Annotated in this window: 105 protein-coding genes and 1 riboswitch (2 of these 106 running past the window's edge); of the genes, 49 read left to right on the forward strand and 56 right to left on the reverse strand. The window is 72.5% G+C overall.

Annotated elements, in window-relative coordinates:
• Positions 1-1,601, reverse strand: the 5' portion of a protein-coding gene (gene cobN / locus ACBJ59_RS30990; protein WP_375113740.1) for a cobaltochelatase subunit CobN. 2,080 nt of this gene lie to the left of the window's left edge; only the first 1,601 of its 3,681 coding nucleotides appear in the window; it begins with the start codon at positions 1,599-1,601; its stop codon lies beyond the left edge, outside the window.
• Between the two features lie 53 nt (positions 1,602-1,654).
• A riboswitch (cobalamin riboswitch) is annotated at positions 1,655-1,780 on the reverse strand.
• Positions 1,781-1,782: 2 nt separating this feature from the next.
• On the opposite strand from cobN, the gene cobG reads away from it, so the two are divergent.
• The 3 genes from cobG to cobJ are packed head-to-tail and all read left to right on the forward strand — an operon-like array spanning position 1,783 to position 5,284.
• Entirely contained in the window at positions 1,783-3,183 is a 1,401-nt protein-coding gene (gene cobG, locus ACBJ59_RS30995) for a precorrin-3B synthase (protein WP_375113741.1), read from the forward strand.
• Positions 3,180-3,800: a precorrin-8X methylmutase gene (locus ACBJ59_RS31000; protein ID WP_375113742.1), complete on the forward strand. Its 621-nt coding sequence runs from the start codon at positions 3,180-3,182 to the stop codon at positions 3,798-3,800. Before cobG ends, ACBJ59_RS31000 begins: the two co-directional genes overlap by 4 nt.
• 5 nt (positions 3,801-3,805) lie before the next feature.
• On the forward strand, positions 3,806-5,284 hold the full coding sequence (gene cobJ / locus ACBJ59_RS31005) for a precorrin-3B C(17)-methyltransferase (RefSeq protein WP_375113743.1): 1,479 nt from the start codon (positions 3,806-3,808) through the stop codon (positions 5,282-5,284).
• On the opposite strand, the gene ACBJ59_RS31010 is transcribed toward cobJ, so the two are convergent.
• Genes ACBJ59_RS31010 through ACBJ59_RS31025 form a run of 4 tightly spaced genes read right to left on the reverse strand, consistent with a single transcriptional unit; the run spans position 5,275 to position 8,406 of the window.
• Positions 5,275-6,063, reverse strand: coding sequence for a cobalt-precorrin-6A reductase (locus ACBJ59_RS31010; protein ID WP_375113744.1), 789 nt, complete (start codon positions 6,061-6,063; stop codon positions 5,275-5,277). The genes cobJ and ACBJ59_RS31010 overlap by 10 nt on opposite strands.
• Positions 6,048-6,818 carry a precorrin-4 C(11)-methyltransferase gene (gene cobM, locus ACBJ59_RS31015; RefSeq protein WP_375113745.1) on the reverse strand — a complete coding sequence of 257 codons (771 nt, stop codon included), beginning with the start codon at positions 6,816-6,818 and terminating at the stop codon, positions 6,048-6,050. Before cobM ends, ACBJ59_RS31010 begins: the two co-directional genes overlap by 16 nt.
• Positions 6,815-8,023: a precorrin-6y C5,15-methyltransferase (decarboxylating) subunit CbiE gene (gene cbiE, locus ACBJ59_RS31020; RefSeq protein ID WP_375113746.1), complete on the reverse strand. Its 1,209-nt coding sequence runs from the start codon at positions 8,021-8,023 to the stop codon at positions 6,815-6,817. Before cbiE ends, cobM begins: the two co-directional genes overlap by 4 nt.
• Positions 8,020-8,406: a pyridoxamine 5'-phosphate oxidase family protein gene (locus ACBJ59_RS31025; RefSeq protein WP_375113747.1), complete on the reverse strand. Its 387-nt coding sequence runs from the start codon at positions 8,404-8,406 to the stop codon at positions 8,020-8,022. Before ACBJ59_RS31025 ends, cbiE begins: the two co-directional genes overlap by 4 nt.
• An 82-nt stretch (positions 8,407-8,488) precedes the next feature.
• Between ACBJ59_RS31025 and cobF the strand changes: the two genes are divergently transcribed.
• Both cobF and ACBJ59_RS31035 read left to right on the forward strand, forming a co-directional pair.
• Entirely contained in the window at positions 8,489-9,247 is a 759-nt protein-coding gene (gene cobF / locus ACBJ59_RS31030) for a precorrin-6A synthase (deacetylating) (RefSeq protein WP_375113748.1), read from the forward strand.
• Positions 9,248-9,357: 110 nt separating this feature from the next.
• On the forward strand, positions 9,358-9,831 hold the full coding sequence (locus tag ACBJ59_RS31035; RefSeq protein WP_375113749.1) for a carboxymuconolactone decarboxylase family protein: 474 nt from the start codon (positions 9,358-9,360) through the stop codon (positions 9,829-9,831).
• A 116-nt stretch (positions 9,832-9,947) separates the two neighbouring features.
• Here ACBJ59_RS31035 and ACBJ59_RS31040 read toward each other — a convergent pair whose 3' ends face one another.
• The 4 genes from ACBJ59_RS31040 to ACBJ59_RS31055 form a co-directional block, all read right to left on the reverse strand.
• Positions 9,948-10,310, reverse strand: a complete 363-nt coding sequence (locus tag ACBJ59_RS31040; RefSeq protein ID WP_375113750.1) for a YdeI family protein — start codon at positions 10,308-10,310, stop codon at positions 9,948-9,950.
• A 113-nt stretch (positions 10,311-10,423) separates the two neighbouring features.
• A complete protein-coding gene (locus ACBJ59_RS31045; RefSeq protein WP_375113751.1) occupies positions 10,424-10,642 on the reverse strand; it encodes a hypothetical protein in 219 nt (72 codons plus the stop codon).
• A gap of 332 nt (positions 10,643-10,974) precedes the next feature.
• Positions 10,975-11,382 carry a hypothetical protein gene (locus tag ACBJ59_RS31050; RefSeq protein ID WP_375113752.1) on the reverse strand — a complete coding sequence of 136 codons (408 nt, stop codon included), beginning with the start codon at positions 11,380-11,382 and terminating at the stop codon, positions 10,975-10,977.
• 94 nt (positions 11,383-11,476) lie between these two features.
• A complete protein-coding gene (locus ACBJ59_RS31055) occupies positions 11,477-12,706 on the reverse strand; it encodes a serine hydrolase domain-containing protein (protein ID WP_375113867.1) in 1,230 nt (409 codons plus the stop codon).
• 134 nt (positions 12,707-12,840) lie between these two features.
• Here ACBJ59_RS31055 and ACBJ59_RS31060 point away from each other — a divergent pair, with 134 nt between their 5' ends.
• From ACBJ59_RS31060 to ACBJ59_RS31070, 3 genes are all read left to right on the forward strand, one after another.
• Complete coding sequence (locus ACBJ59_RS31060) at positions 12,841-13,695, forward strand: S1 RNA-binding domain-containing protein (RefSeq protein ID WP_375113753.1); 855 nt, start codon at positions 12,841-12,843, stop codon at positions 13,693-13,695.
• Positions 13,696-13,810: 115 nt separating this feature from the next.
• The gene (locus ACBJ59_RS31065; RefSeq protein WP_375113754.1) at positions 13,811-14,230 is read left to right on the forward strand and encodes a hypothetical protein; all 420 of its coding nucleotides are present in this window, start codon (positions 13,811-13,813) and stop codon (positions 14,228-14,230) included.
• Complete coding sequence (locus ACBJ59_RS31070) at positions 14,227-14,421, forward strand: helix-turn-helix transcriptional regulator (RefSeq protein WP_375113755.1); 195 nt, start codon at positions 14,227-14,229, stop codon at positions 14,419-14,421. Before ACBJ59_RS31065 ends, ACBJ59_RS31070 begins: the two co-directional genes overlap by 4 nt.
• 252 nt (positions 14,422-14,673) lie before the next feature.
• Here ACBJ59_RS31070 and ACBJ59_RS31075 read toward each other — a convergent pair whose 3' ends face one another.
• Together ACBJ59_RS31075 and ACBJ59_RS31080 are read right to left on the reverse strand one after the other, a co-directional pair.
• The gene (locus ACBJ59_RS31075; RefSeq protein WP_375113756.1) at positions 14,674-15,105 is read right to left on the reverse strand and encodes a cold shock domain-containing protein; all 432 of its coding nucleotides are present in this window, start codon (positions 15,103-15,105) and stop codon (positions 14,674-14,676) included.
• 207 nt (positions 15,106-15,312) lie between these two features.
• Positions 15,313-15,969, reverse strand: a complete 657-nt coding sequence (locus ACBJ59_RS31080) for a TetR family transcriptional regulator (RefSeq protein ID WP_375113757.1) — start codon at positions 15,967-15,969, stop codon at positions 15,313-15,315.
• Positions 15,970-16,059: 90 nt separating this feature from the next.
• Here ACBJ59_RS31080 and ACBJ59_RS31085 point away from each other — a divergent pair, with 90 nt between their 5' ends.
• Entirely contained in the window at positions 16,060-17,622 is a 1,563-nt protein-coding gene (locus ACBJ59_RS31085; RefSeq protein WP_375113758.1) for a sulfatase, read from the forward strand.
• 68 nt (positions 17,623-17,690) lie between these two features.
• Here the strand turns inward: ACBJ59_RS31085 and ACBJ59_RS31090 are convergent, their stop codons facing one another.
• Positions 17,691-19,361 carry a RecQ family ATP-dependent DNA helicase gene (locus ACBJ59_RS31090; RefSeq protein ID WP_375113759.1) on the reverse strand — a complete coding sequence of 557 codons (1,671 nt, stop codon included), beginning with the start codon at positions 19,359-19,361 and terminating at the stop codon, positions 17,691-17,693.
• 101 nt (positions 19,362-19,462) lie between these two features.
• On the reverse strand, positions 19,463-20,155 hold the full coding sequence (locus ACBJ59_RS31095; protein ID WP_375113760.1) for an MBL fold metallo-hydrolase: 693 nt from the start codon (positions 20,153-20,155) through the stop codon (positions 19,463-19,465).
• Positions 20,156-20,263: 108 nt separating this feature from the next.
• On the opposite strand from ACBJ59_RS31095, the gene ACBJ59_RS31100 reads away from it, so the two are divergent.
• Complete coding sequence (locus ACBJ59_RS31100; RefSeq protein ID WP_375113761.1) at positions 20,264-21,205, forward strand: LysR family transcriptional regulator; 942 nt, start codon at positions 20,264-20,266, stop codon at positions 21,203-21,205.
• 4 nt (positions 21,206-21,209) lie between these two features.
• Here ACBJ59_RS31100 and ACBJ59_RS31105 read toward each other — a convergent pair whose 3' ends face one another.
• Both ACBJ59_RS31105 and pyrH read right to left on the reverse strand, forming a co-directional pair.
• Positions 21,210-21,488: a hypothetical protein gene (locus tag ACBJ59_RS31105; protein ID WP_375113762.1), complete on the reverse strand. Its 279-nt coding sequence runs from the start codon at positions 21,486-21,488 to the stop codon at positions 21,210-21,212.
• The gene (gene pyrH / locus ACBJ59_RS31110; RefSeq protein WP_375113763.1) at positions 21,485-22,216 is read right to left on the reverse strand and encodes a UMP kinase; all 732 of its coding nucleotides are present in this window, start codon (positions 22,214-22,216) and stop codon (positions 21,485-21,487) included. Before pyrH ends, ACBJ59_RS31105 begins: the two co-directional genes overlap by 4 nt.
• A gap of 508 nt (positions 22,217-22,724) precedes the next feature.
• Between pyrH and ACBJ59_RS31115 the strand changes: the two genes are divergently transcribed.
• Positions 22,725-24,182: an FAD-dependent oxidoreductase gene (locus ACBJ59_RS31115; RefSeq protein WP_375113764.1), complete on the forward strand. Its 1,458-nt coding sequence runs from the start codon at positions 22,725-22,727 to the stop codon at positions 24,180-24,182.
• Positions 24,179-24,787: a TetR/AcrR family transcriptional regulator gene (locus tag ACBJ59_RS31120; protein ID WP_375113765.1), complete on the forward strand. Its 609-nt coding sequence runs from the start codon at positions 24,179-24,181 to the stop codon at positions 24,785-24,787. The genes ACBJ59_RS31115 and ACBJ59_RS31120 overlap by 4 nt, the downstream gene beginning before the upstream one ends.
• A gap of 167 nt (positions 24,788-24,954) precedes the next feature.
• Here the strand turns inward: ACBJ59_RS31120 and ACBJ59_RS31125 are convergent, their stop codons facing one another.
• Positions 24,955-25,794: a universal stress protein gene (locus ACBJ59_RS31125; protein ID WP_375113766.1), complete on the reverse strand. Its 840-nt coding sequence runs from the start codon at positions 25,792-25,794 to the stop codon at positions 24,955-24,957.
• A 267-nt stretch (positions 25,795-26,061) separates the two neighbouring features.
• Positions 26,062-26,517: a MarR family winged helix-turn-helix transcriptional regulator gene (locus ACBJ59_RS31130; protein ID WP_364136305.1), complete on the reverse strand. Its 456-nt coding sequence runs from the start codon at positions 26,515-26,517 to the stop codon at positions 26,062-26,064.
• Between the two features lie 131 nt (positions 26,518-26,648).
• On the opposite strand from ACBJ59_RS31130, the gene ACBJ59_RS31135 reads away from it, so the two are divergent.
• Positions 26,649-27,296 carry a nitroreductase family protein gene (locus tag ACBJ59_RS31135; RefSeq protein WP_375113767.1) on the forward strand — a complete coding sequence of 216 codons (648 nt, stop codon included), beginning with the start codon at positions 26,649-26,651 and terminating at the stop codon, positions 27,294-27,296.
• A gap of 38 nt (positions 27,297-27,334) precedes the next feature.
• Here ACBJ59_RS31135 and ACBJ59_RS31140 read toward each other — a convergent pair whose 3' ends face one another.
• The 4 genes from ACBJ59_RS31140 to ACBJ59_RS31155 form a co-directional block, all read right to left on the reverse strand.
• Entirely contained in the window at positions 27,335-29,287 is a 1,953-nt protein-coding gene (locus ACBJ59_RS31140; protein ID WP_375113768.1) for an ABC transporter ATP-binding protein, read from the reverse strand.
• Positions 29,284-31,017, reverse strand: coding sequence for an ABC transporter ATP-binding protein (locus ACBJ59_RS31145; protein ID WP_375113868.1), 1,734 nt, complete (start codon positions 31,015-31,017; stop codon positions 29,284-29,286). Before ACBJ59_RS31145 ends, ACBJ59_RS31140 begins: the two co-directional genes overlap by 4 nt.
• Positions 31,017-31,613, reverse strand: a complete 597-nt coding sequence (locus ACBJ59_RS31150) for a TetR/AcrR family transcriptional regulator (protein ID WP_375113769.1) — start codon at positions 31,611-31,613, stop codon at positions 31,017-31,019. The genes ACBJ59_RS31145 and ACBJ59_RS31150 overlap by 1 nt, the downstream gene beginning before the upstream one ends.
• Positions 31,614-31,709: 96 nt before the next feature.
• Positions 31,710-32,360, reverse strand: coding sequence for an acyl-homoserine-lactone synthase (locus ACBJ59_RS31155; RefSeq protein WP_375113770.1), 651 nt, complete (start codon positions 32,358-32,360; stop codon positions 31,710-31,712).
• A gap of 168 nt (positions 32,361-32,528) precedes the next feature.
• On the opposite strand from ACBJ59_RS31155, the gene ACBJ59_RS31160 reads away from it, so the two are divergent.
• Positions 32,529-33,299 (forward strand): SDR family NAD(P)-dependent oxidoreductase, encoded by a 771-nt coding sequence (locus ACBJ59_RS31160; protein ID WP_375113771.1) that lies wholly within the window; start codon positions 32,529-32,531, stop codon positions 33,297-33,299.
• Between the two features lie 15 nt (positions 33,300-33,314).
• Here the strand turns inward: ACBJ59_RS31160 and ACBJ59_RS31165 are convergent, their stop codons facing one another.
• Complete coding sequence (locus tag ACBJ59_RS31165) at positions 33,315-36,299, reverse strand: AAA family ATPase (RefSeq protein ID WP_375113772.1); 2,985 nt, start codon at positions 36,297-36,299, stop codon at positions 33,315-33,317.
• Positions 36,300-36,432: 133 nt separating this feature from the next.
• On the opposite strand from ACBJ59_RS31165, the gene ACBJ59_RS31170 reads away from it, so the two are divergent.
• Both ACBJ59_RS31170 and ACBJ59_RS31175 read left to right on the forward strand, forming a co-directional pair.
• Positions 36,433-36,897 carry an SAM-dependent methyltransferase gene (locus ACBJ59_RS31170; protein WP_375113773.1) on the forward strand — a complete coding sequence of 155 codons (465 nt, stop codon included), beginning with the start codon at positions 36,433-36,435 and terminating at the stop codon, positions 36,895-36,897.
• Between the two features lie 20 nt (positions 36,898-36,917).
• Complete coding sequence (locus ACBJ59_RS31175) at positions 36,918-38,354, forward strand: FAD-dependent monooxygenase (RefSeq protein WP_375113774.1); 1,437 nt, start codon at positions 36,918-36,920, stop codon at positions 38,352-38,354.
• 98 nt (positions 38,355-38,452) lie between these two features.
• On the opposite strand, the gene ACBJ59_RS31180 is transcribed toward ACBJ59_RS31175, so the two are convergent.
• From ACBJ59_RS31180 to ACBJ59_RS31190, 3 genes are all read right to left on the reverse strand, one after another.
• Complete coding sequence (locus ACBJ59_RS31180; RefSeq protein WP_375113775.1) at positions 38,453-39,358, reverse strand: LysR family transcriptional regulator; 906 nt, start codon at positions 39,356-39,358, stop codon at positions 38,453-38,455.
• Positions 39,359-39,409: 51 nt separating this feature from the next.
• Positions 39,410-39,994, reverse strand: a complete 585-nt coding sequence (locus tag ACBJ59_RS31185) for a dihydrofolate reductase family protein (RefSeq protein ID WP_375113776.1) — start codon at positions 39,992-39,994, stop codon at positions 39,410-39,412.
• Between the two features lie 71 nt (positions 39,995-40,065).
• Positions 40,066-40,806 (reverse strand): class I SAM-dependent DNA methyltransferase, encoded by a 741-nt coding sequence (locus ACBJ59_RS31190; RefSeq protein WP_375113777.1) that lies wholly within the window; start codon positions 40,804-40,806, stop codon positions 40,066-40,068.
• Between the two features lie 164 nt (positions 40,807-40,970).
• On the opposite strand from ACBJ59_RS31190, the gene ACBJ59_RS31195 reads away from it, so the two are divergent.
• The 3 genes from ACBJ59_RS31195 (at position 40,971) to ACBJ59_RS31205 (ending at position 45,512) form a co-directional block, all read left to right on the forward strand.
• Positions 40,971-42,380, forward strand: coding sequence for an SPFH domain-containing protein (locus tag ACBJ59_RS31195; protein WP_375113778.1), 1,410 nt, complete (start codon positions 40,971-40,973; stop codon positions 42,378-42,380).
• Between the two features lie 185 nt (positions 42,381-42,565).
• On the forward strand, positions 42,566-42,778 hold the full coding sequence (locus ACBJ59_RS31200) for a hypothetical protein (RefSeq protein WP_364138042.1): 213 nt from the start codon (positions 42,566-42,568) through the stop codon (positions 42,776-42,778).
• A 166-nt stretch (positions 42,779-42,944) separates the two neighbouring features.
• Complete coding sequence (locus tag ACBJ59_RS31205; RefSeq protein ID WP_375113779.1) at positions 42,945-45,512, forward strand: tetratricopeptide repeat protein; 2,568 nt, start codon at positions 42,945-42,947, stop codon at positions 45,510-45,512.
• Between the two features lie 63 nt (positions 45,513-45,575).
• On the opposite strand, the gene ACBJ59_RS31210 is transcribed toward ACBJ59_RS31205, so the two are convergent.
• Positions 45,576-47,711, reverse strand: a complete 2,136-nt coding sequence (locus ACBJ59_RS31210; protein WP_375113780.1) for a BTAD domain-containing putative transcriptional regulator — start codon at positions 47,709-47,711, stop codon at positions 45,576-45,578.
• Positions 47,712-47,843: 132 nt separating this feature from the next.
• A complete protein-coding gene (locus ACBJ59_RS31215) occupies positions 47,844-48,707 on the reverse strand; it encodes a MurR/RpiR family transcriptional regulator (RefSeq protein WP_375113781.1) in 864 nt (287 codons plus the stop codon).
• A 327-nt stretch (positions 48,708-49,034) separates the two neighbouring features.
• Here ACBJ59_RS31215 and ACBJ59_RS31220 point away from each other — a divergent pair, with 327 nt between their 5' ends.
• Positions 49,035-50,903 (forward strand): adenylyl cyclase, encoded by a 1,869-nt coding sequence (locus tag ACBJ59_RS31220; protein ID WP_375113782.1) that lies wholly within the window; start codon positions 49,035-49,037, stop codon positions 50,901-50,903.
• A 111-nt stretch (positions 50,904-51,014) separates the two neighbouring features.
• On the opposite strand, the gene ACBJ59_RS31225 is transcribed toward ACBJ59_RS31220, so the two are convergent.
• From ACBJ59_RS31225 to ACBJ59_RS31245, 5 genes are read right to left on the reverse strand one after another with little or no spacing between them, the layout of a single operon-like run.
• Entirely contained in the window at positions 51,015-53,279 is a 2,265-nt protein-coding gene (locus ACBJ59_RS31225; RefSeq protein WP_375113783.1) for an ATP-binding cassette domain-containing protein, read from the reverse strand.
• Between the two features lie 31 nt (positions 53,280-53,310).
• Positions 53,311-54,498, reverse strand: a complete 1,188-nt coding sequence (locus ACBJ59_RS31230) for a cytochrome P450 (protein WP_375113784.1) — start codon at positions 54,496-54,498, stop codon at positions 53,311-53,313.
• Positions 54,495-55,256 (reverse strand): VOC family protein, encoded by a 762-nt coding sequence (locus ACBJ59_RS31235; protein WP_375113785.1) that lies wholly within the window; start codon positions 55,254-55,256, stop codon positions 54,495-54,497. Before ACBJ59_RS31235 ends, ACBJ59_RS31230 begins: the two co-directional genes overlap by 4 nt.
• Entirely contained in the window at positions 55,253-56,116 is an 864-nt protein-coding gene (locus tag ACBJ59_RS31240) for an SDR family NAD(P)-dependent oxidoreductase (RefSeq protein ID WP_375113786.1), read from the reverse strand. The genes ACBJ59_RS31235 and ACBJ59_RS31240 overlap by 4 nt, the downstream gene beginning before the upstream one ends.
• Entirely contained in the window at positions 56,113-56,364 is a 252-nt protein-coding gene (locus ACBJ59_RS31245) for an acyl carrier protein (protein WP_364129813.1), read from the reverse strand. Before ACBJ59_RS31245 ends, ACBJ59_RS31240 begins: the two co-directional genes overlap by 4 nt.
• Before the next feature lie 145 nt (positions 56,365-56,509).
• Here ACBJ59_RS31245 and ACBJ59_RS31250 point away from each other — a divergent pair, with 145 nt between their 5' ends.
• From ACBJ59_RS31250 to ACBJ59_RS31265, 4 genes are read left to right on the forward strand one after another with little or no spacing between them, the layout of a single operon-like run.
• Positions 56,510-56,917, forward strand: a complete 408-nt coding sequence (locus ACBJ59_RS31250) for a nuclear transport factor 2 family protein (RefSeq protein WP_375113787.1) — start codon at positions 56,510-56,512, stop codon at positions 56,915-56,917.
• The gene (locus ACBJ59_RS31255) at positions 56,914-58,365 is read left to right on the forward strand and encodes an NDP-hexose 2,3-dehydratase family protein (protein ID WP_375113788.1); all 1,452 of its coding nucleotides are present in this window, start codon (positions 56,914-56,916) and stop codon (positions 58,363-58,365) included. Before ACBJ59_RS31250 ends, ACBJ59_RS31255 begins: the two co-directional genes overlap by 4 nt.
• A gap of 6 nt (positions 58,366-58,371) precedes the next feature.
• Complete coding sequence (locus ACBJ59_RS31260; RefSeq protein WP_375113789.1) at positions 58,372-59,655, forward strand: activator-dependent family glycosyltransferase; 1,284 nt, start codon at positions 58,372-58,374, stop codon at positions 59,653-59,655.
• 10 nt (positions 59,656-59,665) lie between these two features.
• Positions 59,666-60,409, forward strand: coding sequence for an SDR family NAD(P)-dependent oxidoreductase (locus ACBJ59_RS31265; RefSeq protein ID WP_375113790.1), 744 nt, complete (start codon positions 59,666-59,668; stop codon positions 60,407-60,409).
• Between the two features lie 80 nt (positions 60,410-60,489).
• On the opposite strand, the gene ACBJ59_RS31270 is transcribed toward ACBJ59_RS31265, so the two are convergent.
• Positions 60,490-61,440: an aromatase/cyclase gene (locus ACBJ59_RS31270; RefSeq protein ID WP_375113791.1), complete on the reverse strand. Its 951-nt coding sequence runs from the start codon at positions 61,438-61,440 to the stop codon at positions 60,490-60,492.
• A 16-nt stretch (positions 61,441-61,456) separates the two neighbouring features.
• Positions 61,457-62,239 (reverse strand): SDR family NAD(P)-dependent oxidoreductase, encoded by a 783-nt coding sequence (locus tag ACBJ59_RS31275; protein WP_375113792.1) that lies wholly within the window; start codon positions 62,237-62,239, stop codon positions 61,457-61,459.
• Positions 62,240-62,374: 135 nt separating this feature from the next.
• Between ACBJ59_RS31275 and ACBJ59_RS31280 the strand changes: the two genes are divergently transcribed.
• The 5 genes from ACBJ59_RS31280 to ACBJ59_RS31300 are packed head-to-tail and all read left to right on the forward strand — an operon-like array spanning position 62,375 to position 67,363.
• Positions 62,375-62,692: an antibiotic biosynthesis monooxygenase family protein gene (locus ACBJ59_RS31280; protein ID WP_375113793.1), complete on the forward strand. Its 318-nt coding sequence runs from the start codon at positions 62,375-62,377 to the stop codon at positions 62,690-62,692.
• Entirely contained in the window at positions 62,689-64,023 is a 1,335-nt protein-coding gene (locus ACBJ59_RS31285; protein ID WP_375113794.1) for a beta-ketoacyl-[acyl-carrier-protein] synthase family protein, read from the forward strand. The genes ACBJ59_RS31280 and ACBJ59_RS31285 overlap by 4 nt, the downstream gene beginning before the upstream one ends.
• A 4-nt stretch (positions 64,024-64,027) precedes the next feature.
• Positions 64,028-65,221 (forward strand): ketosynthase chain-length factor, encoded by a 1,194-nt coding sequence (locus tag ACBJ59_RS31290; RefSeq protein ID WP_375113795.1) that lies wholly within the window; start codon positions 64,028-64,030, stop codon positions 65,219-65,221.
• Positions 65,218-66,246: a ketoacyl-ACP synthase III family protein gene (locus ACBJ59_RS31295; protein ID WP_375113796.1), complete on the forward strand. Its 1,029-nt coding sequence runs from the start codon at positions 65,218-65,220 to the stop codon at positions 66,244-66,246. Before ACBJ59_RS31290 ends, ACBJ59_RS31295 begins: the two co-directional genes overlap by 4 nt.
• 1 nt (position 66,247) lies before the next feature.
• Positions 66,248-67,363 (forward strand): acyltransferase domain-containing protein, encoded by a 1,116-nt coding sequence (locus ACBJ59_RS31300; RefSeq protein ID WP_375113797.1) that lies wholly within the window; start codon positions 66,248-66,250, stop codon positions 67,361-67,363.
• Here ACBJ59_RS31300 and ACBJ59_RS31305 read toward each other — a convergent pair.
• Positions 67,292-68,152, reverse strand: coding sequence for a methyltransferase domain-containing protein (locus tag ACBJ59_RS31305; RefSeq protein WP_375113798.1), 861 nt, complete (start codon positions 68,150-68,152; stop codon positions 67,292-67,294). The two genes, ACBJ59_RS31300 and ACBJ59_RS31305, sit on opposite strands and share 72 nt — an antisense overlap.
• A 121-nt stretch (positions 68,153-68,273) precedes the next feature.
• Here ACBJ59_RS31305 and ACBJ59_RS31310 point away from each other — a divergent pair, with 121 nt between their 5' ends.
• From ACBJ59_RS31310 to ACBJ59_RS31335, 6 genes are read left to right on the forward strand one after another with little or no spacing between them, the layout of a single operon-like run.
• On the forward strand, positions 68,274-68,711 hold the full coding sequence (locus tag ACBJ59_RS31310) for a SnoaL/DnrD family polyketide biosynthesis methyl ester cyclase (protein ID WP_375113799.1): 438 nt from the start codon (positions 68,274-68,276) through the stop codon (positions 68,709-68,711).
• Positions 68,711-69,751, forward strand: a complete 1,041-nt coding sequence (locus ACBJ59_RS31315; RefSeq protein WP_375113800.1) for a methyltransferase — start codon at positions 68,711-68,713, stop codon at positions 69,749-69,751. The genes ACBJ59_RS31310 and ACBJ59_RS31315 overlap by 1 nt, the downstream gene beginning before the upstream one ends.
• Complete coding sequence (locus ACBJ59_RS31320; protein ID WP_375113801.1) at positions 69,748-70,671, forward strand: alpha/beta fold hydrolase; 924 nt, start codon at positions 69,748-69,750, stop codon at positions 70,669-70,671. Before ACBJ59_RS31315 ends, ACBJ59_RS31320 begins: the two co-directional genes overlap by 4 nt.
• Positions 70,668-71,954, forward strand: coding sequence for a P450-derived glycosyltransferase activator (locus ACBJ59_RS31325; RefSeq protein ID WP_375113802.1), 1,287 nt, complete (start codon positions 70,668-70,670; stop codon positions 71,952-71,954). The genes ACBJ59_RS31320 and ACBJ59_RS31325 overlap by 4 nt, the downstream gene beginning before the upstream one ends.
• A gap of 2 nt (positions 71,955-71,956) precedes the next feature.
• Positions 71,957-73,243, forward strand: a complete 1,287-nt coding sequence (locus tag ACBJ59_RS31330) for an activator-dependent family glycosyltransferase (RefSeq protein WP_375113803.1) — start codon at positions 71,957-71,959, stop codon at positions 73,241-73,243.
• Between the two features lie 12 nt (positions 73,244-73,255).
• Complete coding sequence (locus tag ACBJ59_RS31335) at positions 73,256-73,753, forward strand: flavin reductase family protein (RefSeq protein ID WP_375113804.1); 498 nt, start codon at positions 73,256-73,258, stop codon at positions 73,751-73,753.
• Between the two features lie 10 nt (positions 73,754-73,763).
• On the opposite strand, the gene ACBJ59_RS31340 is transcribed toward ACBJ59_RS31335, so the two are convergent.
• From ACBJ59_RS31340 to ACBJ59_RS31350, 3 genes are all read right to left on the reverse strand, one after another.
• Complete coding sequence (locus ACBJ59_RS31340; RefSeq protein ID WP_375113805.1) at positions 73,764-74,393, reverse strand: DNA-binding response regulator; 630 nt, start codon at positions 74,391-74,393, stop codon at positions 73,764-73,766.
• 11 nt (positions 74,394-74,404) lie between these two features.
• Positions 74,405-75,850: an acyl-CoA carboxylase subunit beta gene (locus ACBJ59_RS31345; protein ID WP_375113806.1), complete on the reverse strand. Its 1,446-nt coding sequence runs from the start codon at positions 75,848-75,850 to the stop codon at positions 74,405-74,407.
• A 169-nt stretch (positions 75,851-76,019) separates the two neighbouring features.
• Positions 76,020-76,688: an LmbU family transcriptional regulator gene (locus ACBJ59_RS31350; protein WP_375113807.1), complete on the reverse strand. Its 669-nt coding sequence runs from the start codon at positions 76,686-76,688 to the stop codon at positions 76,020-76,022.
• Positions 76,689-76,892: 204 nt separating this feature from the next.
• Between ACBJ59_RS31350 and ACBJ59_RS31355 the strand changes: the two genes are divergently transcribed.
• On the forward strand, positions 76,893-77,507 hold the full coding sequence (locus ACBJ59_RS31355) for a TetR/AcrR family transcriptional regulator (protein ID WP_375113808.1): 615 nt from the start codon (positions 76,893-76,895) through the stop codon (positions 77,505-77,507).
• Positions 77,508-77,512: 5 nt separating this feature from the next.
• On the opposite strand, the gene ACBJ59_RS31360 is transcribed toward ACBJ59_RS31355, so the two are convergent.
• Both ACBJ59_RS31360 and ACBJ59_RS31365 read right to left on the reverse strand, forming a co-directional pair.
• The gene (locus ACBJ59_RS31360) at positions 77,513-78,346 is read right to left on the reverse strand and encodes an ABC transporter permease (protein WP_375113809.1); all 834 of its coding nucleotides are present in this window, start codon (positions 78,344-78,346) and stop codon (positions 77,513-77,515) included.
• The gene (locus tag ACBJ59_RS31365; RefSeq protein ID WP_375113810.1) at positions 78,343-79,323 is read right to left on the reverse strand and encodes an ATP-binding cassette domain-containing protein; all 981 of its coding nucleotides are present in this window, start codon (positions 79,321-79,323) and stop codon (positions 78,343-78,345) included. The genes ACBJ59_RS31360 and ACBJ59_RS31365 overlap by 4 nt, the downstream gene beginning before the upstream one ends.
• A gap of 135 nt (positions 79,324-79,458) precedes the next feature.
• Between ACBJ59_RS31365 and rdmE the strand changes: the two genes are divergently transcribed.
• On the forward strand, positions 79,459-81,054 hold the full coding sequence (gene rdmE / locus ACBJ59_RS31370; protein ID WP_375113811.1) for an aklavinone 12-hydroxylase RdmE: 1,596 nt from the start codon (positions 79,459-79,461) through the stop codon (positions 81,052-81,054).
• Here the strand turns inward: rdmE and ACBJ59_RS31375 are convergent.
• A complete protein-coding gene (locus ACBJ59_RS31375) occupies positions 81,020-81,988 on the reverse strand; it encodes a helix-turn-helix transcriptional regulator (RefSeq protein ID WP_375113812.1) in 969 nt (322 codons plus the stop codon). The genes rdmE and ACBJ59_RS31375 overlap by 35 nt on opposite strands.
• A 145-nt stretch (positions 81,989-82,133) precedes the next feature.
• Here ACBJ59_RS31375 and ACBJ59_RS31380 point away from each other — a divergent pair, with 145 nt between their 5' ends.
• The 3 genes from ACBJ59_RS31380 to ACBJ59_RS31390 are packed head-to-tail and all read left to right on the forward strand — an operon-like array spanning position 82,134 to position 85,602.
• Positions 82,134-83,201, forward strand: a complete 1,068-nt coding sequence (locus ACBJ59_RS31380; RefSeq protein WP_375113813.1) for a glucose-1-phosphate thymidylyltransferase — start codon at positions 82,134-82,136, stop codon at positions 83,199-83,201.
• On the forward strand, positions 83,198-84,127 hold the full coding sequence (gene rfbB / locus ACBJ59_RS31385) for a dTDP-glucose 4,6-dehydratase (protein ID WP_375113814.1): 930 nt from the start codon (positions 83,198-83,200) through the stop codon (positions 84,125-84,127). The genes ACBJ59_RS31380 and rfbB overlap by 4 nt, the downstream gene beginning before the upstream one ends.
• 8 nt (positions 84,128-84,135) lie before the next feature.
• On the forward strand, positions 84,136-85,602 hold the full coding sequence (locus ACBJ59_RS31390; RefSeq protein WP_375113815.1) for an FAD-binding oxidoreductase: 1,467 nt from the start codon (positions 84,136-84,138) through the stop codon (positions 85,600-85,602).
• Positions 85,603-85,663: 61 nt separating this feature from the next.
• Here the strand turns inward: ACBJ59_RS31390 and ACBJ59_RS31395 are convergent, their stop codons facing one another.
• Positions 85,664-86,881, reverse strand: a complete 1,218-nt coding sequence (locus tag ACBJ59_RS31395; protein WP_375113816.1) for a methyltransferase domain-containing protein — start codon at positions 86,879-86,881, stop codon at positions 85,664-85,666.
• Between the two features lie 14 nt (positions 86,882-86,895).
• On the reverse strand, positions 86,896-87,648 hold the full coding sequence (locus ACBJ59_RS31400; RefSeq protein ID WP_375113817.1) for a cyclase family protein: 753 nt from the start codon (positions 87,646-87,648) through the stop codon (positions 86,896-86,898).
• Between the two features lie 219 nt (positions 87,649-87,867).
• Between ACBJ59_RS31400 and ACBJ59_RS31405 the strand changes: the two genes are divergently transcribed.
• The 3 genes from ACBJ59_RS31405 to ACBJ59_RS31415 are packed head-to-tail and all read left to right on the forward strand — an operon-like array spanning position 87,868 to position 90,610.
• On the forward strand, positions 87,868-89,043 hold the full coding sequence (locus ACBJ59_RS31405; RefSeq protein ID WP_375113818.1) for an acyl-CoA dehydrogenase family protein: 1,176 nt from the start codon (positions 87,868-87,870) through the stop codon (positions 89,041-89,043).
• Complete coding sequence (locus tag ACBJ59_RS31410; RefSeq protein ID WP_375113819.1) at positions 89,040-89,645, forward strand: dTDP-4-dehydrorhamnose 3,5-epimerase family protein; 606 nt, start codon at positions 89,040-89,042, stop codon at positions 89,643-89,645. The genes ACBJ59_RS31405 and ACBJ59_RS31410 overlap by 4 nt, the downstream gene beginning before the upstream one ends.
• A complete protein-coding gene (locus ACBJ59_RS31415; RefSeq protein WP_375113820.1) occupies positions 89,642-90,610 on the forward strand; it encodes an NAD-dependent epimerase/dehydratase family protein in 969 nt (322 codons plus the stop codon). Before ACBJ59_RS31410 ends, ACBJ59_RS31415 begins: the two co-directional genes overlap by 4 nt.
• A gap of 22 nt (positions 90,611-90,632) precedes the next feature.
• Here the strand turns inward: ACBJ59_RS31415 and ACBJ59_RS31420 are convergent, their stop codons facing one another.
• The 3 genes from ACBJ59_RS31420 to ACBJ59_RS31430 form a co-directional block, all read right to left on the reverse strand.
• Entirely contained in the window at positions 90,633-91,742 is a 1,110-nt protein-coding gene (locus ACBJ59_RS31420) for a DegT/DnrJ/EryC1/StrS family aminotransferase (protein WP_375113821.1), read from the reverse strand.
• A 10-nt stretch (positions 91,743-91,752) separates the two neighbouring features.
• On the reverse strand, positions 91,753-92,544 hold the full coding sequence (locus ACBJ59_RS31425) for a BTAD domain-containing putative transcriptional regulator (RefSeq protein WP_375113822.1): 792 nt from the start codon (positions 92,542-92,544) through the stop codon (positions 91,753-91,755).
• A 232-nt stretch (positions 92,545-92,776) separates the two neighbouring features.
• Complete coding sequence (locus tag ACBJ59_RS31430; RefSeq protein WP_375113823.1) at positions 92,777-94,270, reverse strand: FAD-dependent monooxygenase; 1,494 nt, start codon at positions 94,268-94,270, stop codon at positions 92,777-92,779.
• Between the two features lie 120 nt (positions 94,271-94,390).
• On the opposite strand from ACBJ59_RS31430, the gene ACBJ59_RS31435 reads away from it, so the two are divergent.
• Positions 94,391-94,684: an ArsR/SmtB family transcription factor gene (locus ACBJ59_RS31435; protein WP_375113824.1), complete on the forward strand. Its 294-nt coding sequence runs from the start codon at positions 94,391-94,393 to the stop codon at positions 94,682-94,684.
• A 354-nt stretch (positions 94,685-95,038) separates the two neighbouring features.
• Positions 95,039-95,332: a WhiB family transcriptional regulator gene (locus ACBJ59_RS31440; RefSeq protein WP_375113825.1), complete on the forward strand. Its 294-nt coding sequence runs from the start codon at positions 95,039-95,041 to the stop codon at positions 95,330-95,332.
• A 178-nt stretch (positions 95,333-95,510) separates the two neighbouring features.
• Here the strand turns inward: ACBJ59_RS31440 and ACBJ59_RS31445 are convergent, their stop codons facing one another.
• From ACBJ59_RS31445 to ACBJ59_RS31480, 8 genes are all read right to left on the reverse strand, one after another.
• The gene (locus tag ACBJ59_RS31445) at positions 95,511-96,794 is read right to left on the reverse strand and encodes a hypothetical protein (RefSeq protein WP_375113826.1); all 1,284 of its coding nucleotides are present in this window, start codon (positions 96,792-96,794) and stop codon (positions 95,511-95,513) included.
• A 241-nt stretch (positions 96,795-97,035) separates the two neighbouring features.
• Complete coding sequence (locus tag ACBJ59_RS31450; RefSeq protein WP_375113827.1) at positions 97,036-99,852, reverse strand: AAA family ATPase; 2,817 nt, start codon at positions 99,850-99,852, stop codon at positions 97,036-97,038.
• Positions 99,853-99,932: 80 nt separating this feature from the next.
• A complete protein-coding gene (locus ACBJ59_RS31455) occupies positions 99,933-101,177 on the reverse strand; it encodes an ROK family transcriptional regulator (protein WP_375113828.1) in 1,245 nt (414 codons plus the stop codon).
• A 15-nt stretch (positions 101,178-101,192) separates the two neighbouring features.
• Positions 101,193-102,623, reverse strand: coding sequence for a glycoside hydrolase family 5 protein (locus tag ACBJ59_RS31460; RefSeq protein WP_375113829.1), 1,431 nt, complete (start codon positions 102,621-102,623; stop codon positions 101,193-101,195).
• A 27-nt stretch (positions 102,624-102,650) separates the two neighbouring features.
• Positions 102,651-103,475 (reverse strand): carbohydrate ABC transporter permease, encoded by an 825-nt coding sequence (locus tag ACBJ59_RS31465; RefSeq protein ID WP_375113830.1) that lies wholly within the window; start codon positions 103,473-103,475, stop codon positions 102,651-102,653.
• Entirely contained in the window at positions 103,462-104,340 is an 879-nt protein-coding gene (locus tag ACBJ59_RS31470) for a carbohydrate ABC transporter permease (protein WP_375113831.1), read from the reverse strand. The genes ACBJ59_RS31465 and ACBJ59_RS31470 overlap by 14 nt, the downstream gene beginning before the upstream one ends.
• Positions 104,341-104,358: 18 nt before the next feature.
• Positions 104,359-105,600 (reverse strand): extracellular solute-binding protein, encoded by a 1,242-nt coding sequence (locus ACBJ59_RS31475; RefSeq protein ID WP_375113832.1) that lies wholly within the window; start codon positions 105,598-105,600, stop codon positions 104,359-104,361.
• A gap of 386 nt (positions 105,601-105,986) precedes the next feature.
• Complete coding sequence (locus tag ACBJ59_RS31480; protein ID WP_375113833.1) at positions 105,987-106,205, reverse strand: hypothetical protein; 219 nt, start codon at positions 106,203-106,205, stop codon at positions 105,987-105,989.
• A 94-nt stretch (positions 106,206-106,299) separates the two neighbouring features.
• Between ACBJ59_RS31480 and ACBJ59_RS31485 the strand changes: the two genes are divergently transcribed.
• Positions 106,300-106,587 carry an SDR family oxidoreductase gene (locus ACBJ59_RS31485; protein ID WP_375113834.1) on the forward strand — a complete coding sequence of 96 codons (288 nt, stop codon included), beginning with the start codon at positions 106,300-106,302 and terminating at the stop codon, positions 106,585-106,587.
• Between the two features lie 124 nt (positions 106,588-106,711).
• Here the strand turns inward: ACBJ59_RS31485 and ACBJ59_RS31490 are convergent, their stop codons facing one another.
• Both ACBJ59_RS31490 and ACBJ59_RS31495 read right to left on the reverse strand, forming a co-directional pair.
• Positions 106,712-108,268, reverse strand: coding sequence for an amidohydrolase family protein (locus ACBJ59_RS31490; RefSeq protein ID WP_375113835.1), 1,557 nt, complete (start codon positions 108,266-108,268; stop codon positions 106,712-106,714).
• A gap of 48 nt (positions 108,269-108,316) precedes the next feature.
• Complete coding sequence (locus ACBJ59_RS31495; RefSeq protein WP_375113836.1) at positions 108,317-109,060, reverse strand: IclR family transcriptional regulator; 744 nt, start codon at positions 109,058-109,060, stop codon at positions 108,317-108,319.
• Between the two features lie 75 nt (positions 109,061-109,135).
• Between ACBJ59_RS31495 and ACBJ59_RS31500 the strand changes: the two genes are divergently transcribed.
• The 3 genes from ACBJ59_RS31500 to ACBJ59_RS31510 all read left to right on the forward strand — a co-directional run.
• The gene (locus ACBJ59_RS31500) at positions 109,136-110,254 is read left to right on the forward strand and encodes a cupin domain-containing protein (protein WP_375113837.1); all 1,119 of its coding nucleotides are present in this window, start codon (positions 109,136-109,138) and stop codon (positions 110,252-110,254) included.
• 96 nt (positions 110,255-110,350) lie between these two features.
• Positions 110,351-110,866: a fumarylacetoacetate hydrolase family protein gene (locus ACBJ59_RS31505; protein ID WP_375113838.1), complete on the forward strand. Its 516-nt coding sequence runs from the start codon at positions 110,351-110,353 to the stop codon at positions 110,864-110,866.
• Positions 110,866-111,725, forward strand: the 5' portion of a protein-coding gene (locus ACBJ59_RS31510; protein WP_375113839.1) for an FAD-dependent oxidoreductase. It continues 310 nt past the right edge of the window; the window shows 860 of its 1,170 coding nt (coding positions 1-860); it begins with the start codon at positions 110,866-110,868; its stop codon lies beyond the right edge, outside the window. The genes ACBJ59_RS31505 and ACBJ59_RS31510 overlap by 1 nt, the downstream gene beginning before the upstream one ends.

A 111,725-nucleotide genomic window follows, 5' to 3' on the forward strand; every position in this document is an offset into this window, starting at 1 on the left:
GACTTGCCGGGCAGCCACTCCAGGTTGCCGTGCTTGCCGACGTGCACCATCGCGTGCGCGCCGAACTCGTCCGACAACCACCGGTACGCGGCCAGGTAGTGGTGGCTGGGCGGCAGGTCGGGGTCGTGGTAGATGGCGATCGGGTTCTCGCCGAAGCCGCGTGGCGGCTGCACCATGACCACCAGGTTCCCGGCCCGCAGCGCGGCCAGGACGATGTCGGTCCCGCTGTCGCCCTCATGCACGAACAGCTCCCCCGGCGGCGGGCCCCAGTGCCGCTCGATCCCGGCGCGCAGGTCGGCGGGGAGCGTGCGGTACCAGCGCTCGTACGAGGCGGCGGAGATGCGTACCGGGTTGCCGGCCAGGTGCTCCTCGGTCAGCCAGTCCTGGTCCTGTCCCCCGGCGGCGATCAGGGCGTGGATGAGCGCGTCGCCGTCCTGCTCGGCCACGCCGGGGAAGCCGCCGCCCAGGTCGTAGCCGGCCTCGGCGAGCCGGGCCAGCAACCGGACGGTGCTGGCGGGCGTGTCCAGCCCGACGGCGTTGCCGACGCGGGAGTGCTTGGTCGGGTACGCCGACAACATCACCACCAGCCGGCGCCGGTCGGGGGGCGTGTGCCGCAGCAGCCCGTGCCGTACGGCGATGCCCGCCACCCGGGCGGCCCGCTCGGGGTCGGCCACGTAGACGGTCAGCCCGTCCTCGTCGATCTCCTTGAACGAGAACGGCACCGTGATGATCCGCCCGTCGAACTCCGGGATCGCCACCTGCGAGGCCGCGTCCAGCGGCGAGAGCCCGTCGTCGTTCTCCTCCCATGCCTGCCGCGAGGTGGTCAGGCAGAGGCCCTGCAGGATCGGCACGTCCAGGGCCGCCAGCGCGCCGACGTCCCACGCCTCGTCGTCACCGCCCGCGCTCGCGGTCGCCGGTCGCGAGCCGCCCGCCGCCAGCACCGTCACCACCAGCGCGTCGGCCGCGCGCAGGGTGTCGAGCAGCTCGGGCTCGGCCGTACGCAGCGACGAGCAGTAGACGGGCAGCGCCTGCCCGCCCGCGTCCTCGACGGCCCGGCACAACGTCTCGACGAACGCCGTGTTGCCCGCCATGTGGTGCGCCCGGTAGTAGAGCACGCCGATCACGGGCCCGTCCTGGCGGTGCGCGGCGCGCTCCAGCCGGCCCCAGGCGGGGGCGGGCGCGGGCGGGGCGAAGCCGTGGCCGGTCAGCAGGACGGTGTCGGACAGGAACGTGTGCAGCTCCGCCAGGTTGGCCGGCCCGCCGTGCGCCAGGTAGGCGTGCGCCTCGGCGCAGACGCCGCCGCTGACCCCACCGTATTTGGCGGACAGCTCCATCAGCTCGGCGTCCGGCGCCTGCTCCCCGCCGAGCACCACCACCGGGCGCGGCCCGGCCAGCAGCGCGTCGAGGCCCTCCGCCCAGGCGCGGCGGCCACCGAGCAGGCGTACCACGACCAGGTCGGCGCCCTCCAGCAGGGCGGGCAGGTCGTCGGCCGTCAGGCGGGCGGGATTGCCTGACCGGTAGGCCGCTCCGCTGGCCCGGGCGCTCAGCAGGTCGGTGTCGGAGGTGGAGAGCAGCAGGACGGTACGGCTGTCGCCGGGCACGGCACGATCCTCCCTCGGGGTCCTCGCCCCGGTAGCGGGTGTCGCGACGGCTGGAGTCTCCTGGCTCCCGGATCAGCGCTCACCCCGGCCTTCCCACCCGTCGCCGGGCAGTGGCCTGCGGTGGGGTTCGCTCCCCGGTCACAGTGGCGGGACCGCGCCGGTTTCGCACCGGCTTCCTCCCATGCCATCGCCTACGCAGGAGCCTACGGCAGAACCGACCCGCCCCATAAGTGGCGTTACCATCCTGATCGTGTCCATAGCTGACTTTTCCGGACGTGTCCGCCCTGACGCCTGTCCGGGAGCGCTACAGGTGCACGAGGCCGCCGACGGCCCGCTGGCCCGCGTCCGCCTCCCCGGCGGCGCGGTGTCGCCCGCGCAGCTGCGCGAGCTGGCGTCCTGCGCGGCCGACCTCGGCTCGGGCGTGATCGAGCTGACGTCGAGAGCGAACGTGCAGGTCCGCGGCCTGCGCTCGCCCACCGCCTTCGCCTCCCGGATCGCGGCGGCGGGCCTGCTGCCGTCCCCGGCCCACGAGCGGGTCCGCAACATCGTCGCCTCCCCGCTCGGCGGGCGGGGCCCCGGGGGCCACCTGGACCCGCAGCCGCTGGTACGGGCACTGGACGAGGCCCTGTGCGCGCACCCGCGCCTGGCGGAACTGCCCGGGCGCTTCCTGTTCGCCCTGGACGACGGCACGGGCGACGTGACCGGTCTCGGCGCGGACGTCACCTTCGCACCCCTTCCCGGCGAGGGCGCGGCGAGTCCTGGCACGGGGCCACGGGCGCCGACTGCCCCTCGGGACGAGCCACCGCCGATGGCCCCTCGGAACGGGCGGCTGCTGCTGGCGGGCTCGGACACCGGGCTGACCACCGGCCCGGACTCCGCCGTCCCGCTCATGATCGCCGCCGCCGAGGCGTTCCTCGACGAGCGGTCCCGCGAGGACGGCGCCGGAGCGTGGCGCCTCCACGAGCTCCCGGACGGCCCCGCCCGGATCACCGCCCGCTTGACCGGCCCCGCGACAGGCGACCCAGCCTCCATCAACCCGGCTACCAGCAACCCGGCCGCCATCGACGCGGCACCAGCAAGCGCAAGAGGCGGCGCGGGCGGGGAGCGGGACGGGCCGGGCCGGGCGCGGGCCGGGCGGGTGGCGCAGCGGGCCGGGCGGGTGGCGCAGCGGGACGGGCGGGTGGCGGTCGAGGTGGTCGTACCGCTGGGCCGGTTGTCGCCCGGGCAGGCGCGGGCGCTGGCCGGCGGCGGCGTCATCCGCCTGACCCCCTGGCGGACCGCCGTGCTGCTGGACCTCTCCCCCGCCGAGGCCGACCGCATCACGGACGCGCTCGACATCGCCGGCCTCGCCACCGACCCCGGCTCCCCCTGGGCCGGCGTCACCGCCTGCACCGGCCGCCCCGGCTGCGCGAAGTCCCGGGCGGACGTCCAGGCCGACGCCCGCCGCTGGGTGGCCGGCCTGGACGAGGCGCCCGAGACACCCGTGCACTGGGCCGGATGTGAGCGGCGCTGCGGCCTGCCGAGCGGCCGGGTCGTCCAGCTGATCGCCACCACCGACGGATACGAGGAACACCGCCAGTGACCGACTACATCCGCGACGGCGCCGAGATCTACCGGCGCTCGTTCGCGACCATCCGCGCCGAGACCGATCTCACCGGCCTGCCGCCCGAGGTGGCGCAGGTGGCGGTGCGGATGATCCACGCCTGCGGCATGACCGACCTGGTGGCGGACCTGGACTGGTCGAGCGAGGTGGTGACGCGGGCGCGGCGAGCCCTGCGCGGGGGCGCCCCGGTGTTGTGCGACGCGCGGATGGTGGCCTCCGGGGTGACCATCAGCAGGCTGCCCGCCGCCAACGAGGTGGTGTGCACGCTGGGCGATCCCCGGGTCCCGGAGCTGGCCGGAAGGCTGGGCACCACCCGCAGCGCCGCCGCCCTGGAGTTGTGGCGCGACCGGCTGGACGGCGCGGTGGTGGCGATCGGCAACGCGCCGACCGCCCTGTTCCGGCTGCTGGAGCTGGTCGCCGAGGGCGCGGGCCGACCGGCGGCGGTCCTCGGCATCCCCGTCGGCTTCATCGGCGCGGCCGAATCCAAGCGCGCGCTGGCGGACAGCGACCTGGAGTACCTGGTGGTGCACGGCCGTCGCGGCGGCAGTGCGATGACTGCGGCGGCGGTCAACGCCATCGCCGGCGAGACGGAGTGAATGTGATGACGGGACGCCTGTACGGAGTCGGCCTCGGGCCCGGTGACCCCGAACTGGTCACGGTCAGGACGGCCCGGCTCATCGGCGAGGCCGACGTGATCGCGTACCACGCCGCCCGGCACGGCCGCAGCATCGCCCGCTCGATCGCGCTGCCGTACATGCGGGAGGGGCAGGTCGAGGAGCTCCTGCTGTACCCGCTGACCACGGAGACCACCGACCACCCGGGCGGCTACCAGGGCGCGCTCGACGGCTTCTACGCCGACTGCGCCGAGCGGCTGGCCGCCCACCTGGACGCGGGCCGGACGGTGGTCGTGCTGGCCGAAGGGGATCCGCTGTTCTACGGCTCCTACATGCACATGCACAAGCGGCTCGCCCACCGTTACCCGACCGAGGTGGTGCCCGGCGTCACCTCGGTCAGCGCCGCGTCCGCCGTGCTCGGGCGGCCGCTGGTGGAGCGGGACGAGGTGCTCACCGTGCTGCCCGGCACGCTGCCCGCCGACGTGCTGGCCGAGCGGCTGCGCGGCACCGACTCCGCCGCCGTGCTCAAGCTGGGCCGGACGTTCGAGAAGGTCCGCGACGCGCTGGCCGAGGCCGGGCGGCTCGACGACGCCTGGTACGTGGAGCGCGCCACGATGGGCGCCGAGCGGGTGGCGCCGCTCAAGGACGTCGACCCGGACGGGGTCCCGTACTTCTCGCTGGCCCTGCTCGCCAGCCCGGCCGAGCGGACCTTCGTCCCCGAGCCGCCGTCGGCAGCGGGGCGGGGCGAGGTGGCCGTGGTCGGCCTGGGCCCGGCGGGGCGGCCGTGGCTCACGCCGGAGGCTCAGGAGGCTCTGGCGGCGGCCACGGACATCGTCGGCTACGGCCCGTACGTGGACCGCGTGCCACCGAACCCGCGCCAGCGCCGGCACCGCACCGACAACCGGGTCGAGGCCGAGCGCGCCCGGCATGCCCTGGAGCTGGCCCGCGACGGCGCCCGCGTGGCGGTCGTGTCGTCGGGCGACCCGGGCGTGTTCGCCATGGCCAGCGCCGTGCTGGAGGCGGCCGGCGGTTTCCCCGAGGTGCCGGTCCGGGTCGTGCCCGGGCTGACGGCAGCGCAGGCGGTGGCGAGCCGGGTGGGCGCGCCGCTCGGCCACGACTACTGCGTGCTGTCGCTGTCCGACCTGCTCAAGCCGTGGGAGGTGGTGGCCGATCGGCTGGCCGCCGCCGCCCGGGCCGACCTGGTGCTGGCGATCTACAACCCGGCTTCGCGCAGCCGTACGTGGCAGGTCGCCGCCGCCCGTGACCTGCTCCTCGAACACCGCGCCCCGGACACCCCCGTGGTCATCGGACGCGACGTCGGCGGCCCGCAGGAGAGCGTCACCGTCACCACCCTCGGCGACCTGGACCCGGCCGCGGTCGACATGCGCTGCCTGCTGATCGTCGGCTCCTCCACGACCCGCGTCACCGGCAGCGGCGCCGTCTACACGCCTCGCCGCTATCCCTGAACCCAGGACACCGCCGCCGCCACCGTGTCCACCAGCCGGGCGCCGGCGGGCAGCGGCGGCCGGTCCACCATGATCACCGGCAGTCCGGCCTCACGGGCCGCGACGAGCTTGGCCGTGGTCATCGGGCCGCCGCTGTCCTTGGTGACCAGCACGTCCAGGCGGTGCTCCCGGATGAGGGCCAGCTCGCCTGCGACGGTGTAGGGGCCGCGGTCGAGCAGGACGTGCACGTTCGGCGGCACGGGCGGCTCGGGCGGGTCCACCGACCTGGCCAGCAGCCACGCGCCGGGCACCCCGGTGAACAGCGGCAGGCTCCGGCGCCCGGTCGTGAGGAACACCCGGCACCCGCCCGCGGCGTCCGGCGGGCCCGCGCGCTCCGCCCGCCGCGCCGCCGGCCACCGGCCGCCGGCCAGCAGCGCGGCGGCCGCCTGCAGGGAGCCGGTGCGCTGCCAGGCGTCGCCCGGCCCTTCGCGCCAGCCCGGGCGGCGCAGCACCAGCAGCGGCACGCCGGTCGCCGCGCCGGCCACGACCGCCGAGGCGGTCATCCGCTCCGCGAACGGGTGCGTGGCGTCCACCAGCCGGTCGACCCGTTCCCGTACCAGCCAGGCGGCCAGCCCGTCCGGCCCGCCGAAGCCGCCTTCCCGCACCTCGCCCACCGGCAACCGCGGCCTGCTCACCCGCCCGGCCAGCGAGGATACGACCCGCAGCCGGGGGTCGGGGGCGAGCTCGGCCGCCAGCGCCCGCGCCTCGGCGGTGCCGCCCAGGATCAGGATCCGCCGCACGCCCGCTCCCTGGCCGCCCGCTCCCTGGTCACGCTGTAGAGGTGGCTGTCGGGGAACTGCGACGCCGACAGCACCCGCCCGACGACGATCACGGCCGTCCGCCGGATCCCGGCCTCGTGGACCCGCGCGGCGATGTCGGCCAGCGTCCCGCGCAGGATCACCTCGTCGGCCCGGCTCGCCCGCGCCACCACCGCCACCGGGCAGTCCGTGCCGTACGAGGGCAGCAGCTCCGCCACCACCGCGTCGATCCGCTGGACCGCCAGGTGCAGCACCATCGTGGCCCGGCTCGCGCCGAGCGTGGTGAGGTCCTCGCCCTCGGGCATCGGCGTGGCGCGGGCGGAGGTACGCGTCAGGATGACCGTCTGGCCGACGCCGGGCACGGTCAGCTCCCGGCCGAGCGCGGCCGCGGCCGCCGCGAACGCCGGCACCCCGGGCACCACCTCGTACGGCACGCCGAGCGTGTCCAGCCGGCGCATCTGCTCGGCCACGGCGCTGAAGACGGACGGGTCGCCGGAGTGCAGCCGCGTCACGTCGAGGCCCTCGCGGTGCGCGGCGACCAGCTCGGCCACGATCTCGTCGAGCGTCAGGTCGGCCGTGTCCACCAGCCGGGCCCCGGCCGGGCAGGCGTCGAGCAGCTCACGGGGCACCAGCGACCCCGCGTACAGGCACACCGGCGACGACTCCAGCCGCCGCAGCCCCCGCAACGTGATCAGGTCGGGAGCGCCGGGGCCCGCCCCGACGAAGTACACGGTCACGATACGTCCCTCCTGGTCACCGACCACACTGTCACCGGCATCGCCGCCCGCCATCCGGTGAACCCGCCCACCGGCGAGGCCCGCTGCACGGCCAGGCGCACCAGATCGCCGCCGAGCCGGGCGTACCACTGCCCGACGACGGCCTCGGACTCCAGGGTGACGGCGTTCGCCACCAGCCTGCCGCCGGGGCGCAGGGCGGCCCAGCAGCGGTCCAGCAGGCCGGGCGCGGTCGCGCCGCCGCCGACGAACACCGCGTCCGGCGCGGGCAGCCCGTCCAGCGCCTCCGGGGCCCGGCCCGTCACGACGCGCAGCGACGGCACGCCGAGCCGGTCGGCGTTGCGCCCGATGGCGGCGGCGCGGTCGGACCGGCTCTCGATCGCCACCGCCGCGCACGACGGGTGGGTGCGCAGCCACTCGATCGCGATGCTGCCCGCTCCCGCCCCCACGTCCCACAGCAGCTCGCCGGGCAGCGGGGCCAGGCGCGACAGGCTGACCGCGCGGACCTCCCGCTTGGTGAGCTGCCCGTCGTGCTCGAACGCCGTGTCGGGCAGCCCGGGCACCCTGGCCAGCGGCTCGGCGCCGGGCGCGAGCGCGCATTCGACGGCGATGAGGTGCAGCGGGGACACGCCGGCGTCCGTCCAGCAGTCGGCGGTGCCGCGCAGCTCGGACTCCGACGGGGCGCCCAGGTCGGACAGCACCGTCATGGCGCTCGGGCCGTAGCCGTGCCCGGCCAGCAGCGCGGCGACCACGGACGGGGAGGCGGGGCCCGCGCCGAGCACGACGACGCGGCGGCCGGGCTGGAGGGCGGCGGTCAGGGCCGCGGGCGGGCGGCCCACCAGGCTGACCACGTCCACCTGCTCGACCGGCCAGCCGAGCCGCGCGCAGGCCAGCGACAGCGAGGACACGTGCGGCAGCACCCGGATCCGGGCCGCGCCCAGCAGGCGTACCAGGGTCGAGCCGATGCCGTAGAACATCGGGTCGCCGCTGGCCAGCACGCAGACCTCGCGGCCGGCGTACGTGTCCATGAGCGCGGGCAGCCCGGGCAGCAGCGGCGACGGCCAGGCCACGCGCTCGGCGGCCGTCACGGGTACGAGGTCGAGCTGCCTGGCGCCGCCCATGAGCACCTCGGCCGCCTCCACCGCGTGCCTCGATCCGGCGGGCAGCCCGTCCCAGCCGTCGGCGCCGATGCCGACGACCGTGATCACACGTTGCCCAGCACGCGGGTCACGTGGATCTCCACGACCACCCGCGCGGGGTTGACCCTGGGCGGCTTGTAGCGGGCGGCGTAGCGGCGCTCGGCGTCGGCCACCTGCTCCGGCTCGGTTCGCAGCACGGCCCGGCCCTCCAGCGTCGACCAGCGGCGGCCGTCCACCTGGCAGAGCGCGACCGCGGCGCCGCCGGCGCCGATGAGCCTGGCCTTGTACGACGACCCCGAGGTGATCACCCGGGCGATGCCGGCGGCCAGGTCCAGCGTCGCGCCCACCGGCACCACGTGCGGCGGGCCGCCCGCGCGGGCGGTGGAGAGCGTGCACAGGTGCCGCTCCTGCCAGAAGGCGGCGAACGCGTCGCCCAGCTCGACCAGGTCCACGATGCTCCTCTGGCCTGCTCAGGCCTCCTCGGGTGAATGGCGAGGCATATCGTATACGCGGCGCTCTGGCAGACTCTTGCGGGTGAAGCGGCTACTCGTCATCGGGATCGGCGCCGGAGACCCCGACCATCTCACCCTGCAGGCAGTCAAGGCGATCGCCGCCACGGACGTGTTCCTCATCGTCGACAAGGGCGAGGTCAAGCACGAGCTCGTGCAGCTCCGGCTGGACCTGATCGCCGAGCACGGCCGCGGGCCGTACCGGATCGTGGAGGCCCGCGACCCGGAGCGCGACCGCACCGCGCCCGCGTACGCCGCCGCCGTCGACGACTGGCGGGCGCGCCGCGCGCTGGCGTGCGAGGCGCTCATCCGCGACGAGCTGGGCGAGGACGAGACGGGCGCGTTCCTGGTGTGGGGCGATCCGGGCGTGTACGACAGCACGCTGGCCATCGTGGAGCAGATCCTCCAGCGCGGGAACGTCGCCTTCGAGCACGAGGTCATCCCTGGCATCAGCAGCGTGGCCGCGCTCACCGCCCGCCACCGCACCACGCTCACCCAGGTCGGGCGGCCCGTCCACCTCACCACCGGCCGCCGCCTGGCCGAGCGGGGCGCGCCCGCCGACGACGTGGTCGTCATGCTGGACGCCCACTGCTCCTTCGCCGGTCTCGACGACTTCCACATCTTCTGGGGCGCGTACCTGGGGACGCCCGACGAGATCCTGGTGTCCGGGCCGGTGGCCGAGGTGGGCGACCGGATCCGCGAGGTGCGCGCCGAGGCCCGTGCCCGCAAGGGCTGGATCATGGACACGTACCTGCTGCGCCGTCTCCCTCCCGCGGATCGCTGAGGGCGGGCCGGCCGTCCCGGGGAGACGGAGGTCACATCCGGCAGGCCATCACATCTCCCGAGCCATCTCGTCGGTCAAGGTAACAGCCGACACGGCAAGGAGAGATCAGCATGGAAGCCCGTTTCAACTACATCGCCAACCCGTTCACGGGGAAACTCGTGAAGCACTTCATGGCCATGGGCAAGGTCATGAAGGATTCGCCCCTTCCCGCCGCTACCCAGGAGCTGGTGTCGCTCCGCGTCAGCCAGATCAACGGCTGCGCCGTCTGCATCGACATGCACACCAAGGAAGCCGCGCACGCGGGAGAGAGCTCGGTGCGCCTCAACCTGGTCGCGGCCTGGCGGGAGGCGACGGTCTTCACCGAGGCCGAGCGGGCCGCCCTGGAGCTGGCCGAGCAGGGCACCCGCGTCGCCGACGCCGCCGGCGGGGTCAGCGACGAGGTCTGGGCGAACGCCGTCAAGCACTACGACGAGGACCAGCTGGGCGCCCTGGTGGCCCTCATCGCCCTGATGAACATGGTCAACCGCCTGAACATCATCACCCAGCAGCCGGCCGGCGCCTACCAGCCCGGCCAGTTCGCGTAGACCGATGGCGGGTGGGGCGCGGGGGGACGTCGCGCACCCCTGCCCCACCCCGCCGGGATCGTGCGCGGGGCCCGGAAGCCCCGGCGCAGCACGGCCTCACCCCGACCGGCTGCGGATCAGGCGGGATCGGCCGCGGGCCAGCGGCCGTCGGCCTGCGCGCGCTCGACCGCCGCCAGGCCGGCCGGCCGCATCCGGCCCTCACGCCGCAGGCGCTCGACGCGGGCGACATTCGGCCGCGACCACGGGCTGCGCGACCGGCGCGGGCTGAACCGCTGCAGGTACGTCGCCCCGTCGCGGGAACGGGCCAGGCCGTCGATCCAGCCGAAGCACAGCGCCTCCTCCAGGGCCTGCGCGTACGTGAGGCTGGTCGGCTCGGTGGTGCCCTTCTTGGCGATCACGAGCCAGGCCTCGGTCGCGCTGTCGTGGTGGTCGGCCAGCCAGCCGCGCCAGGCGGCGGCGTCGTCGATGAGGATCGTCATGACCACCATCCTCCCTGCCAAAGTGCTCATCAATTGAGCACTTTGTCGACGACCCGGCCGGGGTCGCGGTGCACGACCCGGACGTGGTGGGACGGCCCGCCGCGGGCGCGAGATCAGCGATGCGTTCCCGGCCAGTCGGGGCGGTCTTCGACGGGCACGTGGCGGAAGTGGTCGCGGCGGCGGCCGCCGGCGGCGCGGGGGCGTGGCGGCCCGACCCACAGCACGGCGGCGCTGACGAGCGCGGAGTAGATCAGCAGGACACCCAGCAGGATCTCGGGAAGCACGATGTTCGGCATGAGGACCCCCTCGGCCTCGCCCGGGCATGCGGCCATGAGGACGAAGGTCTTCCCGCACCCTTCAGCCCCGGCCGCGCCGGAGCCGGAAGGGCCATCCCGCCGGGTCTCCCCCAGGCGTGGAGACCGTGATGACGGCCGGGATGTCGAACGGCGAGTACTCCCCTTCGCGTCACTCCACTATCGGCCCGCCCGGCGACCAGGTCAAACATGAAGCGCCCTGGGCCGGTCGGTCACCGCCGCGGGTCGCCCGAGACCCGGGACGGCGGCTGCACCGGCACGAACTCACCCGGCCTCAGCGGGACGTCCCCGGCCCGCCGCCGTGTCACAGGACCCCGTGCACGCCGTGGCCCGTGCGAGCCGGCATCCCGTCAAGCGGCGTCGAGAGCTTCGGTGATCTTGCGGGCCATGTCGGCCAGGGCCGGGCTGGGCTGGCCCTGGTGGGTCCGGGCGGCGGCTTCGACGGCGACGAGGACGGTGCGGCGGAAGTTGTCGGCCTCCGCCGGAGCCCGCCTCTTCAGCAGGCTCATGGCTGCCGTCAGGGCCGGCAGCACCAGGTCGGCGAGTTCGGCCACGGACTTGCCGCGCAGGTTCACACCCTTGGGCCACTCGGCGAGCACGTGCCCGACCAGGCCGGTGGCGGAGGCCAGGGCGATGGAGCCGTGGGTGGCGGCCCGGTGTGGCCTGCCGGCGGCGTCAGCGGCGGACATCAGCGAGACGGCGCCGTACGCGGCGGTGCGCAGGGTGATCCTGTCCTGGTTGCTCAGGGTGAGGGACATGGCGGTTGCTCCTTCAAGGGTTGCGGCGATTCGATGGAACGGGGCGGCCGGTGGGATGCGGTCCTGTTCCGATTACTGAGGCGTGGGCTCGGTGTCAGTCGTCGATGGCCTGGTAGAGCGTGGTCCAGAAGTCGTGGATCAGCCGCGCCGGGTCCGGGACCGACAGTCCGACCTGGGTGAGCAGGATGCCGGTGAGCTGGTTGGCGGGGTCGGCGTAGGTCGAGGTGCCGCTGCCGCCGTCCCAGCCGAACTGGCCGACGGGGGCGTAGTCGCCGCGGTAGGTGCGTACCGCCATGCCCATGCCCCAGCCGCCGTGCTGTCCCTGGCCGAACGACACGTGGACGTTGTCGGTGGCCAGGGCGTTGCGGGCGGCGTTCTGCTCGGGGGTGAGGCGGTTGGTGGTCATCAGCTCGACGGCCGGGCGGGACAGGATCCGCCGCCCCTGGTGCGTGCCGCCGTTGAGCAGCATCCGGAAGTAGGCGTGGTAGTCGTCGGCGGTGGAGTTGAGCCCGCCGCCTCCGCCCTGGAACGCCGGCGGCCTGCTGTGGCGTCCGCCTTCGGCCTCGTCCCAGACGAGGAACTCCCCGGTCTGCGGGTCGGGGGCGTAGAGGGGCGGCAGCCGGTCGATCTGGTCGGCGGGCACGTGGAAGCCGGTGTCCTTCATGCCCAGCGGATCGAAGATGCGCTCCCGCAGGAACTCCTCGAACGACTGGCCGGTGACCCGGGCCACCAGCACGCCTACCAGGTCGTTGCTGATCTGGTACTGCCAGCGCTCGCCGGGCTGGTACATCAGCGGCAGCTCGCCCAGGCGGCGCATCCACTCGTCCGGCCCGGGCATCGGCACCGGCAGATTGGGCGTCAGCCCCCGCTCGAAGATCGCGCCCATGATCGGGGTGCCCAGCGCCGTCATGTCCATGCCGAGCCCGAAGGTGGAGGTCAGCACGTCCCGTACGGTGATCGGCCGCCGCGCCGGCACGGTGTCGTCCAGCGGGCCGTCGATCCGCGTCAGCACCCGGCGGTCGGCCATCTCCGGCAGCCACGGCTCCACCACGTCATCGAGCCGCAGCCGGCACTCGTCCAGCAACACCATCGCCGCCGCCATCGAGACCGGCTTTGACGTGGACGCCATCCGGAAGATCGTGTCCCGGCGCATCGGCGCGCCACCGTCGTGCCGCATCGTGCCGAGCGCCTGGACATGCGTCTCACCGCCCCGGCTGACCAGGGCCACCAGCCCGGGAACCTTCCCGGACTCGACATACCGCGCCAGCACCTCACGCAACCTGCGCAGCCCTGCCACGGAGAAGCCGCTGTTGCCCGATCCCATCATGAATCTCCTTGCCTACAGTGGTGGCTGAACCCCTTCATGTCGTCCACCATCGCCGACCGCCCTGATACCGGGCCGTCACCGTCCTGACGCCACCGCTGACACGACCGCGCATCTCTGAGAGCCTTGCAGCCATGGGAACGGTGGAGGACGAATCGCTTCTCACCGCGTTCCTGAGGTCGGTGAAGGTCGGTGACGTCCTCACGGGGACCGTTGCAGCGGTCGCGCAATCGGAAACGACCGTGGTTCTCGACGCTTTCGCCGGCGATCCAGTCGGCGTCATCGGCCCGCTCGATCTTTCCTGGCGGTTCTCCGGGCGATTCGCCGCTGGAATCATCGAGGTCGGCGGCCGGGTCTCCGCCGAGGTGATCGCCGTTGACCTCCGTAGGCGACAGGTACGGCTCTCGCGGTCCGCGACCGAGAACCCACAGCTATGGGCATATCTGACGGCACTGCGTCCGGGGCAGCGGCTGTCGGGCACCGTTGCGGCTGTCGAACGCTTCGGCGTCTTCGTCGATCTGGATGACGGACCCGATCATCCCGTCTTTCCCGGCGTTGGCTTCATCAGCATGCCCGAGCTGTCCTGGCGCCGCTTCGAGGACCCGTCTGAGGTCGTCTCCGTGGGCGAGCGCATCACCTGCGAGTTCCTCGTCTTCGACACATGCAACGGCGAAGCCCGCCTATCGTTGCGGGCCACCCAGCCCGACCCGTTCAAGCACTTCGAACAGTTCGCGCGCAACGTTCACGTGGGGGATGTCCTGCACGGCTCGGTCAGCAAGGTGGTGCCCTTCGGCGTCTTTGTCCGCGTGGCAGACGGCATCGAAGGCCTGATCCCCCTCAGCGAACTCCCCGCCCCGACCGTCGAGGCATCAGGCGACGAGGTTCAGGTCGGCGACGCGGTCACCGTGATCGTCGTCGAGATCGATCCGCTGCGGCGACGGCTCACCCTGTCTCGCCGTCGCCGGGGCTCACGACCCGGCGGCGCCTGACCACCAGCCGCCCGGACCGGGGTCGGCTCGGCCGGTGTCAAGTGAGCTTGACACTGCGGCGGGCAGCTCCTACCGTGTCAAGTGTACTTGACTTCGCATCGCAGGGAGGCAACGCGTGCAAGCACACAACGCGACCGGGGACTATCGGGAGTCGATCAGGACAACCGTTCGGCTGGCGCTCTGGACACTCGCCTGGGTGGCGAGCGTTGCCTTAGCCAAGTTCGGCCCCGAACGGGCGTGGGGCTCGCAGCAACCGGTGGCGAGCTGGGCCGCAGTCGCCGCCACTCTGGCCGTCGGCATCGGATGGATCGTCGCCTTCACGCGCTTTCTTCGAGAACAAGATGAGTTGCAGCGGAAGATCGTGCAGGATGCGCTGGGGATCACCCTCGGAGTGGGATGGGTCGGCGGATTCGCCTACATCGTCGCGGACGCCGCCGACCTCGTCGCCTACGACGTCAACATCGCGGCCTTCCCCGTGTCCCTGGGAGTCGTCTACCTGCTCGCCATCGCCGTCGGCAAGATCAGATACCGATGAAGAACCGCATCACGGAGCTTCGGGCCGAACGCGCCTGGACGCAGGCGGACCTGGCTCAGCGTGTCAGCGTGTCAAGGCAGACGATCAACGCCATCGAAACAGGGAAGTTCGATCCGAGCCTTCCGGTCGCCTTCCGCCTCGCCAAGGTGTTCAACCTGAAGATCGAAGAGCTCTTTCTCGACGATCAATGAAGCGGCAGCAGCTGAACACCGGCGCGCGGCCGGAGAATCATCCGCGCCGGAATCGACAATGCGTTACGTGGTGCGCTCGGGCCGCCTCCGGGGCGGTCATCCGCTGGGGCGAGGAGAAGGGCGGGCACCGCCGCCGCCGCGCCGATGGAGCCGGTCGTGCACCGGCTGGGTCTGAAGCGCGGGGTGGGCGGAATCGACTGGGTGGAACCGACCGGTTCGCCCGGAGACACAGGCTCCGAGCGAGGCGTCAGGTCAGTTCTCCACCCATCCGTGGGCCCGGCCGTAGTCGACGAACTGCTTCCGCACTTCGATGATCTGGGTGCCGGTCAGCGACGGCACGTGCCGCAGCAGCATCTCGGTCACGTCGGTCAGGAACTCGCGGGACGCGAGGACGTCGCACATCCCGTCGTCGTCCGCCGCGGACACCGCCCGCCGCTCCCAGTCCGGGGCCGGGCCGATGCCGCTGTCCGCCGGGTCGACGATGCGTACCGACAGGACCTTCGGCCCGCGGTCGCCCGCTATCGCCTCGTACCTGACCGTCAGGCCGACCTGCAGCAGGTGGCGATTCTCCCCGAAGTCGTTCGCATGGAAGAAGACGTCCTCCCCACCGCCCACCGGCGCGATGAACCCATAACCCCGGACGTCGTCAAACCTGATGATTTTTCCCGCAGAAACCACGACCACGCCGCCCAATCACCACTCAAGAAACCAACTCACACACAACCGCGCACACCGGGCCCGCCGCGCGCTTTCCACAACGGAATGAGGCTTCGCGGTGCGCGAGGGACGCGCATGGATGATAACCCATGCCGGGGTCCACCACCGCCTCCCATCAGCGCGCGGGCGCCCGTCCGAGCACCGACTTCCGAGCGCCGTGCAACCGCGCGGGGGTCAGCGGGGGTCGTCGCGCAGGATGGCGAACGCCTGGTCGGCCAGGTGCCGGGCCGTCTCAAGCCGGCGCTCCTCCTCGGGGAGCTCATGAAAGGCCAGGACGGTGGCGCGCAGTGCGGCCACGCTGGCGCGGGCCAGCACCGAGGCACGCAGCGTCCGCACCCGCTCGTCATCCAGGTCGCCGATCAGACCGCCCTCGCCGCCCTCGCCCCCCTCGCCGTCCACGGCGGCCAGGCGGTCGCGGAGGGCCTCTGCCAGGCCGTCCTCCAGCTCCAGCAGCACCGGATGCGCGGCCCTGGTCGGGTGGGAGAGCTTGCGGCCCGGCAGGCCGCTGAACAGCAGGGCCAGCCCCGTCGTACGGGTGCCGGCCAGGTCGAGCAGGGCGTTGCGCACCGCCACGTACGGCCTCTCGTCCACCGGCCTGGCCCGCACCAGCCGCGCGAACTCCGGGAACAGGTCGAGGACCTCCCCCAGGACGAGGTCCTCCTTGGACGGGAAGTAGCGGAAGAAGGTCCGCTCGGTCACGCCGACGGCCTCGGCGATGTCACGCACCGTGGTCTCGGCGAATCCGCGCTCCTCGAACATGCGCGTGGCGGCCTCCTGCAAGGCCCGCCGCGTCGCCTCCTTGTGCTGCTCGCGCCGCCCGGCAGTGACCATGTCCCGCATTGTTCCACGTCCGGGCGCTGATCGACCCGGCACGCCAAGAAAAGTGTCATGACTGACACATTCCCTGTTAAAGTGTCAGCCGTGACACTTTTGCGCAGAAACATCTCGCTGGCCGGCGGGACGCTCGTACTGACCACGCTGGCCACGGTGCTGACCGTAACGGGCCCGCAGGCCGCGGCGGCGTCGCGAACCGCGACAAACAGGCAGGTCGCGACGGACGACCGGCCCAATATCGTCATGGTCCTGGCCGACGACCTCGACGAACGCACCACCCCCTACTGGGAGGCCATGCCGAAGACGAGGGCGCTGTTACAGCGGACGGGCCTGACGTTCACGAACTCCTTCGCGACGACGCCGATCTGCTGCGCCGCCCGGGCCGCGATCCTGACCGGCAAGTACGGCCACAACAACCACGTCCTCACCAACTACGGCGAATGGGGCGGCTACGCGGCGTTCGAGGCCGCCGGCAACGAGAGCAGGACGTTCGTCAAGCACCTGCACGACGCCGGCTACCGCACCGGCATGGCCGGCAAATACCTCAACGGCCTGGAGGAGAAGCCCGGGCACATCCCGCCGGGCTGGGACGACTGGAACGGCGGCGTCAGCCAGTCGCTGTACACCGGCTACAACTACACGCTCAACGAGAACGGCACGATGGTGAAGTACGGCGACAAGCCGTCCGACTACCAGGTGGACGTCATCGCCCGGAAGTCCGCCGAGTTCATCAAGGAGTCCTCGGCCACCGGCAAGCCCTTCTTCTGGTACGCCGCCTCCACCGCCCCCCACCTGCCCATGCCGGCCCCGCCCCGGTACGCCGGCAAGCGCTTCGGCCGCACCCCGCACCTGCCCAACTTCCAGGAGAAGGACGTCAGCGACAAGCCCACCTGGCTGCGGCAGACCAGGAAGCCGCGTTCGAAGCTGGTCGCCGCGACGAACGACCGCGAATACCGCAAGCGCATGGGCACCCTGCTCGCGATGGACGACATGATCGCCGGCATCGTCGAGACGCTGAAGGAGACCGGCGAGTACGACAACACCTACCTGATCTTCGCCAGCGACAACGGCTACAACCTGGGGGCGCACCGGCTGGTCCAGAAGATGGCGCCGTACGAGGAGTCCACGCGGGTGCCGCTGGTCGTCTCGGGTCCCGGCGTCAAGCGCGGCCGGACCTCCGCGATGGTCACGTCGATCGACTACGGGCCGACCATACTCGACCTGGCCGGCGTGCCCGTTCCGGCGGACGTGGACGGCGCCTCGCTGGTGCCGCTGCTGGGCGGCCGTACGCCGAGCGGGTGGCGCAAGGACTTCCTGGGGCAGTACGCCGGCTCGGGCGTGACCGACCGGGAGGGCATCTTCCAGGAGTACACCGAAGGCGACAACAAGGAGATCTACCTCGTCGACCTGCCGTCGTGGACCTCCCTGCGCACCAAGCGCCACGTCTACACCCGCTGGTACGACCTGGAACGTTCCGCCGGCAAGCGGGAGTACGAGCTCTACGACCTCGCCAGCGACCCCTACCAGCTCGACAACCTGCTGGCCACGAAGGCCGGGCGGCAGCGGCACGCCGCCCTGGTGGCCCGGCTGGACAAGCGCATGGCGGAGCTGAACTCCTGCAAGGGCGCGGCCTGCCGTACCTCCGGCTGAGCCGCGGTCGTGGCGGGGAGACCCGGTGGGGGAGCCACCCCGCCACGACCGAACCCGTTTCGTTTCGTTCAGATGCGCTCGGGGCGCAGGACGTCCTTCACGGCGGCCAGCGACAGCGTCCTGTAACCGACCGTGTCGAACAGCACGGTGATCCGGTCGGGTTCGCGCCTCATGACCGTGCCCGGCCCCCACGTCTTGTGCGTCACCTTCGCCTGCACGGCGAACGGCCCCGTCCCGGCGTCGGGCTCGGCGTCGGGCTCGGCGTCGGGCTCGGGGGCGGCGCCGCCGTGGCAGGTGTCGCACGAGCCGCACCTGCCCGCGTACGGCTCGCCGAAGTACTCGAGCAGGAACCGGCGGCGGCAGCCCCGGGTCTCGGCGTAGCCGCGCATCATCTCGATCCGGGACTCGTCCACGCGGTGCCGCGTCTCGTCCAGCGCGGCGGCCCGCTCGGCGGCGTGTTCCGGGGTGAGCCCGCGTGCGGTGTAGCGCAGGTCGCCGGCGCCGGTCGCGGTGAGCGCGCCCGCCTGTTCGAGCAGGTTGACGAGCCTGGTGACGTGGGACGTGGTCACCCCCAGCAGCGCGGCCAGCTCGCGGGCGGGCACCGTACCGGCGTGCTCGCGGACCAGCGTGGCCACCCGCAGCAGCGCCTCGCGGTCGGCCCGGCCGCCGGCGAAGAACCGGCGCAGGCCCAGGTCCTCCTGCCGGTAGAACAGCACCGCCGAGGCGGGCGCGCCGTCCCGGCCCGCCCTGCCGATCTCCTGGTAGTAGGCGTCGGGGGACTCGGGCGGCTCGGCGTGCAGCACGTACCGTACGTCGGGCGAGTCGATGCCCATCCCGAACGCCGACGTCGCCACCACGGTGTCCACGTCGCCCGCGGTGAACAGCTCCTGTACGCGGGTGCGCTCGGAGGTTCGCATCCCGCCGTGGTAGGGCTCGGCCCGGCGGCCCAGACCGGCGAGCGCGGCGGCGTACTCCTCGGTCTCCTTGCGGGTGGCGACGTACACCAGGCCGAGGCCCGGCCGCCCGGCGGCGTACGAGATCAGCGCCCGCCTCTTGTCCTCCTCGCGGACGAAGCGTCGCACCTCCAGCGTGATGTTCGGCCGGTCGAACCCCCTGACGATCTCCACCGGGTCGGCGAGGCCGAGCGAGGCGACGATGTCCTCGCGCACGTTCGGCGCCGCGGTCGCCGTCAGGGCCACGACCGGCGGGTGCCCGAGCCGTTCGATGACCTTGCCGAGCCGCCGGTAGTCGGGGCGGAAGTCGTGGCCCCAGGACGAGACGCAGTGCGCCTCGTCGATCGCGATGAGCGAGGGCCGGGCCCGCGCGAGCCGCTCGACGACCTCGGTCTTGGCGAGCTGCTCCGGCGACAGGAACACGAACCCCGCCTCCCCGGCCGTGACCAGCTCCAGCCCGGCCTCGACGGAGGTGGTCGAGTTCACCGCCACGGCGCCGCCGGCATCGGCCTTGAGCAGGCCGGTCACCTGGTCGCGCTGGAGCGCGATGAGCGGCGAGACGACGATCGCCGGGCCGTCGAGGAGCTGGGCGGGCACCTGGTAGACGGCCGACTTCCCGGCGCCCGTGGGCATGACGAGCAGCACGTCACGCCCGGCGAGCAGGTGCTCCATCGCCTCCTGCTGCCCCGGCCGCAGCGCCCGCCAGCCGAACCGCCGCCTGGCCGTCGCCCGCAACCGCCGCCCCCGCCGCCCGAACCGGCGCTTCAGCGCGATCCCCAAGCCCATGTGTCACTCACCTTTCGACGCGGTGGGCGGCCAGTACCCACCCTGACCCGCCCCATGCGCGGCCGGCTCGGCCGGGCTGAGAGACCGGGTCCGGCTTGTTCTCAATCCTCCATGAGGGCCTTGGTGAGCGCGGCGTGGGCGTCGGGGATGGGTTCGCCGTGGCCGACGCAGGCCAGCGGCACGTCGATCTCCGCGAGCCGGCGGAAGGAGCGCAGCATCCCGGCCCGGTCGAGGTTGAACACGCCGGGCATGACCCGGCCGCCGACGTGCGCGACGGTGTCCCCGGTGAAGAGCACGCCCGCGCGCGGCAGGTGGACGGCGATGCTGCCGTCGGTGTGGCCGGGGGTGTGGATCACCCGGGCGCCGCCGCCGAAGTCGATCAGGTCACCGTCCTCCAGCTCGCGATCCACCCGGCAGGCGGGCGCGGGCGGCAGCAGGTGGGCGCCGAGGCTGCGGTGCAGGGCCCGCTCCTCGTCCGTGAAGAGCGGCGGCGGGGCGGGCCGTTCGCCGCGGATGACCGGCGCCTCCAGCCGGTGGGCCAGCACGCTGACGTCCCCCCAGCCGCTGATCTCGGCCGCGCCGCCGCAGTGGTCCTCGTGGAAGTGGGTGAGCACGACGCGCTCGACGTCGCCCGTACGAAAGCCCAGCTCCTCGATCGCGGTCGCGATCTCACCGCCTGACGTGGCGATCCCGGTGTCGACGAGCGTGAGCGCGCCCGCGTCGTTCCACAGGTACGCCTGGCCGAACTCGAGCAGCAGCAGATGCAGCTCAGGACGGATTTCCACGATCTCCATGTCATTACCCCCTCCGGCAGGTGCCAGCCAACACGCGGGAGGCCGGTGACGTCCAACAGCCATCCCGGCCGGATTGACAACCAGCGGTTTTGATTCCAGGCTCGCGACGTGGAGGCAGACATCGAGGGCCTGCGCGCGTTCGTCGTCACAGCGGAGGAACTGCACTTCGGGCGGGCCGGCCAGCGGCTGTTCATCAGCCAGCAGGCGTTGTCGAAGCGGATCCGCCGGCTGGAGCAGGCGCTCGCGGTGCCGCTGTTCGAGCGGACCACGCGCGCCGTGGAGCTGACCGAGGCGGGGCGGCGGTTGCTGCCGCACGCCGTGGAGGCGGTGTCGGCGTTCGACCGGGCGATCCGTACGGTCCGCGCGGTGGACGAGCCGCTGCGGGTGGACGTGTACGACGAGCGGTTCACGCCGCTGCGGATCGTCCGCCGGGTGAGCGAGCTCGATCCCCGGGTACGCGTCGAGCTCAGCATGCGGCAGGGGCTGTCACCGGCGTTGCCGACCCTGCGCCGCCAGGAGATCGACGCGGCGTTCGGCCGGGTCCACGACACGCCGGCGCCCTGGCCCGCCGAGCTGGCGTACCGGCTCGTCCACCTGGAGCCGATCCACGCCTTCGTCCCCGAGGACCACCCCCTGGCGGACCGCAGCGTGCTGCGGCCCGCCGACCTGCGCGAGGCGGGCATCGCGATGCCCGACCCGGCGGGCGCGGCGGAGTGGCGCGGCTACCTCGAACGGCTGGCCGCCCGGTTCGGCATGCCGTTGCGCTTCAACGCCCCTGCCATCGGCCTGGACCATCTCGTGGAGCAGTTCCTGAGGGAGAAGTCGGCGGTGGGGCTGGGCGAGATGAGCATCGACCCGGTGGGCAGCGGCCTGCGCCGCATCCCGATCGCCGACCCGACACCGCTGCTGCCCTGGTCGGTGGTCTGGCACCGGCGCAACCCGCGACCCCTCCTGCGCACGCTGCTGAGACACCTGCCGGCCCCTGCGCTCCCACCGCCGTCCGACGCGCTGGTCTGGGTCCCGGAGACCGACCTGACGCCTTTGATGTGAGGGTCTACGGCCGGCTCAGGGAATGGAGCAGCGGTCGAAACTGTCCGGGTCCGGGTTCGCGTCCGGATCCGGTTCCTCCGGGGCGGCGGCGATCGCGGCCAGGTCGCTGAGGTCCCGAGGTCACCACGTCCTCGACGACCAGGACTCGCCGTCCCTTGACCTCGGCGCCCTCGGCCGGCCGGGCGGTGCCGTAGGAGGACCAGCGGTGCCCCGAGCGCAGGACGAACCGGCCGGTCAGCCTGCAACCGGCGCCGACCCGGCGGGCGAGATCCGCTTCGCTCATCGTGCCGTGGTGTCGCTGGTGATGCGGGTGCCGACGTCCTCGCCCTCGCAGATCGCCCGCATGACACCCCTGGCCGCCACGTCGAAGACGTGCATGAGGAGGCCCTGCTCGTCGGCGAGCACGAAGGCGCTCTGGTCCATGACCCGGACGCCGGCCGCGAGGGCCTCCCGGTAGGTCAAGTTCGTGTAGCGCTTCGCGTGCGGGTTGGCGTTGGGGTCGCTGTCGTACACGCCGTCCACCCCGCGCTTGGCCACCAGGAGGGCGTCGGCCTCGAGCTCCAGGGCCCGTTGGACGGCCGGGTAGTCGGTGGTCACGTACGGCTGGCCGATGCCGCCGGCGAGGAGCACGATCAGGCCGCGGCGCAGGTGCCGGTCGGCGCGGAGCCGGATGAAGGGCTCGGCCACGCTCTCCATGGGCATCGCGGTCATGACCCGTACGTCCGTATCCGAGCGGCCGGTCAGCACGCCGCGGAGCATGAGCGCGTTCATGACCGTGCCGAGCATGCCGATGTTGTCGGCTTCCGCCCTGCCGATGCCCCAGCCCTGCGCCATCCTCCCGCGGAAGTAGTTGCCGCCCCCGATCACCACGGCGATCTCGACGTCGAGCTGGTGCACCGAGAGGATCTCGTTCGCCAGCTGGGTCAGGCTCTCCGGGTCCGTGCCCCACCCGGCCTCGCCCGCCAGCGCCTCGCCGCTGAGCTTGACCACGACACGTGAGTAGCGACGCATGCCCCGTTCCCTTCGCGGCCGCGCGCTCGGCGACCCGGTCAAGAATACTCAGCGAGGCGGGGAGGAGCGGGGTGCCGGATTTGCTCTCTCCCGGCGAGGTGGGCGTTCGTCGAGCTGGAGGGTGGTGGAGTGCGGCATTTCCGCGCGCTCGACCGGGGCGCACCGCCCATCGCCGCGCTGCGGGAGACGGGTGTCACCATCTCGTCTCACGAATTCCGCTGATATCTATACAAAGCGGACAGCTAGCCATAATATGGTCACGCCTCAGTCGGGGGCTGAGGCCCAAACGTTCACCGTCCCACGTCGGGACGGCGCAGGATGCGGACCTGGTCGGGGGCCAGGGACGCGTCCGCGGCCAGGGAGAGCCGGGCGGCGATCCGCCGGCCGGAGAGCCCCGTGAGGCGCCACGACCCTGCGCCCGCGCTCTGAAATCTACCGTGCTGGACCTGGCATCTGCTTACGTGTTATTTGTTTACGGTACCGTTCCGTAAACAAATCGGAGGTCTCCATGGACACCGAGGTCCTGATCGTCGGTGCCGGGCCGGTGGGGCTGGCACTGGCGTGCGCGTTGCTGCAGCACGGCGTCTCGGTACGGGTGGTGGACCAGGCTCAGGGACCGGCCACCACGTCGAGGGCCAACTTCGTGCACGCGCGCGGCTCGGAGGTGCTGGACCGGCTGGACGCGCTCGGCGGCCTGCCAGAGGAGTCGGTCCGGGCGATGACGATCATCACGTACGCCGGGGACCGGCCGATGATGCGCGTCCGGTTCGGCGACCCCGGCCTGCGGACCGCCGCTCCCCCGATGGTGATCTCCCAGGCCCGGGTCGAGGCGCGCCTGCGCGACCGGCTGGCCGAGCTGGGCGGGCGGCCGGAGTGGAACGCCGGGCTGGTGGCGGCCGACCAGGACGGCTCGGGGGTCACGGCCGTGCTGGGCGACGGGCGTACCGTGCGGGCGGGCTGGCTGGTCGGCTGCGACGGCACCGGCAGCACCGTGCGCAAGCTCGCCGGCATCGGCTTTCCCGGGGTCAAGGTCAGCGAGCGCTTCCTGCTCGTCGACGCCCGCCTCGACACGACGCTCGACCGCTCCGGGACGAGCGGCTGGGTGCACCCCGACGGCATGATCGGCCTGATGCCCATGCCCGGCGACCAGTGGCGGCTGCTGGCCTACGACGCGACGTTCCGCGACGAAAAGCCGGGCGAGGAGCAGATCGTCGAGCGCATGCGGCGCATCCTGCCCGAGCGGACCGGCCTGCCCGGCATCCGGCTGCTGGACGCCACGTGGGGGTCGCTGTTCAGCGTGCACCGCCGCCTGGCCGACACCTACCGGCGCGGCCGCGTCCTGCTGGCCGGGGACTCCGCGCACGTGCACGCGCCGTTCGGCGGGCAGGGCATGCTCACCGGGCTCGGCGACGCCGAGAACCTCGCCTGGAAGCTGGCCCTGGTCGTCGGGGGCGGGGCGGGCGAGCGGCTGCTGGACACGTACGAGGCCGAGCGCCGCCCCCTGGCCACCCAGGTCCTGCGGGGCAGCACCGCCGTCACCAAGCTCAACATCGCCGCGAGCCCGGCCGGCCGGTTCCTGCGTGACCGGATCATGGTGCCGGTGTTCGGCCTGTCCTGGCTCCAGCGCTGGGCCACGTACACCACCTCCCAGCTGTGGGTCAGCTACCGGCGCGGCCCGCTGGGCGGTCGCGGCGGCCGGCCGCGGCCCGGCGACCGGATCCCGGACGTGGCCTGCGAGCGCCCCGACGGCACCCCGACCCGGCTGCACGCCGAGCTGCGCGGCCACTGGGCCGTCCTCGGCGGCCACGACCTGTTCGAGACGGCCCGCCGGCGGCTGGGCGAGCGGGTCGTCCACCTCCGCCCGGCGAGCCCGCTCCCCGATATGCTCGTACGCCCGGACGCCCATCTGGCCTGCAAGGGCGGCCCCGCCGAGATCACCCGATGGCTGGACGGAGCACTCGCTTGACCGCTGCCCGAGGGCGCGGACGCCCCCGCGACCCCGAGACCGACGCCGCGATCCTGCGCGCCGCGCTCGAGCTGTTCGTCGAACGCGGGGTCGAGGGCACCAGCATGGAACAGATCGCCAAACGGGCAGGGGTGGGCAAGCTCACCGTCTACCGCCGCTGGAGCACCAAGGAGGATCTGATCGCCCAGGCCGTCGAGCAGGCGGTCAGCGCCGACCTGACCCCCTCGCCCGCCGACGTCGAGGCCCTGACGCCCCAGGAGATCATCGAACGCCTCCTCCCCGCGGCGGCGGAGATGGCCGCCACTCCGGCGTTCCGCGCCATGGCCGCCCGGATGATGGGCTCGGCCGTCAGCCACCCGCAGCTGATGGCCGTCTACTGGAAGCACCACATACTGCCGCGCCGCGAGCTGGCGGTCGCCATGTTGCGGCGCGCCCAGAAGGACGGCACCGTGGCGGCCGACGCGGACCTGGACGTGCTCATCGACATGATGTCCGGGGCGGTGACCTGGCGCGTGCTCCAGCCCGACCCGCCGGACGCCGCCGAGATGCTCGACTACCTCAAGGCCGTCTACCGCCAGGTCGGGCTGTACCGGCCGGGGCCCTGACCGCCAGGTCTCCTGCGCGCTCACCCCGGCCAGGGCGAGTCGAGGATGGTGTCGGCGAAGTTGCCGCGCCGGCGTGACGCCAACCCCAACGGTCACCCGGTTTCTCGCCGCTAGCACGGCCCGTGGGCGGCGGGCCGGCCCGGGCTGGACGGCGGCTTCGCGGGTGGTCAGGGTCGCTTCGCGCGCGGGCGTACCACGGCGATCGGGCAGGTCAGGTGGTGCAGGACCGCGTGGCTGACCGAGCCGAGCACCGCGGAGGCGAAGCCGCCCAGGCCGCGCGAGCCCACGACCACCAGGTCGGCCGTGCCGCCCGCCTGGATCAGCGCGTTCACCGGGTGGCCGGTCACCTGGTCGTCGGTGATGGTGACGTCGGGGTTCTTCTCGCGCCACGGCACCACGCGCTCGGCCGCCGCGCGGGTCTCCTCCTCGAAGAGGTCCGACAGCATGGTGCTGTAGGCCATCGCGTACGGGGAGAAGGCCGGCATCTGCCAGGCGTAGACCACGTGCAGCGGAACGCCGCGGGCGCGGGCCTGGTCGACGGCGTACAGCATGGCGGCCTCGGAGTGCTCGGACCCGTCGTACCCGACGATCACCTGTCCGTGCCGCACCACGGAAGGCCCGCGGACGATCACCACCGGCCCGGTGGCGTGCCCGGCCACGCCCAGGCCGACCGAGCCCAGGAGCATCTCGGCGAACCCGCCGAGCCCCCGGCTGCCCAGCACCACGCTGTCCGCGGTCGCCGACTCGGCGATCAGGGTGTCGACCACGTTCCCGATGAGCAGGTCGGTGCTCACCTCGACGTCGCGCGTCAGGGCACGGACCCGGTCCGCCGCCGCGCCCAGCGTCCCTTGGCAGTATTCGACCCCGTGGGAGCCGTAACGCCACTGCTCGCAGATGTGCACGATCCGTACGGCCGACCCTCTGCGCTGGGCGTCCTCCGCCGCCCACTCCACGGCCGCGGCCGCGGGTGCGGACCCGTCCACGCCGACCACGATGTGCCTGGTCATCACGCGCCTCCTCCGCTCTCACCTCCAGCCTCGCGCGGCGCGTGCCCCGGCGCGCGGGACCGAGGTCCCCGATTGGTGGGACGTTGGTCCTCACCGTACGCGCAGGCACCCCGCAGCCGCCGCCCGTCCGTCGCGGTGGCACGTCGAGGCGACCCCGTCCACGGCCCGGCGTCCGGGACCAGGGAGCCATGAGGATCCGTGGCTATGACTACGTAGACAGCCGCGCGCGGCGGTTGCCAAGAGGGCCTTGAACGGTCTCCGAGCTCGTCAGAGGAGCTTGGCCAGGAGCGCGCCGAGCTGGTCGCGCTCGTCGGGGGTGAGCGCGGAGAAGGTGTCGTCGAGGAAGGCGGGGATCGACGCCCGGGCGGCGGCGAGCCGGCGGCGGCCGGCGGCGGTGATGGTGACGGCGTAGGAGCGCCGGTCGTCGGGGTTGCGCTCCCGGCGCACGTGGCCGGCCCGCTCCAGGTCGTCGCAGACGCCGACCATGACGCTCCGGTCGATGCGCAGCTCCTCGCTGAGCGCCTGCTGGGAGCAGGGGCCGACGGCGTCGAGCATCTGGAGCACGAGGTGCTGCCCGACCCCCAGCCCCTCCTCGCCCGCGTGCGCGTCGGCGGCGCGCGCCACGGCGGCCGAGGCCCGGCACAGCGCGATGTCGAGGCGCTCGGCCGCGAGCTGCTGGAAATACGCCGGACGCACCCGCCCGGCCGCCCTGCTGGTCGCCATGATCCCACCCTACCGCAGGTCCATCTACTCACAGATTGTTTGACAGCAGACGATTGGTGGCCGTACGGTCCAAATCATCTGCCGGCAAATTGTTTGTTCCCAGATGATGACATCGACCGAGGAGACCCGCCGTGACGCTGAACCTCACCCCCGACGAGTTGCTGAGCACCACCCGGGCCGTGCGCAAACGCCTCGACCTCACCCGGCCGGTGCCCAGGGAGCTGATCGAGGAGTGCGTGGACCTGGCCGTACAGGCGCCGACCGGGCGCAACCGCCAGCGCTGGCACTTCCTCGTGGTCACCGAGCCCGGGCAGCGGCGGGCCGTGGCCGACCTCTTCCTGCGCGCCCTGCCCCTGGCCACCGGCCAGCCCCTGACCGAGCGTGACCACTGGCGGATGGGCTACCACCCCGGCTCCACCGGCCGGGTCTTCGACGGCCTGCGCCATCTGGCGGAGAACATCCACCGCGTGCCCGCGTTCGTCATCCCCGGCGTGGAAGGGCGCACCGACCGCGCCCCGGTGAGCGTGCAGGCCGGCGCGTGGGGATCGATCCTGCCCGCCGTGTGGAGCTTCATGCTGGCCGCCCGTGCCCGCGGGCTGGGCACCGTCTGGACGACCGCGCAGGGACCGCTCGAACGCGAGCTGGCCCAGGTGCTCGGCGTGCCGTACGACGAGGTCATGCTGGCCGCGTTCATCCCGCTGGCCTACACCGTCGGCACCGACTTCAGGCCCGCCCGCCGCATCCCGCGCGAGGAGGTCCTGCACTGGGACCGCTGGTGAGCGCCCGCCCGGCACGGGCCCGTGCCGGGCGCCGGACGCTAGTCGACCTCCACGATGGCCTGGGCGAACTGGGCCGAGTACAGCCCGGCGTAGACGCCGCCCGCCGCCAGCAGCGACTCGTGCGTGCCCTGCTCGACGATCCGCCCGTCCTCCATGACCAGGATCAGGCTGGCGTCGCGGATCGTGGACAGGCGGTGGGCGATCACGAAGCTCGTACGCCCCTGGCGCAGCGAGCTCATGGCTCGCTGGATGAGCACCTCGGTCCGCGTGTCGACCGAGCTGGTCGCCTCGTCCAGGATCAGGATGGCCGGCTCGGACAGGAACGCCCGGGCGATCGTGATCAGCTGCTTCTCGCCCGTGCTGACCGTCGCGCCCTCCTCGTCGATCACCGTGTCGTAGCCGTCGGGCAGGGTGAGCGCGATGCGGTCCACGTGGGCGGCCCGCGCGGCGGCCTCGATGCGTTCGCGCGTGGCGCCCTCCGCCCCGTAGCCGATGTTCTCCGCGATCGTGCCGCCGAACAGCCAGGTGTCCTGCAGCACCATGCCGATGTTGGCGCGCAGCTCCTCCCTGGACATCTCGGCGATGTCGACGCCGTCGAGCGTGATGCGGCCGCCGGTCACCTCGTAGAAGCGCATGATGAGGTTGACCAGCGTCGTCTTGCCCGCCCCGGTGGGGCCGACGATGGCCACCGTCTGGCCGGGCTCCACGGTCAGCGACAGGTCCTCGATCAGCGGCCGGTCCTCCTTGTAGCGGAAGGACACGTTCTCGAACGCGACGCGGCCCCTGACCTGCGCGGACCGCGCGGGCTCGGCGGGCTCGGCGGACTGCTCGGGCGCCTCCAGCAGCTCGAAGACCCGCTCGGCCGAGGCGATGCCCGACTGCACCAGGTTCGCCATGCCGGCCACCTGGGTCAGCGGCTGGCTGAACTGCCGCGAGTACTGGATGAACGCCTGCACGTCGCCCAGCGAGATCGAGCCCGAGGCCACCCTGAGCCCGCCCACCACGGCGACCAGCACGTAGTTGAGGTTGCCGATGAACATCATCGCCGGCTGGATGAGGCCGGAGATGAACTGGGCGCGGAAGCTGGAGGTGAACAGGGCCTGGTTGTGCTCGGTGAAGGTCTCGGCGGCCTCCTTCTGCCGGCCGAACACCTTGACCAGCGTGTGCCCGCCGTACATCTCCTCGATGTGGCCGTTGAGCTTGCCGGTCGACGACCACTGCTTGATGAACTGCGGCTGCGACCGCTTGCCGACGACGGCGGTGACGTAGACCGACACCGGCACCGTGACCAGCGCGATGAGCGCCAGGATCGGCGAGATCCAGAACATCATCGCCAGCACGCCCACCACGGTCAGCGCCGACGAGATGAGCTGGCTCATCGTCTGCTGCAGCGTCTGGGCGATGTTGTCGGTGTCGTTGGTGGCGCGGCTGAGGATCTCGCCGCGGGGCTGGTCGTCGAAGTAGCTCAGCGGCAGCCGCCCCAGCTTGGCCTCGATCCGCTCGCGCAGCCGGGACGCGGCCCGCTGCACGACGGTCGTGGTCAGCCGGAACTGCACGATCCCGAGCAGCGCCGCCACCACGTAGATCGCCAGCACCCAGGCGAGCACCACGGCCAGCGCGGTGAAGTCGATGCCCTGCCCGGGCACGACGTGCATCGACGAGACCATGTCGGCGAAGGTGTCCTGGCCCCGGGCGCGCAGCCCCGCCACGGCCTCCTCCTTGGTGGCCCCCGCGGGCAGCTGGGCCCCGATGATGCCGGAGAAGATCAGGTCGGTGGCGTGGCCGAGGATCTTGGGGCCGATCACGGTCAGCGCGACGCTGAGCGTGCCGAGGGCGAGGACGACGATCAGCAGCGTGCGCTCGGGGCGCAGCAGCCGCAGCACGCGGCGGAGGGTGCCGCCGAAGTCGAGGGCCTTCTCGGCGGGCCCGGACATCATCCTGCCGGGGCCGAAGGCGGGCTGGGGGCGGCGCGCGGGCGCCTCGGTCGTCACGCCGCCTCCTGCTCGGTGAGCTGGGACAAGACGATCTCCCGGTAGGTCGGGCAGGTGGTCATGAGTTCCGCGTGGTCGCCGCTGCCGACCACGCGGCCGTCCTCGAGGACGAGGATGCGGTCGGCGTCGCGGATGGTGTTCACCCGCTGGGCGACGATGATCATCGTGGCGTCGGCGATCTCCTCGGCCAGCGCGGCGCGCAGCCGGGCGTCGGTGGCGTAGTCGAGGGCGGAGAACGAGTCGTCGAACAGGTAGATCTCCGGCCGGTGCACCAGGGTCCTGGCGATGGCCAGGCGCTGTCGCTGGCCGCCGGAGACGTTGGTGCCGCCCTGGGAGATCGGCTCGTCCAGGCCGCCGGGCATCGCCTCGACGAACTCGCGGGCCTGGGCCACCTCCAGGGCGCGCCACAGCTCCTCGTCGGTCGCGTCCGGCCGGCCGTACCTCAGGTTGGAGGCGACGGTGCCGGAGAAGAGGTAGGGCGACTGCGGGACCAGGCCGACGGTGCGGGCGAGCATGGTGGGGTCGAGGTCGCGTACGTCGACGCCGTCGACCAGCACCTCGCCGGCGCTCGCGTCGAACAGCCGCGGGACGAGGTTGAGCAGCGTGGTCTTGCCGCTGCCCGTGCTGCCGATGATCGCGGTCGTCCGGCCCGGCCGCGCCGTGAAGGTCACCTCGCTCAGCACCGGTTCCTCGGCGCCCGGGTAGCGGAAGCCCACCGACCGCAGCTCCAGCTCGCCGATCCGCCGTTCCGGGATGACCGGGGTGGCCGGCGGGTGGACGGTCGGCTCGGTGCCGAGCACCTCCTCGATGCGCTCGGCGCAGACCTCGGCCCGCGGGATCATCATGAACATGAACATCGCCATCATCACCGACATGAGGATCTGCATCAGGTAGGAGATCACCGCGGTCAGCGCGCCCACCTGCATGGTCCCGTCGGCGATGCGGTCGCCGCCGAACCACACCACGGCGACGCTGGACACGTTCACCACGAGCATGACCGAGGGGAACATCAGCGCCATCAGCCGCCCGACCCGCAGCGACACGTCGGTCAGCCGCTCGTTGGCCACGCCGAAGCGCTCGCGCTCGTGCCTGTCACGGACGAAGGCCCTGATGACCCGGATGCCGGTGATCTGCTCGCGCAGCACCTGGTTGATCCGGTCGATGCGCTCCTGCATGGTGCGGAAGAGCGGGCGCATCCGCCAGATGATCAGGCCCACGATGGCGATCATCACGGGCAGCACCACGAGCAGCAGCGACGACAGCGCCGCGTCCTGGCGCAGCGCCAGCACGATGCCGCCGACGCACATGATCGGCGCGGTCACCATCATCGTGAACGTCAGCAGCACGAGCAGCTGGACCTGCTGCACGTCGTTGGTGGTCCGGGTGATCAGGGACGGCGAGCCGAACCTGTTGACCTCCTGGGCGGAGAAGTCCTGCACCCGGTCGAAGATCGCGGCCCGCAGGTCCCGGCCCAGGGACATCGAGATCAGGGCGCCGTAGTAGACGGCCACGACCGAGCAGACGATCTGCACGAGCGTCACCCCGAGCATCACCAGCCCGATGCGCAGGATGTAACCGGTGTCGCCTTTGACGACACCGTCGTCGATGATGTCGGCGTTGAGGGTGGGGAGATAGAGCGTGGCCAGCGTCTGGACGAACTGGAAGAGGACGACGAGCGTGATCTCTTTCCCGTACGGCCTGAGCTGGACCCGCAGGAGGCGGAGCAGCATCACGAGGGGCTTTCTGTCGAAGGATCGGGAACGGGCCGCACGAGCAGCCCGTCGAGCAGCACGGAGACGATCTCCTCGTCGTCCATGTCTCCGAACTCGCCGGCCTGGCCGAAGGCACGGTGCACGCTCACCGCGACCAGCATGAGCAGCAGCTGCGCCGTGGCCTCGGGAGAGCGGCGCAGCCGGTCGCGGTCGGGCTCGACCAGGGCGGCGAGCGCGGCGTGTATGCGGCGCCGGCTCTCCACCATCCGCTCGCCGAACTCGGCGTCGTCGGCCAGCAGTTCCCTGGGCGCGGCGATGAGGTTGGCGTTGGCGGCCATCCCCTTGCGCAGCATCGAGACCGCCTCGCGCAGCCGCGCGCGCAGCTCCAGGTGGGCGCCGATGGCGGCCAGCGCGTCCACCACCGGCTGCGGGTCGAAGGCGCTCATCAGCGCCGCCCGCAGCAGTGAGGCCTTGTCGGGGAACACGCCGAAGATCGTGCCCTCGGCCACGCCGGCGGCCTCGGCGATCTGGCGGGTGCTCAGCGCGGTGCCGTGTTCGCGCAGCAGGGGGAGCGTGGCGGCGATGAGCGCGGCACGACGGTCTTCCGGCGCCATGGCAGGCACCCTTCGCCTTCTGTTCATGACGAACAGCGTAATGAGCGAGTACTCACTCGTTCAACCGGATTATCCCCATGGCCGGGTGAAAGGCGCTTACTCCAGGTCTGTCACGTGGCCATCCGCGCAGCTCAGCAGCCCTGCCGGAGCGGGGAGCACTTTCTCCAGAAAATCCCGGGTCGACGTGGCGTAGGCCGCGCAGAGCAGCCTGCCCAGCCGGGTCGCCCGGCCGTCGCCGAGGCGGTGGGTCGGGATGCCCATCGCGTTGACGCTGCGTTCCAGGGCCACGCTGGACACCGCGACGACGGTGTGACCGTGCCGGTCGACCCGGCGGAACGCCTCCCGCAGCAGCGTCCGGGCCAGCGGGCCCAACCCCGCCGTCGCGGAACGCGACCAGGCGCGGCCGGTGGCCAGGCGGCTGAGCTCCCAGACGGCCGGATCGCGGGGAGCCGGGCCGCCGCGCAGCGTCTCGGTGAAGACGTCGCGGATCATGTAGGGCCCGTCGGTGGGCAGCAGCCGGCAACATCCGGTGACCTCCCTGCAGCCCTCTAGGTAGCTGATCACGTACACCGGATCGCAGTCGTCGTAGGAATCGCGTTCGCGGCCGTGCATGCTGCCGACGTCCCAGCGGAGGCGTTCGTGGAACACCTCGTGGCGCAGCCTGAACATGCCGTCGAGCAGCCAGGCGGGCAGTTCCCCCGCCCGGCCGACCGTGATCTGTTGCGCGCATCCGTCCCCCGTGCCCACGAGTACCCTCCGCTCCGACGATCGTTTCCCCCTCCCTTGTTCGCGGCGGCGGCGTTCCCGGATGGCGTGGGCCGGTTGACCATGCCCGGCGGAGGCCGTAGAGAGGAAAGGTCTGCCGTTCCACGCACGCTCCAAGATCCACGTCCCACGACACGACAGGAGAGCTCGATGCGCGGTTTAGCGGGTAAGCGAATCGTCGTCTGCGGAGGCGCCTCCGGCATCGGCGCGGCCACCGCCGCGCGGCTGGGCGAAGAGGGCGCCAAGGTGGTCGTGGGCGACATCAACTCGGCCGGCGCCGAGGCGACCGTCAAACTGATCACCGAGGCCGGCGGCACCGCCGTGGCCGTTCCCTTCGACCTGGCCGACGAGCCGTCCGTACGCGCCCTGTTCGACCGGGCGGTGGCCGCGTACGGCGGCGTCGACGGCCTGTTCAACGTGGGCGCGGAAGTGTCGGTGGAGACCCTCGACCGCGACGGCGACGTGGCCGCGATGGACCCGGCCATCTGGCGGCGCACGTTCGAGGTGAACCTGATCGGCTACGCCCTCACCTGCCGTACGGTCATCCCGCTGCTGCTGGAGCAGGGCGGCGGCGCCATCGTGAACACCTCCTCCGGAGCGGCGAACACGCCCGAGCCGGTACGCGCCGCGTACGCCGCCTCCAAGGCGGGCGTCAACACCCTCACCCGGCACATCGCCACCCGCTGGGGCAAGGAAGGCATCCGGTGCAACGGCGTGGCACCCGGCCTGGTGCTCAGCCAGACCGCGCTGTCCAGGCTGGATGACGAGTTCAAGGCCATGGCGTTGCGGATCACCCGCAGCCCGCGGCTGGGCGAGCCCTCCGACCTGGCGGCGGCGGTGGCGTTCCTGCTGTCGGACGACGCCGAGTGGGTCAACGGCCAGACGTGGGCGATCGACGGCGGCGCCACGCTGCGCGACTGAGGGTCCCGGGCGGGCTCAAGCGGGCGGGCCGAGGTCGATGCCCGCCAGCTCGGCGCGCGAGGAGACGCCCAGCTTGGGATACGCCTTGTAGAGATGGAAGCCCACGGTCCTGGGGCTGAGGAAGAGCTGGGCGCCGATCTGCCGGTTCGTGGCCCCCGCCGCGGCCAGCCGGACGACCTGGAGCTCCTGAGGGGTCAGCGTGCCGAGCGCCGCGCTCCCGGCGGCCCGCTTCGGCTCGGCCGCGTGCACGCCCGCCGCGGCCAGCTCGGTGCGGGCCCGCTCGGCCCAGGGTGCGGCGCCCAGCGCGGTGAAGCCCTCCAGCGCGGCGCGCAGCTGCGTACCGGCGTCGGCGCGGCGGCGGGCGCGGCGCAGCCACTCGCCGTAGAGGAGCCGGGTCCTCGCCTGCTCGAACGGCCGCCCGCCCCGGGCGTGCAGCGCGAGCGCCGCGTCGTAGTGCGCCTCGCTCTCGCCGCGTGCGGCGAGCAGGGCCCGGCAGCGGTACGCGACCGCCGCCGCCCACGGCTGGCCGCTGGCCCCGGCCCAGGCGTCGAACCGGGCGAACGCCTCGGCCGCCCGGTCCGGCCGGTTCAGCCGGGCGCAGGCCTCGACGTGGTCGGCGATGGCGAACGTGACGATCACGGTGTGGCCGAGCGGGCCGTCCAGGATCCGCGCCATCCGCTCGGCCGCGGCCTCGTAGCGGGCTCGTACCAGGTCGAGCAGGGTCAGCGCGCAGCCGCCCCAGCCGGAGCCGTTGCGCTCCTGGGCGGTGCCCTCCGCCTGGGCGGCGAGCCGCCGGCACTCCTCGTCCTCGCCCCGTACGGCGGCCAGGCGGGCCAGGATGCCGTGCAGGTGCCGCAGCCGCCCCGCCTGCCCGGTGTCGTGCGCGATCCGCCAGGCCTCGGCTCCCGACTCGGCGGCTTCGGCGTGCCTGCCGCGCAGGATCTGCGCCTGGGTGAGCAGTTGCAGGGCGTGCGGTAACGCGCCGACGAGCCCCCGGCGGCGGCAGTCGTCCACCCGGGCTTCGGCCCGCTCGCAGGCCGCGTCGTCGTCGCCGGTCATGAGAGCGCCGAACACGGCGTAGGTCCCGGCGATCCGATCGGTCACGTCCCCCGCCGGGAGAGCGGCCCGCAGGAGCGGCACGCCCGCGACCGGATCCCCGGCGGCCACCCGCTCCATCCCACGCACGGCCGCGACCACCCCGGCCAACCGGCCCTCCACACCGTCCACTCGGGGCCCCGCGCCGGTCGGGTGGGACTCCTCGTTGGGCGGGCGCGACTCCGCGTCGGTCGCGAGGGGTCCCGCGTCGGTCGCAAGGGGCTTCTTGTCGGTGCCGACGGGCTCCTTGGCGGTGCCGAGCGACTCCAGGAGGTCGGCGGCGCGGCTGAGCGCGACTCGGTCTCCGGCGAACCAGGCGTCGCCGGCGGCGGTGGCGAGCAGGGAGGCCGCCTCGGCGGGCGCGATCAGCGCGACGCCCTCGGCGGCGGCGATCAGCAGGTGCGCGGCCGGTGCCGGATCGCCCTGCTCGGCCTCGACCGCCGCCCGTACGCTGGCCAGCCGGGCCAGCACCAGCGGGTCCGCGGTCAGGCGGCGGCCCCGCTCCGCGGCGGCCGCGGCGCGGGGCAGTTGCCCGGCGCCGAGCGCCGCCTGCGCCGCGGCGGCCAGCCGGCGGGCGCGCCGCTCCCGGTCGACGGTGAGCTGCGCGGCCCGCTCGTACGCGGTGGCGGCCGAGGCGTTGCTGCCCCGCTCGGCGGCCCGCGCTCCGGCCGCGGCCAGGATCGCCGAAATCTCCTCGTCGGGTTCGAGCGCGGCGGCCGACAGATGCCAGGCTCTGCGGTCGGCCTGATCGTCGCCGCCGAGGGCACCGGCCAGCGCGCGGTGGGCCGCCGTACGCCGGGCGAGCGACGCCTCCTGATAGGCGGCGGCCTTGACCAGGGGGTGGCGGAAGCGCAACCGGTCGCCGGAGACCTCGACCAGGGCGGCGTGCTCGCCGGGCTCCAGGTCTTCGGGCCCGGCCCCGAGAGCCTGCGCCGCCTTCAGTACGAGCCGCAGGCTGCCCGATCCGTCGGCGGCGGCGACCAGGAGCAGCAGCCGGGTACGTTCGGGCAGGCGCCGGACCGCGGCGCGCAGCGACTGCTCCAGCCGCCCGGTCAGGGACGGCCCCGGCGGTTGCAGGGGCAGCGGCGCCAGGTGCCCGGCCCGCTGCTCCGGGGTCAGGATCCCGGAGAAGTGCAGGAGCGCCAGCGGATTGCCCTCGGCCTCCTCGATCACCCGGTCACGCGCCTCCGCGGTGAGGCCCGCCGCGTGCCCGGCCAGCAGCCGCTCGCAGTCGGGCCTGTCCAGTGCGGCCAGCCGGAGTTCGGGGAGGCCGTTCACGGCCGGTTCCGCGCCGTCGCGGCCGGCGAAGATCATGGTGATCCGCTCGGCCGCCAGCCGGCGCGCGGCGAACACGAGCGCGTCCAGCGACGCGCGGTCCAGCCACTGAACGTCGTCGATCAGGCAGAGCAGCGGGCGTTCCTCGGCGAGGTCGGCGAGCAGCGTCAGCACCGCGAGCCCGACGAGGAACCGATCGGGAGCACCCGCCCGCGCCTCCACCGGCCCGTCTGGCGGCACCTCCGCCGGCGCGTGCGACGGCGCCTCCACCGGCTCCTCCGACCGCCCATGCGCCCGCGCGCCCGGCCGCTCCCCCGGGTGGGCCTCTGTGGGGCCCTCGCCGAACGCGCTCAGCAGCGCCGCCCGCTGGGCGGTGGGGAGGCCGGCGATCAGGTGGCGGGCGGGGCGCAGCAGCAGGTGCAGGGCGGCGAAGGGCAGCTCCGACTCGGCCTCGACACCGGTGGCCCGCAGCACGAGCGCATCGTCCGGCACCCCGCGCGCCACCTCGGCCAGCAGCGCCGACTTGCCGATCCCGGCCTCGCCGAACACCGCGACGGCGCCGCCCCGCCCGGCCTGCGACTCGGCGATCATCCCGCTGAGGAGGACGATCTCCGCATCCCGCCCGATCATGATGCCCCGACCCTACCTAACCGGCGGGCGGCCACCCCGCGCGGCTCCGGTCACCGTGACTGATCCGCCCGGGGCGCGCACCCCGTACGGTCGTGAACCACAGCCCAGCACACCACAAACCTGGAGGATCACCGTGGAGGCCATCGTCGTGGAGCCCGTGGGGACGGTCGTCGGCGGGCGTACCGAGGCGTTCGACGACGACTGGAACACCGAGCAGGCGCTGATCCGCCTCGACGGCTCCCGTTTCGGGCCGGACGCCCTGGCCGGGCTCGACACCTTCTCGCACCTGGAGGTGGTGTACCAATTCCATCTCGTGGACCCGTCCTCGGTGCACACCTCCGCCCGCCGGCCCCGGGGGAACCCGGACTGGCCGGCGGTCGGCATCTTCGCGCAGCGGGCCAAGAACCGCCCCAACCGGCTGGGCGTCTCCCGCTGCCGCCTGCTCGCCGTGGACGGCCTCGACCTCCACGTACGCGGTCTCGACGCCGTGGACGGCAGCCCGGTGCTGGACATCAAGCCCTACATGGCGGAGTTCGGCCCCCAGGGCGAGACCGTGCAACCGGCCTGGGCCACCGAACTGATGCGCGCCTACTACTGAGCACCCATGGAGGAGACGTCATGACCGAGGTGATCGTCGTCGGAGCGGGACCCACCGGGCTCCTGCTCGCGGGCGACCTGGCGGAGGCCGGGATCGCCGTCACGGTGCTGGAGCGCCGCGACGGACGGGTCTCCAACCTTTCCCGCGCGTTCGGCGTCCACGCCCGTACGCTGGAGCAGCTCGACGCGCGTGGCCTGGCCGACCCGCTCGTCCCCATGGGCGCCGCGCTCAGCAGGGTGCGGCTGTTCGAGCGGGTGGAGGTCGACCTGGGCGAGCTGCCGAGCCGCTTCCCCTACCTGCTGATCACACCCCAGTACAACGTGGAGAACCTGCTCCTGGAGCGGGCGCTGCGGGCAGGGGCCGAGATCGTGCACGACACCGAGGTGGTGGGCCTGAGCCAGGACGGCACCGGGGTCACGGTCACCACCACGGACGGCACCCGCCGCGCCGCCTACCTCGTCGGCGCCGACGGCTTCCACAGCGCGGTACGCCGGGCGCTCGGGCAGCCGTTCCCCGGCAAGTCGGTCCTGAAGTCCATCATGCTCGCCGACGTGAAGCTCGCCGAGCAGCCGGCCGAGCTGCTGAGCGTCAACGGTGTCGGCGACGCCTTCGCGTTCGTCGCGCCCTTCGGGGACGGCTACCACCGGGTCTTCGCCTGGGACCGTCGCCATGTGGTGCCCGACGACGTGCCCCTCACCCTGGAGGAGGTCCGCGAGGTCACCACCCGGGCGCTGGGCACCGACTTCGGCATGTACGAGGCCCGCTGGCTGTCGCGCTTCCACAGCGACGAGCGGCAGGTCCCGGACTACCGCGTGGGCCGGGCCTTCCTGGCCGGGGACGCGGCGCACGTCCACTCCCCCGCCGGCGGCCAGGGCATGAACACCGGTTTGCAGGACGCGGCCAATCTGGGCTGGAAGCTCGCCGCCGTGCTGCGGGGCGCGCCCGAGGACCTGCTCGACACCTACCAGTCCGAGCGGCACCCGGTCGGCCGCTCGGTGCTGCGCAGCAGCGGCGCCCTCATCCGGGCCGCCATGATCGAGTCGTCCGCCGGCCGCGCGGTCCGCGGCCTCGCCGCCCGAGGCGCGCTGTCCATCCCGAAGATCCGTACGAAGGTCACCGGGCAGCTCAGCGGCATCGGCTACGCCTACCCCGCGCCCGACGGCGCGCACGAGCTGGTCGGCACCCGCGCCGCCGACGTGCCGCTCGCCGGGGGCGGCCGCCTGTACGAGGCGCTGCGGGGCCGGCGCCCGGTCCTGCTCGGCGACGCCGACGTCACCGGCTGGGCGGACCGGGTACGGGTGGCGGCACCCGCCGTGCCCGGTGGCCCGATGGTGCTCGTCCGCCCGGACGGCTACGTGGGCTGGGCGGGCACCGACCCCGCCGGCCTGCGCCAGGCCCTGACCCGGCTGACGGGCACGGCCGGATCGCGCCGGTCGGAGACGCCGTCCACGCCGTGACCCCGCACCCGGGCCAGGGCGCGGCGCGGGGATCGAGGACGGCGTGGTCCGCGCCGGCCGCCTGACCGGCGCGGCCGACCCGGAAGAGGCCCTGACCGTCATCCGTCCCCGGGTTGCTCCTGGAGGCGGCGGCCCACGCGGGTGGCGGTCTCGCGCAGCCACACGTGCGCCGCGTCATGGGTGTGCACCGGGTGCCACCACAGCGCCTCCTGGACCGGGACGGCGGGGAACGGGCAGGGCAGGACGCGTACGCGGGCGGTGCCGACGGTCAGGCGGGCCAGCCGTTCCTGGATGAGCGCGACCCGCCGCGTGCCCTGCACCAGCAGCGGCAGCAGCGCGAACGTGGGAGAGGCGACCTCCACCCGGGGGCTGACCCCGAGCATGCTGAGCTGGCGGGTGACCGGCGCGTCGTAGGGCCGCTGGTAGACCGCCCACGGCAGCCGGTTGAGGTCGTCCACCGTGAGCTCGCCCGGATGGTTCTCGTCGACCAGGCACACCCACCGGTCGCTGTAGAGCTCGACCGTCGGCAGGCCGTCGATGATGCCGTGCGGCAGCAGCAGCCCGTCCACCGTGCTCAGCACCGTGGCGGCGTTCTCCACCAGCGCCGGCCCGCTCTGCGTGAGGTGCAGGCGGACGCCGGGCGCCTCCTCGTGCAGCACGCGCGCCAGCTCGGCGCCGAAGACGGCCGCCCCGTAGTCGGAGCAGAGCAGCGTGAACTCCCTGGACTCCACGGCGGGGTCGAAGCGCGCCTGGGTGGCGAAGACCCGCTCCAGCAGGTCGCACGCGGTCGCGCTGCGGTCGCGCAGGGTCGAGCCGAGCGGGGTCAGCTCGTACGCGTTGCCCGTACGGGTCAGCAGGGGGTCGCCGAAGTGGCGGCGGAGGCGGCCCAGGGCCGCGCTCATCGCGGGCTGGCTGAGGTTGAGCCGGGCGGCGGCCCTGGTGACGTTCCGCTCCTCCAGCAGGGCGCGGAGCGCGACGACCAGATTGAGATCCAGTTTGCTCACCTATCCATGGTATGGATGGGCCGCCGGTCGACCATCGACCTCCCTGCTACCTCAGCGGGGCCGGTAGGTGGCGACGAGCACGCCGGTGCCCGTCATCGTGGCGCCGGCCGGCTCGTACGCGGTCAGGACGCTGCCCGAGCCGGGGAACAGCCGGCGGCCGGACCCGAGCGTGAGCGGATGGATCAGCAGCAGGAGCTCGTCCACGAGGCCGCCCGCCATCAGCGACCTGACCAGCACCCCGCTGCCGAACACCACCAGGTTCCCGGCGACCTCCTCCTTCAGCCCGGCCACGGCCTCGGCGGCGTCACCCTTGAGGAGGGTGGAGTTCTGCCAGGGCAGCGGCTCGGCCAGCGTCGTGGAGGCGACGTACTTCGTCACCCGATTGAGCGCGTCGGTGAACGGGTTCGGCGCCTGGCGGGGCCAGTAGGAGGCGAACTGCTCGTACGTCGTGCGCCCCGCCAGCAGCGACCACTCGCTCGTCATGCGGGCGCCCATCGCCTCCTGCATGGCCGGGTCCTGCGCCGCCGTGGCCCAGCCGCCGTGCCGGAACCCGTCACGCGGGTCCTCGTCGGGGTGCCCGGGGGCCTGCATCACGCCGTCGAGCGTCAGGTGCTCGATCACGACGATCTTGCCCATGTCGTACCTCACTTCTCCCGATCAGTAGGATCTGTCACCCCCTACACGAACGGGACGCCGCCGGATCGACCTCAGGAGACCGGCGGGATGCGGTAGACGGACACGTGCGAGCGCGACTCGGCGGTGAACTCGGCACCCGACCAGTCGGCGTGCCTGCTCTCCAGCTCGAACCCGGCCAGCTGCGCCATGAGGTCGAGCTCGGCCGGCCAGACGTAGCGGTGCGGGCCGCGGGACAGCCGGCCCTGCCCGCTCTCGTCGAACCTGAAGTGGTGCGACACGACGAGCTGGTGCAGCACGTCGTAGGTGTCCAGGCCGATGTAGCCGGGCTCGCACAGCCACACCGTCGCCTCCTGGCCCGGCGGGAGCTTGCGCAGCTCCGGCACCCAAAGCTCGATCACGAACCGGCCCCCGGGCCCGAGATGGCGGGCGGCGTTGCGGAAGCACGCCACCTGCTCGGCCTGGGTCAGCAGGTTGGAGATCGTGTTGTAGACGAGGTAGACCAGCGCGTACTCCCCCGGCGCCGTGGCGGTCGCCATGTCGCCGACGACCACGGGGATCGTCGCCTCGTCCACCTTGGTCCGCAGCTGTTCGATCATCGGCCGGGACAGCTCGATACCGGTGACGGGCACCCCCCGCTCGGCCAGCGGCACCGCCACCCGGCCGGTCCCGACGGCGAACTCCAGCGCGCGCCCGCCGCCCGCCAGCCCGGCGAGCCGGTCCACGGTCGGCGTCAGGACCTCGGGCGCGAACATGCCGGTCCCGGGGGTGTCGTAGTGCCGGGCCATATCGGCGTCCCAGATCTTCTGTCGCATGCCGCCCACGATCGCCGGGGGGCGTGCGCGATGTCCAACGATTTTCCCTGCCCGGACGCGACCGGCGGTCGTGAGCGGGTCCGGACACCCGGGCGCGCATACTGGTTGCGGCGTTTCGGGGGTGTAGGCGAGACTCGTCGGCAATCGTGCGGGCGGAGGGGCCGATGAGCACCACTGGCAAGGGCAACCCCTATCTGGAGCAGGTCGTCGCGCAGCAGGCGGTGCTGGAGGACGATCTCCGGGCGCGCCGCGGCGCTCCCACCTCCGCTCCGGCGCCCGGCCCCGGTGCGCCGCCGCCCATGGCGGGGCCGCTGGCCAAGCGCGAGCGCGCGCTCGCCCCGGCGGTGCCGGAGAAGGCGACGCCGGGGGCGGTGGACGTACGGATCACCGGCTTCTGGCGGTGGAAGAACGTGCTGGTGCCGCCGAACGCCTTCGTGGTGCACACCCGGCGGGGCCGGGCGGAGCCGCTGCACATCGGGCTGGGCGTGTCGTTCCGCTTCAACCCGGCCACCGACTCGTTCCTCGTGGTGCCGGGGGCCACCCAGACCATCCTGATCAACGCGTACTGCGTCTGCCAGGAGCTGCAGGGCGTCCTGGTGCAGGGTTACGTGCAGTGGATCATCGACGCCTTCCCCACCGCGTACCGCAAGCTGGACTTCGGCGATCCGGAGGACCCGATGCGGCTGGTCAACCTCCAGCTGCGGGAGCAGGCGGAGGCGGCCATCAAGGACAAGGTCGCCACCATGGGCGTCCGTGACGTGCTCAGCGACAAGCAGCCCATCATCGAGGAGCTGACCGCCCGGCTGCGCGCGGTGGCCGAGGGCGAGGACAACAGCGACCAGGGGCTCGGCCTGCGCATCGTCACCGTCCAGATCAAGGAGGCGGTCGTCAGCTCGTCCCGGCTCTGGGAGAACCTGCAGAAGCCGTACCGGGCCGAGCAGGGGCAGATCGCCCGGCTGGCCGAGCTCCGGTCCGAGGAGGCGATCGCGCAGCGCGAGATGGCGGCCGAGCGGCTCAAGGAGACCCAGCGCCTGGAGTACGAGCGGGAGCTCGCCGAGCTGCGGTCCCGCAACGAGGCGTGGCAGTTCGACACCGAGGTCGCCGAGCAGCTGCGGCGCACGCAGCGCCGGCACGACGACTCCCGGGCCGTGGCCGAGCTGGAGACCGAGACGACCCGGCACGCGCTGCGGATGGAGCGCGAACGGCACGCCGAGGAGGCCGAGACCGGCAGGCTCAGGATCGAGCGGGAGCAGGAGCTCAAGCGCCTGGAGCTCGACGGCGAGCTGGCGCTGGCGCACTCCCGTACCCTCGCCGACCACGAGCGGGCGCTGCTCGACGTGGAGCGCGCGCGGCTGCGGGCCGACATCGACAACGAGCAGACGCCGGCCAGCCTGCAGGCCAAGCTGATCGGCCTGCTGCCCGAGATCCTGGCGCAGCTGCCCAAACCGGAGGAGCTGCGGATGGTCTCGATCAACGGCAGCGACCGCACCACCGTGTCGGGCCTGCTGACCGAACTCGCCACCGTGGTCGGCGTCCTGCGCTCGGCGATCGACGGCGACCGGCCGGGTTCCTGATCGCCGGCCGTCGAACATGAATCTCCGGCGTACGGAATGAACGTTTCAGCCTCTTCGTCCGCCGTCCTTCCATCGCCCCTGGTCAGGCCCGCTCCGCACCCGACGTAGGCCGCGGTGCTGTTCGGCGCGGGAGCGCGGATGCGACAGTGAGAGCACCGCTCACATACCTTCCTGGGAGGAATTGGATGCGCAAGGTACGGGCCTTACTCGTCTCCGCCGCTCTGGCCACCGGCGTGCTCCTGTCCATGACCGCCGCGCCCGCGCAGGCCGACAGCATCCGGTACGCCTACTACCTGCAGGCCGACTGCTACAACGGTGGCAACCTCGGCATCCAGTGGGGCTGGTGGACCTCCTTCCGGTGCTCCTACGAGAACTCGTTCTGGTTCCTCTACGCTTGATGTCGCGGTCCTGGCCGGGCTCGCCGCCGTTCGCCGGTGTGCCGCGCTCGGCCAGTGTCCGCCTCAGGGTGCCGGCTCCGGGGCCTGCGGAGCCCTGCCGTGGCCTCTGGAATTCCGTGGCATAGTTTCCTCCTGATCCAGGCCGGCGACTGCGGGAGAACACTTCATGCCGTCAGGAGCACGCGAGGGCGTCGAGGGGAATCCCACGGCGGGAGAGCCGGAACTGCGGACGTTGTTACGCTTCTGGCGTGAGCGGGCCCTGCTCACCCAAGGGCAGCTGGCAGAGCGGTCGGGCCTCAACGTCCGGACGATCCGCCGGTTGGAGACCGGCTCGCTGGTCCGCCCGCGCAGCGCGTCGATACGGCTGCTGGCAGAGGCGCTCGGCCTGGACGCCGCGGAGCTGTCGGTCCTGGCGCACGCCACGGGCGCGCGGCCGCAAAGTCCTCATCCGGCGCGGATGACGCCGCGGCAGCTGCCCGCCGATGTCGGGACGTTCGTCGGCCGGACGCGGGAGCTCGCCATGCTCGGCGAGATGGGAGACGCGGCCACGGTGGTGATCACCGCCATCGACGGCATGGCGGGCGTCGGCAAGACGGCGCTGGCCGTCCATGCCGCCCATCAGCTCGCCTCCCGCTTCCCCGACGGGAGCCTGTTCGTCGACCTGCACGGCTACACCCAGGGCATGACCGCGGCGGATCCCGCCGACATGCTCGGGCGCGTGCTCGGCACGCTGGGCGTTCCCGGAGAGTCGATCCCCCAGCATGCCGACGACCGCGCGGCGCTGTATCGCAGCCTGCTGGCCGGTCGCAGGATGGTGATCGTGCTGGACAACGCCACCGACGAGGCCCAGGTGCGACCGCTGCTGCCCGGGGCGGGACGCTGTCTGGTGCTGGTCACGAGCCGGCGGCGGCTGGTCGGCCTGGACGGCGCCCTCACGGTGTCGGTGGACGTCCTGCCGCTCGCGGACGCGGTCGCGCTGTTCACCGCGACCGCGGGAGAAGAGCGGGTCGCGGGCGAGCCGCAGGGGGTGCTGGAGGAGCTGGTACGGCGGTGCGGGATGCTGCCGCTGGCGATCCGCGTGGCCGCGGCGCGGCTGAAAGCCCATCCGTCCTGGACCGCAGGGCACCTGCTCGAGCGCTTCGAGCAGCATCGGCGCCGGCTGGGCGAGCTGCAGGCGGGCGAGCGCGGCGTCATCGCCGCCCTGGACCTGTCGTACCGCGAACTCAGCCCGGACGAGCAGCGCGCGTACCGCCTCCTGGCGCTGCATCCGGGAGGGGACATCGCGCCCGAGGCGGCGGCCGCGCTGCTGGACACCACCGTCGCGCGGGCCTCGGAGCTGCTGGACCGGCTGCTGGACGTTCATCTGCAGCAGGAGCCGGTTCCTGGCCGGTACCGGTTCCACGACCTGATCCGGGCCCATGCCGCCCAGATCACCGCCGAGGAGTCCGAGGCCGACCGGCACGCCGCGCGGACCCGGCTGCTGGACCACTACAGCCACGCCGCCTCGGCGGCGATGGATCGCCTCTACCCCTACGAAGCGGACCTGCGGCCGCGCCTTTCACGCGGCACGACGTCCGCGGCAGTGGTGCCGGACGCCGCCGGGTGGCTGGACGCGGAGTTGTCCAACCTGCTGTCCCTTGCGCAGTTCGCCGCCGAGCACGGCTTCCCCCGGCACGCCCGGCAGTTGTCCGCTACCTTGCCTCGGCACCTGCATACCCGCGGCCGCTACGCCGAAGCCGAGAATCTGCACGTGCGGGCTCTGACCGCCGCCCGCGCCGCCGGTGACCGCGCGGGCGAGATGGAGGCGCTCATCGGGCTCGGCGAGATCCGCAACGTGCAGGACCAGCACGAATCAGCCCTTGAGAACAGCTCCAGCGCCCTGGACCTCGCCCGCGCCATCGGTGAGCCCTCCGGCGAGCTCCGGGCACTGAACAATCTCGGTCTCGTCCATCTCGGACGGGCCGCGTACGGCCTGGCCACCGGCTACTTCACGCGGGCGTTGAGCATCGCCCGCGAGATCGGCCACCGTACCGGTGAGCTGGACGCGTTGATCGCTTCCAGCCATGTCCACCGGGTGAGGGGAGAGCACCAGCAGGGCATCGACCGCCTGACACGGGCGCTGAGCATCGCCCGCACGATCGGTCACCACACCACCGAAGCGCGAGGCTTGATCGGCCTCGGATACCTCCATCTCGCGCGGGACGAGCCGGGGCCGGCCGCCGGTTACTTCACGCAGGCACAGAGCCTGGCTCGGCGCGTGGACTACACGGTCGGGGAGCTCGGCAGCCTCACCGCCCTCGGCGAACTGCACCGGCGGCAGGGCCGGCACGCGCAGGCCCGGGACTGCTACCAGCGAGTCGTCGACCTCGCGCGCGAGATCGGCAACCGCAACTGGGAGTTCGAGGCCATCCACGGAATGGGGCGCCTGCACCATGAGCACGGCCGGCACGACCAGGCTCTGGACGACCACCGCCGTGCACTCGACCTGGCCTCTGACCTCGACCATCTGGGTGACCAGGCCCGCGCCCGCGACGGTCTCGCGCACGCCCACGCCGCCCTCGGCCGGCACGACCAGGCCTACGGCCACTGGACCGAGGCCCTGATCCTCCTCACCGAACTCGGCATCGACCGAACCGAGGAGCGAGGTGTCGACGTCGAGCACATCCGGGGCCACCTCGCCCGCCTCGTGCAGGCGACCCGTCAGCCGACGGCGTTGGCCGACTCTCCGTCATGAGCCGGAAGGCACCCACCCCTCGCCTGGCCGCGTCGCGTTCGGGATCCGAGCGTGCGCAGGCGCTCACTGGTCGCGATCGTCTTGTTCCTCCGGCCCGCCGGCGGCGCCCGTCGCGCGCCGATCGGCCTCCGCTTCCGCCCCGTCGGCCACCTCGGCGGCATGGGCGCGGACCAGGTCGTGGAAACGGTAGCGGCCGGGAGCGGGCTCCTGCAGCAGGTGAACCCCGTGCAGCCGATCCAGCAGCACCGAGGCGTCCCTGACGCTGGTCGCCAGCAGAGCGGCGGCGGCATCGCGGGTGATGTCCATCCCGGCGTGCAGCCCCAGCAGCCGGTACGCGCGTCGCTCCACGACGGTGAGCGCCCGGTACGACAGGTCGAACGCGGCGCTGACGCTGCGCTGACCGGCATGCAGTTCGCCCAGCCGGCGCCCGGGGCGCGCCAGCCGCTCCAGCAGATGGCGCACGCCCCAGGCCGGATGGGCCCTCAGCCGGGCCGCGGCGAGCCGGATCGCCAGTGGCAGCAGCCCGCACCGCCGCACCACCTCGGCCAGCACCTCCGCCGGTGTGCCCGCGACCCGCTCCTTCCCGGCGGTTTCGGTGAACAGCGCGATCGCGTCCGCCGGCGGCAGGACGTCCACCGGCACCGTCCACGCGTCGTCCAGGCTGACCAGCCGCCGCCGGCTCGTGATCAGGACGAGACAGTTTCCCGCCCCGGGCAGCAGCGGCCGTACCTGGGCCTCGTTCGCGGCGTTGTCCAGCACGATCAGCATCCTCCGGCCGGCCAGCACGCTGCGGTACAAGGCGGCCCGGTCATCGACGTGCCGCGGAAGCGTCTCCCCGGGCACGCCCAGCACGCCGAGCAGGTGGCCGAGCGTGTCCGCGGGGTCCGCCGGAGCCGTCCCGCGAGTGAAACCGTGCAGATCGACGAACAGGTCGCCGTCGGGGAAACGGGAGGCCAGCAGGTGCCCGGCGCGTACGGCCAGCGCGGTCTTGCCGGCCCCCGCCATGCCGTCGATGACGGTGATCGCCACCGTGTCCGCGTCACCGATGCGGTCCAGCACGGCCAGCTCCCCCTCCCGGCCGACGAACGCCACCACATCGGTGGGCAGCTGCCGCGGCGTCGCTCGCGCCGGAAGAGGGCCGCCCGGTGCCTCGCCGGTGGACCGCATGATGATCGACAGCTCCGTGGCGTCCTGGCCCAGCGCCTCGGCGAGCTTCCGTAACGACGTGCTGCGCGGCCGGCGCAGCTCGCCCGCCTCCAACCGGCGGACGGTGCGGACGTTGAGCCCCGCTCGCGCCGCCAGCTGGTCCTGCGTCAGCAGCGCCTGCTCCCGCCAGGTGCGGATCAACGTGCCGAACGCGGGCTCCGGGGTCGCCGGGGTGTCGTTCCGCTCTGCCGCCGGCCTCGTTGCGAACGTGGTGGCGTCGTCATCCTCCTGGCCATGCAGCGGCGAGCGCTCCCGCGGCTCGTGCTGCCGGGTGAGTATGTCCTGGTGGAGCTCGCGCAGCTCGGCGTTGGGCTCGATGCCGAGCTCCTCCTTGAGGAGGCGGGAAACGGTGCGGTACGCGTCGAGGGCGTCGGCCTGCCGCCCGGTCCGGTGGAGCGCGGTCATGAGCTGGGCCCAGAACCGCTGCCGCAAAGGGTGCTCGGCGGTCAGGCGCCGCAGCTCCGGCACGAGCGCGGCGCTCCGCCCCAGCTGGGCGTCGATGTCCACGCGACGCTCGATGGCTCGCAGGCGTAGCTCGATGAGAGGGGGGACGTCGGTCCGGTGGAGTACGTCCGATTCGACGTCGGCGCATACAGGCCCGCGCCACAAGGCGAGAGCCTCGTGGAGGAGACGCCCCTCCAGCACCGGGTTCGCCGCGCCGGCGGCCGACCGGATCAGGTGCCGGAATTCCAGCAGATCCAGTTGGTCCGGCTCCAGGCGGGCGACGTAGCCACCCCCGTCGGTGCGGATCGAGTCGGTCAGGTCCAAGGACTGCCGGAGGCGCACGACCTTGGTCTGCAGGACCCGGCGCGGATCGCGCGGCAGGTCCCGACCCCACAGCCGCTCGGCGAGCCGGTCGGACGGGACGACCTGGTTGGGCCGGAGCAGGAGCGCCGCGAGCAAGGTCCGCATCTTGCCGCCGGGGACCGCCACCCTCGTCCCGTGACGGACCATCGACAGAGGGCCGAGCACCGAGAACCGTACAGGGATCACAGCACCTTGCTTTCTACGCTGCTCGTCACTACGGGGTGAGGGCCGCCGTGCTCTCCCGGCTGGTCCGGAGAAGGGCGTCCGGCATCTGAGCCGCCTCGCCATCCGGCCGGGCGTGAGCGACGGAGCAGGCCATCAGGTCGCGTCCTTGCGTGGCGCCACGGCTTTCCGCGCGGCCAGCATGGTTTCGCCGGCCCGTTCGAAGGCGGATTGGGCCGTGGCGATGAAGAGCAGGTCGATCACCGCGAGCTGACCGTGTCTCGTGCACAGGGCCTCCGTACGCAGCCCCGACTGGCGGACGGCGGTGATCAGGGCGAGCTCCGCCCGCTTCGCCAGCGGGGAGTCGGCGTCGTTGGTGATGGCGATCGTGGTCGCGCCGTTCGCGGACGCCTCGCCGATCAGATCGACCGTCTCCTGCGTACGGCCGGTGTGGGAGATCCCGATGACGACGTCCAGCGGGCCGAGCAGTGCCGCCGCGCTGAGCGCGAGATGCGTGTCGACGGTGACCCATGCCGGGCTGCCGATCGAGTGCAGCCGCTGCTGGAGCTCCGAGGCCACGGTGCCGCTGCCGCCGATGCCGAACACCCACACCCGAGGAGCTCCCGCCACCGCCAGCGCGGCCTGCTCGACGACGTCGAGGTCGAGGCCGCCCAGCGTGTCGCTCACCGCCTGCCTGACGGCGCCGGAGACGACCTCGGCGATGCGCGGGAGGCTGTCGCCCTCCCGCACATCGGCGCCCATCCTCGAGCTCCACGGCTCGGCCTTGATCCGGCCGCTGTCGGAGGCCAGCGCGATCCGCATCTCGGCGTATCCGCCCAGTCCGAGCACCCGGCACAAGCGGGTGATGCTGCCGGTGGACACCCCGCACCGAGCGGCAAGATCGACAATGGTCATGCGCGCCACCGCATCGGGGTCGTCGAGCACTCGCGCGGCGACGGTCCGCTGGGCAGCGGGCATCGAGGGGGCCAGTTCATGCAGCCTGGCAATGATGCCCTCCACTTGCCGACCCACTTCCCCGTCATTCGCCACCAGGTTCACGCAGCCAAAAATTATCCACCGTTCCGCATGAATCGCAGTAATGATGCAGGTTTGAGGCTGGATTGCAATAGGAGCGTCACGAAATGCTCTTGACGTGAAGCGAGGTGCTCGTTTTCCGCCGCCTGCATGGAGAACATTTCGCCGCGCCCATGTCGAACGCCCACGTCTTGTGATCCGGCGGGGTAACGCGGTAGAAACAGCCGACCCCATTTTTCGGACCTCGACAGAAGCGCGGCGTACCGAGAGAGCGCTCTCTCACGGTGTGGCCGTAGCGAAAGGAACCACCGTATGACGACCCAGCCTCCCGGTCGCCGCCCGCGCCTCGGCCGGGCGGTCACGCTCGGTCTCGTGCTGGCGACCGCCGTCTTATCGGCGGGACCGGCCGCCGGCGCCGCCACACCGCCCTCCGGCGGCGCGGGCGCTCCGGATCTCGGTCCGAACGTCACCGTCTTCCATCCCGGCATGCCGGTCGGCCAGATCCAGGCGACCCTCGACGCGGCGCACGCCGCCCGGGTCGACGACGAGATGGGCACCGCGCGGCACGCCTACCTGTTCAAGCCCGGCACGTACGGCACCGCCGAGCAGCCGCTGCAGATCAAGGTCGGCTACTACACCGAGATCGCCGGCCTGGGCGCCTCACCCACCGACGTCGTCATCAACGGCAAGGTCGAGGTCTACAACCGCTGCCTGGCGGACGGCGGCACCGGCAACTGCCTCGCGCTGGTCAACTTCTGGCGCACCCTGTCCAACCTGTCGATCAACGTCAACGCGGCCGGGCAGGACGGCTGCCGGGCGTCGGCGAACTTCTGGGCCGTCTCGCAGGCGGTTTCCATGCGCCGGCTCGACATCAGCGGCGGCAACCTGTCGCTGATGGACTACTGCACCGCCGGCCCCCAGTACGCCAGCGGCGGCTTCATCGCCGACTCCAGGCTGCCGTCCGTCACGAACGGGTCGCAGCAGCAGTGGCTGACCCGCAACAGCGAGGTCGCCGGCTGGTCGAACGGCGTGTGGAACCAGGTCTTCGCGGGCGTCGTCGGCGCACCGGACGAGGCCGCGTTCCCGAACCCGCCGTACACCACGCTCGACACCACCCCCGTCAGCCGGGAGAAGCCCTACCTGTACGCCGACGCGCGGGGCGGGCTCAACGTCCGCGTGCCCGCCGCCCAGAAGGGCACCCGGGGCATCACGTGGGCCGGCGGCATGACGCCGGGCCGTACGCTGCCGATCGGCGACTTCTTCGTCGCCAGGCCGTCGGACCCGGTGCAGGTCATCAACAGCCAGCTCGCGCGCGGCAAGCACCTGCTGCTCACGCCCGGCGTGTACGACATCGCGCGGAGCATCGAGATCAGGCGCCCGAACACGGTCGTCCTCGGCCTCGGGCACGCCACGCTGACCGCCGTGCACGGCTCGACCCCGCTCGACGTCGCGGACGTGCCGGGCGTCGTCATCGCCGGCGTGACCATCGACGCGGGCCTCAGGAAGTCGCCGGTGCTGCTGCGGGTGGGCAAGAAGCACGGGGAGCGCCGGAGCTCGGCGGACAATCCGACGACCCTGTCCGACGTCTACTTCCGGGTCGGCGGCCCGCACGTCGGCAAGACCGACGTCGCGCTGGAGGTCAACAGCGACCACGTGCTCATCGACCACGCGTGGGTGTGGCGCGCCGACCACGGCGTCGAGGGCTTCACCGACACCCAGCGCTGGAACACCAACACCGGCCGCAACGGCGCCGTCATCAACGGCGACCACGTGACCGCGACCGGCCTGTTCGTCGAGCACTTCCAGCAGTACAACACGGTCTGGAACGGCGACGACGGCACCACGATCCTCTACCAGAACGAGCTGCCCTACGACCCGCCGGCGCAGGCCGACTGGATGAACGGAGACGTGGAGGGCTGGGCCGGGTACAAGGTCGGCGACCGGGTGAAGACGCACCGCCTCTACGGGGGTGGGGTGTACGTGTTCAACCAGAACAATCCGGAGATCCATACGGAGAACGGGTTCGAGGTGCCGCAGACCCCGGGCGTCCGCCTGCACCACATCATGACGGTCAACCTGAGCGCGGGGATCATCGACCACGTCGTCAACGGCGTGGGGGATGCGGCCGACATGACCAAGGTCGGCGCGCCGGTGTACGTCACGGACCATCCGGCCCCGTAGCAGGCACCAAGGGGAGTCGCTCCGCCGGGCGGACGCCGTCGAGCTCGTCCGCCGGCTGGGCCCGCCGCTCCTCGGCCGGGGCTGATCAGCTCTCCGGTCGGCCGGGGCTGATCAGCTCTCCGGGAGGGAGTCGCGCAGGGACTCGGCGGTCAGGGAGTCGCGGGCGGCCAGCAGCTCGCGCGGGGTGCCTTCGAACATGATCTCGCCGCCCGACCGGCCGCCGCGGGGGCCGAGGTCGATGATCCAGTCGGCGTTCTTCACCACGTCGAGGTTGTGCTCGATGACGATCACCGAGTTCCCGTGGTCCACCAGCGTGTTGACGATGTTCAGGAGGCTGTTGATGTCGGACATGTGCAGCCCGGTGGTGGGCTCGTCCAGGACGTAGACGGTGCCCGTCTTGCCGAGCTCCGTGGCCAGCTTGATGCGCTGGCACTCGCCGCCGGACAGCGTGTTCAGCGGCTGCCCGAGCTGGAGGTAGCCGAGCCCGACGTCCACCACCGACCGCAGCTTCTTGCCGATCTTCGGTTCGGTGAAGAAGTCGGCCGCCTCGGCGGCGCTCATGGTCAGCACGTCGCTGATGTTGCGGCCGCGCAGGGTGTGCTCCAGCACCTTCTCGGTGAACCGCTTGCCCGAGCACACCTCGCACACGGTGATCATCGGGTCCATGAAGGCCAGGTCGGTGTAGATGATGCCCTCGCCCTGGCAGTTGGGGCAGGCCCCGGCCGAGTTGAAGCTGAACAGCGAGGCGCTGACGCCGTTCTCCTTGGCGAACTGGCGGCGGATCTCGTCCATGATGCCGGTGTAGGTGGCCGGGTTGGAGCGCCGGTTGGTGGTGACCGCGGACTGGTCGACGATCACCGCGGACGGGTGCTGGGCGCGGAAGACCTGGTGGATGAGGGTGCTCTTGCCGGACCCGGCGACCCCGGTCACCACCGTGAGGACCTCGGTCGGGATCTTGACGGTGATGTTCTTGAGGTTGTGCAGCGAGGCGTCGGTCACCTGGAGGTGGCCGGTCGGCCGGCGGAACTCCGGTTTGATCCCCAGTTTCCGCCGCATGCAGTCGCCGGTCAGCGTGTCGGCGGAGTAGAGCCCCTTGACGTCGCCCTCGTACACGATCTCGCCGCCGTGCTTGCCCGCGCGCGGGCCGAGGTCGACGACGTGGTCGGCGACCTCGATGACGTCGCGGTCGTGCTCGACCACCAGCACCGTGTTGCCCTTGTCGCGCAGGTGCCGCATCAGCTTGGTGAGCCGGCGCACGTCTTGGGGGTGCAGGCCGATGGTGGGCTCGTCGAAGATGTAGGCGACCTCGACGAGAGAGCTGTTGAGGTGGCGGATCATCTTGATGCGCTGCGACTCGCCGCCGGACAGGGTGGAGGTCTCGCGGTTGAGGGTGAGGTAGTCGAGCCCGAGGTCGACGAGGTGGCCGAGCCGTTCGAGCAGGTTCTGCACGACGGTGCTCACGTGCGGGGAGGTGATCTCCCTGACGGCCTCGATCAGGTCGTCCGCCTCCAGGGCGGCGAACTCGGCGATGTTGCGGCCGTTGATCCTGCAGGCCAGCACCTCCTTGTTCAGCCGCTGGCCCTCGCAGGTGCGGCAGACCGAGATCGAGACCACGCGTTCGAGCGCCCTGCGGTTCTTGGCGCTCATCTCGTCGGGGTTCTTGCGCAGGTAGAGCCGGTCGAACTTCTCCAGCAGACCTTCGTACTTGGAGTTGATCTGGCCGCCCTGCCAGTCGAGGGCGATGGAGCTGTCGGCGCCGTGGAGCAGCGCGTCCCACTCCTCGCGGCTGTAGTCGCCGAGCTTCTTGTCGTTGTCGAACAGGCCGGCGTTGGCGTACAGCTTCCAGAACCAGCCGCCCACGGCGAAGGCCGGGTGGTCGATGGCTCCCTCGTTGAGCGAGCGCGACTTGTCCAGGAGCTTGTCCAGGTCGAGCTGCATGCGCCGGCCCAGGCCCTCGCAGTCGAGGCACATGCCGGCCGGGTCGTTGAAGGAGAAGGCGTTGGAGTAGCCGACGTGCGGCTCGCCCGCGCGGGAGAAGAGGAGTCTGAGCAGCGCGTACAGGTCGGTGATGGTGCCGACGGTGGAGCGGGAGTTCCCGCCGATGCGCTTCTGGTTGATGATGATGGCCGTCGACAGGCCCTCGATGACGTCCGCGTCCGGCTGACCGTATCGGGGCAGCCGGTTGCGGACGAAGGCGGTGAACGTCTCGTTCAGCTGCCGCTGCGATTCGGCCGCGATGGTGTCGAACACCAGTGACGATTTCCCGGATCCGGACACGCCGGTGAAAACCGTTATCTGATGTTTCGGCACCTCGACCGAGACGTTCTTCAGGTTATTTTCGCGCGCTCCGGCGATCGTGATGAATTTCGGCTGCATACCATCCACGCTAGAAGACATTGCGGTCAATTCATGGCCGCAACCAGGCGGGAAGCTCGGTCAGACGGGCGGTTTGCGATCCCTTCCGCCCCCAGCGCAACTTCTCGAAAGGTACGGCCAGCCGCGCCTCGGGAAAGTCCGTACGCAACACCGAAATCATGACTCTCGACTCCAACTGCGCCAACTGCTCCCCGATGCAGTAGTGGGCGCCGTCGCCGAAGGTCAGCCGCTTGTCCCGCAGCTCGGTGTTGATGCCCTCGATGTCCACGAGCACGGGCGTGCCCTTGGGCAACCGTACCCCGTCGATCATCACCTCCTCCGCGGCGAAGCGCCACAGCGTGTACGGGACGGGCGGGTGCTCCCTGAGCATCGTCTCCACGAACTCCGCCGGGTCGGCGTCGGGGGCGAGGTGCCCGGCGAGCGTCTCGGCCAGCAGGAACCCGAGGAACGACCCGGTCGTGTCGTGCCCGGCGAAGATCAGCCCCATGATCATGTAGATCAGGTGGTCGGCCGACACCTCGCCGAACTCCGCCCGGGCGCGCTCGTAGAGCACCCTGGTCATGCTGTCGGCGGTGCCCTCCATCGCCCCCCGCACGGCCTCGGCCAGCAGCTCCGCCAGCGAGGACGTGTCGTCCTCGGCCTCGTCCGCGGTGCCCAGCGCCATGGCCTTCATCGCGCTGACGGCCTTCCTGGCCGTGACGGGGTCGGTGACCGAGACGCCGAGCAGGTTGCAGATGACCAGCAGCGGGAAGCTGTAGGCGAAGCCGTTGATCAGCTCGGCGGGCTCGCCCTTGGCCCCGGACTCCTCGGCCAGCTCGGTGAACAGGTTGCGGGCGATGGTGGCGATGCGGCCCTCCGCGGCGGACAGCCGGCGCGGGTTGAACGCGGGCGCGTGGATCCGGCGCAGCCGCCGGTGGTCGTCGCCGTCGACCGCGATGATCGTGTACGGGCGCAGCTCCGGGACCGGGCAGTCCAGGCCGTCGTCCACCCCGTGCCAGGACTCGGGCGCCAGGGCGGGATCCTTGACCATCCTCGGGTCCGCCAGCACCGCCTTGGCCAGCGAGTAGTCGGTGATCACCCAGGCCGGGCCGCCCGCCGGCGCCTGGGCCCGCACCAGCCGGCCGCCCGCGCGCAGCTCGTCGTGGACCCGCGGCTTGTCCCGCATCGACTGCATCGGGCATTCGAAGGGGTTCACCTCGACTGCGAGCCTGCTGTTCATGACAGCACCGAGAATCCGGCGCCGTGCGGGTCGAGCAGGTCCGCCCGGCGGCCCAGCGGGGTGTCGGCCGGCGGGTTCTCCACGCTGCCGCCCAGCTCGACGGCCCGGCGTACCGTCTGCTCGACCTCGCTCACCCCGAACGTGACCGCCCAGTGCGGGCGCACCGCGCCCGTGACGCCCAGCTCGCGGGTGCCGCCCACGGTCCGGCCGTCGACCTGCCAGTCCCCGGAGGCGGCCGTCAGGCCGAGCGTGTCGCGGTAGAAGGCGGCGGACCTGGTCGGGTCGGTGGTGACCAGCTCGACCCGGCGTACGGAGCCCGGCCCGCCCATCTCCTCGGCCCCGTCCATCTTCAGCGGCTGCCACACGGCGAAGGCCGCCTGCGCGGGGTCGGCGTAGACCGCCATCCGGCCCAGGCCCATGACCTCCATCGGGGTCATGATGATCTCGCCGCCGGCCAGCGTCACCCGCTCGGTGAGGGCGTCGGCGTCGTCGGTGGTGAAGTAGACCGTCCAGATGGCCGGCATGCCGTGCTGGCCGTCCGGTCCGTAGGGCCGGTGGTACGGCGTGTCGATCTGGTGGTAGGCCACCGCGGCGACCAGCTTGCCGTCGTGGTGGAAGGTCGTGTAGCCGCCGGCCTCCGGTTCGCTGACCTCGGTCGCCGTCCAGCCGAACAGCCGCGTGTAGAAGGTCACGGAGGCGGCCACGTCCGGCGAGCCGAGGTCGAACCAGGACGGCGAGCCGGGGGCGTATCTGCTCACAATGATTCCCTTTCGCTGATGGCCGCGGCGCTGGCGTCCCACAGCCGCGCGGCCAGGTCGGGTTCGGCCGTCGGCCCCTCGATCGGGGCCGGCCGCCGGTCGAAGTAGTAGGCGCCGCGCTCGATCCGGTCCTCCGGCGCGGTGGCCAGCCAGAGCAGCGTGTCGGCGCCGCGCTCGGGGCTGCGCAGGAACGGGTTGTAGCGGAAGTACCAGGAGGCGATGGTGCCCCGGCCCACCAGCGTGCGGACCTGGCCGGGATGGAAGCTGACCGGCAGCACGTCCGGCCACCTCCTGGCGGCCTCCGCGGCGAACAGGATGTTGGCCTGCTTGGAGGTGCCGTAGGCGCGGCCCGAGCTGAACGGGGCCCGCTCGGCGTTGAGGTCGCCGGGGTCGAGCCTGCCCTCGGTGTACGCGCCCGACGACGTCAGGATCAGCCGCCCGCCGGCCAGCCGGTCGCGCAGCGAGCACGCCAGCAGGAAGCCCGCCAGGTGGTTGGTCTGGATGGTGGTCTCGAAGCCGTCGGGCGTCGTGATCCTCGACCGGAACATGCCGCCCGCGTTGCTCGCCAGCACGTCGATGTGCTCGAAGCGCTCGCGCAGCCGGGCGCCGAGCTCGCGGACGTCGTCCAGGCGGGCGAAGTCGGCGCGGATGCCGTACGGCGGGGCGGCGGAGATCTCGGTCAGCTCGCTCACCACCGACCCCAGCCGCTCAGGATCGCGTCCGACCGCGACCACGGTCGCACCGCGCCGGCCGAACTCCAGCGCGGCCGCCCGCCCGATCCCCGAGGTGGCGCCGGTGACGACCACCGTGTGACCGGTGAGCCCGGGCTCCGTGCGAACGGCCGGTTCAGGCCCGGTCACGTCCGTTCCATCTCGTTGACGAAGCCCAGGAACTCCTTCGGGGTGGTGATCTCGGCGAGCTCGTCCTCCGGCAGCTTGACCCCGCAGGCGCGCTCGACCCGGTGCATGGTCTCGAAGACGGCCAGCGAGTCGAAGCCGAGGTCCTCGAACGTCGTGGTCTCGAAGTCGTCCGTCAGCTCGATGTCGTCGTCGTCACCCGCGACCTGACGCATGATCTGCTTCAGGTCCTCGAGGCTGAACTGAGCCATTTTCCTGCCTCTTCTTCGTCGGCGATGCCCGGACCTCTTGGTCCGCCCGCGCTCAGCTTCGCCGCCGGCCGTGCAATCACGCTCGAACGGCAATGGACCATCACAAGTCAGGCGCCCCTCTAGCCGGAATGGCGATCGTGGCCGCATGAATGCGCACTATGAAGAGGCGCAGCAGTTCTACGCGCGCCAGATGCAGCTGCTGGACTCCGGGGCCACCGACGAGTGGGCCGGCACGTTCGCCGCCGACGGCGTCTTCGAGGTCGGCGACATGGTGGTCCGCGGGGCGGACAACATCGCCGAGGCCGCACGCAAGACGGCGAAGGAGTTCGCCGACGCCGACGTCACCCGCAGGCACTGGATCGGCATGCTGACCGTGGACCCGCATCCCGAGGGGCTGAGGGCACGCAGCTACGCGCTGGTGCTGGAGATCACCGCCGGGGGCGACGTGGTGCCGCGGCGCAGCACCGTCTGCACCGACCTGCTGGTCGGCTCGGCGGACGGCTGGCGCGTCAAGCACCGGCGGGTCACCCGGGACGGGATCGACCCGGCATGAGCCTGAACCTGGGTTACTCGATCCGGTCGCGGCCGGACGGCCGGCTGACGGAGCGCATCGTCCGGTCCATGCTGGCCGACGGCTGGCCCGCGGAGTTCTGGGCCTGGTTCACCGAGCGGTCCGCGCAGACCACCCACCACGTGGAACGCGCCTCGCTCGACGAGCTGCCGGGCTGGAGCCGCGACCCGGGTACGGGCGACTACGGCCACCACAGCGGCAAGTTCTTCCGCGTCACGGGCATCGACGTGACCATTCCCGGCGCGCCCGTGCCGCGCTGGAGCCAGCCGATCATCGTGCAGCCCGAGATCGGCATCCTCGGCATCCTGGTCAAGGAGTTCGACGGGGTGCTGCACTGCCTGATGCAGGCCAAGTTCGAGCCCGGCAACGCCAACGGGCTGCAGCTGTCGCCCACGGTCCAGGCCACGCGGAGCAACTTCCAGCGGGTGCACCGGGGCAAGGCCGTCCCCTACCTGGACTACTTCCGCGACTGCGCCCGCCACCGGGTGCTGGCCGACGTGCTGCAGTCGGAGCAGGGGGCGTGGTTCTACCAGAAGTGCAACCGCAACATGATCGTGGAGGTCGACGAGGACGTGCCGGTGGGCGAGAACTTCCGCTGGCTCACCTTCGGCCAGCTGCACCAGCTGCTCGGCGTGGCGAACCTGATCAACATGGACGCCCGCACGGTGCTGTCGTGCCTGCCGTTCACCGGCCTCGACCGGCACCCGCTGAGCGACGCCCCCGAGGACGACTTCCACCTCGCGCTGACGCGCTCGTGCAGCGGCGCGGAGGGCAGCCTGCACGCGATGCCGGAGATCCTGAGCTGGATCACCGGCATCCGGGCGCAGTCGGAGGTGCGCGCCAAGGTCGTGCCGCTGGCCGGGATGCCGCACTGGCACCGGACCGGGGGCCGGATCTCGCACGAGAGCGGGCTGTTCTTCGACGTGATCGGCGTCGACGTGACCACCGGGTCCCGCGAGGTGAGCGGCTGGAGCCAGCCGATGATCGAGCCGTGCGGCAACGGGATCGTGGCCTTCGTCGTCCGCCGCATCGACGGGGTGCTGCACGCGCTGGTGCACGCCAGGGTCGAGCCCGGCTACGTCAACGTGGTGGAGCTCGCGCCCACCGTGCAGTGCACCCCGGAGAACCTGCGCGTGCTGCCGCCGCAGGCCCGGCCGCGGTATCTGGACGTGGTGCTGAACGCCCCCGCCGAGCGGGTGCGCTACTCGGTGGCGCTGTCGGAGGAGGGCGGGCGCTTCCTCAACGCGATCAACACGTACGTGATCGTCGAGGCGGACGTGGACGACGACGCCGACTACCGCTGGATGCCCCTGCACCAGCTGGCCGACCTGCTGAAGCACAGCAACTACCTGAACGTCCAGGCCCGCAGCCTGGTGGCCTGCCTGCAGAGCCTGTCCGCGCCGTCCGTCGCCGCCAAGGTCAGAAGGTGAGTCCTGATGCGCGTCCTGTTCACCACGTTCGCCGCACCCTCCCACTTCTACGCCCAGGTCACCGTGGCCTCGGCCCTGAGCACGGCCGGCCACGAGGTGATCGTGGCCAGCCAGCCCGACCTGATCGACACGATCACGGCCGCCGGCCTGACCGCCGTGGCCGTCGGCCCGCAGCTCGACCTGGAGCCCGAGACCCAGCAGGCCACCTCCAGCTTCGCCGGCGACCGCAACCTGGGCGGGCTGGCGATGAGCAACTCCAGGCACGATCCCTTCCCGTGGGAGCGCGGGCTGGGCATGTTCAGCGCGATGACCGCCTTCGTCTTCCAGAACGTCTGCTCCGAGCAGATGGTCGACGACCTCGTCCGGCTGGCCCGCGACTGGCGGCCCGACCTGGTCGTCTGGGATCCCCTGACGCTGGCGGGACCGGTCGCGGCCAAGGCGGTCGGCGCGGCGCACGCGCGGCTGCTGTTCGGCCCCGACCAGATGGCCCGCAACCGGCTGGCCTTCCGCGCGCTGCTCGACGAGCGACCCCCCGAGCTGCGGGACGACCCGCTGGCCGAGTGGCTGGTCTGGTCGCTGGCCCGCCAGGGCGTACGCCTCGACGAGTGGGACGAGGAGCTCGTGTGCGGCCAGTGGACGATCGACCCGACCCCGGCCTCCATGCGGGCGCCGCTCGGCCTGCACTACGTGAACGTGCGGTACGTGCCCTACAACGGGCGCTCCGCCCTGCCCGGCTGGCTGCGCGAGGAGCCCCCGTACCCCAGGAGGGTCTGCCTGACCCTGGGGGTCTCGCTCGGCGAGGTCGAGGACGGCGGGACCGTGGCCGCGGGCGACCTGATGGCCGCGGTGGACGGGCTGGACGTGGAGGTCGTCGCCGCGCTCCCCGCGGAGCTGCGGGAGCGGCTGGGCACGATGCCGCGGAACGTGCGCGCGGTCGACTTCGTCCCGCTCAACGCGCTCCTGCCGTCGTGCGCCGGGATCATCCACCACGGCGGCTCGGGCACCTTCATGACCGCGCTGGCGCACGGCGTGCCGCAGCTCGTCGTGCCCGACCTGATGTGGGACTCCAAGGAGAAGTCGCTGGCGCTGACCGCCAGCGGGGCCGGCCTGGTCATCCAGGACCAGGAGAAGCTCTCCCCCGACCATCTGCGCGAGCGGATCACCACGCTGCTCGACGATCCCGCCTACGCGGCCGGAGCCGCGCGGATGCGGGCGGAGATGGTGGGCACGCCGAGCCCGAACGACATCGTGCCGGTACTGGAACGGCTGACCGCGTTGCGACGAGGATGAGGAGACATCGATGGACCGGACCGTGATCGTCACCGGTGGTGGGTCGGGCATCGGCCGCGCCACCGCGCACGCCTTCGCCGGGCAGGGCTGCGGCGTCCTGATCGTCGGCCGCGACGCCGGCGCGCTCAAGGAGACCGCCGCCCCGTACGACACCGTTCACCCGCTGGAGGCCGACCTGACCGCGGACGGCGCCCCCGAGAGCGTCGCCGCGGCGGCCATGGAGCGCTTCGGCCGGGTCGACGTGCTGGTCAACAACGCCGGGATCGGGATCTTCGGCGGGCTCGGCAGCCTCGGCCGGGCGCAGGTCGAGGCGCAGGTCGCCACGAACCTCGTCGCGCCGATCCTGCTGACCCAGGCGCTGCTCGGCCCGCTGACCGCCGCCCAGGGGGTGGTGGTCAACATCGGCTCGGCCGGCGCCCTCGGGCTGCGCTCCTGGCCGGACAACGCGGTGTACGGCGCCACCAAGGCCGGGCTCGACCTGCTGACCAGGTCGTGGGCCGTGGAGCTCGGCCCCCGCGGGATCCGCGTGGTCGGGGTGGCGCCCGGAGTGATCGACACCGCCGCCGGGGTACGGGCGGGGATGCCCGAGGCCGCCTACGCCGCCTTCCTGGACGGCATGCGCTCGCGGGTGCCCACCGGCCGGATCGGCACGCCGGAGGAGGTCGCCTGGTGGATCACCCAGCTCGCCTCCCCCGAGGCCGCGTACGCCAGTGGCGCCGTCCTCGCCGTGGACGGCGCCCTGTCCGTCACATGACCGTCCGTCACATGATCGACAGCCACATGACCGCCGGCGAGCCCCACGCCGGCGGTCACGTGGTCGTCAGCGCGTGATCGTCAGCGTGGGCCCGCGCCGACGCGGCTCTCGGCGTAGTCCTTGGCCGCGTTCAGCGTCAGCATGCTGTTGCCGCTCAGCGCCTTGCGCGCCAGGTCGCGGGCCTGCGCCACGGTTCCCTGCGCGCCGAGCACGTCGGTGACCCGGTCGGCGGCGATGCCCACCGTGTGCGCCGAGGTCACCACGGTCCTGTCGCCGTCCGGCCGCACCGTCCACCGGCCGGTGTGCAGCGACAGCAGGGGCGGGGTGCGCAGCTGCTTGTAGACGATGAGGTGATCGGGGAAGCACACCCGCACCGAGGTCGTGGTGTGCGTCGACCCGTCGCGCGAACGCGTCTCCATCTCCATGAGCTGCAGGTTGGGCGTCTCCTCGGTCACCGTGATCGCGGCCACGTGGGTCAGCCGCTCGTGCCACAGATCGGCGCGGTGGAGGAACTCGTAGACGCCGGCCGCCGATCCCCGCACGGTCACGGAGTCCTCGAAGGTCATGAGCCGGTCACCGGGGCTCTCCACGGCGCGGCGCAGGGCGGCCAGCTCGGCCTCGCTGTTGCGGTTGACCGCGTTGGTGATCCACCTCACCGACGCGCTGTCGTCGTCGGCGGCGCGGAAGTCGTGCGTCAGCCGTACCCGCGTGCTCCCGCGGCTGCCGGGCTCGACGATCCATTCCCCGCCCATCGCCGCCACGGGGTGCGACGACTTCTCCTGGCGGAAGCGGATGCGCAGCCTTTCGCGGTCGAACTCCCGCCGGGACGTCCAGCCCTTCGGCTTGCCGTTGGCGGTCGCCCAGATGCGGATGCGTTCCTCGTGGTCGTCGTGCGAGAGCAGCTCGACGTGCACGGTGGGCGGGAAGACGGCCGGCCACGTGCCCGCGTCGGCGAGCACCGCGTACACCGCCGCCGGCTCGGCCGAGACGGTGATCTGATGTTCGGTCTCGTGGATGGCTGACGTCGCCATGGATCTCTCCGGTCTCTCAGTAGTTCCCTAGTCCGCCGCAGACGTTGATCGCCTGCGCGGTGATCGACGCGGCCGTGTCCGAGACCAGGTAGCGCACCATCCCGGCGACCTCCTCGGGCGTGGAGTAGCGGCCGAGCGGGATCTTGTTCTCGAACCGGGCGAGCACCTCCTCCTCCGTGGTCCCCCAGAAGGCCGCGTACCGCTGGCGCACCCCCTGCGCCATCGGCGTCTCGACGTAGCCGGGGCAGACGGCGTTGACCGTGATGTTCGTCTTGGCCAGCTCCAGCCCCAGCGCCTTGGTCAGGCCGACGACCCCGTGCTTGGACGCCGAGTACGGCGCGGCCAGCACGACCCCCTGCTTGCCCCCCGTCGAGGCGATGTTGACGATGCGCCCCCGACCGTGCTCCAGCATGCCGCCGGTGGTGAGTGCCGCCCTGGTCACCCGGAAGGCGCCGTTGAGGTTGGTCTCGATGACGTCGAGCCACAGCTCGTCGGCGATCTCGGCGGTGGCTCCGCCGCCGCCGCGGCCGGCGTTGTTGACCAGGATGTCGATCGGGCCGTAGCGGTCGCGCGCGGCGCGGACCAGCTCCTCGATCGCGGCGGGGTCGCGCACGTCGCAGGCGGTCCCGTCGACGTCCATCCCGGACTCGCGCAGTTGCTTGACGGTCAGCGCGACCGCGTCGGCGTCCCGCGCGCAGAGGAACACCCGGGCGCCGTCACCTCCGAGGGCGCGGACGATGGCCAGACCGATGCCGCTGGTACCGCCGGTGACCAGCGCGTGGGGGCCTTGGTCGGACATGAGTTCTCCCTTCGGTCGGCGCCAGAGTCGCACCGCCCGCTCGAATGGCGGTGGACGACCTGAGTTCGAGCGCGCCCCAAGAGCCGTGGCGCAGCGTCGTGCTGAACGGACAACGCTGTCGACCGAGGAGCACGAATGCCACACGTCACTTTCGTGAACAGGTTCCTGCTGCATGCGCCGGCGGAGGAGTTCGAGCGAGTGTTCGCCGCCACGTCGGAGTTCATGGCCGAGCAACCGGGCTTTCTGTGGCACATGCTGCTGCGGCCCCTCGAATCGGACAAGGACGGCCGCTACGTGAACGTGGCGGCCTGGCGGGACGCGCAGGCGTTCCGGGCCGCGGTGGCGCATCCCGGCTTCGGGCCGCACGCCGCCGCGCTGCGCGAGCTGGCCACCAGCGAGCCCGCCCTGTACGAGACGCGCCAGACGCGCACCGCCGTCACGGAGCCGGCATGACCAGGGCCGGCGGGAACGGGGCCAGTACGAACGGAGCCCGTACGAACGGAGCCGGGGCGAACGGGGCCGGCGCGGGGAGGCGCGTGGTGATCACGGGGCTCGGCGTGGTCGCCCCGGGAGGCATCGGGGTCAAGCCGTTCTGGGACTTCCTGCTGTCCGGCGCCACCGCCACCCGGACGATCAGCACGTTCGACCCGTCGCCGTTCCGTTCCCAGATCGCCGCCGAGTGCGACTTCGACCCCGAGCTGGCCGGGCTGTCCGCGCAGGACGCCGACCGGCTGGACCGGGCGGCCCAGTTCGCCGTGGTCGGCTGCCGCGAGGCGGTGGCCGACGCGGGGCTGCGCATCGACGAGGCCGCCGCGCACCGGGCCGGGGTGGCGCTCGGCAGCGCCGTCGGCTGCACGCAGAAGCTGGAGTCCGAGTACGTGGCCATCAGCGGCGGCGGCGCGACCTGGGAGGTCGACCACACCCGGGCCTCCAGCCACCTCTACGACTATTTCGTGCCCAGCTCCATGGCGGCCGAGCTGGCCTGGGCGGCCGGCGCGGAGGGGCCGGTGTCGATCGTGTCGGCGGGGTGCACCTCGGGCATCGACGCGGTCGGCTACGCGGCCGAGCTGATCCGCGAGGGCACGGTGGACGTGATGATCGCGGGCGGCACCGACGCGCCGATCGCGCCCATCACCGTCGCCTGCTTCGACGCGATCAAGGCCACCTCCAGCTACAACGACGACCCGGCCACCGCCTCGCGGCCCTTCGACCGCACCCGCAACGGGTTCGTGCTGGGCGAGGGCGGCGCGATCCTCGTGCTGGAGGAGGCCGAGTCGGCCAGGCGGCGGGGCGCACGCGTCTACGCCGAGATCGCCGGGTACGCCTCGCGCAGCAACGCGTACCACATGACCGGCCTGCGGCCCGACGGCGCGGAGATGGCCGCGGCGATCACCGCGGCGCTGGACGAGGCCCGCTGCGACCCCTCCGAGATCTCCTACGTCAACGCGCACGGCACGGCCACCAAGCAGAACGACCGCCACGAGACCGCCGCGTTCAAGCGGGCGCTCGGCGCGGACGCCTACCGGGTGCCGATCAGCTCGATCAAGTCCATGATCGGCCATTCCCTGGGCGGGATCGGCTCGCTGGAGGTGGCGGCCAACGCGCTGGCCGTGGCCCATGACGCGATCCCGCCCACCGCGAACCTGCGCGAGCCCGACCCCGAGCTGGACCTGGACTACGTGCCGGTGACCGCGCGGGAGCAGCCGGTCGGCACGGCGCTGACCGTGGGCAGCGGGTTCGGCGGTTTCCAGAGCGCCATGGTGCTGCGCGAGTTCGAGGGGTGAGCCGATGACCGACGTGATGGTGACGGGGGCGGGCGTGGTCGCCCCCAACGGGCTCAGCCCCGGCGACTACTGGACGGCCGTGCTGAGCGGCCGCAGCGGGATCCGGCCCACGACCGCCACCGGCCCGGTCGCCTCGCCCGCGCCGCTGAGCGGGCAGGTGGACGCGTTCGTGGCCAAGGAGCACCTGCCCGGTCGGCTGCTGCCGCAGACCGACCCCATGACGCGGTACGCGCTGTTCGCCGCCGGACGGGCGATCGAGGAGTCCGGGGTCGAACCGGACGCGCCGCTGGACATGGGGGTGATCACCGCCAGCGCCTCGGGCGGCTTCGACTTCGGCCAGCGCGAGCTGCAGCACTTGTGGAGCGAGGGGCCCGACCACGTCAGCGCGTACATGTCGTTCGCCTGGTTCTACGCGGTCAACACCGGCCAGATCTCGATCAGGCACGGCCTGCGCGGGCCCGTCGGCGTGCTCGTGACGGAGCAGGCGGGCGGCCTGGACGCGGTCGCGCACGCCCGGCGCAAGATCGTCGCGGGCGCGCGGCTGATGGTGACCGGCGGCATGGACTCCTCCCTCTGCCCGTACGGCCTGGCCGCCCAGGTGCGCTCCGGCCGGTTGAGCACGGGCTCCGACCCGGCGACGGCCTACCTCCCGTTCGATCGCCGCGCGCGGGGCCACGTGCCCGGCGAGGGCGGCGCGATGTTCACCCTGGAAGAGGCGGATGGGCAGGACCGGCGCGGGTACGGCCGGATCGCCGGGTACGGCGCCAGCTTCGACCCCCCGCCGGGCTCGGGACGCCCGTCCACCCTGGTCAGGGCCATCGAGACGGCCCTCAGCGACGCGGACGTGACGCCGGCCGAGGTGGCGATGGTGATCGCCGACGCCGCCGCCGTGCCCGAGCTCGACGCGGCGGAGGCGGAGGCGCTGGCGGCGGTGTTCGGGCCGCGCGGGGTCCCGGTGACCGCCCCCAAGACGCTGACCGGGCGGCTGTACTCGGGGGCCGGGCCGCTGGACATCCTCACCGCGCTGCTCGCGCTGCGCGACGGGGTGGTGCCGCCGACCGCGAACGTGACGGACGTCGACCCGGAGCTGCCCGTCGACCTCGTGCTCGGCGCGCCCCGGCCGGCTTCGGGCACCGCCGCGCTGGTGGTGGCCAGAGGGTTCGGCGGGTTCAACAGCGCGATGGTCGTGCGCGCATGAGCGGCGAGCTGTACATCTCCGGCTGCGGGACCTGGCTGCCGCCCGCCGTGCCGGTACGGGAGGCGCTGGCGGCGGGCGAGTGCGAGGCCGCTCTGGCGTCCTCGACGGGCATGGCCGCGGTGGCCACCGCCGGCAAGGAGACGGGGCCCGAGATGGCCGCCCGCGCCGCCCGTACCGCGCTCGACCGGGCGGGGGCGGGCCCGGCCGACATCGACCTGGTCCTGCACGCGAGCCTGTACTTCCAGGGGCACCACCTCTGGGCGCCGGCCTCCTACGTGCAGCGGGTCGCGGTCGGCAACTCCTGCCCCGCGATGGAGGTCAGGCAGGTCTCCAACGGCGGGATGGCCGCGCTGGAGTTGGTCCGGCGCTACCCGGGCACGGGCGCGCTCATCACGACGGGCGACCGGATGACCCCGCCGGGCTTCGACCGCTGGCGCAGCGACCCGGGCACGGTCTACGCCGACGGCGGCACGGCTCTGGTGCTGTCGCGCTCGGCCGGGTTCGCCCGGCTGCGCAGCCTGACGACGGTCTCCGACCCCGCGCTGGAGGGCATGCACAGGGGCGGTGACCCGTACGGGGACCCGTCGCCGGACGAGCAGCCCACCGTCGACCTCGGCCTGCACAAGCGCAACTACGTACGCGAGATCGGCACCGCGCCGACGGCCGCGAAGGTGCGCGCCGGCCAGGAGGCCGCCCTGTACGGCGCGCTGGACGCGGCGGGCGCGGAGCTGGCCGACATCGACTGGTTCGCGCTGCCCCACCTGGGCCTGCGCCGGCTCAAGGCCGCCTACTTCACCGGGTTCGGCATCGAGCCCGAGCGCACCACCTGGCCGTGGAGCAGGCACGTCGGGCATCTGGGCGCCGGGGACCCGATCGCCGGGCTCGACCGCCTGGTGTCGACCGGCGCGCTCCGGCCGGGCCGGCTGTGCCTGCTGGCCGGCGTCGGTGCCGGCTTCACCTGGTCCTGCGCGGTCGTGGAGATGCTGAGCCGCCCCTCGTGGGCGCCGGAGGAGGAGAGGTCCTGACATGGAAGCGGTCCTGCTGATGTTCCCCGGGCAGGGGTCCCAGCACCCGCGGATGGCGTGGGGGCTGTACGGCGAGGAGCCCGGGTTCACCGCCGCGATGGACGAGGTGTTCGCGGCCTTCGGCGAGGCGGGCGCCGAGTTGCGCCGCGACTGGCTGAGCGAGCGCCCGCGGGTGCCGCTGGACCACGTCACCCGTTCGCAGCCGCTGCTGTTCGCCATCGACTACGCGCTCGGCAGGACCCTGCTGGAGCGCGGGGTGCGGCCCTGGGTGATGCTGGGGCACAGCATCGGCGAGATGGCCGCCGCCGTGCTCGCCGGGGTCTTCACCCTGGCCGACGCGGTGGCCCTGGTACGCCAGCGGGTCCGGCTGCTGGCGGCCTCGCCGCCCGGCGGCATGCTGGCGGTCTCGGCCGGGGTGGCGGCGCTGGAGGGCCTGCTGACCGAGGACGTCGTGGTGGCGGCGGAGAACGCGCCGCGGCAGACGATCGTGGCCGGGCCCAGCGAACCGCTGGCCGAGGTGGAGCGTGCGCTGCGGGCGGAGGGTTTCACCTGCGCCCCCGTGCCCACCCTGATCGCCTTCCACAGCCCCTCGCTCGCGGCCACCGTCCCACCGGCCGTGGAGAGCTTCGCCGGCACGCCGGTGGGCGCGCCGCGGATCCCCCTGTACTCCGGGTACGCGGCCCGGCCGATGACGCTGGAGCTGGCGGCCGATCCCGGCTACTGGGCCCGGCACCCGGTCGCGCCGGTGCGGTTCTGGCCGGCGCTCGACGAGATCCTGTCCACCGGCTCCCCGGAGGACGGCGTGGTCTGTGTCGAGGCCGGCCCCGGGCAGGGGCTGAGCACGATCGCGCGGCGGCACCGGGCCGTGCGCAAGGGGCCGGGCAGGGTGGTGCCGCTGCTGCCCGCCCGGGCGGGTGGCCCGGAGGCGAACCCGGAGGCGGGCAGGGCGGCTGACAGAGCGGCGTTCGCGACCGCGCTCACCGCTCTACCGGGCGACGCGGGCCGTGACGAAGCTCTACCGGGCGACGCGGGCCGTGACGAAGCTCTACCGGGCGACGCGGGCCGTGACGAAGCGGACCGGCACGTCGATGACCAGCGGCCCGCTCCCCTGGCGTAGCGCGTCGAGCCCGGCGATGAGGCGCTCGCGCAGCTCGGCGGCCTGAGGCTCCGGCAGGTGCTGCCACAGCAGCCGCATGCCCTGGGTGTGCGACCAGTCGACCCACTGCTCGGCCGTGGCGGCGGTCATCCGTACCGGCTCGTCCAGCACGACGACCTCGCCGAAGCCCGCCCGCTCCAGCGTCGCCGCCAGGTCCGCCGGATGCTCGAGCCAGCTGTTGAAACGGCGCACCAGCGATTCCGGCTGCCATTCCGGCGGCAGGTGCCGGAGCAGCTCGGGAGAAATGAGCGGGGTGAACTCGGGGGGCAGGAACGGAAATTCCCCGGTTCTGAAGACGGGGCTGGTGAAAGCCAGCCGCCCGCCGTCGGCGATTAGCCCGGCATATCGCGAGAGCGCCGCCGGGGCGTCCGGCAGGAAAATGATGCTGTAGCCGCCCTGCACGACGTCGAAGGACCGGGCGGGCAGCTCCGGCCTTTCTCCGTCCATCACCCGCGCCTCGGTGTTGCCCAGGGCGCGGGTCTCGATCTCCTCGCGCACCTCGGCCACCATGGCGGGGGCCAGGTCGATGCCCAGCACGTGACCGCTCGGGCCGACCTTCTCCGCGGCCGGGAAGAGGCTGGCTCCCCGGCCGCATCCGACGTCCAGCACGCGTTCGCCGGGGGCGGGCGCGGCCAGCTCGACCAGCCGCCGGCCCATGGGGGTGAAGAACTCGACCCCCATCTTGTCGTACTTCGCCGCCGCGGCGTGAAAGACGGTTGCGATCTGTTGTTTGTACGTCGATGTGTCCACGCATACCCAGTATTCGAGCAGCCCTGGAGAACCGGTTGAGAACGGGTGTAGTCACATTGTCCGAACGAACACCGGGCGCAAATAATCAAAGGGAGATTTCCCCATTGGAGCGGAGTAAGTGATGAGTCAGCAGATCGCCACCGTCCGCCGCATGGTCAACGCCTACAACACCGGTGAAACCGGCGATGTCGCGGAGTACATTCACCCCGAATATCTCAACCCCGGCGCCCTGGAGCACTACCCCGACGCGCGCGGCCCGGAGGCGTTCGCCGGCGCGGTCAAATGGCTGAAGTACGCCTTCTCCCCCGAGGCGCACCTGGAGGAGGTCGGCTACGAGGAGAACGGCGAATGGGTGCGCGCCAAGCTCGTCCTCTACGGCCGCCACGTCGGCGACCTCGTCGGCATGCCGGCGACCGGCCGCCGCTTCTCCGGCGAGCAGATCCACCTGATCCGGATCGTCGACGGCAAGATCCGCGACCACCGCGACTGGCCCGACTACCTGGGCACGTACCGGCAACTGGGCGAGCCCTGGCCGGAGAACGGCGGCTGGCGACCCTGATGAAGGACCTCGAAGCGCTCAGGACCCTGATCCGCCTGGGCAGTCTGCACACCCCGATGGCGGTGCGGGTGGCGGCCACGCTGCGCCTGGTCGACCACATCCGGGCCGGCGCCACCAGCGCGGGAGAGCTGGCGGAGCGGACCGGCACCGACCCCGACGCGCTGGCCCGGCTGGTCCGCCACCTGGTGGCGATCGGCGTGCTCCAGGAGAGCGCGCCGGGCCGGCTGGCCCCGACCGAGGTGGGGCTGCTGCTCGCCGACGACCACCCGGCCGCCCAGCGGGCCTGGCACGACCTGAACCAGATCGTGGCCAGAGCCGACGTCGGATTCGTCCGGCTGCTCGACGCCGTCCAGACCGGCCGCCCGACCTATGCCGACTTCTATGGCAAGACCTTCTACGACGACCTGGCGGACCGGCCCGACCTGCGCGAGTCGTTCGACACGCTGATGGCCTGCGACCAGGACGTCGCCTACGACGCCCCCGCGGCGGCCTACGACTGGAGCGGGGTCCGGCACGTGTGCGACGTCGGCGGCGGTACCGGCGGGTTCGTGACCGCCATCGCCCGCCTCGCCCCGCACGTCACGGCGACCGTCGTGGAGCTGCCCGGCACCGCGGCCGCCGCCCGCGAGCACCTGGCCGCGGAGGGGCTGACCGAGCGTGTCGAGGTCGTCGAGGCCGACTTCTTCAAGCCGCTGCCCTGCGCGGCCGACGTGATGATCCTGTCGTTCGTGCTGCTCAACTGGCCGGACGAGGAGGCCGTACGCATCCTGGAACGTTGCGCCGAGTCGCTGGAGCCGGGCGGCCGGATCCTCGTCTACGAGCGCGACGACCTGGAGGAGAGCTCGAGCAACGAGCTGTTCACCGAGCTCGACCTGCGGATGCTGGTGTTCCTCGGCGGCCGGCTGCGCACCCGCGACGCCTGGTGGGACCTGGCCGCGCGGGCCGGGCTGGACGTGGAGGCCGTGCACCGGCTGCCCTCCCCCACCATCCCCTTCGACCTGTCCCTGCTCGTTCTCGCTCCTGCCGGGGAGGCCCCATGAGCACGCGCATGATCACCAGCGGCGACGTCACCCTGTGGAGCGAGGGCTTCGGCGACCCCGCCGACCCGCCCATGCTGCTCGTCGCGGGCGGCAACCTGTCGGCGATGTCCTGGCCCGACGAGTTCGTCGAGCTGCTCGCCGCGCGCGGGCACCACGTCATCCGCTACGACCACCGCGACACCGGCCGCTCGTCCCGCGTCGACTTCGCGAGCCGCCCCTACACCTTCGACGAGCTCGTCCTGGACGCGGTCGCCGTGCTGGACGGGTGGGAGGTCGCCGCCGCGCACGTCGTCGGCATGTCGCTGGGCCACACCATCGGCCAGCTGCTCACCCTCGACCATCCCGGGCGGCTGCTCAGCCTCACCGTCATGCTCGGCGGCGCGCTGGACGTCGACTTCGACGCCGCCATCGAGCACGCCACCGCCGGCCGGCCGTCCGCCGACGGCCTGCCACCGCCCACCCAGCGCTTCCTCGACGTGATCGCGCTGATGTCGCAGCCGGTGGACGGGGCGGAGGCCGAGCTGGAGCGCAGGGTCGAGAAGTGGCGGCTGCTCAACGGCGCGGACCTGCCGTTCGACGACGAGGAGTTCCGCCGCCGCGAGCTGCGGGCCATCGCGCACGCGGGCACGTTCCAGGAGCCGATCACGCACCACCTGATCGCCCAGCCGCCGGTCTCGCGGGGTGCGGAGCTGGCCGGCGTGACCGTGCCCACGCTGGCGATCCAGGCCGTGCACGACCCGGCCGCGCCGCCGCCGCACGCCCGCCACGTCGCCGAGCTGATCCCCGGGGCGCGCGTACGGGACATGCCGGGGATGGGGCACGCGCTCGCCTCCGCCGTCCACCTGCCCCTGGCCGCGGCGATCTGCGAGCACACCCACCAAGCTGCCCATCAGGTCATCACGGGAGGAGCACCACGATGACGACCACCACGATGACGCCCGTCTCGGAGAGCGAGCTCGGCCGCCACCTGCTGACGATCCGCGGCTTCCACTTCGTGCTCGGCGCCCTCGGCGACCCCTACGCGCGGCTGCTGCACGGGGACGGCGACGGCACGGCCGCCATCGGCGAGGAGATCCGGCGGCGCGGCCCGCTGTACCGCAGCGAGTTGGGCCCCTGGGTCACGGCCGACGCCGAGGTGGCCGCCGCGCTGCTGCGCGAGCCCCGGCTGGACACCGGCCACCCGGGCGCGGGCCAGGACCACGTGCGGGAGAACCTGTGGGAGACCTGGCGGACCTGCCACGTCACCCCGCTGAGCGGCACGCCGCTCACGCTGCCGCTGGCCGAGTACGCCAGGCTCGCCCGGCTCAACAACCCGGTGCTGGGCCCCCGCGTCGCCGGGTCCTGGCGCGCCGACGTCCGGCGCGCTCTCTCCACCGTGCTCGACCCGCTCGGCCCCCGCTTCGACCTGGTCACCGACCTGGCCGGACCCGCCGTAGCGGCGGCCCTGGCCGCGGTGCTGGGCTTCCCGGACCCGGCGGCCGCCGAACTGGCCACGCTGCTGCCCCGGCTCGGCGTCGCCCCCGACTCCGTGCTCTGCCCGCCCCGCCTCCCGGTGGCCGGCGAGCTGGCGGAGGCCGCCGCCCGCGCCCGCGAGCTGGCGCGTGACCTGGTCGAGGAGCGGGCGGCCGGCCCTCGGGACGACGCGGTCAGCGCCCTGCTGGCGACCGGCCACGACCGGGCCGACGTGGCCCAGGTCTGCCTGCTGTACCTGGTGGCGGGGGCCGGGATCGCCACCGCCACGCTGGCCGGCGCGGTCGTGGCGCTGCTCGGCCACCCGGACCGGTGGGCGGCCCTGCGGCAGGACCCCGGGCTGGCCGCCGACGCCGTCGAGGAGACGTTGCGGTGGGCGCCGCCGGTGCGCATCGTCAGCCGGATCGCCCAGGAGCCGATCGCGATCGCGGGTCAGGAGATCGACGCCGACGACCACGTGGTGATCCTGGTGGACGCCGCCAACCGCGACCCCTCGGCCGGCCCCGACCCCGATCGCTTCGACCCGGCCAGGAAGAACGCGCTGAACCTGTCGCTGACCGGCGGCGGGTACGAGGGGCTGGTGGCGCCCCTGGCCCGGCTGATCGCGACCGAGGCGGTGCGGGGCGTGGCCACCCGGATGCCCGGCCTCAGGACCGACGGAGCGCTCCTGCACCGCATGCGCTCGCCCGTGGTGCAGGCCGTGCTGAAGCTGCCGATGTCGACAGGGGGATGACGATGCGCGTGTTGATCACGGCCTTCGCCATGGACGCCCATTTCAACGGGATGGTGCCACTGGCGTGGGCGCTGCGTACCGCCGGGCACGAGGTCCGGGTGGCCAGCCAGCCGAGGCTGGCGGACAGTATCACCAGCGCGGGGCTCACCGCCGTGCCGGTGGGCGGCGACCATCAGGTGGAGCAGGTGATGGCGGCGGCCGCCCCCGGCGTGTTCGCCCTGCACCAGAACCCCGACTACCTGGAGGGCCGCTCCGAGCTCCTGGACCTGGCCTTTCTCGAGGCCTCCACCACGATGCTCACGGCCACCTTCTACTCCCAGATCAACAACGACTCCATGATCGACGACCTGGTCGGCTTCGCCCGCTGGTGGGAGCCCGACCTGGTGATCTGGGAGCCGTTCACCTTCGCGGGGGCGGTCGCGGCGCACGTCACCGGGGCCGCGCACGCCCGCCTGCTGTGGGGGCCTGACCTGTTCCTTCAGGCGTACCAGCGGTTCCTGCACCTGCTGGCGCCGGAGCCCGCCGAGCGCCGGGACGACGCCATCCGCGAGTGGCTGACCTGGACTCTCGGCCGTTTCGGGTGCTCGTTCAGCCCCGAGGTGGTCACCGGGCAGTGGACGATCGACCAGATGCCCGCCAGCGTGCGGTTCGATCTGGACCAGCCGCTGGTGCCCATGAGGTACATCCCGTACAACGGGCCGCTGCCCGCCGTGGTGCCGCCGTGGTCGCAGTCCGACCCGGACCGGCCCCGGGTGTGCGTCACGCAGGGCATGACCGCGCGCACGACCGGCTTCTCCGGGCTGGACGCGGTGGCCGAGCTGCTGGAGTCGGTCGCCGAGCTCGACGTCGAGGTGATCGCGACGGTGAAGGAGAGCGACGGCCTGCGCCCGCTGCCCGGCAACGTGCGCGTGGTGGACAACATCCCGCTGCACGTGGCGCTGCCGGACTGCGCCGCGGTGCTGCACCACGGAGGCGCGGGCACCTGGGCGAGCGCGGCCTTCTACGGCGTGCCGCAGCTGAACCTGGCCTGGCAGTGGGACGACGTCTACCGCGCCCGGCAGATGGAGAAGCTGGGCGCCGGCATGTACCTGCCGCCCGGCCCGGCCCGCGAGGCGTGCAGCGTCCGGGACAGCCTGGCCCACCTGCTGGGGCAGAGCTCGTTCCAGGACGGCGCGGCCCGCATCCGAGACGAGATGCTCGACTGCCCCACGCCGAACGACGTGGTGCCGGCGCTGGAGGACCTGACCGTGGCGCATCGCCGTACCCGGATGAGCCCGCACCCCTGCTGAGAACGGCTGCTGATGAACGGCGAACACGTGAGTGAGGAGCAGTTCCGCCGGGCGCTGGCCGGGCACGCGGCCGGGGTGGTGGTCGTCACCGCCGCGGTGGGGGACGTGCCGGTCGGGCTGACCGCCACCTCGTTCTCCTCGGTCAGCCTGCGGCCGCCGCTGGTGTCGTTCTACATCGGCCAGTCGTCGTCCACCTGGCCGTGGCTGCGCAAGGCGGACCGGTTCGCGGTCAACGTGCTGGCCGGGGACCAGGCGGACCTGGCCGCCCGTTTCGCCGGCGCGAACGGCGACCGCTTCGGCCCGCCGACGCTCTGGCGCGCCGACCACCTGGGCACCCCGCTGCTGGACGGCGTGGCCGTGCACCTGACCTGCTCCCCGTACACCACCGCGGACATCGGCGACCACGTGCTGGTCGTCGGCCTGGTCACCGGCACGCGGATCGCCGGGAGCGGGGAGCCGCTCCTCTACCACCGGGGACGCTTCGGGCAGTTCACCCCGGACGGCCGGTAGGCCCGGCCGGTCAGTAGATCCAGCCGGATTCCCTGGCGATGCGGATGGCGTCGATGCGGTTGCGGGCCTTCAGCTTGTTCACGATGACCGTCAGGTAGTTGCGGACGGTCCCCGGGGAGAGGTAGAGGCGGCCGGCGATCTCCTTGGCCTCGTCGCCCTCCGCGGTGAGCTGGAGGACCTCAAGCTCGCGCTCGGTCAGCGGGCAGCCGATGGAGCCCCACGCGGCCAGGGTGACGTCGGTGTCGAAGACGCGGTGGCCGGCCGCGACCCGGCGGATGGCGTCGGCCAGCTCCTCGGGTGACGACTTCGTCAGCATGAGCCCGCCCAGCCCCGCCGACAGCGCCTGGCGCACGGTGGGGAGCTTGGCGAGGCTGCTGAGCAGCAGGGTCTCGCAGTCGGGCAGGTTCTCCTTCACCTCGACCGCCGCCTCCAGGCCGTCCCTGCCGTGGATGTCGGCGTCGATGACCGCGACCTGCGGGTTCTGGTGCTTGGCCGTGGCGACGATCTCCTTGCTCGCGGGCCCCGCGCCGACGACCTCGATGTCGGCCTCGAGGTCCAGCAGGGCGACCAGCGCGCCTCGGAGCATGTCCATGTCTTCGGCGATGATGACTCGGATCACGTCGTCTCTTCTGGCGGACATGTCGGTGACCTTCACTGCGGGAGGTTGTCGTGTCGGAAGCGCGGGCGTACGGCGCTGGCCAGCGTACGCAGCGTGGCGGCCAGGACGGGCCTGGTCTGCTCGGGCTCGATGATCTCGTCGGCCGACAGCCGCTCGGCGGGCAGGTGAGGGGCCATCACCTCGCGCTCGTAACAGGCCATCAGGTCCTGGCGGGCGGACGGATCCCGGCCCAGCTCGCGCCGATAGACGATGTCCACCGCCCCCTCGACGCCCATGACGGCCATCTGGGCGCCCGGCCAGCAGAAGACCGCGTCGGCGCCCAGCGACTTGGAGTTCATCACGATGTACGCCCCGCCGAACGCCTTGCGCAGCACCACGGTCAGCCGCGGCACGGTCGCCTCGGAGAAGGCGTACAGCAGCTTGGCGCCCTTGCGGATAACGCCGTTCGACTCCTGTTTGGTGCCGGGCAGGAAGCCCGAGGTGTCGACCAGGGTCACCAGCGGCACTCCGAACGCATCGCAGAGGCGGACGAATCGCGCGCCCTTCTCCGAGGCCGAGATGTCCAGGGCGCCGGCCAGGGCCTGCGGCTGGTTGGCGACGATGCCCACGGAGCGGCCCTCGATGCGGGCGAACCCGATGACCAGGTTGCGGGCGAAGCGCGCCTGCAGTTCGAGGAAGCTGCCGCGGTCCACGATCCCGCCGATCACCTGGCGGACGTCGTAGGCGGTGCGCGGGTTGGCGGGTAACACGGGAAGGGGTCCCGGCCCGGCCGGCTCCCCCATGGGCACCTCGGACCAGCACGAGTCCGGCAGGTACGACAGGACCTGGCGGGCCAGGTCCATCGCCGCCGCGGAGTCGTCCGCCACCAGGTGGACCACGCCCGAGTGGCGCGCGTGCACCTCGGATCCGCCGAGCTCGCCCGGCGTGACGTCCTCGAAGGTGACGGCCTTGACGACCTGCGGCCCGGTGAGGAACATGTGCGCGCTCTCGCGCAGCATGATGACCACGTCGGTCAGCGCGGGCGAGTAGACCGCTCCCCCGGCGCAGTTGCCGAGGATCAGGCTGAGCTGCGGCACCCGGCCGGAGAGCTGGGCGTTCGCCCGGAAGATGGCCCCGTAGCCGTCCAGCGCCGCCAGACCTTCCTGGATGCGGGCGCCGCCGGAGTCGAGCAGCCCCACCACCGGGATCCTGGCGCGTTCCGCGCGCCGGAGGGTTCCCACGATCTTCGCGGCGTGCATCTCTCCCAGAGAGCCGCCGAGCACGGCCGAGTCCTGGGCGAACAGCCCGATCGGGCGGCCGCCCACGGTCGCGTTCCCCGTCACGACCCCGTCGCCGACGGGACGTTTGGCCTCCATGCCGAAGGCGGTGACCCGGTGCCGCGCGCGGCTGCCGAATTCCAGAAAGGAGCCCGGGTCGACCAGCATGTCGATGCGGCGGTGGGCGTCGATGTCGCGAATCGGCTGCGCGACTGAGGTCATCACATACTCCAAATTGCCGCCGTGAATTATCCGGGCATTTCTCTGATCTCCAGGAATGCAATACAAACATTCACGTTCGGGCATGTCAACCGACATGAATGCGCCGATTCAGGCATCGGTGAAATACGCGGGAGCGCTGCCTGCGCATTTGATTGGCATTTGACGCCGATTAGAGGTCGGGGGCGTCGTCCGTCGCGGCGTCGTCCAGGGTCGTCGCGATCCAGTCGACCAGCGGCAGCTCGGCCGCCTCGGCGGCCTGCGACCAGCGTTCGGCGCGCTCGGAATCCAGCGGGATGACCACCTGTGCGGGATTCCGCTCGCCGCGCCCGCGTAATCTCCGGCGTTCTCGGAGCTCCCGGCGGAGACGTTTCACCGACCATTTCTCCTTTTCCGCGCGGGCCAGCCAGTCGTCCTGGTCCGGCTCCGGCAGGGAGGCTGTCTCGGCGTGGTGCTGGAGGCTGAGCGTGTCCCGTCGACGGGACACCGGGAATTTCCGCGCCACCCACGCGTAGTTGCGCAATGTCTGGTAGTCGAGGGCGGTCTCCTCGATCACCACCCGGTAGCGGTCGGGGAAAGCCCGTTCCCCGTACAACAGCCAATCCCCCAGCCACCACGCCGACGAATCGGTGATCCGTTTCAGGTGCCGTCCGATCCGGCCCCAGGATTCGAGGGTCAGCCCCGTGGGAATGCGCAGCTCGACGGTTCCGGCCTGGATACCGGCGTCCATTCCGAGCGGCCCTCGGCCGGGCCGCCGTCCCGGCCCGATGCCATTGGGGGAGCCGGCCGGACGCGGCAAGCCGTCCTGATTCCCCGGCTGATTGTTGAAACTCGAATCCATGGAGGTTAGTTTCTCCCTAGCGAGGAATGTCGCCGCACGTTTCCCCGCGGCCCGTACCCCCATGACGGCATCACATGCCCGCAGGCGAATATCACGATCCGCACGCGTCGATGCGAACAGTGACAGTCGCTGGTCGCGCGGCCGTGGCCGGCCCCGTCCGGCGCGGCTTTCTCTGTTCCTGGCGGTGAAGGCGATGACCATCGAGTGACTTTCGAGTACACCGGAAGCGGTGACCCCGCGCGCACGCTGGCGCTGCTGTGGCGCACGGCCGAGCCGGTCGGGCGCAGGGGGAGGTCCGAGCTGAGCGTCGGCCGCATCGCCCGCGCCGCGATCGAGGTGGCGGACGAGGAGGGCCTGGACGCCCTGTCCATGCGCCGCGTGGCCGAGCGCCTGGGCGTGGGCACGATGTCGCTCTACACGTACGTGCCGGGCAAGGCCGAGCTGTTCGACGTGATGCTCGACCTCGTCTACGGCGAGGCGCACCGGAGCGGGGCCGGGGGCGGCTGGCGGGCCCGCCTGGCCCGGATCGCCAGGGAGAACCGGGAGCTGCACCTCCGCCACCCCTGGCTCCTGCGGGTCGCCACCAGCCGGCCGGCGCTGGGTCCGAACGCGCTGGCCAAGTACGACCACGAGCTACGCGCGATCGACGGCATCGGCCTGACCGACCTGGAGATGGACGCCGTCCTGACGCTGATCGACGGACTGGTGCACGGCATGGCCGGCCACGACGCGGAGCGGCCGGGCCATCCGTGCCGCTCCTTCGAGTTCGCCCTCGCCCGCGTCCTGGACGGCATCGACGTCCTGATCTCCAGGAGGTGAGGGCGTCAGTGCGCGTTCTTGTTCCGGTAGAGGTGCACCGCCAGCGGCGCGAACACCAGCGTGGTCACCGCCGCGATGATCAGCGCCCACATGACGTCCCAGAACCCCGCCGTGCCGTGCATCAGCGTGCGTGACGCCGTGGCCGCGTGGCTGATCGGGTTGATCTGCACCAGCGTCTGCGTCCACGACGGCATGGTCTCCGGCTGGACGAAGATGTTGCTGGTGAACACCAGCGGATAGATCACGATCATGCTGGTGCCCGAGACCCGCTCGGGGACGCTGGCCACGACGCCGATCGCGGCGAAGATCCAGCTGATGCTGAAGCCGAAGACGATCAGCACGGCCATGGCCGCGAGCACGCCCGTGATCCCGCCGGCGGGCCTGAAGCCGAGCAGCAGCCCGAGCCCGACGGTCACGGAGAGGGCGATCACGTAGCGGACGATGTCGCCGACCAGGTTGCCGGCGATGGTCGCCGGCTGCCAGAACGGCAGCGTCCTGAACCGGTCGAAGACGCCCTTGTTGATGTCGGTGTTGATCGCGGTGCCGGTGTAGACGGTCATCAGGATGACGCTCTGCACGGCGATGCCCGGCAGGAAGAACTGCAGGTATTCCTGGGTGGAGCCGGCGAAGGCCCCGCCGAACATGTAGGTGAACAGCAGCAGGAAGATGATCGGCAGCAGCAGCATGTCGATGAGCTGGGCCGGGAAGTGCTTGAACGCCATCGCGCCGCGCCACAGGTGGGTCACCGTGGCGGAGAGCGCGCTCGCCCGCGGCGGGCGCTCGCGCACCGACACCGCCGCCCTGACCGGGTCCTCGACTCGCTGGGTGGACTGTGTCATGCCTTGCTCTCCTCCCTGACCGGCGTGTCGTCGGCCTTGTGTCCGGTGAGCGTGAGGAACACCTCGTCGAGGCTGGGCTGCCGCACGGCGAACTCGACGGTCTCGATCGACGCCGTGGCCAGGGCGCCCAGGGCGGGGATGACCCGTGTGCTGTCGTCGACCCTGGCCGACAGGCGGGCCGGGTCGGTCTCCAGGTGCACGGGCACGTCGAGCTCGCGCCCGAGCAGTTCCTGCGCCCTGGGCCGCAGCTCGGGCTCGCGCAGCTGCACCTGGAGGGCGATCGAGCCGACCGACGACTTCAGCTCGCCCGTGGTGCCCTCCGCGATGACCCTGCCGTGGTCGATGACCGCGATGCGGCTGGCGAGCTCGTCGGCCTCCTCCAGGTATTGGGTGGTGAGCAGGATCGTGGTGCCGGAGGCCAGCAGCGCCTTGACGATGTCCCACACCTGGTTGCGGCTGCGCGGGTCCAGCCCGGCCGTGGGCTCGTCGAGGAAGAGCAGGTCGGGGGTGACCACGATGCTGGCGGCGATGTCCAGCCGCCGGCGCATGCCGCCCGAGTAGGTGCTGACCAGCCGGTCCCCGGCGTCGGTCAGCTCGAAGGCCCCGATCAGCTCGGCGGCGCGCTCCCTCGCGCGCTGCCAGCCGTAGCCCTGGAGCCGGCCCATGAGGACCAGGTTCTCCGTGCCGGTGAGCGCGTCGTCGACCGAGGCCGCCTGCCCCGTGACGCTGATGCGCCGGCGTACGGTGTCGGACTCGCGGACCACGTCGTGGCCGAAGATCGTGGCGGTGCCGCCGTCGGGGTGGAGCAGCGTCGCGAGCATGCGGATTAACGTTGACTTCCCAGCACCGTTGGGGCCGAGGACGCCGTAGACGACACCGGACGGGACCACGAGGTCGATCCCGTCGACGGCCTTCGTCTCGCCGAAGCTCTTCCGCAGGCCCGCGGTTTCTATAGCTGGCGTGCCGTTATTCCTCATGCTTCCGACGATAACCCGGCAGCGCGGTCAGTTCCTGACCGCATTGTCCGGCGCAGCCGATTTCTCCAGCGATACTCAGCGGAAACTCGACCAAATAATCCGACCCTGGGATTCCGTTCGAGTCAGGAGGCCGGCGTGGAATTCGAGGTAATCGTGGTCGGGGGCGCGCTGGCCGGCCTGTCGGCGGCCATGTTCCTGGCCCGCCGGGGAATCCGCGTCGTGCTCGCCGAACGGCACGGCAGCACGTCCATTTATCCCAAGGCGGCGGGGCAGAATCCGCGCACGATGGAGCTGATGCGCATCGGCGGCGTCGCGGAGCAGGTCGCCGAGACGGTCGACATCCGCGGCCGGCAGGGCGACTTCACCATCAAGGTCGCCGAGACCGTGGGCGGCCGGACGCTGCACACCTTCGCCGAGAGCTTCGAGGAGCTGGTCGGCGCCACCGAGGACTGCACGCCCATGCCGTGGGCGCTGGCCTCCCAGGACAAGGTCGAGCCGATCCTGCTGGCCCAGGCCGCCAGGTCCGGCGCCGACATCCGTTTCGGCACCGAGCTGACGGACTTCTCCCAGACCGAGGACCACGTGACGGCCCGCCTGCGCGCGCCGGCGACCGGCGAGGAGAGCACGGTCACCGCCCGCTACCTGGTGGCCGCGGACGGCCCGCGCAGCATGGTCAGGGAGAAGCTGGGCATCCCCCGGCACGGCCTCGGATCGCTGGCCCACTTCGTCGGCGTGATCTTCGAGGCCGACCTGTCGGCGGTCCTGCCGCCCGACTCCACGGGCTGGTACTACCTGCAGCACCCCGAGTTCACCGGCACCTTCGGCCCGACCGACCGCCCGGACCGGCACACGTTCTACGTCCAGTACGACCCCGAACAGGGCCGGCGCCCTGAGGACTACACCCCGGAACGCTGCACCGAGCTGATCCGCCTGGCGGTGGACGCCCCCGACCTGCGGCCGGAGCTGCTGGACATCCAGACCTGGGAGATGGCCGCGCTGATCGCCGACCGGTGGCGCGAGGGAAGGGTGCTGCTGGCCGGCGACGCGGCCAAGGTCACTCCCCCGACGGGCGGCATGGGCGGCAACACGGCGGTCGGCGACGGCTTCGACGTGGCGTGGAAGCTGGCCGCGGTGCTGGGCGGCGAGGCCGGCGACGGCCTGCTCGACAGCTACGGGCACGAGCGCGGGCAGGTGGCCCGGCTCGTGGTGGACGAGTCGCTGAGCATCTACGCCGAGCGCATGGCGCCGCACCTGGCCGACAGCGTGCCGCGCGGCCGCGGCACCGCCGAGGTGCTGATGGGCTTCCGCTACCGCTCCGGCGCGGTGATCAGCGAGGACGACGACCCGGCCCCCGTCGAGGACCCGCTGCGCCCGACGGGCCGCCCCGGCTTCCGCGCCCCGCACGTCTGGGTGGAGCGCGACGGCGTCCGCCTCTCCACGGTGGAGCTGTACGGCGACGCCTGGGTCCTGATCGGCGACGCCGGCTGGGCCGGGGCGGCCTCGGCGGCGGCCCGCGACCTCGGCGTCACCCTGCGGGCCCACGCCCTCGGCCGCGACCTCGCCGACCCCGGAGGAAAGGTGGCCCGGCTCTACGGCATCGGCCGCGAGGGCGCGAGCCTGGTCCGCCCGGACGGCGTGGTCGCCTGGCGCGCGACGGGCCCGGCTCGGGATCCCGAGGCCGCCGTCCGTGCCGCGCTCACCAGGGTTCTGGCCCGGACACCGCGCGGATGAGCCGGCCCGACAGCAGCCGGATGTACTCGATCAGCTCCGGCGGCTCGTGCACCTCGAAGTCGACGTCGAACATGCCGATCGTGAGCGCCAGCCACTGCAGCGAGTCGGCGGCGGTGCGCAGCATGCAGGTGCTGTCGTCGACCTCGGTGAGGATGCCGTCGCGCGGCCTGATGCGCTCGGCGATCCGGGTGATCGGCGCGTGGAAGGTGATCAGCGCGCGGTAGCGGGCCAGCGAGGACGTGATGGACTCCGCCACGTACGCGGCCACGTCCTCGGCGGGCAGCTCGCGCGCCTTGAAGCGCACCCCTGTGGCGTACGGCGCGGAGAGCCGGTCGATCCGGAACGTGCGCCAGTCCTCCCGCTGCAGGTCCCACGACATCAGGTACCACTTCCTGGCGACGTGGACCAGCCGGTACGGCTCCACGAGCCGGTTGCTCTCGCTCCCGTCGCGCTTGGCGTAGGCGAACCTGAGCCGCTCGCGGTCGCGGCACGCCTGCGCGATCACCATCAGGCACTCCGGGTCCACGACGGGCCCCGCCACGGTCACCGGGACGGTGTAGTTCTGCAGCGCGTTCACCCGGCTGCGCAGATGGCCGGGCAGGACCTGCTCCAGCTTGGCCAGCGCCCGCACCGAGGTCTCCTCGATGTCGGCCACCGAGCCGCCCGCCGCGGTGCGCAGGCTGATCGCGACGGCCACCGCCTCCTCCCCGTCGAGCAGCAGCGGCGGCATGGCCGTGCCCGCCTCCAGCCGGTAGCCGCCGTTCGCCCCCGGCGTCGCGTGCACGGGGTAGCCGAGCTCGCGCAGCCGGTCGATGTCCCTGCGCAGCGTGCGCGGGCTGACCTCCAGACGTTCGCACAGGTCGGGCCCCGTCCAGTAACGGCTGTTCTGGAGCAGGGACAGCAGGCGCAGCATGCGCTGTGGCGTGTTAGCCATGCACCCCATCGTGGCACGCGTTGCGGTCAGAATCCGGCCGCAATCCGGTGGAACGCCGGCCGCCTGCCGTCAAGATGATTCCTTCACGCATGCCCGTGAATATTCGCCATTACGCCTGGTCAACGGCGATTTCTATAATTATTGGGTGAAGGGACTCATGCTTGCCGGAGGTTCGGGCACCAGATTGCGCCCCATCACGCACACCTCCGCCAAACAACTCGTGCCAGTGGCCAACAAACCCGTGCTGTTCTACGGCCTGGAGGCGCTCGCCGACGTCGGCATTCGAGAACTCGGCATGGTCGTGGGTGACACGCATGCCGAAATCGAGGCCGCCGTCGGCGACGGTTCGCAATTCGGCCTCGAGGTGACCTATTTACGGCAGCGCAAGCCGCTCGGGCTCGCCCACGCCGTACTGATAGCCCGCGATTATCTCGGTGACGACGACTTCGTCATGTACCTCGGCGACAACTTCATCGTCGGCGGCATCGACGACATCGTGGCCCGGTTCGTCCGGGACCGGCCCTCGGCCCAGATCATGCTCACCAGGGTCAACGACCCGCGCCAGTTCGGCGTCGCCGAACTGGACGGCCGGGGCCGGGTGGTCAACCTGGAGGAGAAGCCGCGCGAGCCCAAGAGCGACCTGGCGCTCGTCGGCGTCTTCCTGTTCACCCCGGAGGTGCACGAGGCGGTGGCCGAGCTGAAGCCGTCGGCCCGCGGCGAGCTGGAGATCAGCGACGCCATCCAGTGGCTGATCGAGGAGGGCCGGCGGGTCGAGTCGCTCACCATCTCCGGCTACTGGAAGGACACCGGCAACGTCACCGACATGCTGGAGGTCAACCGGCTGGTGCTGGAGTCGCTGGAGAGCCGGGTGGACGGGCGGGTGGACGGCGAGAGCGAGCTGATCGGCCGGGTCGTGGTCGAGCCGGGCGCGGTCGTCGAACGCTCCCGCGTCGTCGGCCCGGCGATCATCGGCACCGGCTCCCTGGTGTCGGGCAGCTACGTGGGGCCGTTCACCTCGATCTCGCCGGACTGCGCGATCGTGGGCAGCGAGATCGAATACTCGATCATGCTGCCCCGCGCCTCCATCACGGGCGTGTCCAGGGTCGAGGCGTCGCTGATCGGCCACGAGGTCCAGGTCACCCCCGCGCCCGACACCCCCCGAGCCCACCGGCTCGTGCTGGGCGACCACAGCAAGGTCCAGCTGAGCTCATGAGGAAGGTGCTGGTCACGGGCGGCGCCGGGTTCATCGGCTCGCACTTCACCCGGGCCCTCCCCGACGCCGAGATCACCGTGCTCGACAAGCTGACCTATGCCGGCGACCTCGCCAGCCTGGACGGCGTGCGGTACACGTTCGCGCAGGGCGACATCTGCGACGCCGGGCTGCTGAAAGAGGTGGTGCCCGGCCACGACCTGGTGGTCAACTTCGCCGCCGAGTCGCACGTGGACCGCTCGATCGAGGGCGCCGCCGTGTTCGTGCGGACCAACGTGCTGGGCACCCAGACCCTGCTCGACGCCTGCCTGGAGGCCGGGGTGCCGAAGGTCGTGCAGGTCTCCACCGACGAGGTCTACGGCTCGATCGACGAGGGCTCGTGGGCCGAGGACGCGCCGCTGCGGCCCCGATCGCCGTACGCGGCCTCGAAGGCGGGCGGCGACCTGCTCGCCCGCGCGTACGCGATCACCCACGGCCTGGACGTCTCGATCACCCGCTGCGGCAACAACTACGGGCCGTACCAGTACCCGGAGAAGATGATCCCGCTGTTCGTCTCCCGCCTGCTGCGGGGCCGCAAGGTCCCGCTGTACGGCGACGGCGGCAACGTGCGGGACTGGATCCACGTCAGCGACCACTGCGCGGCGATCCGGCTGGTGGCCGAGGCCGGCCGGCCGGGCGAGGTCTACCACGTCGCCGGCACGGCGGAGCTGACCAACCTGGAGCTGACCGAACGCCTGCTGGCCGCCTGCGGCGCCGGCTGGGAGCTGGTGGAGCACGTCGAGGACCGCAAGGGACACGACCGGCGCTACTCCCTGGACGACGCCAAGCTGCGCGCGCTCGGTTACCGCCCGACGGTCGGCTTCGAGACCGGGCTGGCCGAGACCGTCCGCTGGTACGCCGACCACCCCGGCTGGCATTCCGACCTGTGAGGAGCGACATGTACCCCGTGACCGTCGACAAGGCCGATCCCCGCTACCCGGACCTGGCCGGCCGCGGCATCAACGCCCGGTTCCCGGCCGACCCCGCGAAGATCGTCCTGGCCGGCGAGACCGAGCACGTGGTCCGGGCCGTGGAGGACGCGGTCAGGGCGGGCGAGCGGCCGGCCGTGCGCAGCGGCGGGCACTGTTTCGAGGCGCTGGTCGACCATCCCGGGACGCGGACGGTGCTGGACCTGTCGGAGATGAAGGCGGTCGGTTTCGACCCGGAGCTGAAGGCGTTCTCGGTCGAGCCGGGCGCGACCCTGGGCGCCATGTACCGGACGCTGTTCCTCCGCTGGGGCGTGACCGTCCCGGCGGGCCGCTGCCCCGAGATCGGCGTCGGCGGGCACGTGCCGGGCGGCGGGGGCGGCGCGCTCTCGCGCGCGCACGGCCTGTCGGTCGACCACCTCTACGGGGTGGAGGTCGTCGTGGTGGACGAGTCGGGGCGGGCCCGCGCCGTGCTGGCGACCCGCGAGCCGGACGACCCCCACCGCGACCTGTGGTGGGCCTGCACCGGGGGCGGCGCCGGCGCCTTCGGCGTGGTCACCCGCTTCCTGTTCCGCTCGCCGGGCGGCGAGCTGTCGCTGCCCGCGCCGCCGGCCGCCGTGACCAAGCAGACCGTCCGCTGGCAGTGGGCCGACCTGGACGAGGACGGCTTCGTCGGGCTCGTGCGCGCGTTCTCGGCCTGGCACGAGCACAACAGCGCGCCCGGCAGCCCCGGCGCCCGGCTCGACAACAGCCTGACCATGCCCCGCGCCGGCGGCGGGCCGATCACCCTGGAGAGCGCGGTCGAGGACGGCCACGCCGGGCTGGCCGACGCCTTCCTCGCCGAGGTCCGCCGCGCCGTGCGCGCGGAGCCCGAGACGGAGGTCTCGACCAGCCCGTTCCTGGCCGCCGCGCTCGTCCCCGACGAGTACGCCGGGGTGAAGGGCCGCTTCAAGTCCAAGGCGGCGTTCCTGCGCTCGTCGTGGACGGAGGAGACGATCGCCGGCCTGTACCGCCGGCTCACCGACGAGTCGGGGTACCAGAACCCGGCGGCCGCCTTCTACCTGCTCTCCCACGGCGGGGCGATCAACGCCGCCGGGCCCGCGGACACGGCGATGGCGCACCGCGACGCCGTGCTGAAGGCGTACGGGTCGGTGTTCTGGTGGGACCCCCGCGAGGACGACCTGCACCTGAGCTGGATCCGCGAGACCTACCACGGCCTGTTCGCCGAGGCGGGCGGCGTGCCGGACCCGGATCGCGGGTACGGCGGGGCGTTCGTCAACTACGCCGACGCCGACCTCGCCGACCTGGAGCTGAACCGGAGCGGGGTCCCCTGGCACCGGCTGTACTTCCGCGACAACTACGCCGCGCTGCAGCGGGTGAAGGCCCGCTGGGACCCGGGCGACACCTTCCGCCACGCCCTGTCGGTCCGGCTGCCCTGACGCGGCACAGCAGGAAGACATCGCCGGGCGGGATCCGCCCGGCGATGTCTCGTGGGACCCCCTAGAGGACGCGGACCTCGGGCACGTAGACGATCCACCTGCCGCCCCGGGCGGCGAACTCCTCCTCCTTGGCCAGGATCTCCTCGGTGTGGTTCCACGCGAACAGCACCGCGTAGTCCGGGTACGGCCGGCCGAACTCCTCCGCCGACCTGATCGGGATGCGCGAGCCGGGCATCAGCCGCCCGATCTTCGCCGGGGTCGTGTCGTAGACGCACGGCAGCAGGTCGGGGCCGATGCCCGCGTAGTTCGTGACGGTCGCGCTCTTGGCGGTGGCGCCGTATCCCGCGACGCTGAGCCCCCGCCCGCGCAGGTCGCGCAGCAGCGCGACGAGGTCCGCGCAGATGCGGTCGATGCCGTCGCCGAGCTTCTCCAGCGTGCCGAGCTCGGCCAGCCCCCGGCTGGTCTCTTCCGCGATCAGCGCCGGGACGGCCGGGCTCGGCGCCCGCTCGCCCCTGCGGGCGATGGTGTAGCGCACCTCGCCGCCGTGCACGGGCAGCCGGTGCACGTCGACCAGCTCGAAGCCGAACCGGTGGGCCACGCCGCGCACCGACCGGGCGGTGAACAGGAAGAAGTGCTCGTCGTAGATCTGGTCGAAGGTGTTGCGTTCCACGATGTCGCCCAGGTAGGGGTCCTCGAAGACGAACACCCCGCCGGGGCGCAGCAGCGCGTCCACGCCGCGGAAGATCGAGTCCAGGTAGGGGATGTGGCAGATGGTGTTGGCCGCGTAGATGACGTCCGCCGGGCCGTCCTCGACGGCGATCAGCCGGGCCGTCGTCTCCTCGAAGAAGTCCGTGCGTACGCGTACGCCGTCCTTCCTGGCCAGCTCGGCGACCCCGCCCGAGGGCTCCACGCCCAGGTGGCGCACCCCCGCGTCCTTGATCACGCCGAGCATGACCCCGTCGTTGGACCCGATCTCCACGCAGAACGGGTCCTCGCCGGTCAGCTCGGTGGCGAGCAGGTCGCGGGCGGTCTGGGCGAAGTGCTCGCGCATGCGCCGCGATCCGGAGGAGTGGTACGGGTAGTCGTGGTGGAACATCCGGTCCCTGGGCACCTCTTCGAGCAGCTGCACCATGGTGCACCGGGTGCACAGCCCCACGGCCAGCCGGAAGTGGTAGGCCTCGCCGGATTCCTGCTCGGTGAGGAAGGTGTCGGACAGCGGCTGCTTTCCGAAGTCGAAGAACTTCCTGACTTCACCTTCACAGACACGACATTTGCTCACATCGGGCTCCTGCTCTACTCCGCGAAGATGGCGACCGCTCGGGCCCAGCCCGCTCCGGCGCCTGTGATCTTGATGGGGAAACACGCCACCTGGAAGCCGTACGGCTCCCCCAGCGCGTCCAGGTTGGCCAGCCGTTCGATCTGGCAGTACTCCCTGCTGCGCCCGGCCACGTGCGCCGGCCACAACACCGAGGGGTCGCCGCCGGCCCGGTAGCGGGCGATGACGTCGCCGAACGGCGCGTCCAGGCTGAAGGCGTCCGTCCCGATCACCCGTACGCCCAGGTCGAGCAGGAGGTGGACCGCGGGGCCGTCGAGCCCGGTGAAGTCGGTGAAGTACCGCTGCGTCCCCGCCCAGGCCGACGCGCCGGTGTTGAGCAGCACGATGTCGCCCGGCCGGGGCCGGCGGCCGGCCCGCTCGACGGCCTTCTCCACGTCGGCCGCGCCCGCGACGGACCCCTCGCAGCCGGTCAGGTCGAGCAGCAGCCCCGGGCCGTAGAACCACTCCAGGGGCAGCTCGTGGATGTCCCGCGGCCGGCCGTCGCCGTAACGGGCGCGCGAGCCGTAGTGCGACGGCGCGTCCACATGGGTGCCGGTGTGCGAGGTGAGGGAGAGGCGATCCAGCGACAGGAACTCCCCGTCGGGCAGCTCGGCCGGATCGAACACCACCCCGAAGTGCTCCCGCATCTCCTCGGCCATGTGCGCGGCCCCCTGGGCCGGGGTGAGGATCTCGTGCCCGATCGGGTCGGGCTCCCACGCTGACGCGTCCACAGAGCTGCTGATGTCGACCAACCGCACCGGCTGCCTCCCGCCACTCGATCCGCTCACTCGATCCGCTCACTCGATCCGTCGCCTTCGAGCACAGCGGTTGCCGCTGGAGTGTGGTTGGAGCGCCGGTGGACCAAACACCCGAAAGCGCTTCTCCAGCGCCATCGCCCAGGCTGATCCCGACGGTTCACCCGACCTACCCGACGAGCCTACGGAGCGACCATGGCACCTGATCTGCGAGCGCCCGTGACCCCCGAGGGACGCCGGCTCCTCTCCTTGCTGCGACCGCACCTGCCGGTGCTGGAGCGCGAGGCGGAGGCGCACGACCGCGCGGCGCGGTTGCCCGCGCACCTGTTCGCCCAGCTGGGCAAGGACGGCGTGCTCGGCGCCACCGTGCCGGCCGGGCACGGCGGGCTCGGCGTCACCTCCATGCACGACGTCGCCGTCGCGCTCGGCGAGGTGGCCAAGGCCGACGCCGGGGTGGCGCTGGCCCTGCACATGCAGTTCAGCCGGGGCCTGACGCTGACCTACGAGTGGCGGCACGGCCCGCCGCGGTCCCGCGCGCTGGCCGACGACCTGCTGCGGCAGATGGCCGCGGGCGAGGCGGTGGTGTGCGGCGCGGTCAAGGACGTCGGGCAGCCGACCACGCTGACCAGGGCCGACGGCGACGGCTACACGCTGACCGGGCGCAAGACGCTGGTCAGCATGGCGCCGATCGCCACCCACTTCGTGATCTCCGCGCAGGTGCGCGAGAACGGCGATCCGGTACGCATGGCGGCCCCCGTGGTGCCCCGTGACAGCGCCGGCCTGACCGTGGAGGACAACTGGGACGGGATGGGCATGCGCTCGTCCGGCAGCGTCGACATCACCTTCGACGCCGTCCCCGTACCCGAGAGCCACGTGCTGCCGCGCGGGGCGCTCGGCGAGCCCGACGACGCGGCGCTGGCCGGCCAGACGGTCAGCTCGATCACGATGCTCGGGATCTACACCGCGCTGGCCGAAGCCGCGCGGGAACTGACCGTCGCGCACGTGCGCAAGCGGGGCCGGGCGGCGCCCGCCGTGCTGACGAAGATCGCGGAGATCGACATCAGGCTCTACGCGCTGCGCTGCGCGGTCGCCGCCGCGCTGGACAACGCCGACCGGCTGTCCGAGGACCACAGCGGCGACCCGGCCGAGCGCGGGCGGGCCATGATGACGCCGTTCCAGTACGCGAAACTGCTGGTCAACCGGCACGCGGTGGACGTCGTGGACGACTGCCTGAGCGTGGTGGGCGGGGCCGCCTACACCGGGTCCCATCCCCTGTCGCGGCTGTACAGGGACGTCCGGGCCGGCGGGTTCATGCACCCCTACAACTACGCCGGCGGCGTCGACTACCTCAGCGGGCAGGCCCTGCGATGAAGGCCCGCGAGCTGGCCGTCGAAGGCGCCTACGAGTTCGTGCCCGACATCTTCCCCGACGAGCGCGGCCTGTTCGTCTCGCCGTTCCAGCACACCGCGTTCGAGGCGGCCGTCGGGCACCCCCTGTTCCCGGTACGGCAGACGAATCACAGCAGGTCGCGCCTGGGTGTGGTGCGCGGCATCCACTACACGGTCACCCCGCCGGGGACCGCCAAATACGTCTACTGCCCGAAGGGGCGCTCGCTCGACATCGTCGTCGACGTCCGCGAGGGCTCGCCGACGTACGGCAGGTGGGAGGCCGTGCTGCTGGACCCGCACGAGTTCCAGTGCGCCTACCTCCCCGTCGGCGTGGGGCACGCCTTCATCGCCCTGGACGACGACACCGTGATGGCGTACATGCTCTCCGAGGAGTACACCCCGGCCAACGAGCTGGCGCTGTCGGCGCTGGATCCGGCGCTGGGGCTGCCGATCCCGACCGAGTGGGGCGAGCCGCTCCTGTCGGACCGCGACCGGGTGGCGCCGACGCTGGAGGAGGCGCGCGTGGCCGGGCTGCTGCCCGGCTACGAGACCTCCCGAGCGGTGGAGCGGGCGCTGTGGGTATGACCTCCCCGCGCGTCGTGGTGCTGGGCGGCACCGGCAGCGTCGGCAGGCAGGTGTGCGCGGCCTTCGCCGCCCACGGCTGGGACGTGCTGGCCGTGGCCAGGTCCGCCGCGCCGCACCTGGCGGGCACCCCGTTCACCGCTCTCGACATCACCGCGGCCGACCCCCGGCGCCTGGCCGAGCTGTTCGGCACGCCCAGGGCCGATGCCGTGGTCAACACGGCGGGCGGGTGGGGCGACACGCCCGAGGAGATGACGTACTCGCACCTCCGGCTGGTCGACCGGCTGCTGGAGGGACTCGCCCTGGTGGCGCACCGGCCGCGGCTGGTGCACGTCGGCTCGGTGCACGAGTACGGCCCCGTCCCGCACGGCACGCTGCTGCGCGAGGACGTCGTGCCTCGCCCCGTCACGCCGTACGCGCAGGCCAAGCTGGCGACGTCGCAGGCCGTGCTGGCGGCCGCCGACGAGCGCGGGATCGACGCGGTGGTGCTGCGGGCGGCCAACATGTCGGGGCCCTACCCACCGCAGGAGAGCTTCCTGGCGGCCCTGACGCTGCGCATCAAGCGCACGCTGGCGGCCGGCGAGGTGCTGGAGCTGAGCGTCGCAGACGCCCGGCGGGACTTCATCGACGTACGCGACGTGGCCGCCGCGATCGTCCGGGCGGCCACGTCGCCCCTGGACAGCCGGGTGATCAACATCGGCCGGGGCGAGGCGGTGCCGATCAGCTCGCTGGTCGGGTGGCTCATCGAGGCCTCCCGCTTCCCCCGCGACCGGATCAAGCAGCTGGACCGGGAGGTCCGCAGCAAGGGCGGCGACTGGACCCAGCTCGACATCGGCCTGGCCCGGCGCGCGCTGTCGTGGGAGCCGCGCATCGGCCTGCGCGAGTCCGTGCACGCCATGTGGTCCGCCTCCACCTCCGCCACCACGTCCGCCTCCACGTCCGCCTCCACGGGAGCGGGGACGGCCTGAGCGCCGCCCCCGCTCCCGTCAATCAGACGTCCAGTACGGAACGCACCGCGGAGATCACCTTGTCCTGCGTCTCCGCCGGCAGCGACGGGTACATCGGCAGCGAGAAGATCTCGTCGGCCAGCCGCTCGGTCACCGGCAGCGCCCCCTTCTCGTAGCCGAGGTGGGCGAAGCCGGTCATCGTGTGCACCGGCCACCGGTAGCTGACGTTGAGGTGGATGTCGTAGGCCTTGAGCGCCTCGATGATCCGGTCGCGCTCGGGGTGCCTGGCGACGTACACGTAGTAGACGTGGTCGTTGCCGGCCGCGAGCGAGGGCAGCACCAGGTCGGAAATGTCGCCCAGCCCCTCCTGGTAGCGGCGGGCGACGGCGCGGCGGCCCTCGATGTACGCGTCGAGGCGGCGCAGCTTCCTGCGCAGGATCTCCGCCTGCACCTCGTCGAGCCGGCTGTTGTGCCCCGGAGTGTCGACCACGTAGTAGCGCTCCTCCATGCCGTAGTAGCGCAGCCGGCGCAGGTTCGCCTCGACGCGCGGGTCGGAGCTGATCGTGGCGCCGCCGTCGCCGTACGCGCCGAGCACCTTGGTCGGGTAGAAGGAGAAGGCCGCGGCGTCGCCCATCGTGCCGGCCAGCCGTCCGTGATGGCGGGCGCCGTGGGCCTGCGCGCAGTCCTCCAGCACCCGCAGCCCGTGCTCCCCGGCCAGCTCCAGCAGCGGCGCCATCTCGACGCACTGGCCGTACAGGTGCACCGGGAGCAGACAGCGGGTACGCGGCGTGATCGCGGCCCCGATCCGCGTGGTGTCCATCAGGTAGTCCTCGGCCCTGACGTCGACGAAGACCGGCGTCGCGCCGACCGCGTCGATCGCCACCACCGTGGGCGCCGCCGTGTTCGACACGGTGATCACCTCGTCGCCCGGGCCGACGCCGAGCGCCTGGAGGCCGAGCACGATCGCGTTGGTGCCGTTGTCGACGCCCACGCAGTGCGGGACGCCGTGATATCCGGCGAACTCCGCTTCGAACGAGGCGACGCTGTTGCCCAGCACCAGCTGGCCGGATTCGAAGACCGTCTCGACCGCGTCCAGAATGTCGGCGCGCTCCCGCTGGTATTCCGTCAGGTAATTCCACACATAGGTCGGCACGACCCCCTCCTCATACGTAGACCCGGCCGGCGTCCAGCTTCGGGTCGGACCGTAAAAGCGCCTGCTGCAGGTGCTGGAGGCGAGCCGACGGCTCGACGCCGAGCTCGTTCACGAGCGTCGTGCGGAGCTTGACGAAGTTCTCCAGTGCCTGGCTCTTCCGGCCCGCCCGATGCAGCGCGATCATGAACTGGGCCCAGAAGTTCTCGTGCATCGGGTAGCGCGCGGTCAGCGCCGACAGCTCCGCCAGCAGGCCGACGTGCCGGCCCAGCCGCAGGTCGCTCTCGATGCGCGCCTCCAGCACGCCCAGCTTGCTCTCCTCCAGGCGGGCCACCTCGACCCCGATCCGCAGGCCGGCGTGCACGTCGACGAGCGCCTCGCCGCGCCACATGTCCAGCGCCTGGTTGAACAGCGCGGAGGCCGATTCCCACTGGCCGGCCTCGAAGGCCCGCTTTCCCGCTGCCACCAGGTGCTCGTAGCGGTTGACGTCGACGTCGGCCGGGTCGATGTCCAGCAGGTAGCCCCCGTAGGAGGTGCTCAGGACGTCCTTGGCCGAGTCGGTGCAGTTCGCGCCCAGCGCGGCGGCGATCCCGCGGCGTACCTGCAGGATGTACGTCTGGAGCGTCGACAGGGCGCTGGCGGGTGGATGCATCCCCCACAGCTCCTCGATGAAGGCCGGCACCGTCACCATGTTGCCTGCCTGCAACGCCAGCAGGGAGAACACCTGCCGGGGCTTGCGGGGGATGGGAGTGATCGACATTCCGTTCTCACGTGCGACCAGCGGGCCCAGAACCTTGATCTCCATAGAGACGGCGTCCCCTCAACATGCTTTTCTTCGAGCTGACCGTCTCCACGATGTCAAGGATGTGCAGGGCACAAAAGTGTGCCCCACATGCGTTGTCATGAATTCAGCGGGCCGAAGACGTGCAGGATTCATGGTTTGTGACGGAGAAAAGAACTTCGGCGCTGATCAGGTGTCCTCGGAAATGGCGGGAACCGGCGAGGCCGCGATGATGGCCCGCCGTCACGTTTGAGCGCTATCGCGTTTGAGCGCTGTCATTTCGGGCGCTGTCATTTGGAGCGCTGTCATTTTGAGCGCTCGGGCCGAACCAGCGGACGAGCGCGTCGCGCAGCGGGTGCCCGGCGGCCTCGGACGTCCAAGCCACGTACCCGTCGGGCCGGATCAGCAACGCCTCGGCGGGATGGTCCGCGGCGGCCCGCACCACGTCCACCCGATCCGCCCACCCCTCGGCCACGGCCACCAGGTCGTCACGGCCGGCCAGATCGAGCAGCAGCGGCCGCCCGGCCCGCAACAGCTCCACCAGCCGGACCGGCGGCCCCGCCCCCTCCGGGATCTTCAGCACCATGTCCACGGCCATCCGCCCGGCCCCGGGCACGCCCACGTCGTAGGCGGTGTGCACGCCGCTGATCATCCCGCTCAGGTACTCGTTCACGTCGTCGAAGCGCATCAGCTCGGCGAACAGCTCGCGGAGCGGATCGACCGACGGGTCCGGGTCGGCCAGCGCGGTCTGCGCCCGCACGTTCCAGAGCACGCGGGCGCCCACCGGGTGCCGTTCGGCGTGGTAGGTGTCGAGCAATCCGTCGGGCGCGTGGCCGTGCACCTGGGCGGCGAGCTTCCAGCCCAGGTTGAACGCGTCCTCCAGCCCGGTGTTCAGCCCCTGCCCGCCCCAGGGGAAGTGCACGTGCGCGGCGTCGCCGGCCAGCAGCACCCGGCCCGCGCGGTACGTCTCGGCCTGCAGCGCGGCGTCGCCGTACCGGGACAGGTTGCGGGGCTCGGCCATCGGGACCGGCCTGCCGAGGATGCGCTCGGCAGCCTCCTTCAGCTCGGCGAGCGTGACCGGGGCCTGCCGGTCGGGGTGCGGGGCGCGGAAGTCGTACGTGATGAGGCGGCTGTGGCCGGCCGGGTCGAGCCAGACGATGATCCAGCCGCGCGGGGTGCGGGTGTAGCCGGGGGGCACGCCGTACGGGTCGAGGAGCCGTACGTCGCCCATGAGCGCGGCCACCCGCGCCTGCGTGCCGGTGAACGGGATGCCGGCGGCACGGCGTACCACGCTGCGCGCGCCGTCCGCGCCCACCACGTAGCGCGCGGCCAGCTCCCGCCCGTTGACGGTCAGCACCACCCGCTCGTCGTCCTGGACCAGCCCGGTCACCTCCTGCCCCCGCCTGATTTCCGCGCCGAGTGCGGCCGCCTGGCGGGCGAACACCTGCTCGGCCCACGCCTGAGGGCTGCCCACGATGCTCGCGCCCTCCTCCACGACCGCGCCCAGGTCGAGCCCGAACATGCCGGAGAAGTGGAAGCTCACGCTGCCCCTGCTCGACCTCCCGACCAGGTCGAGCAGCCCCCGCCGGTCGAGGCTCTGCGCGGTGCGCGCGTGCAGCGTCCCCGCCTTGGACTCCCCCGACGGCATCGCCAGCCGTTCGAGCACGAGCGGCCGGACGCCCTGCAGCCCGAGCTCGGCGGCCAGCAACATGCCCACCGGCCCGCCACCCACGATCGCGACGTCGAACATCACCACTCCTCCGGACCCGAACCGCTCACATTGTTCGAGAAAGTCGTACTGTACGAGATATTCGTACATACGAGGTCGCCGCGTCAAACTCATTGTTCGGGACATGCGTACAATCAAGGCATGCTCCACCCGTCACGCGACCAGCTCAACCTGCTCGACGTGCTCGCGGCCCTCGGCCATCCCGTCCGCGCGGAGATCGTCCGGGCCCTGGGGTCGGGCGAGGAGCAGTTCTGCGGCTCGATCGTGCCCGGCGTGCCCAAATCCACCCTCACCACGCACTGGCGGGTCCTGCGGGAGGCGGGCGTGATCTCGCAGCGCCCCGAGGGCCGCAAACTGTTCATCACCCTGCGCCGCGACGACCTCGATGCCCGCTTCCCGGGCCTCCTCGACCTGGTGCTGAACGAGCAACCCTAGCCGCCGCGGCCCTCCCGCACCGCCACGCGTTCGCCGGTTCGGCGGCCCGGCGGGAGCCGACGCGTTCCGGCATGACCGCGTCCCCTTCGGGACGGGCGGCGCCCTCACCCGTATCGGACATCCGCCGGCGCCCGGCGCCGACCCCTGGTGTCCGTCCGGCGTTCCCGCCGGCGGGCCGAAACCCCGTGGCCAGGCGGCCACCCCGGTGAGTGGCTGGGGGTTCCCGGATGCGAAGGGGGACCCGCACACGCGACCGTCGAAGTGTCGTCGCCGGGAGATCAACCACCAACGATCCCCCCGCGGCCCGTCACCCCGACCGCGCACCCGCTCCCCATCATCCACCAGGCGGTGATCATGACCATCCACCTTGACCAGACCGACCAGCTCCACGAGCCACGACCGCATCTGTACTGGGCGGCCCGCGCCGCCTGCAAGGACGCCGACCCCGGCCTGTTCTTCCCCTTCACCTGGGACGGCCTGGCAACCGAGACCCTCGACCAGGCGCGCCGCATCTGCCACGCCTGCCCCGTACGAGCGGCCTGCCTCGACTGGGCCCTGCGCACCGGCGAACCCGACGGCGTCTGGGGCGGCACCACCCCCGACGAACGCCGCAGCCTACGCGCCCGTCACCTCAGAACCCCCGCGTGACCGACCGGTTCGCGAGCCGGCAGCCGGCGCCTCAGCCGCGGTTCGCCGCGTACCCCCGCTCTCCGGAAGCGCACGATCCGGATGGCCATCGAGCGGGGGTACGCCGGCGCACCGCACTCGACGCCCTCACCGGCATCCGCGGTTGTCGATGGCCGGCAGGGCGATGACGATCGCCGTCTCAGCCGATCACCGGGTAGCTGCTCGACCCGAGACCCCCGCCGGGCCATGGGCCGATCGCCATGGAGCTGTTCACCACTGACGGTGCGACTCCCGGTCGGGTCTCCCGGTCCCTTCCGGTCCTGCCGTCGAGGACGACGGGCCCGTTGTCGGTCCTTCCGTAGACGGCCCCGTGCCAGGCTCCGGTCACGTGGGGAACCAGGCGCCCGCCGCTCTTCGTGATCGACCACAGCCACGAGCCGGTCCGCGCGTCGAGCGCGCCGACCCAGTCACCGCCCGAGCAGACGGTGATGGCCCGCTCGTCGTACCGGCAGCTCGACGGATGGGGGACCGGCTTGCCGGGCTTCGCCTTGGTGACGGCCACCACCCGTCCCGTCGCGATCTCCACCACGTCGACGTACGGCTTCCCGTCCGGGTCGGTGCGTCCCCGGACGACGGCCTTGGACGGGCCGGCCGGGAACACCTCGACCGAGAAGGCGTCGCGGGGCGACACCCATCGCGGCCGGCCGGTCCGGGCGTCGATCCCGCGGACCTGGATCTTCGGCGTCCGCCCGGTTCCGGGCTGCCGGCCCGTCACCACCCCGGCCGCCACGGCCCGGGCCTCGAACCCGCGCCTGCTCCACCGCACCTTACGGCTGCCCAGGTCCAGCGCGTACGTGTCACCGCGCCCGGCCGACAGTGACGGGTCCACGATCCGGACGATCCCCACCCCGTCGGCCACGCCGGCGAACGAGACCTCGACGTCGCTCGGGGAGCCCGGCCCCGTCCACCCCTTGACGGGGATCTCGGCGCGCCAGTCGGTCTTCCCGTTCTCCGGGTCGATCGACACGACCTCGACCAGCGGGCGGCCCGGGGTGGTGCCCTGTCCCGGCGCCTCGCCGAGGAACGCCGCGAGCACGGTCGGCCGGCCTCGGACGGACGTGAGCGTCGGCAGCGCGATCACCGTGACGGACCTCGGCTGCGGGTGGGTCGGCTTGATCACCTCCCGCACCTTGCTGGTGCGGGTGTCGACCAGGCGGATCTCCTCTCCGGAGGACGCGGTCGGTTTGCTGCCGTGGATGGGGACGATCGCTGTGGTGCCGTGCAGCAGCACCTCGTGCGCGTCCGTGGAGACCTCCAGCGGCCCGGCGGCGGCGTCGTCGAAGCGGGTGGGCGGGTCGACGGACCGGAGGTCGACCGGCGGCCTCGACGTGAGGTAGTCGCCGGGGTCCAGCGGCTCGATCGGCGCGACCGTACACCCGCCGACCGCCGCGAGCAGCAGCACGATCCCCGTGATTAATCGCATCGCATCCCCACTGTCGGCATTCACGTCCGCCAACGCAGCAAGCTACCGGTTCGCATCCACCTCGACCAGCACGCCGTGGGAAAGCCCGGCCGGCATGGCGCGCGTCCGGCTCTGTCCGCGGATTCTCCGGGGCGCGCGGGCGGCAGGCAGGGCCGCCGCGCGTCCCGGGGAGGCCGCGGAGCACCCGCGGTACGCGGCGCGCCCGTGGCGCGTGAAGCACCCGCGGCGTGCCGCCGGGCGGTCAGCCCGCGCGGCGGCCATGGACGTGGTCGTCGGTCAGGACGCGGTCGAGCTGGCTGCGCGACGTGATGTCGAGCTTGGCGAAGATCTTGCTGAGGTGGTATTCGACGGTACGCGGGCTGACGAACAGCTGGCTGCCGATCTCCGAGTTGGTCAGGCCCTCGGTGGCGAGCCGGGCGATCTGGCCCTCGCGAGGGGTGAGGTCGCCACCGGACGGGACGCCGCGCCGCTGCGAGCTCTCCCCCGTGGCCCGCAGCTCCCGCTCCGCCCGCTCGGCGAAGCCCGCCATGCCCATCGTGGTGAACAGCCGGTGCGCGGTACGGAGGTGCTGACGGGCCTCGACCCGGCGCCGTTCGCGGCGGAGCCATTCGCCGTAGAGGAGGTGGGCCCGGGCGAGGTCGGGGCGCAGACGGGTGCGGCCGAGCCGGTCGATCGCCTCCAGGTAGCGGCTCTCCGCCGCACCCTCCTCGCTGACCAGCGCTCGCGCACGGGCCTCGATCCCAAGAGCCCAGTCGCTCCGGCTGCCGCGGGTCGCCTCGGCGAGCTGCTCGACCGCCCGGCGGGCCAGCTCGAGGTCGCCGCTGCGGGCGGCGGCCTCGGCCAGTTCGGCCGGCGCCCACTGGGACGGGGCGCCCGGGGCCTGCGGGTCGGCGCAGGCGCGCCCGGCCGCCGCGCGGGCCTCGTCATACCGGCCCAGACCGTTGCAGAGCACGGCTCTCGCCCAGTCGGCGACCGTCATCCCGGCGCCCTCCCCGCGGGAGGCCGCCTCGCTCGAACTCGTCCGCATCAGCTCCTCGGCCTCCGCCGCACGGCCGCGCCACGCGGCGAGCGCGAGGGCGCCCCGGTTGGTCATCCGCAGCCCGGTCGCCGAGGTGATCGCCTGCACCTCCGCGCTCAGCGACGCCGCCTGGTCCAGCTCGCCCTCGAAGAGGTGCACGGTGATGCGCGAGCCGAGGGCGAGGGGCAGCTCGGCGAGCGCGCCGGTGTCCCGCGCCAGGCCGGCGTGCCGCTCCGCCAGCTCTCTCCAGGCGTCACCGTCCCACAGGGCCACGGCGGCGATGGAGGCGAGGCGGAGCTGCTGGAGTTCGTCTCCTCGGGGGCTTTCGGCGGTTCCGGTGGGTCCCTGCGCAACGGAGGCTCCCGAAGGGCCGGCGGTGGCGGGGTCGAGGAGGGCGGTCACGGCGCGGCGCAACAGAGGTGCCGCCGTGCCCGCGTCCGCGGTGAAGAGCAGTGCCAGCCCGTCGAGCAGCAGGTCCTCGGTACGCCCGGGCACCGGAGAGGCGGCCGACGCCGCGCGGACGGCGGCGGCGACGTCGAGCAGGCCGCCTTCCCCGGACGCCAGCCGGCCGGCGAACATCGCCGCGGTCAACGCCTCCTGATAGGCCCCGCGGGCCAGCGCCCGGTCCAGCGGCCGGAGCCGGTGCGCGGCCTCCAGCAACAGCGGCGGGGCGGCGTTCCCGTGGTCGGCGGTGAACGTGATCCCGGCGTGCGTCACGGCCGCGTGCGCCCGCTGCCGGTCGTCGAGCGGGCCGGAGAGCGCCACGCCGAGGAGGCCGGACGCGGCCTCCGGCGCGCCGGCGTCCTGCTTGGCCCGTGCCGCGGCGAGCGCGCGCTCGGTGCGCCGGGCGGGCTCGGGGGTCAGCTCCGTCGCCCGCTGCAGGAACGCGGCCGCCGCCGCCAGGCCGCCGCGGGCCTGCGCGCAGGGGGCCAGGCGGACCAGGTCGGCGGCGAGCTCCTCGTCGGGCTCGGCGGCGGCGTGCGCGCGGTGCCAGGCCCGGCGGTCCGGGTCGGTCCCGGCGTCGGTCGCCTCGGCCAGTACGTGGTGCGCCCGCCTGCGCTCCTCCGGCGCCGCGGCCCGGTACACCGCCGAACGCGCGAGCGGGTGGCAGAACCGCACCCGGGCGCCGAACTCGCACAGGTCGGCCGCCACCGCCGCACCCGCCGCGACCGTGCCGACACCGAGCCGCGCCGACGCCCGCCAGACCAGGACCGGGTCCCCGAGCGGCTCCGCGGCCGCGACCAGCAACAACCAGCGGGTCTCCGGCGGCAGCGGGTCCAGGCGCCGCCGGTAGCTCTCCTCGATCCAGCCGGGCAGCGCCTGCACGTCCGGCAGGCCGAAGCCGCCGGCCAGCTCGGCGGGGGTCATTGCCTGCGACAGTTCCAGCAGCGCCAGCGGGTTGCCGTGCGCCTCGGCGACGATCCGGTCCCGTACCAGCGGATCGAGCGGGCCGGGAAGCACCGAGTGCAGCAGTGCCCGCGCGTCCTCCTCCCGCAGCCCGCCGATCGCCAGCTCCGGCAGGCCGGCCAGGTCGTACGTGTCGCCGCCGCTGCGGACCGCGAACACGCACGCCACCGACTCGGCGGACAGCCGCCGCGCGACGAACGCGAGCGTCCGCGCCGAGGCCCGGTCGAGCCACTGCGCGTCCTCGATCACGCACACCAGCGGCTGGACCTCCGCCACCTCCGTGAGCAGGGTCAGCACGGCCAATCCCACCAGGAACCGGTCGGGCGGCGGCCCGGCGGACAGGCCGAAGGCGATGGCCAGCGCGTCCCGCTGCGGCTCCGGCAACCGGTCGAGCCGGTCCAGCATCGGCGCGCAGAGCTGGTGCACCGCCGCGTACGGCAGCTCCATCTCGGACCTGATGCCCGCGGCGCGCGCCACCCGGCAGCCCTCGGCCCGATCCACCAGGTATTCGAGCAGGGCCGACTTGCCCACGCCCGGCTCCCCGCGCAACACCAGGCTCCGGCTCTCGCCCGAGCGGACCGCTGCCACCAGCCGGTCGAGCCTTTCGCATTCGGCCCGGCGGGGATCCAGCATGGGGGTGAGGACCGTACGATGCGCGGGACGCGGATCGATGGTCGGTCGTCCGAGGGACGAGCTCGCCTCGCGTAAGCCGTTCATCTGGGTCCCCTTTCGGACATGGGATCGGCGGCGATGAGCGCTTCGAGGGGCAACAGCGCCGAGCCGGTGGCCACGGCGTCACCCCCGAACTTGGCGACCAGCAACTGGAACTGGCCGCCCGGTCTGGACAGGCTGTACTTCTTGATCGCGGCGGTGATGCGGTCACCGAGCGACTCCATGAGCCGCAGGCCGACCCAGCCGCCGATGACGATCCGTTCCGGACCGGCCAGGTTGACCATGCCGCCCAGCACGGCCCCCAGGCAGTCGACGACGTCCTCGACGATCTCGCTCGCGTCCGGGTCGCCGCGGTGCGCCGCGGCGATGAGCTCGCCGACGGCCCGCCAGCCGGTGCCCTCGAAGACGCCGCCCCTGGCCCGCCACGCGGACAGGATCGCGTCGGAGCCGAGGTACGCCTCCACGCACCCCCGGTTCCCGCACCGGCACACCCGGCCGCCGCGCTCGATCACCATGTGCCCCCACTCCGTCGCGCTGGAGTGGGCGCCGTAGGCCACCTGGCCCCCGGTGACGACGCCGAGCCCGACGCCCCTGCCGAGCAGCGCGACCAGGGCGTGGCCGGTGCCGCGGGCGTTGCCGAACCAGTGCTCGGCCCGGGCCTGCATCTTGGCGCCGTTCTCGGCCAGGACGGAGATGCTGCCGACGTCGCACAGGGACCGGACCGGGACGGGCGGCCAGCCGAGGCTCTGGGCGTACAGGATCTGGCCTCCGTCAGGGGCGGTCTCGACGATGCCCGGCAGGCCGAGGCCGATGCCGAGCAGGGTCGGCCACCGGCGGGCGTTGCGGTCGCGCAGGGCCTCCAGGGCCTCGTGGATGTCGGCGCCGATCCGCTCGGGGTCCTCGTCCTCGGCGCCGCCGCGGAACTCGCGGTCGATCCGGTTCATCGCCAGGTCGAACATCTCCACCGCGACGCCGCGCTCGCCGACGTCGGCGCCGATCGTGATCGCGCTCTCGGCGCGGGGGCCGATCAGCGTGATCGGGCGGCCGCCCCGCGAGGACACCGATCCGCGCTCCTCGACGAGGCCCGCGGCGATCAGCTCGGCGACGAGGTTGCCGGCCGAGGCCGTGGACAGGCCGCTCTCCCTGGCGATGTCGGCGCGGGTGGTCTCCTGCGCGAGGATGACCTGCTTGAGCACCAGCGCTCTGTTCCGCTGCCGCAGGGTGGTGACCGTGGACACCTCGGGGAGCGAGGTGACGCGCCGGCCGCCTCCGGATTCGACGTTCATGCTTCCTCGCCCGTCTCAGCCGGCCGCGGTCACGTCGAGGGCGCGCAGCCGCGCGGTCCTGGTCGCGCGGACGACCAGGCGGCCCTCCTGCCAGGAGATCTCGAACGCGTCCGGCTCGTCGGAGTCGGCCCGCCAGCCGCCCGGCCGGCTTTCGAGCGGGAAGTGCAGCTCGTCCCCGGCGTCGAGGGTCATGGGCATCAGCTCCGCCTCCGTGTACGGCCGCCCGGAGGAACGGTGCCAGATGCCTTCGAGGCCGAACCCGGCGAACCGGTCGCGGTGCTCCGGCGACCCGTCGACGAACCCCCACGCGGGGATCCGCAGCGGGGCCCGCCCGAAAGCGGCGTTGACGATCTCCGTACGCTCCTGGCAGGCGGCCAGCGCCACGGAGTCGAGGAAGCCCTCGAGGATCTTCCAGGCCGGGCCGGGTTCCACCGTCGCGTCCGGATCGGCGATCAGCGACCAGTCCTCGGGGAGCGGGGCGGAGACGGGCGAGGTGAGCGTGTCGAGCTTCTTCCACGGCCAGAGGTTCCAGCCGATCCCGTGCCCCTCGTACAGCCGGTGCGCGGTGTAGACCCATTCCGGGGTGTTCTCACCGCCCTCTCCCATGTAGACGGGCACGCCGAGACGGTCCCGGACGTCGAGGTACGGCTGGATGCTCGCCCGGTCGGGCGGGCACCAGTAGCGGTGGAACTGCAGGGCGGAGTTGGGGTCGAAGACCTCCGTGAAGATCGACCAGTTCGTCGCCCAGTGGGAGCCCTCGTACATGATCAGGTGGGCGGGGTCGATCGCGCGGATCGCGGCGGTCAGGTCGCGATAGAGGGCGACGAGCTCGTCGGGGTAGAGGTGCTGCCACTCGTTCGGCAGCGGCTCGTTCAGCAGGTCGTAGCCGAGCACGACGGGGTTGTCCGCGTACCGCCGGGCGATCTCCTCCCAGAGGCGGATCGTCAGGCGCCGGTGGCGCTCGTCCATGAACAGCTCGGGCATGCCGTTCGGGGAGTCGTCGATGTTGGTGCCCGTCTGCCCGCCCGGCGCCCCGTGCAGGTCGAGCAGCACCCACAGGTTGTGGGTCGCGCACCAGCGCAGCAGGTCGTCGACGTACGCGAAGCCGCCGAGGAAGGCGCCGTCCTCGTCGATCAGCTCGCGGGAGTTGAGCGGGACTCTGACGTGGTCGAAGCCCATGCGGGCGATGGCGGCGATGTCCTCCTCCGCGACGAAGGCGGCGCGGAACCTGGTCCAGAACTCGGCGGCCCGGGTGGGGCCGACGAGGGATTCCACCCGGCGCTCGATCAGGCGGGCCGAATTCATCTCGTCGCCGAACCTCCACATGTAGCCCTCGGCGAGCAGCCAGTTGCCGAGGCCGATGCCGCGCAGCAGCAGCGGGGTGCCCGAGCCGTCGACGAGCTCGGTGCCGCTGGCGCGGACGAAGCCGGCGAAACGATTGGTCATGGAGCTTCCTTGTGTTCCTAGAGGGCCTTACCTGAGACCGGACAGGGTGAATCCCCGCACGATGTGACGCTGGAAGAGGACGAAGACGATCAGGACCGGCACCACCATGAGGGTCGAGCCAGCCATCTGGAGCGACGGGCTGGTGGCGATCTGCCGGTTCAGCAGCGACACCCCGACCGACAGGGTGTAGAGCCGCTCGTCGCCGGCGATGATCAGCGGCCAGAGGAAGCTGTTCCACGCCCCGATGAAGGTCAGGATGATCTGGACGGCCATGACCGGCCTGGACAGCGGCAGCACGATCCGCCAGAAGATGCGCGCCTCGCCGGCCCCGTCGATGCGCGCCGCCTCGATCATCTCGGTGGGGACGGTGACCATGAACTGCCGGAACAGGAAGACGCCGAACCCCGACACCAGCCCCGGGAGCGCGATGCCGACCAGGGTGTCGGTCAGCTTCATGCCGTTGAGGAGGAGATAGGTGGGGATCATGGTCACCTGCACCGGGATCATCATCGTGGCGAGCACGAGGAAGAACATCGGGCCGCGGCCCCGGAAGCGGAACTTGGCGAACCCGTATCCGGCCATCGCCATGAGGACCACCCCGGCCATGCTGATCAGCACGACCACGACCGTGTTGACCAGGTAGCGGGCGAAGTCCAGCTCCCCGAACAGCTGCGCGAAATACCGCAGGGTGGGCTCCTCCGGCAGGATCCGGGGCGGGTGGCCGACCGCCTCGGAGTGCGGCTTCACCGACCCGAAGATCATCCAGAGGAACGGGAACGCCGTCAGCAGCGCTCCGGCGCTCAGGACGACGCCGATGGTCACGGTCAGGCCGCGCGGGCTAACGATCCGCATCGGACCTCCGCGCGCGCAGCTGGATCAGGGTCACCCCGGCGATGATCACGAACAGCACGACGGTCCCGGCGCCGGCGTAGCCGAACTGACCGGCCGCGAACCCCTTCTGGTAGAGGAACAGGGAGATGCTCGTCGACTCGCCGAGCGGCCCGCCCTTGGTGAGCACGAAGGGCTCGTCGAAGAACTGCAGCCAGGCGATGACCGTGGTGACGGCGACGAAGAAGAACGCGAACCGCAGCAGCGGGATCACGATCGAGACGACCTTGCGCAGCTCGGAGGCGCCGTCGAGCTCCGCGGCCTCCAGATACTCCCGGGGGACGGCCTTCAGCGCGGCGAGGAAGATGATGATGTTCAGCCCCGTGCCGCGCCAGACCGCGACGAGCGTGACGGAGAGCTTCACCAGCACGGGGTCGCCGAGCCACCGCGCCGGCGGCAGCCCCACGATCGACAGCAGGTGGTTGACCAGGCCGAACTGCGTGTTGAGCAGGTAGCCCCACACGAGCGAGACGGCGACGATCGCGGTGATCGCCGGGACGAAGTAGAACGCCCTCAGCGCCCGGAAGAAGCGGTTCTCGCTCCGGTGGAGCAGGAGGGCGGCCACGAACGAGACGGCGATCACGGCGGGCACGCCGATCAGCGCGAAGATCCCGGTGTTGGCCAGGGCCTGCCAGAAGGCGTGGTCGGCGAACAGGTGGCGGTAGTTGTCCAGGCCGACGAAGCCGACCCTGGACCAGTCGGCCAGGCCGCCGAGGTTCAGGTCGGTGACGCTGACCGGCAGGGCGACCAGAATCGGCAGGACTCCGAAGGCGAGCAGCAGGAGCAGCGCCGGGGCGACGAAGACGTAGGGGGCGAGCGGCTGTCTCATGGTGGTTCCCGCCGCCGGTCAGCCGGCCGACGTGCCGCTGGTCGCCGCGTACAGGTCCCGCAGGGCGGTGTCGCGGTTCGCGCCGGTCAGGACGATGGAGTTGAGGGTGTCGAGGAGGGCCTTTCCGGTCTCGCCGTCCCAGTTGGGCACCGGCGGCAGGGGTTGGGCGTCGGCCAGCTGCTCGGCGTACACCGCGGTGAACGGGTCGGAGGTGAGCTTCGGGTCGCCGAGCGCGGCCTTGGTCACGGGGAGCTGGCCGTCGAGCGCGTACCAGGTCAGCTGGGTCTGTGGCTGGGAGAGGTGGTCGAGGAGGCGCAGGGCGCCGTCCCGGTTGTCGCTGGCGCGCCACACGGCGAGGTTGGAGCCGGCCAGCAGGGAGGTACGCGCGGCGCCGCCCGGGATCGGGGCGACCGCCCACTTGCCGTCGAGCTCCGGCGCGGCCGCGGCGATGGCACTGCCCAGGTAGGGGCCGGAGACCAGCATGGGGGTCACGCCGGAGACGAAGCCCTGGACCTGGTCGAAGTCGGGGTCGGCCGGCACGCTCCCGTCGGCGTACAGGCCGGTGTAGATGTCGACGGCCTTGCGGAACTCGGGGGTGTCGAAGTCGATCGCACCGGCGGCGTCGACGATCCGGCCGCCCTGGGTCCAGGTCATGATGACGGGCAGCGCGTTGTCCCACTGCGGGATGTGGAAGCCGTACCGGCCCTTGCCCCGGCCGGCGAGGACCTTGGCGTGGGCGCGGACCTCGTCCCAGGTGGCGGGCGGCTCGGTGAGGCCCCGGTCGGCGAGGATGTCGGTGCGGTAGAACAGCACGCGGGTGTCACTGACCCACGGGACGCTCACGGGGTGGCCGCCGTCCGTCGTGGCGAATCCGGCGACGCCGTCGAGGAAGTTCGCCGTGGCGAGGCCCGGATGGTCCTTCAGCGTCCGCTCGTCGAGCTCCAGCAGGGCCCCGGAGTCGGCGAACGTGCGCAGCTTCGACAGGCCGATCTGCAGGACGTCGGGTCCGTTGCCCGACGCCACGGCGGTGGTGAACTTCTGGTCGATGGAGTCCCACGGGATGGCGACGGTGTCGACGCCGATGCCGCTCCGGTCGGCGAACGGCTTGACGAGCTGCTCGAAATGGGCGGAGCTGTCGCCCATGATCCAGACGGTCAGCTCCTTGGGGGCGCCACCGGCGTTCGCCCCGGCGCCGGGGCCAGCGCAGGCGGTGAGTGCGAGTAAGCCCGCGGCGGCGAGCGCCCAACCAGCTCTTCTCATCGGAGTGATCCCTCTCAGGCGGCGGAAACGGAATCCGGGCACTGGGCCGGGCCGGTTTCCCGGCCCGTTCGAGATCCTCCATGAACGGTGAGGCGCACGCGCGGGTGGAGGGCACTTACCGGGTTCCCTTCGCATGACGCCTCCTCCCGTTTATAGCCGACTTAGCCTAAGTCATAGACAAAGTACGTCGGGGAGGCGGATCCTGGCAACCGTCAAGATTCGAGGAGGCCCGAATGAATCTCCCACGGCCCCGCCGCCCCCGGTGCCCCCGCCCGGAAGCGGACCGACCGTCCACGACCCGGATCCGCCGGGATCGGCCCGGCCGGCCGACCGGCCCCCGCGTCGTCACCTGGATCCGGCGCGACCACCGCCGCACGGAGCAGCCGTCACTGGGCGACCGGCACCGCTCCGGCCGCGGTGGCGGCACCGGGGAGCAGGGGCCGGATCGCGGCGCGCATCCGCCGCGCGGCGCCGGGGCAGCCACGGCGCAGCCGGCCGAGGACGCTGCCGAGCGGAGCGCCGGCGAGGAAGGCCGCCACGGGGTCGTGGGGGATCTCTGACGGGTCGTCGGCATGGCCGCGCCGGTCGTCCCCCGTCCAAGGCACGCCGACGTGCTACGCGTCCGGGCCGCGAGCACCACCTGGGGAGCCAGGGGCGCCCGGGGTCGACTCGATCAGCCCCGGGGTCATCGCCACGCCCATGGGACAGTCCGTGCTCAGCGGCGAGCACGGCGCCGGCGCGAAGGCGATGATCGAGGCTTCCAACGCCAGGCGCGCCGGCACCGCCGGTGACATCGCGGCCGCCGCCGCGTTCCTGCTCGACCCCGCGACGAGCTACGTCTCCGGGGCCGATCCGCTGGTCGACGGCGGCGTCACCGCCACGGCCCGCACCGGGGCCTCATCGGATCCAGCGGCTGATGAGGGCGTCGTGGCTCAGGAGTTGCAGCCGCAGCTGCAGCCGCTGGCGCACGAGCAGGAAGAGCCGTGACCGCAGGAGCAAGATTTCGCTTTATTCGCTGTCATGCAGCATATATTGCGCAAAATGATGTCCGCCGAACTCGCCGCGAGGGAACAAACCCCCTCCCTCCGAGCATGTGATATCAGACGTGACATCAGCTGGCGCGACGCAGGGTGCGGCCCGGCCGGGCGCCCGTGAGCCGGCCGTCCTGGAGCGCGGGCACGCCGGACACGAGGACGTGCCGCATCCCCTCCGCGTACCGCCAGGGATCGGCGTAGGTCGCCAGGTCGGCGACCGCCGCCGGGTCGAACACGGCCAGGTCGGCGATCTGCCCGGCCGCCACCGTCCCCCGGTCGGTGAGCCCGGCGCGGGAGGCGGGCAGCGAGGTCATCTTCCGGATCGCCTCGGCCTGCGGGACTACGGCGCGCTCGCGCGCGTAGTGCCCCAGCGCCCGGGCGAAGGTGCCGAAGTTGCGCGGATGGGGGTGGCCGTCGCCGGGGGCCCGGAGCACCCAGCCGTCGCTGGCCACGGCGCTGCTGGGATGGCGCAGCACGGCGTCCACGTCCCGCTCGGCCATCGCGTGGTTGACGATCATGACCTGGGCCTGGTGGGCGGCCAGGACGTCCAGCACGACCACGGCGGGCTCGACGCCGCCGTCCCTGGCCAGGTCGGCGATGCTGTCGCCGGCGCGGTCCGCGTACGGGCCGGGCGGGAGCGAGGCGATGACGACGCCCTCCGGCAGGAACGTACGGCCGACCGCGGGCCGCAGCTCGGCCAGCATCCGCTCCCGCGCCTCCGGGTCCGCCAGCCGCTCCAGCAGCGCCGGCGTCCCGCCCTCCAGCGCCCATCCCGGCAGCCGGGAGGTCAGCGTGGTCGACGAGGCGGTGTACGGGTAGACGTCGCAGGCCACGTCGGCCCCTTCGGCGACCGCCGCGTCGATCATCGCCAGCGCCTCGGCGACCTTGCCGTGGTTGGCCGGCCCCATCGCCTTCAGGTGGGAGATCTGCAGCCGCACACCTGAGGCGCGGGCCGTGCCGAGCGCCTCCTCGACGGCCTCGACGAGCCGGTCGCCCTCGTCGCGCATGTGGGTGGCGTACAGCAGGCCGTGTCTGGCGGCCTCGGCGGCCAGCGCGACCACCTCGCCGGTGCCGGCGAACGACCCGGGCGCGTAGATCAGGCCGGTGGAGAGCCCGAACGCGCCCTGCCCGGCCGCCTCGGCCAGCAGCTCCCGCATCCGGTCGAGCTCGGCCGGCTCGGCCGGGCGGCGCTCCTGACCCATGACGGCGGCGCGCAGGGCGCCGTGGCCGACGAGCGGCGCGAGGTTGACCGCCGGGCGGGCGGCGTCCACGGCGGCGGCGAACCGGTCGAGGTCGCGCAGCGGGCCGTGCTCGGCGGGGAAGGGCGACAGGCCGCAGTTGCCGGTGACGAGCGTGGTGACGCCCTGCCGCAGGCATCCCTCGGCGTCCAGCGCGTCGAGCACGCTGAAGTCGGCGTGCGAGTGCAGGTCGACGAACCCGGGCGCGACGGCCAGCCCGCTCGCGTCGATGACGAGGTCCGCGACCGGCCCCCCGGAGACCCCCAGGTCAGAGGCGATCGCGGCGACGCGGCCGTCCTTGACGGCGAGGTCGGCGCGGCGGGGCGGGGCGCCCGTGCCGTCGATCAGGGTGCCGCCGACGATCAGGACGTCGTACGGGGCCTTCTCCGGCGTCATCCGGCACCGAGCGCTCTGTTCATGCGGCTCACCCTAGGGCAGCCGGCCTCAGGACCGCTGCGCCAGGGCCAGCTGGATCCGGGTCACGGCGGCCGAGATCGCGCTCACCCATCCGGGCAGCTCGTCCCGGTCGAACCGCGCGGTGGGCAGGGCGAGGGACACCGCGGCCAGGGGCGTTCCGGCCGGGCCCCTGACCGCCATGCCGATGGCCGTCAGGCCCGTCTCGGTGAGCTGGTCGTTGACGGCGAAGCCGCGCCTGCGCACCAGCGCCAGCTCCCGGCGCAGCCGGGGGAGGTCGACCGTGGCGTCCCCGTCGTACAGGGCCGTCACGTCCGTGGCGGGGAGGGCGGCCAGGATCGCCTTGCCTCCCGACGCCTGGTGCGCGGGCAGCGAGCGGCCCACCCGGTCACCGACGCGCAGGATCTGCCGCGACTCGACCGTCGCGATGAACCGCACCTCGGTCCCGGCCGGCACCACGAGGTTGGCCGACTCCCCCGTGCGCTCCACCAGGGTCCGCAGCTCGGGCAGGCCCAGCTCGCGCAGCAGCGCCACCGGCGCCCCGGTGGTCTCGGCCGGGCGCAGCACCTTGCCCGGCCGGTAGCGCCGGTCGGGGCCCTGCTCGGCGAAGTCGCGGTAGACCAGCATCGCCAGCAGCCGATGGGCGGTGGAGACGGCCACCCCGAGCCGCTCCGCCGCGTCGGTCACCCGCATCGGGCCCTCCTGCTGCAGCAGCGCGGCGAGCTGCAGCGCGTGGTCCACGGAGGACAGCGCGTACGGCGGTTTGTTCCTCATAGCAGAAAGAGCTTATCCGGAGGGCAGAAAGCAGGACATCCTGAAACCCTCCGACCCCACGAAAGGCCCTGGCCCATGACCTTTCCCGTTGGCTCTCCGGTGGCCGTCGTCGCGTCCGACGCCGCGGACCAGCCCGAGCGCACGCCGGAGCTGGAGGCGCTGTACCGCGGCTTCGAGCGGGAGATGCTGATCCCGCTGTGGACGGAGATCGGCGACCTCATGCCGCTGTCCCCGAGGTCCAAGGCGGTGCCCCACCTGTGGCGGTGGACCGCGCTGCTGCCGATGGCGGAGCGGGCGGGCGAGCTGGTCCCGGTGGGGCGCGGCGGCGAGCGGCGGGCGATCGCGCTGGCCAACCCGGGCCTGGGCGGCCGCCCGTTCGCGACGCCCACGCTGTGGGCCGCGATCCAGTACCTCAACCCGGGCGAGGACGCCCCGGTGCACCGCCACACGCAGAACGCCTTCCGCTTCGTCGTCGAGGGCGACGGCGTGTGGACCGTCGTGGACGGCGACCCCGTCGCCATGCGCCGCGGCGACTTCCTGCCGCAGGCCGGCTGGCACTGGCACGGCCACCACAACATCACCGACCGGCCCATGGCCTGGATCGACGGCCTGGACATCCCGTTCCAGTACTTCGGGGACTCGACGTTCTTCGAGTTCGGGCCGGACGCGGTGGAGACCCGGGAGGCGCCGGAGCGCTCGCGCTCGGAGCGGCTCTGGGGCCACCCCGGGCTGCGGCCCCTCACCCACCTGCGGCCCACGCCGGCGACGCCGCTGCTGGCCTACCGCTGGGAGCACACCGACCGGGCACTGGCCGAGCAGCTCACGCTGGAGGCCGAGGGCTACCGCGCGACGACGGAGCCGGGCCACGCCGCCGTCCGCTACGTCAACCCCACCACCGGCGGGGACGTCATGCCGACCGTGCGCACCGAGTTCCACCGGCTGGCGCCGGACACCGCCACCGCCGCCGTCCGCGAGGTCGGCTCGTCGGTCTTCCAGGTGTTCGACGGCACCGGCGAGGTCACCGTCGCCGGGCACACGTGGCAGGTCGAGCGCGGCGACCTGTTCGTGGTGCCGTCCTGGCAGCCGCTGACGCTGGCCACCGGCCGGGGGCTGGACCTGTTCCGGTTCAGCGACACCCCCATCTTCGAGAAGCTGAACCTGTACCGCGCCGACGACCAGGAGAACCCCCGGTGAGACTCGCGACCATCCGCACCGGCGACGGCACCCGCGCGGCCAGGCTCGACGCCGGCGGCTACGTCGACCTCGGTTTCCCCGACGTGGGCGCTGGAGATGGGACGCGACCTGCCCGAACACCCGACGCTGTTCGCCAAGTACGCCGAGGCCCTCATCGGTCCCCATGACGACATCCAGCTCGCCCCCGAGTCGTCGGCCGTGGACTGGGAGGCCGAGCTGGCCGTCGTGATCGGCGCGACGGTACGGCGGGCCTCGGAGGACGAGGCGGCCGCGGCGGTCGCCGGGTTCACCGTCATGAACGACGTCACCATGCGCGACTGGCAGTTCCGTACCAAGGAGTGGCTGCAGGGCAAGACGTTCGAGGGCACCACGCCGCTCGGCCCGGTGCTCGTCACCCCCGACGAGCTGCCCGGCGGGGTACGCCCGGCCCTGCCCATCTCCTGCCGGGTGGACGGCGCGGTGATGCAGCGGGCCGACACCTCCGACCTGGTGTTCTCGCCGGTCGACCTGGTCCGCTGCCGCGGGCCTGGCGGCCTGGCTGACCGGCCGCGCCGCCCGGCCGCACGTGCTGGGGCCCTGGTTGTGAACCCGAACGGACAAGGACGGCACTGATGAACGCCCCCTACGCGCCCGTCGACGTCGTGGTCGCCGGCGGCGGCATCGGCGGCCTCGCCACCGCCTACGCCCTGGCCCGGGCCGGGCACGCCGTACGCGTCCTGGAGCGCTCTCCGGAGTTCGCCGAGGTCGGCGCCGGGCTGCAGATGGCGCCCAACGCCACCCGCATCCTCAAGGAATGGGGCCTGCTGCCGGAGGTCCTCGACGCCGGCGTCACCCCGCGCCGGCTGCTGTTCAAGGACGCCCTCGACGGGACCGACCTGACCCACCTCGACCTCGACGACGCCTTCGAGACCCGCTTCGGCGCGCCGTACGTGGTCATCCACCGCGGCGACCTGCTCGACATCCTCGCCCGCGCCTGCGTGCGGGCCGGCGTCGAGCTGGTGCCCGACTGCGCGGTGCTCGACGCCGTCCCCGGTGCGGACGGTGCCGTGGTGCACAGCTCCCTGGGCGAGCACGCGGCGGGGCTCGTGGTCGTGGCGGACGGACTGCGCTCCCGGCTGCGGGCCAGGTTCAGCGACGACGAGCCGATCTGCTCGGGCTACGTCGCCTACCGCGGCGCCTTCCCCGTCGCCGAGCTCGACCGCGACCTGGACGCGGAGACCGCCCAGAACGTGGTCGTGCACCTCGGCCCCGGCTGCCACCTGGTGCGCTATCCGCTGCGCCGGGGCGAGATCCTCAACACCGTCGCCGTCTTCAGGTCGCCGTCCTACGAGCCGGGAGCCGAGGACTGGGGCGGGCCGGAGGAGCTCGACGCGGCCTTCGCGGGCTGCGACCCGGCCGTCCGCGGGAGCCTGAAGTCCCTGTGGCGGGACCGGCGCTGGCCGATGTACGACCGGCGGCCGATCTCCCGCTG

The sequence above is a fragment of the Nonomuraea sp. MTCD27 genome, from assembly GCF_041950495.1.
In the GTDB taxonomy this organism is placed as follows: domain Bacteria; phylum Actinomycetota; class Actinomycetes; order Streptosporangiales; family Streptosporangiaceae; genus Nonomuraea.

Coding starts and splice junctions, on each gene's coding strand:
- ACBJ59_RS31475 (WP_375113832.1), bottom strand. CDS start 105,600: ATGAGAAGAGCTGGTTGGGCGCTCGCCGCCGCGGGCTTACTCGCACTC.
- ACBJ59_RS31035 (WP_375113749.1), top strand. CDS start 9,358: ATGGAAGCCCGTTTCAACTACATCGCCAACCCGTTCACGGGGAAACTC.
- ACBJ59_RS31205 (WP_375113779.1), top strand. CDS start 42,945: ATGCCGTCAGGAGCACGCGAGGGCGTCGAGGGGAATCCCACGGCGGGA.
- ACBJ59_RS31250 (WP_375113787.1), top strand. CDS start 56,510: ATGAATGCGCACTATGAAGAGGCGCAGCAGTTCTACGCGCGCCAGATG.
- ACBJ59_RS31130 (WP_364136305.1), bottom strand. CDS start 26,517: ATGGCGACCAGCAGGGCGGCCGGGCGGGTGCGTCCGGCGTATTTCCAG.
- ACBJ59_RS31360 (WP_375113809.1), bottom strand. CDS start 78,346: ATGACACAGTCCACCCAGCGAGTCGAGGACCCGGTCAGGGCGGCGGTG.
- ACBJ59_RS31335 (WP_375113804.1), top strand. CDS start 73,256: ATGAACGGCGAACACGTGAGTGAGGAGCAGTTCCGCCGGGCGCTGGCC.
- ACBJ59_RS31505 (WP_375113838.1), top strand. CDS start 110,351: ATGGGACGCGACCTGCCCGAACACCCGACGCTGTTCGCCAAGTACGCC.
- ACBJ59_RS31060 (WP_375113753.1), top strand. CDS start 12,841: ATGGGAACGGTGGAGGACGAATCGCTTCTCACCGCGTTCCTGAGGTCG.
- ACBJ59_RS31070 (WP_375113755.1), top strand. CDS start 14,227: ATGAAGAACCGCATCACGGAGCTTCGGGCCGAACGCGCCTGGACGCAG.
- ACBJ59_RS31450 (WP_375113827.1), bottom strand. CDS start 99,852: ATGCTGGATCCCCGCCGGGCCGAATGCGAAAGGCTCGACCGGCTGGTG.
- ACBJ59_RS31145 (WP_375113868.1), bottom strand. CDS start 31,017: ATGCTGCTCCGCCTCCTGCGGGTCCAGCTCAGGCCGTACGGGAAAGAG.
- ACBJ59_RS31345 (WP_375113806.1), bottom strand. CDS start 75,850: ATGACCTCAGTCGCGCAGCCGATTCGCGACATCGACGCCCACCGCCGC.
- ACBJ59_RS31390 (WP_375113815.1), top strand. CDS start 84,136: ATGTACCCCGTGACCGTCGACAAGGCCGATCCCCGCTACCCGGACCTG.
- ACBJ59_RS31195 (WP_375113778.1), top strand. CDS start 40,971: ATGAGCACCACTGGCAAGGGCAACCCCTATCTGGAGCAGGTCGTCGCG.
- ACBJ59_RS31225 (WP_375113783.1), bottom strand. CDS start 53,279: ATGCAGCCGAAATTCATCACGATCGCCGGAGCGCGCGAAAATAACCTG.
- pyrH (WP_375113763.1), bottom strand. CDS start 22,216: ATGCGTCGCTACTCACGTGTCGTGGTCAAGCTCAGCGGCGAGGCGCTG.
- ACBJ59_RS31495 (WP_375113836.1), bottom strand. CDS start 109,060: ATGAGGAACAAACCGCCGTACGCGCTGTCCTCCGTGGACCACGCGCTG.
- ACBJ59_RS31185 (WP_375113776.1), bottom strand. CDS start 39,994: ATGGGCAAGATCGTCGTGATCGAGCACCTGACGCTCGACGGCGTGATG.
- ACBJ59_RS31325 (WP_375113802.1), top strand. CDS start 70,668: ATGACGACCACCACGATGACGCCCGTCTCGGAGAGCGAGCTCGGCCGC.
- ACBJ59_RS31410 (WP_375113819.1), top strand. CDS start 89,040: ATGAAGGCCCGCGAGCTGGCCGTCGAAGGCGCCTACGAGTTCGTGCCC.
- ACBJ59_RS31295 (WP_375113796.1), top strand. CDS start 65,218: ATGAGCGGCGAGCTGTACATCTCCGGCTGCGGGACCTGGCTGCCGCCC.
- ACBJ59_RS31465 (WP_375113830.1), bottom strand. CDS start 103,475: ATGCGGATCGTTAGCCCGCGCGGCCTGACCGTGACCATCGGCGTCGTC.
- ACBJ59_RS31115 (WP_375113764.1), top strand. CDS start 22,725: ATGGACACCGAGGTCCTGATCGTCGGTGCCGGGCCGGTGGGGCTGGCA.
- ACBJ59_RS31175 (WP_375113774.1), top strand. CDS start 36,918: ATGACCGAGGTGATCGTCGTCGGAGCGGGACCCACCGGGCTCCTGCTC.
- ACBJ59_RS31040 (WP_375113750.1), bottom strand. CDS start 10,310: ATGACGATCCTCATCGACGACGCCGCCGCCTGGCGCGGCTGGCTGGCC.
- ACBJ59_RS31275 (WP_375113792.1), bottom strand. CDS start 62,239: ATGTCCGACCAAGGCCCCCACGCGCTGGTCACCGGCGGTACCAGCGGC.
- ACBJ59_RS31300 (WP_375113797.1), top strand. CDS start 66,248: ATGGAAGCGGTCCTGCTGATGTTCCCCGGGCAGGGGTCCCAGCACCCG.
- ACBJ59_RS31455 (WP_375113828.1), bottom strand. CDS start 101,177: ATGAACGTCGAATCCGGAGGCGGCCGGCGCGTCACCTCGCTCCCCGAG.
- ACBJ59_RS31280 (WP_375113793.1), top strand. CDS start 62,375: ATGCCACACGTCACTTTCGTGAACAGGTTCCTGCTGCATGCGCCGGCG.
- ACBJ59_RS31105 (WP_375113762.1), bottom strand. CDS start 21,488: ATGAGCGAAGCGGATCTCGCCCGCCGGGTCGGCGCCGGTTGCAGGCTG.
- ACBJ59_RS31055 (WP_375113867.1), bottom strand. CDS start 12,706: ATGGGATCGGGCAACAGCGGCTTCTCCGTGGCAGGGCTGCGCAGGTTG.
- ACBJ59_RS31470 (WP_375113831.1), bottom strand. CDS start 104,340: ATGAGACAGCCGCTCGCCCCCTACGTCTTCGTCGCCCCGGCGCTGCTC.
- ACBJ59_RS31245 (WP_364129813.1), bottom strand. CDS start 56,364: ATGGCTCAGTTCAGCCTCGAGGACCTGAAGCAGATCATGCGTCAGGTC.
- ACBJ59_RS31080 (WP_375113757.1), bottom strand. CDS start 15,969: ATGGTCACTGCCGGGCGGCGCGAGCAGCACAAGGAGGCGACGCGGCGG.
- ACBJ59_RS31320 (WP_375113801.1), top strand. CDS start 69,748: ATGAGCACGCGCATGATCACCAGCGGCGACGTCACCCTGTGGAGCGAG.
- ACBJ59_RS31220 (WP_375113782.1), top strand. CDS start 49,035: ATGACGACCCAGCCTCCCGGTCGCCGCCCGCGCCTCGGCCGGGCGGTC.
- ACBJ59_RS31445 (WP_375113826.1), bottom strand. CDS start 96,794: ATGCGATTAATCACGGGGATCGTGCTGCTGCTCGCGGCGGTCGGCGGG.
- ACBJ59_RS31270 (WP_375113791.1), bottom strand. CDS start 61,440: ATGGCGACGTCAGCCATCCACGAGACCGAACATCAGATCACCGTCTCG.
- ACBJ59_RS31310 (WP_375113799.1), top strand. CDS start 68,274: ATGAGTCAGCAGATCGCCACCGTCCGCCGCATGGTCAACGCCTACAAC.
- ACBJ59_RS31430 (WP_375113823.1), bottom strand. CDS start 94,270: ATGTTCGACGTCGCGATCGTGGGTGGCGGGCCGGTGGGCATGTTGCTG.
- ACBJ59_RS31050 (WP_375113752.1), bottom strand. CDS start 11,382: ATGTCCCTCACCCTGAGCAACCAGGACAGGATCACCCTGCGCACCGCC.
- ACBJ59_RS31330 (WP_375113803.1), top strand. CDS start 71,957: ATGCGCGTGTTGATCACGGCCTTCGCCATGGACGCCCATTTCAACGGG.
- ACBJ59_RS31200 (WP_364138042.1), top strand. CDS start 42,566: ATGCGCAAGGTACGGGCCTTACTCGTCTCCGCCGCTCTGGCCACCGGC.
- ACBJ59_RS31160 (WP_375113771.1), top strand. CDS start 32,529: ATGCGCGGTTTAGCGGGTAAGCGAATCGTCGTCTGCGGAGGCGCCTCC.
- rfbB (WP_375113814.1), top strand. CDS start 83,198: ATGAGGAAGGTGCTGGTCACGGGCGGCGCCGGGTTCATCGGCTCGCAC.
- ACBJ59_RS31405 (WP_375113818.1), top strand. CDS start 87,868: ATGGCACCTGATCTGCGAGCGCCCGTGACCCCCGAGGGACGCCGGCTC.
- ACBJ59_RS31230 (WP_375113784.1), bottom strand. CDS start 54,498: ATGAACAGCAGGCTCGCAGTCGAGGTGAACCCCTTCGAATGCCCGATG.
- ACBJ59_RS31315 (WP_375113800.1), top strand. CDS start 68,711: ATGAAGGACCTCGAAGCGCTCAGGACCCTGATCCGCCTGGGCAGTCTG.
- ACBJ59_RS31485 (WP_375113834.1), top strand. CDS start 106,300: ATGGGACAGTCCGTGCTCAGCGGCGAGCACGGCGCCGGCGCGAAGGCG.
- ACBJ59_RS31165 (WP_375113772.1), bottom strand. CDS start 36,299: ATGATCGGGCGGGATGCGGAGATCGTCCTCCTCAGCGGGATGATCGCC.
- ACBJ59_RS31460 (WP_375113829.1), bottom strand. CDS start 102,623: ATGACCAATCGTTTCGCCGGCTTCGTCCGCGCCAGCGGCACCGAGCTC.
- ACBJ59_RS31255 (WP_375113788.1), top strand. CDS start 56,914: ATGAGCCTGAACCTGGGTTACTCGATCCGGTCGCGGCCGGACGGCCGG.
- ACBJ59_RS31375 (WP_375113812.1), bottom strand. CDS start 81,988: ATGGCTAACACGCCACAGCGCATGCTGCGCCTGCTGTCCCTGCTCCAG.
- ACBJ59_RS31425 (WP_375113822.1), bottom strand. CDS start 92,544: ATGGAGATCAAGGTTCTGGGCCCGCTGGTCGCACGTGAGAACGGAATG.
- ACBJ59_RS31260 (WP_375113789.1), top strand. CDS start 58,372: ATGCGCGTCCTGTTCACCACGTTCGCCGCACCCTCCCACTTCTACGCC.
- ACBJ59_RS31290 (WP_375113795.1), top strand. CDS start 64,028: ATGACCGACGTGATGGTGACGGGGGCGGGCGTGGTCGCCCCCAACGGG.
- ACBJ59_RS31350 (WP_375113807.1), bottom strand. CDS start 76,688: ATGGATTCGAGTTTCAACAATCAGCCGGGGAATCAGGACGGCTTGCCG.
- ACBJ59_RS31440 (WP_375113825.1), top strand. CDS start 95,039: ATGACCATCCACCTTGACCAGACCGACCAGCTCCACGAGCCACGACCG.
- ACBJ59_RS31415 (WP_375113820.1), top strand. CDS start 89,642: ATGACCTCCCCGCGCGTCGTGGTGCTGGGCGGCACCGGCAGCGTCGGC.
- ACBJ59_RS31265 (WP_375113790.1), top strand. CDS start 59,666: ATGGACCGGACCGTGATCGTCACCGGTGGTGGGTCGGGCATCGGCCGC.
- ACBJ59_RS31090 (WP_375113759.1), bottom strand. CDS start 19,361: ATGGGCTTGGGGATCGCGCTGAAGCGCCGGTTCGGGCGGCGGGGGCGG.
- ACBJ59_RS31095 (WP_375113760.1), bottom strand. CDS start 20,155: ATGGAGATCGTGGAAATCCGTCCTGAGCTGCATCTGCTGCTGCTCGAG.
- ACBJ59_RS31045 (WP_375113751.1), bottom strand. CDS start 10,642: ATGGCCGCATGCCCGGGCGAGGCCGAGGGGGTCCTCATGCCGAACATC.
- ACBJ59_RS31150 (WP_375113769.1), bottom strand. CDS start 31,613: ATGGCGCCGGAAGACCGTCGTGCCGCGCTCATCGCCGCCACGCTCCCC.
- ACBJ59_RS31435 (WP_375113824.1), top strand. CDS start 94,391: ATGCTCCACCCGTCACGCGACCAGCTCAACCTGCTCGACGTGCTCGCG.
- ACBJ59_RS31490 (WP_375113835.1), bottom strand. CDS start 108,268: ATGACGCCGGAGAAGGCCCCGTACGACGTCCTGATCGTCGGCGGCACC.
- ACBJ59_RS31340 (WP_375113805.1), bottom strand. CDS start 74,393: ATGTCCGCCAGAAGAGACGACGTGATCCGAGTCATCATCGCCGAAGAC.
- ACBJ59_RS31500 (WP_375113837.1), top strand. CDS start 109,136: ATGACCTTTCCCGTTGGCTCTCCGGTGGCCGTCGTCGCGTCCGACGCC.
- ACBJ59_RS31365 (WP_375113810.1), bottom strand. CDS start 79,323: ATGAGGAATAACGGCACGCCAGCTATAGAAACCGCGGGCCTGCGGAAG.
- cobJ (WP_375113743.1), top strand. CDS start 3,806: ATGACGGGACGCCTGTACGGAGTCGGCCTCGGGCCCGGTGACCCCGAA.
- ACBJ59_RS31190 (WP_375113777.1), bottom strand. CDS start 40,806: ATGCGACAGAAGATCTGGGACGCCGATATGGCCCGGCACTACGACACC.
- cobG (WP_375113741.1), top strand. CDS start 1,783: ATGCCATCGCCTACGCAGGAGCCTACGGCAGAACCGACCCGCCCCATA.
- ACBJ59_RS31125 (WP_375113766.1), bottom strand. CDS start 25,794: ATGACCAGGCACATCGTGGTCGGCGTGGACGGGTCCGCACCCGCGGCC.
- ACBJ59_RS31285 (WP_375113794.1), top strand. CDS start 62,689: ATGACCAGGGCCGGCGGGAACGGGGCCAGTACGAACGGAGCCCGTACG.